Raw genomic sequence first — 113837 nt, 5'->3', positions numbered from 1 at the left:
TCCGCCGAGGCGTCCGCGCTGCGCCGGCTCGAACGCGACATCCACGACGGCCCCCAGCAGCGCCTCGTCCGGCTCGCGATGGACCTCAGCCGGGCCCGGATGCAGCTCGCCTCCGACCCGGAGGCCGCCGGCCGGACCATCGACGAGGCGGTGACCCAGACCCGGGAGACGCTGGCCGAGCTGCGGGCGCTGTCCCGGGGCATCGCCCCGCCGATCCTGGTCGACCGGGGTCTGCCCAGCGCCCTGGCCGCGCTCGCCGGCCGCGGGCTCATCCCGATCGAGCTTCAGGTGGATCGGCAGCTCGGCACGCCGGGCGGACGGCTCGATCCGGCGGTGGAGAACACCGCGTACTTCGTGGTGGCCGAGGCGTTGACCAACATCGCCAAGCACAGTCGGGCCACCGAGGCCGTGGTCGCCGTGGCCCGCCAGGGCACCCAGCTCCAGGTGCGGGTGGGCGACGACGGGCAGGGCGGCGCCCACCTCGCCAAGGGCCACGGGCTGGCCGGCATCGCCGACCGGGTCCGGGCGGCAGGCGGGGAGCTGACCGTGGTGAGCCCGAGCGGCGGGCCCACCGAGATCCGTACGGAGCTTCCGCTGTGAGCCGACGAGGGCCGGGCCGGACGTGGTAGACACCACAGCCATGCGCATCGTGATCGCGGACGACGCCGTCCTGCTCCGGGAGGGGCTGGTGCGGCTGCTGACCGAGAGCGGACACCAGGTGGTGGCCGCCGTCGGGGACGGCGACGCGCTGGTCGAGGCGGTGGTGGAGCACCGGCCGGACGTGTCGATCGTCGACGTCCGGATGCCGCCGTCGCACACCGACGAGGGTCTGCGGGCAGCGGTGGAGGCACGCCGGCTGGTGCCGCGTACGCCGATCCTGGTGCTCTCCCAGTACGTCGAGGTCTCGTACGCCGATGATCTGCTGGCCACCACCGGCGGCGCCGGCGGTGGCATCGGCTACCTGCTCAAGGACCGGGTGGCCGCGATCGACGAGTTCCTGGACGCGCTGCGCAGGGTGGCGGCCGGCGGCACGGTGCTCGACCCGGAGGTGGTCGGCCAGCTCTTCGCCCGACGCCGCCGCGACGACCCGCTGAGTGAGCTGACCCCCCGCGAACGCGAGGTGCTCGCCCTGATGGCCGAGGGCCGGTCGAACACGGCCATCGCCCGCGCCCTGGTGGTCAGCGACGGCGCGGTGGAGAAGCACGTGCGCAACATCTTCACCAAGCTCACGCTCCCGCCGGACACGGAGCAGCACCGGCGGGTGCTGGCCGTCCTCACCTACCTGCGGAACTGACCTCCCGGGCGGCCAGGGCCACCGCGTCGGTGAGGGTGTCGGCGACCGGGTGGCCGGAGGCGCGCAGCCGGGCCGGGTCGGTGAAGCCGCCGGTGTAGAGCACCGCCCGGCCGCCCACCGCGAGGGCCGCGTCCGCGTCGTCGATGGAGTCGCCGATCAGCACCACCGCGCTGCCGTCCACGCCCAGCTCGACCAGGTGCCGCTGAAGCGACTCGGCCTTGCGGTCGCCGCCGACCGTGGCCCGCAGGCCGTCGACGCGGCTGAAGTGGCCGGTCAGCCCGTAGGTGTGCACGGTGGGCACCAGCTCCTCGTGGAACCACATGGACAGCAGACTCTGGCTGCCCTCCCAGGCGGCCATCGCGGACTGCGCGTCGGCCGCCAGCTCGCAGGTCGTCAGGCCGCTGCGGTACGCGTCGTGGAAGATCCGGTCGAGGCGGCCGAACGCGTCGTCGTCGACAGCCTGGCCGAGCACCTCGGCGTAGTAGTCGGCGATCGGCCGGCGGAACCGCGTCCGGTGCTCGTCGAGGGTGACCGTCGGTCCGCCCACGCTGGCGAACGCGGCGTTGGTGGCGGCCACCACCAGGCTGAGGTCGTTGAGCAGGGTGCCGTTCCAGTCCCAGACCAGGTGGGAGCGCGCAGGGGTCATCAGAGCACCATATGCACCACTCAGAGCTGCGGGGTGGTCAGGTCCCGCAGCAGCCGGTCCTCCTCGACCCGCCAGTAGCCGTGCTCCTTGCCGTCGAGCAGCACCACCGGCAGTCGGTCGCCGTACTCCCGTTCCAGCTCCTCGTCGCCGGTGACGTCCCACTCGACCCACTTGTCGCCGGTCACCGCGACCACCCGGTCGAGCGCCGCCTTGGCGTCGTCGCACAGGTGGCAGCCGGGTCGGGTGATCAGGGCGAGTCGGGCGTCACTGGCCATCGGTTACCTCCGTGCGGTCGGTCGGCGTCGCCGACCGGAGCTGGGTCTTGCGTACCTTGCCGATCGCCGAGTGTGGCAGGGCGTCGACGAACTCGACAGCGGTCGGGCACTTGAACCGGGCCAGGTTGCGCGCGCAGTGGGCGAGCAGCTCCTCGCTGGTGACCGGTCGGCCCTGCACCGGCACCACGTACGCCCGCACAGTCTCGCCGGTCCGCGGGTGCGGCACACCCAGTACCGCCGACTCGACCACCCCGGGGTGCCCGGCGAGCACCAGCTCGACCTCGTGGGGATACACGTTGAACCCGTTGACCAGGATCAACTCCCCGAGCCGGTCGACCAGGAAGAGGTCACCGTCCTCGTCGGCGTACGCGATGTCGCCGGTGCCCCACCACCCGTCGTCGTCCGGGCCGTCGCGCCCGTCGGGCCAGTAGCCGCCGAAGAGGTTGGGCCCGCGAACGATGATCTGCCCCGGGTCGGTGCCCGGGGCGACGTCGGAGATGTCCAGCTCGTCCGGGTCGTCGTCGGGGACCGCCTGGCCGTCGCGCCACAGGTCCTCCCCGGTCGGGCCGACCAGGCGCAGTTGCACGCCGGGCAGCGGCCGGCCGATCGAGCCGGCCTTGACCACCGGACCGACCAGGGTGGAGGTGAGCACCGGCGCGGTCTCGGTGAGGCCGTACCCGACGTGCACCTGATGGCCGGTGGCCTCGGTGAAACGCGCCGCGACAGTGGGTTCCAGTGGCGCCGCGCCGCACACCGCCACGCGCACCGACGCGGTCGCCGCGCGGACCGCGTCGGCGCCGGCCCAGGCCAGGAACATCGACGGTACGCCGACCAGCACGCTGACCCGGTGCCGGGCGATCTCGGCGAGCCCCGCCGTGGGCCCCGGCTCGTCGAGCAGCACGCCGGTGGCGCCGTGGTGGACGACGGCGCCGAGCACCGAGTTGAGCCCGTACGCGTGGAACAGCGGCAACCCGAGGAGAACAGTGTCCGTCGGCCCGACGACCGGCGGCTCGATCTCCGCGACCTGTTCGTGGTTGGCCAGCAGCGCACGGTGGGAGAGCATCGCGCCCTTCGGACGACCTTCGGTGCCGGACGTGTAGAGCAGTACGGCCAGGTCGTCGCCGCCTCGGCGCGGACGGGGGCGTGGATCGGGCGCCTCGGCGGTCGGCGGCGTGTCGTGCACGGCGGTGAGCGCGGGCAGGTCGGCGGCCACCTCGGCGACCAGGCGGCGGACCCGCTCGGTGCCGATGAGCAGCGACGCGCCCGAGTCGGCAAGTACGTGCCGCAGCTCCGGGGCGGTGAAGCCGGGGTTGACCGGGACCGCGACCAGACCGGCTCGCAGCGCGCCGAGCCAGCCGATCACGAAGTCGGGGGTGTTGTGCAGCCCGATCGCGACCCGCGGCGGCGTGCCACCCGGGTCGGTGGGCGGCACGGCGGCGGCTAGGCCGTACGCGGCGGCGGTCACGGCGAAGTCCAGTTCGGACCAGGTGACGCGCCCCTCGCGCCAGTACAGCGCGGGCCGGTCACCGTGGTCGAGAGCCGCCCGATGGACCCGGTCGGCGAGGTTCGGCGCGGGGTCTGCCGAGAAGTCCTGCACGGTGGTCGAGTCTGGCACAGCGGCGGTCGACAGGCCACGCCCGACGGTCGGGCCGCCAGGACCGCCCGACGTCCCGTCAACGGGACACTCACGGTGCCGTCGAGGCTCCGATCGGGTCCGGCCGATGGGACGGTGGCGGGTCGGACCGATGCTTCGACCCGGCCCACGCGGCGACCGGCCGGGGCGGCGCGGCCGATCGGCCAAACCGCCCCCGACCTGGGGATCCACCCAGGACCATCGGCCCGGGCCAAAGTCAAACGCACACGACGGACAACCGGTCCGCCATCGGTGCGACACAGCGGGAAATACTTCCGCCCTGTGTAACGGACTTGCCACGCGCGGGTGACGTTGGCCCTATTATCACTCGGGTCGGCTCACCCCATTTGCCGTGAGTCGACACCCCTCAGCCCGAGGAGGCCCCCGTGCCTGTGAGCGCATTGGACCAGCACCTCAAGGGGAACTGCCGCCCGTCGGCACACCCCGGAACCGTCCTGCCCGACCGGTTGCCCGGTCGGTCCGCACCGACGACCCGTAAACCGGCCCGGCCGGCGACCAGCGGGACGGGGGCGGCGCGGTGACCACCTTCGGATACGCGGAACGCCCCGTCGGCCTGACTGGCCAGACGCCCCGCTCCCCCGTCAACGAACGACAGGCGGCCCGCGCGCCGCTGGGCGACCCGCACGCCGCGATGCGCGGCGACAACGCCGCCCAGCGGACCCGCAACCGCCCGCACACCAACGAGCCACCACCGAGACCGGCGGCCCCCGGTGGCAACGCGATGCCGACCGGTGGCCGGGTCGCCGCGCCGGCCCGACCGACCATGCCCTCCCAGGGCCGTCGGGTCGGCGACGCGTCGACGGCGGCCACCGATCCGACGGCGGGCGAGACAGCGGTGATTCCGGCGGTCCCGGCCGACACCCCGACCACCCCGACCGGCTTCCCGAGCCGCCCGGACCCGTCCGACCCGGCCACCGAGGTCTGGACTTTGATCGAGCGGGCGCAGGCTGGCGAGTCCGAGGCGTTCGGCCTCATCTACGACCGGTACGTCGACACCGTCTTCCGGTTCGTCTACTTCCGGGTCGGCAACCGCCAGCTCGCCGAGGACCTCACCTCGGACACGTTCCTGCGCGCTCTCAAGCGGATCGGCAGCTTCACCTGGCAGGGCCGCGATCTCGGCGCCTGGCTGGTGACGATCGCCCGCAACCTGGTCGCGGACCACTTCAAGTCCGGCCGGTACCGGCTGGAGGTCACCACCGGCGACGTGCTCGACGCCGACCGCGAGGACCGGGGCCCGGAGGGCAGCCCGGAAGCCGCGGTGGTCGAACACATCACCAACGTCGCCCTGCTCACCGCCGTCAAGCAGCTCAACCCGGAGCAGCAGGAGTGCATCGTGCTCCGGTTCCTCCAGGGCTTCTCGGTCGCCGAGACCGCCCGCGCGATGGGCAAGAACGAGGGTGCCATCAAGGCCCTGCAGTACCGGGCCGTTCGCGCGCTGGCACGGCTCCTGCCCGACGGCTTCCAGCCGTGATTCTCGACGGCGGGGCCCGACGGGCGTCGATCAATGTCTCGGCAGCTCAGGCCCGGTCACACTCGGTGATGGCGATCACTTTCTGTGATTTCGGCCCCGCCAGGCCCGTAACCCGTGCCCGGTCCGCCGCGTTTCTCCGGGTGCGACCGGTGGTTGTCCCGGCAGGCCCGGGGCACCGAGGTCCGACCGGCACGCCGGACGGCACCTCACCTTCGTGGTGTCACTCCGCCGCCCGGTCGCTGGCAACGATGGCGGCCGACCGGCCGTGACCAGCGAGAGGAGGTGCCTGCGGTGGACGACATCCTCTTCTCTCGCCGGCGCGCCGAGCGCTTCGCGCAGCTTCTCGACGAGGCCAACGGCGGCCGGCGGCATCACGTGCGGTCCCGGGTGGACAGCCAACTGGCCCCGCTCGTCGCAGTGGGCCAGCGACTCAGTGTCGATCCCCCCACCGCCGAGGTGAGCCCCGACTTCCGCACCGGCCTGCGAGCGATGCTGCTCGCCACCGCCGAGCGCGAGGGGATGGGCGCCCCACCGGCGACCGCCGAGCCGGCTGCCCCGCGGGCGGCGGCAACGAGCCGCGGCTCCCTGCTGCCCGCGGTCACCGCCCGGCGGGCCCGCGCCCGGGGCGCGATCCTGGTCGGCATCGCCGCCGGCGCCATCGCCGTCTCCGGGATCTCCGCCGCCAGCGAGAACGCCGTTCCCGGCGACGCGCTGTACGGCATGAAGCGCTCCACCGAGCGGGCCCAGCTCGCCCTGGCCAGCTCGGACGTCAGTCGCGGCCAGCTGTTCCTGGACTTCGCCCGGACCAGACTCGGCGAGGCCGCCGAGCTGCGCGGCGACCGCATCGGCTACAGCGCCGTCCTCGACGACATGGACGCCGACACCCGGCAGGGCATTCGCCTGCTCACCGCCGCCGCCGTGCAGCGGGCCGAGCCGGCCAGCCTGGACACCGTCAACGCGTTCGTCGCCAGCCAGCGTCGGGCGGTGACCAACCTGCTCGACGGCGCCAGCCGGGCCGACCGTGAACGGACCCGGAGGTCGCTGGCGCTGCTGGACAGCATCCGTGAGCGCTCGGACTCGGTACGCGCGGCGATCGCCTGCGGCCTGCCGGCACCGACCGGCAGCGACGCGCTCGGGCCCACCCCGACCACCTGCCCCGGCGAGCGCTGACCCGCCGGGGCCAGCACCGCCATACCGCACGTCTGACCGGCCGGGCCACAGTTCCCTGTGGTCCGGCCGGTCGCTCGTGCGCTCCGGCTACCCTCGCTGGAGGTATCCGTCGTACCTGGTCAGGAGGGAGTCGCGTGGCGCGCAGCCGTAAGGTGACGGTCAGCACCGACGCCGACGGTCACACCGCCGGATGGGCGGAGACCGCGCTGGCCCCGGTGACCCCACCCGCACCGGACCCGGCCGCCGCGGCGTTCTTCGACGTCGACAACACGATGATGCAGGGCGCGTCGATCTACTGGTTCGCCCGCGGGCTCGCCGCCCGGAACTACTTCACGACCGCCGACCTGGCCCGCTTCGCCTGGCAGCAGCTCCGGTTCCGGCTGCTCGCCCGCGAGCACGCCGGAGACATGTCCCAGGCGAAGGACGCCGCGCTCGCCTTCGTCGAGGGGTGGCGGGTGGACGACGTGGAACGCCTCTCGGAGGAGATCTTCGACGAGCTGATGGCACCCCGGATCTGGGCCGGCACCCGGCAGCTCGCCCAACGCCACCTGGACGCCGGTCAGCGCGTGTGGCTGGTCAGCGCCGCTCCGGTGGAGATCGGCCGGGTGATCGCCACCCGCCTTGGCCTGACGGGCGCGATCGGCACGGTGGCTGAGGTGCGGGCCGGGGCGTACACCGGGCGGTTGGTGGGCGATCTCATGCACGGGCCGGCGAAGGCCGAGGCGGTCACCCAGCTCGCCGCCGTGGAAGGGCTGGACCTGAGCCGCTGCGCTGCCTACAGCGACTCGGCCAACGACCTGCCGCTGCTCTGCTCGGTGGGCCGCGCGGTGGCGGTCAACCCGGACGGCACCCTGCTGCGGGCGGCCCGGCAGCACGGCTGGGAGGTGCGGGACTTCCGCACCGGCCGTCGGGCCGTCAAGATCGCCGTACCGTCGACGGCGGCAGCCGGCCTGGTCGCGGGCGCGGTCACCGCCGGCCTGGCGTTGCAGCGCCGCCGTCGCGCCGGCTGACTCAGGGGCCGAAGGGGTCGGGTCGCCGTTCCAGCAGCGTGTGCAGGGTCTGCTGGATGGTCTCCCGCACCTGGTCGGCGAGGTTGAAGACCACCAGCGGATCGTCCGCCGAGTCGGTCAGGTGCGCGGTGGGGATCGGCGGGCAGAACTCGATCAGCCATTTGCTGGGCAACGGCACCATGCCCAGCGGCCCGAGCCAGGGAAAGGTCGGCGTGACCGGAAAATACGGCAGCTTGAGCAGCCGAGCCAGGGGCTTGATGTCGGCGAGCATCGGGTAGATCTCCTCGCCGCCGACGATGGCGACCGGAACGATCGGCGTGCCGGTGCGCAGCGCCGCCGAGACGAAGCCGCCCCGACCGAACCGTTGCAGCTTGTACCGGTCGGCGTAGAGCTTGCCGACGCCCTTGAACCCCTCGGGGAACACGCCCACGAGGTCACCACCGCCCAGCAGCCGCTCGGCGTCCGGGTTGCAGGCCACCGTGCCGCCGGTCTTGCGGGCGATCTCCGACACCACCGGCATGCGGAAGACCAGGTCGGCGCCGAGCAGGCGCAGGTAGCGGTGGGCGGGGTGCTTGTCGTGCAACGCCGCCGAGAGGATCAGCGCGTCCAGGGCCACGGTGCCCGAGTGGTTGCCGACCACCAGGGCGGGCCCGTCGACGGGGACGTGCTCGACCCCGCTGACCTCGGTACGGAACCAGTCCCGGTAGAGCAGCCGCAGCAGCGGGTGGAAGATCGCGTCGGTCAGCTCCGGGTCGAAGCCGAACTCGTCGACCTCGTAGTCACCGGACAGCCGCCGCCGCAGGAACGCCAGGCCGTTCGCGACCCTGCGGTCCCAGTGGTCCCCCGGCCGGTCCGGCACCGCGGGACCGGTGGTCTCGACAGCCGGCCCGCCGGCGGTCGCGGGGCCGCTCTCGGCCGGAGGCTCGTCGGTGGCAGCGGTGTCGACCTCGTCGGCCGGCGTCGAGGCCGGCGCGAGCTGGGAAGTCGGCCGGTGCCCGTTGCGCCGCGCCGGCTCCGCGTCCGGCACGGTCGGCCCCGACGGTACGTCGAAACGCCCGACACCCGCCGGCTCGCGCCCCTCCCCCGGCCCGGTCACGGTTTCCGCTCCCGCACCGCGGCGCGGACCTGGCGGATGCCGTCCAGGACACGTTGCTCGGCGGCGGCCAACTGGCCCCGACTGAGCACCACCCCGCCGTGGTGGGCGCGGATGAAGTCGTCGAACGCCTCGGCGGTGGAGCGGGGCGTGAAGCCGTACTCCTGCTCCAGGCGGGTCGTGTCGACGACCCGGCCGTGCACGAAGAGGTCGACCTGGTCCAGGCCGTAGCGGCCGAAGCCCATGCTGCGGGCCAGCGCGGCGGCACCGGAGAGGCCCGGCTCCAGCACCGGCACGGCCACCCGACCGGCCCGCCGGATCGCCTGGGTCAGCGACAGCACACCCGGGCCGGCGACGTTGTAGGTGCCCGGATGATCCTCCACGATCGACCGGTGCAGCACCTCCAACGCGTCGTCGAAGTGCAGGAACTGCAGACGAGGGTCGCGGCCGAACACGGTGGGCACGAACGGCTGCGAGAAGTAGCGGGTCAACGTGGTGTCGGCGGTGGAGCCGATGAACGGGGCGAACCGGAGCACCGTCGCGGTGACGTCTGCCCGCCGGCGTCGGAAGCCACGCACGTACCCCTCGACGTCGAGGATGTCGCGGCCGAAACCGCCGCGCGGCACCTCGCGCGGCTCGGTCTCCTCGGTGAACACCGCCGGGTCCCGGAACGACACCCCGTACGCGGCGGTGGAGGACCGGACCACGAGCTTGCGCAGCCGGGGCGCCCGCTGGCAGGCGGCGAGCAGGTGCATGGTGCCGATGACGTTCTGGTCCTTCATGCCCGACCGGCCGCCGTGCTGCGGGTCGGGAGCGCTGACCAACGCGAGGTGCACCACCGCGTCGACGTCCAGGTCGGCGAGCAGCCCACCGAGCGAACCGGAGTCGACGCGGATCCGCTCGACCCGGTCCAGCAGGTCGCTGAACTCGGCGCCCGGCTCCGGCACGTCCACACCGATGACCCGCTCGATGCGCGGATCGGCGGCCAGCCGGGCCGCCACATGGGCGCCCAGGTAGCGGCTTACCCCGGTGACGACGACGACCCCCGGAGCACCTGAGGTGCTATCGGGGGTCATCTGACGCACCTACCCCGGCAGGAGGGATCGAGCCGGGACGACCACGGCCTGATCACCTGAGCCTCCGGAGGTCGACAGTTAGGCAAGTGACGCCGAACGCCGGGCTAAGAGCCCGGCGACGATCACTTGCCGAGACGGCGACGCTGGACGCGGGTCTTGCGCAGCAGCTTGCGGTGCTTCTTCTTAGCCATGCGCTTACGGCGCTTCTTGACCACCGAGCCCATACGACAGCCTTTCGATACAACGTGCGGGGCGGACCGGATGACACCACGCGGGTGGCGACGGCGACCGCTTGCGGACAACGGACCGGACCAGTCTGGGCGGCGGGGCGCACCGGTGGGGTCTCGGTCGGGCTCCAGGGTAGCCGCAGAGCGTCAGCAGAACCAACGCGCCCCCGTCGATGCGGCTTTCCGGGCGCGAAGGCGCGGCTCGCACGCGCACTCGTCGCGCTCACCGGTGCCGTCTACCTCGCACTCGATCGGCGGGCCGGTGGCTCAGGCGGTTTCCTGAAATGCGCCTCGGAGATATTCGTGCACGGCGTGCTCGGGCACCCGGAACGACCGGCCGACCCGGACCGCGGTGAGCTCACCGCTGTGCACCAGGCGATAGACCGTCATCTTCGACACCCGCATGACCGCCGCCACCTCTGCGACGGTCAGGAACTTGACCTCCGACAGCCGTCCGTCGGACTGTGACCCGGCCATGGCTCACCAACCCATCCCATGCCCGGCGCGTGCCAACCCGACGGATGCTCCGGGCCGGGCGGCGACGCGCGTGTTACCAGTACGGTAGCGGGGCGGCTGTGACCGGCGCGATCCCTTCGTACAACTGATCATGTTTCGATCGCCGGTTCACCCGATCCGCGCTCCCGGAATCTCCCCGCCTGCGTCCGTCGTCCGGTTGCTCACTCGGCCCGCAGCGCCACCACCGGGTCGAGCCGGCCGGCGCGCTGCGCGGGGACCACTCCGAAGACGATGCCGACGGCCGCCGAAACACCGAACGCGAGCGCCAACGACCACCAGGTGATCGCCGCCGGAATCGGGGACAGCGCGTCCACCAGCAGGGCGGTACCCACGCCCAGCGCCATCCCGGTCAGCCCGCCGATCGTGGTGAGCAGCACCGCCTCCAGCAGGAACTGCACGCCGATGTCGCGGGGGCGGGCGCCGACGGCCTTGCGCAGCCCGATCTCCCGGGTTCGCTCCCGGACGCTGACCAGCATGATGTTGGAGACGCCGACGCCGCCGACGAGCAGCGAGATGCCGGCGATGGCGGCGAGCACCCCGGTGAGTACGCCGAGGATGTCGCCGAGCACGCCGAGGATCTGCTGCTGGGTGACCGCGCTGAACTCGGTGTCCGGATGCCTGCGGTTCAGCTCGGCGACGATGCGTTCACCCAGCTCGTCGATCCGTTCCCGGTCCGGCGCCTTCACCGCGATGCCGTCCACCCGCTGGGTGCCCCAGAGCCGCTGCGCGGCGGTCACCGGTACGTGCACCTCGTCGTCCCGGTCGACGCCGAGGCTCTGCCCGAGCGGCGCGAAGACGCCGATCACGCGGAACCGCACCCCGGCGAGCGTCACCTGCTGGCCAAGCGGATCCCGGTCGGGAAACAGCGCGCGGGCCACGGAGTCACCGAGCACCGCGACCCGTCGACTGGTGTCCACGTCCGTGCCGGTGAGGTAGCGGCCCCGGGCCAGCGACCGGGTGAACACCGTCGGGGTGTTCTGCAACACGCCCTGCACGGTCGTGAAGTCGGAGTGGGCACCCGCGCGTGCGGTGGCACCGGAGGCGACGGTGACCGCCACCCGCTGCGGGTCGCCGACGATCCGAGAGACCGCGTCCACGTCCTTGAGCGTCAACGGCGAGACCACCGGCGCGGTACCCACCTCGATCTTGCCGGGAACGACGAGCAGGAGGTTGGAGCCGAGCCCTTCGACCTGCTGCTCGACCTTCTGCTTGGTGCCCGTACCGATGGCCACCAGCAGCACCACCGAGGCCACCCCGATGATGACGCCGAGCATGGTGAGCGCGCTGCGCAGCCGGTTGGCCCGGAGCGCGTCCAGCGCAACCCGCCACGCCTCGGCGACTCTCACGACTCGCTCCGACTGTCGACTGCCGGCCGGGGTGCCGCCTCGACGTCGGCCGGTGGAGGCACGGCGTCGGCCGGTGCCGCCTCGACGTCGGCCGGTGGGGGCACGGCGTCGGCCGGTGGGCGCGGAAGGCGCCCGGTGGCTCCGGCGGCGCCACCGGAGCCACCGGACGGGTGCCCCGGGCCGCTTCCGGACACGGACCGGGGCTCCGCGCTGGGAGCGGGGATCAGTGTCGCAGGTCGACCGTGATCAACGGCCAGCGGTCGATCATGAGGTGGGTCGGCGCTGTCGGCGACCACCACTCCGTCGCGCATCGTGATGCGGCGAGCGGCCCGGGCGGCCACCTCCTGGTCGTGGGTGACCATCACCAGCGCCACCCCGGACTCGGCGTTCAGTTGCTCCAGCAGCTCCAGCACCGCCGCGCCGGTGACGCTGTCCAGGTTGCCGGTCGGCTCATCGGCCAGCAGCACCGTCGGCTCGGTGACCAGCGCGCGGGCGATGGCGACGCGCTGCTGCTCGCCACCGGACATCTGGTTGGGCCGGTGGTCCAACCGGTGCCCGAGACCGACCCGGCCCAGCATCGCCGCCGCGCGCTCCCGGCGCTGCCGGGCCGACACGCCCCGGTAGACCAGGGGAAGAGCCACGTTCTCCACCGCCGACGTACGCGGCAGCAGGTGGAACGCCTGGAAGACGAAGCCGATCGTCTCGTTGCGCAGGGTGGCCATCTCCGGTGGGGACAGGGCGTTTACGTCCCGCCCGCCGATCACCAACCGACCCCCGGTCGGCCGGTCGAGACCGCCCAGCAGGTGCATGAGCGTGGACTTGCCCGAGCCGGACGGCCCCACCAGCGCCACGTAGTCGCCGGGCTGCACGATCAGCGACACCCCGCGCAGCGCCTCGACCGACACCCCGTCCAACTCATACGTCCGCGACACGTCCACCGCCTCGATGGCCGGCGGGGTGTCGCTCACCGCACCTCCTGACCGTCGCGCACCTGGTCGGTGCCGCGTACCACGATGCGATCGCCGGCCTGCACGCCGTTGAGGATCTGCACCAGGTCGGACCCCTGGACACCCACCGTCACCGGTGCCCGGTCCGCCTTGCCGTCGCGGACCACCCAGACGGCGTCCCGGCCGTCGGCGGAGAACACCGCCGAGGCGGGGACGGTCACCGCGTCGGCGGCCTCGCGTACCCGCAGGTGCACGATCGCGTTCATGCCGGGGCGGGGCGTCGGGGCGGGCTCGTCCTCGGCCAGCTTCCCGGGGCCCAGCGCGAGGCGTACCCGATAGGTGACGCCGCCCTGCGCGGAGCTGGTGGGGAGCACGTCGACCGAGCGGACCGTGGCGTCGTAGCTGGCACCGGTGACGGCGTCCAGCTCGACCGTGGCGGTCACGCCGGGCTTGACCAGCAGCACGTCTGTTTCGTCCACGTCGGCGAGCAGCCCGAGCTGCCCGGTGTCCACGATGGTCAGCACCGGCGTGCCGGCGGTGACCTGACCGCCGACCGCGACGGCGTCGTCGACCCCGGCCGGCGGGCCGGTCTGCGCGGGAGCCAGCGCGGACGGGTCGATCCCGGCCCCACCGGCCTGCTCCAACAGCCCGGCCAGACCGCCGTTGGCGCCACCGGCGGCCCGAGCGCCGCCGGGCTGCACCACTCCGGCGATCGGGGCGCGCAGGGTCAGCGCGTCGACTGTCGCCTTGGCCAGGTCGTACGCCTGCCGGGCCTGGAGCCGTTGCGCCGCGGAGAGCGAGCTGACGGCGGAGTTCAGCCCGCTGATCCCCCGCTGCACGGCGCGGACGGCCTGGTCGGCGCTGCGCGCGGCGGCCGCGTACTGCTCCTGAGCGGAGGTCACCTGGGCCAGCAGCGCGTCCCGCAGTTGTTGGTCGGCGATCTTGTCGGCGGCCTTGCGGGCTTCGTCGAAAGCCTTGTCGGCGGCCTTGTCGGTGGCGCGCCGGCTGCCGGTCAGGTTGCCGGTGGAGACACCTCGTCCGGCGCGCTTGGCGGCGGCCAGCGCCTCCTTGGCCTGGCGCAGCCGGGCCTGGGCCGACGGGGACGCGACGACGGCGAGCACCTGGCCGCGCTTCACCTGCTGTCCAGGTTGGACGCGCAGGCTGGCGAGGGTGCCGTCGGCGGGCGCGGTCAGGGTGGCGGCGGCCCGCGCGGTCACCGTCGCAGGGGCGTCGATCACCTCGGTGACGGGGTTGCGGACGGCCGAGGCGAGCGCAACGGGCGGCTGGTCGTCACCGCAGGACGCGGCGGTGGTGGCGGTGAGGACGGCGACGGCGGTCAGGGCGATGAGCAGGCGGGGCCGCGTGGCGCTGGCGGGCCGCGGCGGGTAGGGGCGGCGCACCCATCGATCGTACGGGCGTTGACAACACGGCGAGCCTTCTGCCGTGGGCCATGATGGCGACTGGCTTGCCCCGGAATCGGTATCAACGAACCCACGAAGATTTCTTTGAACTGAGCCGGGCCATCGAACCCTTGTTCGCGGCCCCGCCCGCCGGGGCCCTGCAACAGTGACTCAATGAACAAATGCGCCCATCAGGTTACAACAGAGTGACCCCAATGCGGCGAGCAGCCGACGGCTTTCCCGTTGACAAAAACGGGGTGGCCTTGATTGTCAAGGCCACCCCGCAATTCGGTCTCACCTACATTCGAAACTCTATGAAGTAGTCAAGCCTGTCTGAGTCGACTTCAATCGAATGTTCCCTCATTAGACGATCGAGGCCTTCGCCTTCAACTGGGAATGAGTCTCCCCGCAAGTTCGGATAGTCGCCAACAAGCGCCTTCACCACGTTTTCATCAACCGAACATGGGAGTCGAAGCTCCGATTCAAGGGCATCGCCAAACTTCTCATACCCGAGCAGCACCCAGCTCAACGTCCACAAGTCCGTCCTGGAACGGGACCCTTAGGCCGACCCTTGCTGTCTGTCATCATCTCGCCAGTGTTCGGGTCGAAGGCTCCGAGGTGCTTGCCCTTCTTGTTGTACTTCTCGACCTCACCATGCTGCGAATCCCACTCGTAGATGAACTTCTTATCTTCCCAGCGCGCGCGCATTCCTCCACCACCCTGGACCGCCGTTCGTGGCTTGACGCGCTGCGCATCGGGAAATCCAGGTAGCTGTTTCGGTGCCGGGGTGTATCCACCGTCATTGTGGACCAACACTGGGGTGTTGCCGGCGACCACATAGTACGTGTGGATGCCGCCGACGGTCAGGTTGTAGGCAAGGTCGGCGTGAACGGTGCTCGGACGTATGCCCACGACGGATCGGGTACGACCGTCCGTCGACAACACCAGATCGCCTGCATCGAGCCCGTCAGCCCGCTGCCACTCCCGGTCGGTCTGGTTCCAGAATGGATGATCCTCGGTCGTTGTGATTGCCGCGCCGACGAGTTGGAGCTCGATGAGGTCGTCCTGGTGGACCCACACGTGGGTGATGACTCGGGGGCCCTGCTCGCCAGTCTCCGGATCCGAGGCCATGACCTCGTCGCCGACCTTCACCTCGCTGAATGGCTTGGTGGTGCCGTCGGCCATCAGGACCTCGGTGTCGCCGCTGAAGCTCTTGCAGCCACAGTTGCAACCGCCCTTACCGGAGGGACGCCCGCCGGGTGCCGCCACACGTCCCGCACTGCCCAAGGCGCCGAGCGCGCCGCCTTGCATCATCTCGTCCGGCGGCAGGTTCGCCGCCATGAAGTCGAAGTGCCCGCTCCAGAGCTGTTCGATCCACTCGTTGCAGCCGCCCGGTCGCCCCATCTCATGACAGATGTTCATGGCGAGTTCGCGCTCGTCGTTCCTCAGCAGCTCGTCGTTGGAGATCCCTGACGCGCTGAACTTCGCCGCACGCTGCTCATTCCAGAGTCGGGTGAACTCCTCCAGCGGCACCGTTTCGGGCACCACGATCACGTGCCCGAGGACTCGGGGGTGGGTCCGCTTCCCGTTCCTGGTGGTCGTCTTGCCGTTCTTCTTGCCCCAGTCCTTGTTCGCCTCGGTGCCACAGCCGCCCGGGCAGCCGCCGGCACCGCGGCCATCGCCGTCCTTGAGCGGTCGCGAATCGTAGCCGTAGCAGTCGTACTCCATGCAGTCGGCCGGGATCAGGCCGTCCGGGTCGCTCATCGTGACCGGGGAGTTGTTGGCGTACGAGTAGCCGTTCCACTGCTGCGGGTCGGTCAGGTCCTGCAACGGGTCGACCGATACGAACCGGCCGATGGTCGGGTCGTAGTTGCGGGCGCCGACCTGGGTCAGGCCGGTGCTGGGGTTGAGTGGCTGGTTGAGGAAGCCACGGTTGTCCGGTGCCGTCACGGTGGCGCCGCGGGGCGCGCCGTACGGGGTGTACTGCCGCCAGGTGGGCACCTGCGCCGTGTTGTTCAGGTACAGGCTGGGCGTGCCCTGGTGGTCCGGGACGGTGAATCCGTACGCGGTGCCACTGCCCGTGCGGTAGGCCACGGCACCGGGCAGCTCGTAATAGCGGGTGCCGCTCAACGCCTGGGTGCTGGTGTTGAGGGTGATCTGCTGACCGGGCAGGTAGAGGGTGGTGACCCCCGGGTCCTTCTGGATCAGCAGGTTACCGTCGGCGTCGTTAAGGAACGAGCTGTTCCCGTCCGTGCCGCCGGTAACCGACGCCAGCTCGCCGCTGTCGTCCCAGTTCAGGGTCTGGGTGCCCTGCCCGGCCTTGCGGCTGGTCATGTTGCCCGCGTCGTCATAGGTGTACGAGGTGCTGCCGGTGAGTCCACCGGTGGTGGTCGTACCCGTCAACGTGTGCGGCTGACCCTTGCCGTTGCCGTCGTAGGCGTAGGCGGTGGTGGTGTCGGTCCCACCGGTCGTGGAGTACTGGACCTGGCTCTTCCGGTTGCCGAGCGAGTCGACGTCCCACTCGGTCCAGTAGGCGCTGGTGGTGCCGATGCCGCTGCCGACCATGGCGCGGTTACCGACGGTCGGAGTGACCGCGCAGGCGTCCTTCGCCGTCCAGGCCTTGGTGAGTCGCCGCAGCGCGTCGTACCGGTAGCACTGCGTCTCGGCCACGGTGGCCGGCTCGTAGCGGGTGTCGACCGTCTTGGTGATGTTGCCGTACGGGTCGTACTCGTAGTCCTGCTTGTCGACGTTCGTCGTGGTGGTCGTCGTCTTGGTGACCAACTGTTGGTTCAGTCGCCCGTTGTGATCGTCGTAGATGTTGACGATCGAGGCCAGGCTCGTCGGGGAACCGACGACGTTGCGGGTGATCCGGCCCCAGGCGTCGTAGTCGGCGGACGCGCTGTAGCCGGCGAGTCCGCCGACGCTGGTCGGCAGGTCCAGCACTCCGCTGTAGCTACGGATAACGGTCTCGGCAGGCAGGTTGCCGCGCGCCGGATAGGTGTCGGCGAGCGGGATCCCGATCGTTGCCGAGTAGGTGTGCCCGAACGCGTACGTGTTGCCGAGCGCCCCCTCGACGGCGGGAATGGTGATCGTCTCACCCTTCGAGTTGCCGAAGGCGTCGAAGTTGACCCATTGGGTGCTGTACGCGGCACCGTTGCGGAAGGCGGTCGCCGTGGTCAGCTTGCCGACCGGGTTCGTCATCGCCAGGGCGGTGTTGTCGTTGTCGTACACCCAGGCGCCCAACTGGTTGCTGGCCGACTGCGCCGTGACCGCGGCGGCGAAGCTGCCGGTACGACGATTGATTTTGTCGAAGGTGTACGACACGGTCTTGCCCCGGGCGTCCGTCGACTCGACGACGTTGCCGGCGCCGTCGTAGCGGGTGGTGCTGGTCCCGGCGTCCGGGTCGTCCTTGCTGACCACCTGTCCCAGCAGGTTGAACCCGCTGGTCCAGACGTTGCCCGCGGTGTCGGTCATTGTGGACTGGTTGTCGTGACTGTCGTAGCCGTAGCTGGTGGCCACCGTGGTGCCGCCGGTCAGGCGGTAGACGCCGGTGAACGGGTTGCTCGGCGAGACCAACGTCGGGGCCGCGGTGTACTGAAGCTGCTTCTCCAACCGGCCCATCGGGTCGCTGACCGTCGCGGTGACGGTGCCGCCGGTCGGCGGGATGACAGTCGTGCGGTCGCCGTTGTACACCGTCCTGGTCGACGACTTGACCACCCCGTCGCGGGCGTTCTCGGCCAGGATGACCCGGCCGAGCCCGTCGTAGGTGTTGAAGGTCTGGTTCAGGGCCTTCTTGAGCAGGCTGTCGGTGTAGACCGGAGTGGTGTTCGGCGTGGTGGCGGCATCCCACCAGCCGTTGTAGGTCGCGCGCACCCATCCCCGACTGTCGTAGAACGAGTCGGTGACCATCCGGCCACCCGTGTTCGTGACCGACTGGGTCTGCCGCACCCGGTACTGGGCGTCGTAGATGGTGGTCGAGGTGCGGTACCCGTTGTTCTTGTTAAGCGTCTCGGTCGTCGTGGCGGTCGGCCCGGTCTTGGACACCGTGTAGCTGTGCTTCACGTTCGCCGGGTCGCTGGTGGGCCGCGACGCCAGCCAGGCCGCCGTCAAACGGCCCAGCGCGTCGTACTGGGTGCGGGTGACCACGCCGTTGGCGTCCGTGGTGCTGGTGGGAAGGTTGCGCAGGGTGGTCATGGTCGTGGAGGTGGCATGGCCCTCCGCGTTCTCCAGCTTCATGCCGGTGGTCAGGCCGGCGGCATTATCGGTGTAACTGGTGATGGCCTTGTTGCCGTTGCCGTCCCAGCTGCCGATGACTCGCCCGTACGCGTCGAACTCGGCCCGGTCCGTGGTCTGGTAGGCGTAGCCGCCGGAGACCCAGTCGGACGCCTTGCGGACCATTGTCACGTTGCCCCTGGTCGGGGCGGCCTGCGGGAACGTGGTCGCGAAGGTCGTGTCGTCGTAGAAGGTGCGGACGTGTGACACCACCTGCGCGGGCCGGTTGACCGTGGCCGGGGCGCTCAGCGTGTTGGTGCTGCCCGGCACCGAGGCCGGCGAGCCGGCGGTGAAGCCACCGCAGGCCACCGACACGGTCTCCACCTGGCTGATCAGGCCGACCAGGTTGAGACCGGCGTTCGCCGGGGCGTAGCTGGTGCTGGTGCAGCGGTCGTACTTCGGGTCCACCGGAACGGTGTGGTCGTACGAGTGCTGCACCAGCCCGAACGTCGGGGAACTCGTCGACGCGTCGTACGACATGTCGGTCTGGCTGTACCGCCAGGTGGTCGTGGCGCCGGTGGTAACCGCCTGACGCCGCCAGGTCTGCACCGGCGCGGCGAACGTCGCGGTCAGAGCCGGCAGCCCGGTGCGGGTGCGGGTCGCGGTCGCGCCCGACACCCAGTACGACGTGACGGTCGAACTGTCGACCGGGCCGCCGTCGCCCAGGTAGGTGGTGGCCTCCAGCGGGCGGCCGGCGAGCTGGTCGACATCCTCGTGCGCGCCACCGGCGCTGTCGGTGACGTTGACGACGGTGGTGTTGTTGTTCCTGCTCATGCCGCGGTAGTAGGTCGTGTCCGCCAGCGTGCGCGGGTCGTTGACCCCGTCACCGTTGCGGACCCGGACCTTGCCGTAGCCACGGAACTGTCCGTAGGTGCGGTACTTGGCCTTGACGACCTCGTTGTCGTCGTAGTGCCATGCGGCGTTGCCGACGTACTCGTAGCTCGTGGAGGTGGCCGGCGCGCCGCCGGTGGGATCGGTGGCGGTGACCCGCGTGACCGCGTACTTGTGGAACCAGTCCAGAATCTGGTTCGGCACCCCCTCCGGAGTCCAGTAGACGGGATAGCAGGACTTGCCGTTGGACGCGGGGCTGACCGTCACCGGCGCGGTGCAGGGCTGCGGCAGCTCGTAGCTGGGCGAGATGACCGAGCCGGTCTCGGTGGTGATCGTCGCGATGCGCTGCCGGTAGAACGAGGGATAGCCACCGGTGACGTCGACGCGGTTGGGCAGCTTGATACCGGTGAACGACACCGACGGCAGGGCGATGGGGTTGGTAGAGCCGCCCGAGGTGATGTCGTGCCCGGTACGAGTGATCGAGGTCAGCCACAGCGTCGGCGCGGTGCCGTCCCCGGTCGCCGGCATGGTCTGGGTCAGGGCGTAGGAGTCGACCTTCTTGTACGCCGTGGTGGCGGTGTCGTACTGCTGGGTCTCGATAGAGGTCAGCCGCACGGTGGAGAAGAAGGACGGGCTCCAGGCCTTGCAGTCCGTACCGGAGTTGCAGACGAGGTCGAACGGCACGTCCGGCCAGTTGGCCTTGGTCGAGTCGTTCAGCGGCTTGCAGGTGCCGGACAGGCAGCGGTCGTCGCTGTTGAAGACCACCCGGTTGGGGATCACGCCGTACGCGCCGTTGTCGCGGAAGCCGTAGTCGATCCGGGCGAGGTTGCTGTCCCGGATGTACGCCACGTCGGTGGCGCCCTCGTTGCGGCCGTAGTAGTTGGTGTCCTGGTTGTAGTAGTACGCCATGGCGTTGCCGTGGACGTCCTTGACGTAGTCGAGGTTCCACCGGTACGCCATCGTGCAGACCGACGAGCTGAAGCCGGCCGCGTTGTAGCAGGGGTCGCCGGAGTGCGCCGAGTAGACGGGGACGTGGTCGACCGACTTGGTCTCGGGCTTGTTGGTCGTCCACCCCGGCAGGCGGTTACGACCGAACTCGTAGACCGCGCCGTCCCGCTCGGTCACCCGCCAGTAGTCGGTGTCCTTGGTGCCGCTGCCGTTACCCGAGTTCATCACCCGGGTGACCACGGCACCGGTGTCGTTCTGCACCTTCCAGATGCTCTTGCCGGAATCCCAGATCAGCGAACTCGACGATCCGTTCAGGGCGATGGTGAGCACCGGGCCTGCGTAGCAACGGTCGTTCGTCTTGACCGGGGAAGGACTACCGCCCGGGTCGTCGGAGCAGGAGACGAAGGTCTGCTCGACGTACGACTTCGGCGTGGTCCAGCCGTCGCCCGCCCAGGACGCCTGCGCGTTGGTCGCCGAGGTCTGACCGTCGACCCCGGCGGAGTCGTAGGAGAGGGCGAGCTGCGGCACGAGCTTCGACCGGGTAGGCGGCACGGCAAGGGGATACGAGTAGCTGAAGGAGCCGGTGCTACCGCCTGCGGTCCAGGAGCCGGACGGCTTCAGGTCGGTCGCGGCGTAGGTGCCACCCTTGCCGCCCTCATCGCCGACACCGGCGACGGTGGCGAGCACCATCGCCGAACCGGCCGACCGGCTGTCGGCGGCGGCGGTCGTCAGCGGGACCTCCGCCGACACCGAGTTGGCCGCCGCGTCGTTGGTGGAGGCCAGCGGGATGGGCGTCCGGCAGGCGGCGAGCGCCGGCGTGGTGAGCGCGCACGCCGGCAGCTGCACGAGCCGCAGGCGGGAACCGTAGTTGCCGCCGTACGCCTCCGCGAACTCGGCGTAGTCGACGCCGACCCGTACCGCGCCGGTGGCGCGTCCGGTCGACGACGGCGTCACCGAGAGCAGGACGCCGTCCACGCCGGCCGCCTCGGTAGCCGCGCGGTCCACGATCCCCACCCGCATCTGCTGCGGACCGGCGTAGCGACCGCCCTTGGCGACCGGTGCCACCCAGATCGGGGTACCCGCGGCGCGTGCCTTTGCCGGCGCGGCGGCGCGGGCCGCGGAGGTCGTCGCGGTCAGCTCGACCGTCGCCGACGCGGCCTTCGGCCACGCCGTGCGCGACGGCCGGTAGGTCGACTTCGCCTGGTCGGGTGGTGTCACGAAGCTCGTGGGCAGAGGCTTGACGCCGGTCACCGATCGCCCGGGCGACATGGGCGGCAGCTTGGACACCCCGCCGTCTTCCGGTTTCGCCGCCGCCGGCGCCCCGGCCAACAGGCTCGCCACCAGGGACGCCGCCGTGGCCAGTGCCACCAGACGTCTGGGACGTGTGTGCAGTCGTAATCCCCCGTGCCCGACCATTCGACCCTCACCCCTGCGCGTTGTCAGAAAAGCCACGCAGGGTGTTCGGTCGCACACCCCCGTGGCGCGATCAATGTTTCACGTTGAACCGACCCGAAGGTCACGAGACCGTAACGATGACCTTTGATGGCAGCCGGCAAATCGATCGCAATGAGTTCGAAAAGGACAACCCCTTGTGACGACTGGCGTTCCACGAAGGCCGGAAGTGCTGCTTCACTGTTGCCGCCCAACGGACGTGCACCGCGTCCGCCGGCCAGACTCACGGGGGAGTAAGCGCATCATGCTCAAAATCGGTCCTCCACCGAGGACACAGACCGCCAGACGCAGGCTCACGACAGGCGTCGCTGCCAGCGTCGTCCTGGCCACCACGGCCGCCATCCTGCCCGCCGCACCGGCAGCCGCCGCGCCCGACAAACCCGCGCCCGCACCCGCGCCTGCCAGCGGATCACTCAGCGTCGATCGAGCGCTGGTCGAGGCGAGGCGGACCGGCAAGCCGGTCGAGGCCACCAGCGCCGGCACGTCGACCGCCACCTTCACCGCCCGCCCGGACGGGACGATGGAGCTGACCCAGTCCGCCGTACCCACCCGGACCAGGGTGAACGGTGCCTGGAAGGACCTCGACCCGACGCTGGTCCGCAACGCTGACGGCAGCATCAGCGCGGCCGTCACCACCAATGCGATCCGCGTCTCTGCCGGCGGCACCGGCCCACTCGCGGAGATGACTAGCGGCGACCGCGCACTGTCGGTCACCGCCCCGCTGACCCTGCCGGCACCGACCCTGTCCGGGCCTACCGCCACCTACGCCGAGGTGCTGCCCGGGGTCGACCTGACCGTCCGGGTCAGCGGTGAGGGCTCCTTCTCGCACGTCTTCGTGGTCAAGAACCGACAGGCGGCCACGGACCCCCGGCTCGCCGCACTCGACCTCGCCACCGTGACGAAGGGCGTCACCCTAACGGCCGACCCGGTCGGCAACATCACCGGCCGTGACCGGGGTGGCCGCACGGTGCTCACCGCTTCCGCCCCGGCCATGTGGGACTCCGCCCCGGACGCGGACGCCAGGGCTGGCACGAACGAGCGGGGTGCCGCGTCCACCCCCGGCGGACCCGGCCGTGGTGCGCGGACGGCCCCGATCGGTGTGCGGCTCGCCGCCGGGAAGCTGCGGCTCACCCCCGACCGGGCGTTGCTGACCAACCCCGCCGCGGTCTATCCGCTCTACATCGACCCCACGTTCAGCTGGACGCCCGTCGGCCCCAAGATGAGCGGCTGGGCCTCGATCTCCTACCAGCACCAGTCGACGAACTACTGGAAGAACACCCCGGACCCCATCGGCCGGATGCAGGTCGGCAACTCGGGCAGCCAGCGGTCGAACACCCTGATCAACTTCCCGGTGCCCTACAGCACCCTGGCCGGGGCCGAGATCGCGGACGCCGTCTTCAAGATTACGAACACCCGCTCGTGGAGCTGCACCGACAAGACGGTCAACATCTACGGTCCCAGCACCACGCTGACCTCTGGCAACGCCACCTGGAACTACTGGGAGGGCGTGAGCAAGGGCAGCGCCATCGCCAGCAAGAGCTTCGCGTACGGCTACAGCGGCTGCGACGCCGCCGGCGTCTCCTTCGACATCACCGACCAGATCGAGGCCGACGTCAGCGCCAAGAGGTCGACGCGCACCCTGTGGATGGTCGCCGCCAACGAGGCCAGCGACGCCCAGAGCTGGAAGGAATTCCTCGAGACCAGCCCCACCCTGACCATCCGGTACAACCACGCGCCCGCCGCGCCGACCGGTCTCAGCACCTCCCCGACCACCGCGTGCACCGCAGCCAGCCCCACGGTGGTCGGTGACACGGCGGTGTCGCTGTACGCGCCGGTCTCGGATGTCGACAAGGGCACCCTCGGGGTCACCTTCAAGGTGTGGAAGGACGGCGATCCCGCTCAGACGGCCATCGCCAGCACCAACCCGAGCCTGCTCACGTACTCCTCCGGCACCACCGCGGTGTTCATCGTGCCCCGAGCCACGCTGGCGGCCGTCGCGGGTGCGAGCAAGTTCGCGACCTTCGCCTGGAAAGTGCAGACGACCGACTTCCGCACCGCCAGCAACTGGTCGACCACCTGCCGGTTCGCCTTCGACGCCACCCGGGCCGGGCCGCCCAACATCCCGGAACTGACCCAGTCGGCGACGATCGGGCAGCCGATCACCATCCCGGTCAAGGCACCGTCCAGCGGAACCGCCCCCACCAGCTACGTCTACCAGCTCAATGCGGCACCCCCGCAGGCCGTCACCCCCGACGCGAGCGGCAACGCCAACATCCAGGTCACGCCCACCCGCTTCACCAACACGATCTCCGTGACCAGCGTGACCGCGGCGGGCCGGAACTTCGGCGAGACCGCGACGCTGCCGTTCAACGCCAACCCGCCGACCACCATCGCACCGGACGGCGACCTGACCGGTGACGGCCGGGCCGACCTGCTCACCGTCGGCTCGGTCAACAACCTCACGGCCGGCCTGTGGCTGGCGAAGAACAGTGGTTCAGTCGGGCTCAACCCGAGCATCAGCAACATGGGCGCGCGAGGTAACGGCGTCACCGGCAACAACTCGCCCGCCGACTTCAACGGAGGCCAGGTCATCACCGGTCGATTCACCGGCGGCGGCCTCCAGGACGTGCTGGTCTACTACCCCACGGGGACCAACGCCGGCGGCGGGGGCATCTTCGCCGGCAACGGCGACGGCTCCGTGCTGATGCCGGAGCGCGGCGGCGTTCAGACCAGCCTGATGCGCGAGTATCTCCTCGACGAGTACGGCCGGTCGCCGATCCAGCTGGCCAACGCCGGTGAGGCTCGGGGCACCGGCTCGGGCTTCCCGGACCTGATCGGTACCAGCGGGGACGCCACCAACGGCTACCAGCTCACCTACTACCCCAGCTTCCCGGGGACCAGCCTGTTCTTCGGAGCGACCTCGACCGGTGCGGCAACCCCGACCGGCGGCGCGGACTGGAACAACTGGACCATCACCACCGCGCAGACCGGAACCGGAACGGCGATGTTCCTCCGGAACCGGACCACCGGCGCCCTCTACCTGTGGTCCGACCTGGCCTTCAACGAGGACACCGGCCAGCTCACCTACACCGCGCGTACCCTCGCGGCCGGCGGCTGGAACACCGGTGTCGCGCTCAGCCTGCGCGCCGGGGACATCAACCGTGACGGCACCCCCGACCTGTGGACCGTCGGCGCCGGCGCGGCCACCACGGCCTGGCTGGTCACCAACGTCCAGGCTGGCAGCGCCACCATCACCGCCCAGCCCAAGCAGACGCTGATCACCTCCGATCACACCTGGCAGTTCGACGACAAGTTCGACGGCGCGGGAGACGGGGTGTTCAGCACGGCCACCGACATCTCCAGCGGCAAGTCGCTCGGCGTCGAGGTGACCGACCCTTCGCCCACCAAGCCCGGCGTGAGCGCGAAGTGGCGTCAGGGTGAGCTGTTCCCGCAGGTCGTCGTGCTGAACACCGACCCCACCGCGACCCAGGTCGATTACACCAACAAGACGGCACTGACCAGTCCCGAGCGGCTGATCGACACGAGCAAGTCGTTCACCCTCTCGGTCTGGGCCAAGCCAACGGCGGCCGGTGGCGTCATCGCCAGCGAGGACGGCGCGAACGCGTCGCGCTTCCTGCTCTGGAACAACGCGAGCGACAACACCTGGCGGTTCGGCCTGGGCAACGCGGACAGCGGTTGGTCGTACACCCAGGTGGTGACGCCGGCCGGGACGGCGTTGGGTGTGTGGACGCACCTGGTGGCCAGCTACAACGCCGACACGAGGATCATCTCGCTCTATGTCAACGGGGTCCTGAAGGGCAACGCCCAGTACACCGCGACGCCCACCTGGCCGAGCACCGGCAAGTTCGTGGTCGGCCGCTACAAGTACCAGGGCGTGGCGACCGCGCACTACGCCGGGATGCTCAGCAACCTCCAGGTGTGGAAGCGGGCGCTCACCCCGACCCAGATCGGGGCGAGCAACAGCACCAAGAACGGCTCCCTCACGCCGGTCGGGACGACCACCTGGACCCCACCCGGTACCGGCCAGCTGGAAACCGAGATCTACGCCAGCGATGTGGACGGCAACCTGTGGAAGTACCGGAAGCTGACCCCGCCGAGCTCCGAACAGTTGTCGAAGCCGCGCCTGGTCTCGACCGGGTGGAACCAGTTCACCGCCTTCGGCATCGCCGACTGGGACCACGACGGGTACCAGGACATCGTGGCCAGGGACAACGTCAGTTGCGAGCTCAAGGTCTTCCTGGGCACGGCCGACGACCTGAGTCCCACACCCACCTTCCTCGGGATCCAGTGGTGCAACTACCGCCCGTTCGGCGTGGGCGACTACAACCGGGACGGCTACCAGGACGTCTTCACCGCTGGATCGACAAACGACCTGTGGGTCTACCCGGGTGACCTCAAGGGCGGCAGTGGCACGCGGGTGGACATCGGCAACGGCTGGAGCACCGACTTCACCGGGTTCGGCATCGCCAACGTCGTCGGGGACGCCACGCCGGACGTCTACGGTCGGCAGGCGAGCACGGGTCTGCTGAAGCTCTACGACATGGGACCAGACACGATCACCCAGGTCGGTATCGGCTGGGGAGGCTACACCTCCTTCGGTCTGACCGACTTCAACCGGGACGGCAAGCCGGACGTGATCGCCCGGGAGAACCCGACCGGGATCCTGTGGATGTATCCGGGAATTGCGGGTGGCATGCTCGGCGCTCGTAGCCAGATCTCCTCCGCCTGGTGATCTGAGCAGCACGGCGGCGGGCGGCTCCTCCGGGGCCCGCCCGCCGCCGTCCGGGCGCCCAGCCGCCCGCCAGCTCCCCGGGAACAGGTCAGCCGGGCGTGCTGCGCCACCTCCTGGTGACCGGGTCCCAGGCCACCTTGACGCCGCGCCGCCCGCTCGACTCCCTGATGGTCTGCTCCAGCGCGGCAAGCGCCCGCAACGCCTCATCGGTCTCGTCGGTTCGCAGGTGCAACGCCAGCCCGTGCGCGGGGTCGTCGACGATGAGCAGAGCACTCTCCGCCGGCCGTTCGCCGCGGCTGTTCAGCGCCACGAGCCTGGCCAACAGCGCGCGAACGGCACCGTACGTGTCCTCCGCGGCCTTCGTCACCAACCTCGCCGACAGGGCCTGACCGGGCGGCGGCAGCTTCAGGCGCTGGTGGAGCGGACGTACGCCACGCACTCGTCGTGCAACGTGGACCACTGCTCGCCAAACGCCTGCTCGGCGGCGGCATCCATGGTCTTCCGCTCGTGCACCACGGCCTTGAAGAAGGCCAGCAGCCGCTCCGGCCCGAACCGGTCGACGAGGTGGCGGACGGCGAGGTAGCCGACGCCGTAGCTGCCGCCGACCCGCTCGGCGGGCGCGTCGTCGGCGGGCGTGACGCCCTCCAGCCGGCCGTCCCAACCGCCCCGGACCAGCTTGCGCACCTCCGCGAGCCCTTCGTACCGGTCGACCGGCTGACCGCCCGAGCCGGCGAACTCGGCCAGCCCCTCGACGAGCCACCAGGTCGTCTTGCCCGGGTAGCCGCGCTCGGGCAGCGAGGCGGCGTGGGTCAGCTCGTGCCGAAGCAGGTCGTCGGTGCCGCTGCTGGTCAGACCGTCGGCGTTGAGCACCACCTCGTGGTGGCCGCCGCCCACGGTCACCGCGTAGCCGCCGGTCCACTGTGGGCGCCCGCCGCCGTACCACAGCTGCCACTCCTTGCGACCGGCGTAGAAGATCCGGTAGCGGTCCGGCGGCGAGCCGGTCACGGCGTAGGTGTCGGCGACCGCGGCGGCCGCCTCCGCCTGGGTCAGCAGGCCGGGCAGCTTGCCGCGCAGCGCCGGCGTGGTGGCGACGATGGTCCGGGCGCCGACCGCCACGGCCAGCTCGCTGATCTCCCACGGTCGGGTGCCGGTCTCGGCGGACTTGGACTCCTCCAGGGCGACCAGTCGGGGCTGGTCGCCGTTCTCCCGCCAGCGGGTACCGATCAGCACCGGGCTCGGTCGGCAGCCGGGCGTCACGAAGCAGTACTGGAAGCGCACCAGGAGTCGCCACTCGCCGGCCCTGCCGACGACCGGTACGGGCAGGCCGCTCGGCTCGGCCCGCCACACCGTCACCTTCAGGGCGCGCAGCGCGGCGAAACGACGGCGCAGGTCGGGTTGCGCGGCGGGGTCGGCGACGGCGAGGAAGCCGGCCCGGTCGCCGCCGAGAAGCGCCGTGGACTGCCGCTGGAGCTGCGCGGTCATCCGGTCGGACAGAGCGCGGGGGACGGCGGTGGCCGGGTCGTCGGTCGCGGCGGCGCCGGCCCGACTGAGCGTGGCCCGGCCGCCGGCCTCGCGTACCGCACCGACGACCAACGCCGCCGGAAGGCCACAGCCCAGCAGCAGGACCATCACGACGAGTACGGTCCACAGCGGCCAGAGCCGCCGCGGTGCTGGCTGCTGCACCCCGTCAGTCACCCGCCGAAGGGTACGACCAAAGGCTGGATCGGGCGAGGCCGACCCGGGCCGATCGGGCCGGGTCAGGCTCCGCGAGCCGGCCAGGAGCGGAATGCCACGTCCAGGCCGGCGACCAACTGGTGGTACGAGCGGTCGACCTCGCGCGGCAGGCCGAAGCCACCGGCGGCCTCCAGGGCGACGAAACCGTGCAGGGCGCTGCGCAGCGCCCGGGTCGCGTCCACCGCGTCGTCGCCGGTGAGTCCGTAGCCACGCAGCACCGCGAAGATCGCGCCGACCGCGCGTTCGCCCGCCTCGACGTGTTCCGGGTCGGACGGGTCGGGCACCCGCTGGGTGGCGGGGTAGCGCCCGGGGTGCCGGTGGGCGTAGGCGCGGTAGGCGTCCGCCATCGCCCGCAGCGCGTCCCCACCCGAGCGGCCGGCAGCCGCGGAGGTCAGCTCGGTGGCCAGCTCGGCGGTGGCCAGCACGGCGAGCTTCTGGCCGAGCGCGTCCGCCCCTCGGATGTGCTTGTAGAGGCTGGGCAGCGCGACTCCGAGCCGGCTGGCGAGCGCGGCGAGGGTGAGCTGCTGGTAGCCGACCTCGTCGGCCAGCCGGGCGGCCTCCCGCACCACGGTCTGCTGGTTGAGCCCGGCCCTAGGCACCGGCACACACCGCCAGGAAATCCACCAGCTCGTCGGCGGTGGCCCGCGGCCGGTCGGCGTGCGGGTAGTGCCCGGCCTCCTCGATCATCCGGGCCTCGGCGACGCGGAAGAGCCGGCGGGCCGCCCGCGCCTCGGCGCCCGGGTCGGGGAAGTCCGGATCCTTGGCGCCCATCAGCACCAGCACCGGTTGGCGCACCTGCGGCGCGCGGGCGGTCCAGTGCGGCTCGACCGGCGCGATCACACCGCGGGTCGCGGCCATCCGGCCGGGCTCGCGCAGGTTGGCCACCATCGACCGGCGGTACGCCGCGTCGTCGGCCGGCCGGTGCACGGGAAAAAGCGTGTTGTGGAACATCCCGAACAGTCGTGGACTGCGCAGCACGGCCCCCATCGCCAGCCGCAGCAGCGGGTTGAGTTTCGGCTGACCGACGAACGTGCCGATCTGCACGATGCCGGAGACCAGCTCGGGCGCGTCGGTCGCGGCGAAGACCACCGCCGCGGCGGCGGACGAGCTGCCGACCAGCACGGCCGGCCCGGCGTCGAGGTCACGGACGACTGCCAGCAGGTCGGCGCCGACCTCCGCCGGGGCGTACGTGGGCCAGCCGACGCTGGACTCCCCGTGCCCGCGTACGTCGACCGAGGCGACCCGGTGACCGGCGGCCACGAGCAGCGGCACCAGGTGTCGGAAGCTCGCCCTGTTCTCGCCCATGCCGTGCGCGAGGATGACCAGTGGTCCGTCGCCGTGCACCTCGTATGCGATGTGTCCGCCGTCCCGCCGCACTTGGCTAAGTGTCATAGCTTGAAGCTAAGGCAATTAGCCAGGCGCGTCAAGCGGCGGCTACTTCTTGGAGATCAGGGCGCGGCCGAAGAAGACCAGGTTCGCCGGGCGCTCGGCGAGCCGACGCATCAGATAGCCGTACCAATCGTCGCCGTACGGGACGTAGGTGCGCACCGTGTAGCCCTCGCCGGCCAGCCGGGCCTGCTCCTCGGGTCGGATGCCGTAGAGCATCTGGAACTCGAAGCGCTCCGGCCCCCGGTCGAACCAGCGCGCCCGGTCCTCGCCGATCGCGATCATCCGCGGGTCGTGGGTCGCCAGCATCGGGTAACCGTCGCCGGACATCAGGATGTTCAGGCAGCGGACGTAGGACTTGTCCACCTCGCGGGCCGACTGGTACGCCACCGACTCCGGCTCCCGGTACGCGCCCTTGCACAGACGAACCCGCGACCCGGCGGAGGACAACTCCCGGCAGTCCGACTCGGTCCGCCGCAGGTACGCCTGGAGCACCGCGCCGGTCGACGGGAAGTCCTTGCGCAGCTTGGCCAGCACCTCCAACGTCGAGTCGGTGGTGGTGTGGTCCTCCATGTCCAGGGTGACCGTGGTGCCCGCCGCGTCGGCGGCCGCGCAGACCGCCCGCACGTTGTCGTACGCCAACTGCTCGTCGAACATCTGGCCGAGCGCGGAGAGCTTCACGCTCACCTCGGCGGCCGGGGTGAGCCCGGCCCCGGAGAGCATCTTCAGCAGCTTCAGATACTCGTCCCGGGTGGCCGTGGCCTGCTCGGGGGTGACGGTGTCCTCGCCCAGATGGTCCAGGGTGACGGCCAGACCGTCGTCGACGAGCCCGCGGGTCACGCGCAACGCGTCGTCGGTGGCGGCGCCGGCGACGAACCGGCGAACGACGTCCCGGGTGTACGGGGCGGTCGCGACGAGCCGCTCGACCTGGGATGACCGGGAGGCGGCGAGGATGACGGAACGGAGCATGAGCCGAGCGTATCGCCCCTGCCAGGCCCCCCGCCGAGCGGCGGCGGTGCCGTCCCCCCGAACGTTAGGAAGGGCCCCTTGTACAACAAAATCCGATAACAAGGGGCCCTTCCTTAGCCGGGGCTGCGGTGCTGGCGTCGATCGACTACAACGATGCCGTGGACCAACGCCCCCGCCGCCGGCTCCGGTCGGCCTCCGTGCAGCTCGGCGCGCTCACCGCTCTCGCGCTCGCCCTCTCCGGCTGCAACATGACCTCGGACGACGACGATGACGACTGTGCCCTCGGGCCGGTCGGCGGCGGCGACACGGTCGCGCTGGCGATGCGGGCCTGGACGCCCGTCGCGGGGCGGACCGTCGGGGAGCCCACGACGGCCGCCCTGCCCGAGCGCGGCGGGTTCGGCACCCACCTCGCCTCCTGCGGCGGCTGACGTGCGCCGCGAGTCCGTTTCGCCACGCCCCGACTGGGACGCCACCATCCGCGCGCAGGGGCTGGTCTACGTCGACACCGAGCTGCCCGACGGCGGGATCATGTCGTACTGGGACGAGACGGCCGCGTACGCCTTCGACCTCGACGAGGTGCTGCGGCTGGAGGAGGCCACGGAGGAACTGCACCGGATGTCGGTGGCCGCCGCCGAGCACGTGGTGGCGCAGCGCCGGTACGCCGAGTTCGGCATCCCCGCCTGGGCGGCCGACGCGGTGGCCCGGTCGCTGCGCGAGGCGCCGCCCACCCTCTACGGGCGCTTCGACCTGGCGTACGACGGCACCTGGCCGCCGAAGATGCTGGAGTACAACGCGGACACGCCGACGGCGCTGGTCGAGGCGAGCATCATCCAGTGGTACTGGCTGGAGCAGACCCGCCCCGAGCTGGACCAGTGGAACAGCCTGCACGAGCGACTGGTCGGCGCCTGGGCCAAGATCGGCGCCGGGCTGCACGACCCCCGGGTGCACGTGCTCTGGTCGAACGAGGAGGAGTCGGGCGAGGACCACATGACGGCCGGCTACCTCGCCGAGACCGCCCGACAGGCCGGCCTGAGCGTCGAGCTGCAACCCATCCAGGAGATCGGCTGGGACGGCCGACGCTTCGTCGACGCCGCCGACCGCCCGGTGACCACCTGCTTCAAGCTCTACCCCTGGGAGTGGATGCTCGCCGAGCCGTACGGGCCGCCCGCCCTGGCACCGGGCACCCCGACCACCTGGATCGAACCGGCGTGGAAGTTGCTGCTGTCCAACAAGGCGCTGCTCGCGATCCTCTGGGAGCTGTACCCCGACCACGAGTACCTGCTCCCGGCGTATCTCGACTCGCCGCGCGGAATGCCCGAGTACGTGGCCAAGCCCCTGCTCGGCCGGGAAGGCGGCTCGGTACGCATCGTGACCGCCGAGCAGGAGTTCACCAACCCGGGGATCTACGGTGCCGAGGGCTGGTGCTACCAGGAGTTCCGGGCGCTGCCGCAGTTCGCCGGCAACCGGGTGGTGCTGGGCAGCTGGATCGTCGACGGCGAGTCGGCCGGGGTGGGGGTCCGGGAGAGCGCGAGTCTGATCACCGACGGTTACGCGCGGTTCCTGCCGCACTACATCGACGCGCCGCGCACCCCGTGAGTCGTCTACCGTTGGGGGCGTGAACTTCGACGCGTACGCCCGGACCGGCGTTGACCTGGTCAACGCCCGCCTGGACGACCTCGACGACCTGCGGGCCCTCTTCCCCGACGACAACGCCTGGATGCGCGACGAGGTCGCGGACCGGGACGTCACGATCTTCCGGCGGGCGCAGAAGCGACTCCGCGACGTCTTCGAGTACGGCACCTCGGGGCGCGACGCCCAGGCGGTGACCGAGCTGAACGCGCTGCTCGAGGCGTTCCCGGTCCAGCCGCGCATCTCCGGGCACGACTCCAGCGACTGGCACATGCACGTGACCAGCCGGGGCGCGTCGGTCAGCGCCGAATACCTGGCCGGCGCGGTCTGGGGGCTGTCGGTCTGGCTCTGCGAGTACGGCAGCGCCCGCTTCGGGGTCTGCGCCGACGAGCGGTGCGGCAACGTCTACCTGGACACGTCGTCCAACTGCTGCCGGCGGTTCTGCTCGGAGCGCTGCGCCACCCGCTCGCACGTGGCGGCACACCGGGCCCGCAAGCGGGCCGCCATCGGGGAGCAGTTGCCGGTTGCCCCGCAGCCGACCTCGACCACCGAGTCGCTGACCCCGGTCAGCTGACGCCGGGCCCCGGCGGGGTCAGACGTCGACCGGTGACTGGGCGGGCAGGTGCTGGCGGGCGAACTCCAGCGCGGCGCGCAGGTCCGCCTCGCGCACCGCGCGGCTCTTCGCGCCCCGCGTGGCGACCTCCACCGCGACCGACCCGGTGAAGCCGCGCCCGGCCAGCGAGGAGAGCAGCTCACCGCAGGGCTGGGTGCCGCGCCCGGGCACCAGGTGCTCGTCGCGGCCCTCGCCGGTGCCGTCGCCGAGGTGCACGTGGGCCAGGCCCGCGCCCATCCGGTCGGCCATCTCAAGGGGGTCGCTGTGCGAGGCCGCGCAGTGCGACAGATCCAGGGTGTACGACGGGTAGCCGGTGTCGGTGGGATCCCAGCCGGGGACGTACGGGACGAACTGCCGGCCCGCCATCCGCACCGGGTACATGTTCTCCACCGCGAAGCGCAGGCCGTTGAACCGGTCCGCGACCGTGGCCAACCCCTCGGCGAAGTTGCGCGCGTAGTCCCGCTGCCAGGAGAACGGCGGGTGCACCACGACCGTCGGCGCTCCCAGCGTCTCGGCCAGCTCGGCGGCCCGGCGCAGCCGCTGCCACGGGTCGGGGCTCCACACCCGCTGGGTGACCAGCAGGCAGGGCGCGTGCACCGACAGCACCGGCACGCCGTAGTGCGCCGACAGGCCGCGCAGCGCGCCCGCGTCCTGGCTGACCACGTCGGTCCAGACCATCACCTCGACGCCGTCGTAGCCGAGCGCCGCGGACAGTTGGAACGCCGCCGCGGTCGGCTCGGGGAAGACCGACGAGCTGGACAGGAGCACCGGAACGCGGGAAGTCACATCAGCCAGCGTAGCCCGGCTGTCGTGGGGCCATCAGGACGAGCGCTGGCAAACCACTCGTAACCCGGCACCCTGGTCAGATCGGCTCGAGTTGATCGAGTCGGCGGAGGATGACCCCCTCCCGCAGGGCCCACGGGCAGATGTCCAGCGCGTTCAGGTCGAGCCTGCGCATCACCGCCTCGGCGACCACCGCACCCGCCAGCAACTGGTGGGCCCGGCCGGCGCCGACCCCCTCCAGCTCCATCAACTGGGTGGGCGGAATGTGCCGGATGAAGCCGATGACCTGCCGCAGACCGGCACGGGTCAGGCTGCGCCGCGCCCAGAGCCCGGCCCCGGACGGCGCCGCGCCGGCCAGTCGCGCCAGGGTGCGGAACGTCTTCGAGGTGGCCACCGCCCGACCCCAGCCCACCTCGGTCAGCTGGTCGACGACCTTGTCCAGCCGGCCGTCCACATACTCCCGCAGCTTGTCGACGGTTTCGGCGGACGGCGGTGTCGCGCTGTCCGGGTCGATCCGCAGCCGATCCCGGGTCAGGCGGCCGGCGCCGAGCGGCAGCGAGATCGCGACGTCCGGGTCCTCGTCGATCCCGGCGGCGATCTCCAGGGAGCCGCCACCGATGTCGAGCACCAGCAGACGCCCCGCCGACCAGCCGAACCAGCGCCGCACCGCCAGGAAGGTCATCCGCGCCTCGTCCGCGCCGGAGAGCACCTCCAGGCGTACGCCGGTCTCGTCGCGGACCCGGGCGAGCACGTCGGCCGCGTTGGTGGCGTCGCGGACGGCGGACGTGGCGAACGCGATCAGGTCGTCCGTCTCCAAGCCGGTGGCCGCCGCCTTGGCCATGCCGACCGCCTTGACCAGGCTGCCCGAGCCGGCCTCGGTCAACGCGCCGTCCGGGCCGATCTGCTCGGCGAGACGCAGGACGACCTTCTCCGAGTGCGCCGGCCAGGGGTGCGCGCCGTGGTGCGCGTCGACCACCAGCAGATGCACCGTGTTGGATCCGACGTCGAGGACACCCAGTCGCATGGTGAAGACCCTAGGGGCAACACGTTCGTGCGGCTCGTCGGCCCACGGGCGTCACCGCGCGTACGCTGGTCCGGGTGACGATGGAGCTCCGCGTGCTGGTGGACGATCCGGGCGACCCGCGCAGCCGCGAGGTGTCGCTGGACTTTCCCCGGGAGTGGATCGAGTTCGCCGACCCGGCCGACGAGACCCACCTGATCCGGGCCGACCTGACCTGGCTGCTCTCCCGCTGGACCTGCATCTTCGGTCGGGGTTGCCACGGCATCATCGCCGGCCGGTCCGCCGACGGCTGCTGCTCGCACGGGGCGTTCTTCACCGACTCGGACGACGAGAAGCGGGTCCGCAACGCCGTCAAACGGCTCACCCCGGCGACCTGGCAGCACTACCGGCGCGGCTTCAAGAACTGGACCGACGAGGACACGATCGACGGCAAGAACCCGGCACGCCGCACCGCCACCCAGGGCGCCGACGGGCCGTGCGTCTTCCTCAACGACGCCGACTTCGCGGGCGGGGGAGGTTGCGCGCTGCACGCCCAGGCGCTGCGCGACGGGGTGCACCCGCTGGAATACAAGCCGGACGTCTGCTGGCAGCTCCCGATCCGGCGGGACCAGGACTGGGTCAAGCGACCCGACAACTCCAAGGTGCTGGTCTCCACGCTGGCCGAGTTCGACCGGCGCGGCTGGGGCGCCGGCGGGCACGATCTGGACTGGTGGTGCACCTCCTCGACGGACGCCCACGTGGGCGCCGAGCCGATGTACCTGTCGTACGGGCCGGAGCTGACCGCGCTGATCGGCGCCGCCGCGTACGAGCGGCTGGCCGAACTGTGCGCGGCCCGGGTTAAGCAGGGCCTGGTCGCCCCACACCCCGCCGACAATCTCTAGCCGATCTTGGTAGCAGGCTTGCTACCATCTGCGCATGGCGATGACCCTCCGGCTGGATGACGAACGCGAACGGCGACTCCGTCTCGTCGCGGACGAGGAGGCCCGATCCATGCACGCCGTCATCGTCACCGCGATCGACGACTACCTGGCGCGACGAAACGCCAAGGAGTTCCGTGACCTCGCCGACGAGATCATTGAACGGCACGCCACGCTGCTCGCTCGTCTGGCCGAGTGATGACAGAGGCCCGATACCCCACGCTCGCCGACGTGGCGGGCATTGCCCGCAAGCTCGGCGTCGGAATCAGGGACGCCGGACTGGTGGAGTCGGCGGTGGCTCGACCGCAGACGAGCGTCTTCGGCGAGGACGCCTATCCCGACCTGTGGACCAAGGCGGCGGCACTACTGCATTCATTGGCCAACAACCACCCGTTCATGGACGGCAACAAGCGGATCAGCTGGATCGTGACGGTCGCCTTCCTGCTCCAGAACCGCGCCTTCACCATCGCCCAACTCGACGAGACCGACCAGGACATCGCGTACGACGTGGTCATCAGCGTGGCGGAGAGCCGCCTGACCGAGGTGGCCGATATCGCGGCGGCACTACGCAAGCTGTTCTGAGCTGAGCCCGTCAGCGCAACGCCGCATCGACGAGCGTGCGGGCGCTGCGCCGGGCCGCGTCGGCGATCACCGGGTCGCCGTCCAGCACGCCGCTGGCGAGCCCGCCGTCGAGCAGCAGGGTGAGCTGCCGGGCGAGCAGCTCCGGGTCGGCCGCGCCGGCCTGCCGGGCCAGCTCTGTCACCCAGGCCCGGACGACGGTCTTGTGCTCGACCGTCCGGGCGTGCACCGGGCCGCCGGCCGGTGACTCGGCGGCCGTGTTGATGAACGCGCAACCGTGGTAGCCATCCCGCCGGCAGGCGCCGGCGAGCGCGTCGAACATCCCGACCAACTGGTCGCGCGGCTCGTCGCCGGCATCCCGGGCGGCGGCGCGCAGCGCACCGAACCACGCCTGGTCGACCCGATCGAGGTACGCCAGCACCAGGTCGTCCTTACGCGGGAAGTGCTTGTAGAGCGTTGCCTTGGCCACGCCCGACTCGGCGATGACCGTGTCCACCCCCACGCCGCGCGGGCCGTGGGCGTAGAAGAGCCGGAACGCGGTCTCCAGGATCCGATCCCGGGCCGAGCCGGCCGGCGTGCGGTGGGCAGGCATCGGCTCTCCCTCGACGTGCTGGTGGCGGGCCCGATTCTACAGACAGCTCCGTCTGCGGCCGCGCGTCGTCCCCGTCGCGACCGCTGACGGTGTCCTCGACTCCTGTCGAGCTGCCCCAGATACGGGGCTGAGTCGCTAAGGCCGAGTCGCCAAGGCCGAGTCGCTGGGGCTGAGCCGCCAAGGCCGAGTCGCCAAGGCCGAGTCGCTGGGGCTGAGCCGCCGGGCCGCACCCTGCCCGCCCCGGCCGCCCCATTTCTGGGGCAGCTCGACACGTTACGAGGGACAGGTGCCCTACCGCCTTTCCGCGGGGCAGCAATAGACAGACCTGTCTGTTAGCCTACCGAGAATTGGCGCGAGGCCACCGCGCCCGAGTGGAGGATCGATCGACATGCGCATCGCAGTTCTCGGCACCGGCTCGGTCGGCAGGACCATCAGCGCCCGCGCGGCGGAGCTGGGCCACCAGGTCACCATCGGCACCCGGAACGTCGCGACCACCCTGGCCGGCGATTACGCCGCCTGGACCGCGGAGCACCCCGAGGTGGGTCTGGCAACCCAAGCGGATGCGGCCGCGGACGCCGAGCTGGTGGTCAACGCCACCAGTGGCAGCGGCTCCCTGCCGGCGCTCACCGCGGCCGGCGCGGCGAATCTGGCCGGCAAGGTCCTGCTCGACATCGCCAACCCGCTCGACTTCAGCGCAGGCTTCCCACCCACCCTGACGGTGCAGGACACCGACTCCCTCGCCGAGCAGATCCAGCGGGAGTTCCCGCAGGCCAGGGTGGTCAAGTCGCTCAACACGCTGACCGCCGAGCTGATGGTGCGCCCGCGCCAGCTCGCCGACGGCGCGCACACGGTGTTCGTCTCCGGCGACGACGCGGAGGCCAAGCGGATCGTCACCGGGCTGCTCGTCAGCTTCGGCCACACCGACGTGATCGACCTCGGCGACCTCTCCACCGCCCGGGGCACCGAGATGCTGATGCCACTCTGGTTGCGGCTCTACGGCCGGCTCGACACCGCCAACTTCAACGTCAAGGTCGTCCGCTGAACGGACCCCGACAGCCCGAAGGGGGTCCACGCCGAGCGTGGACCCCCTTCGGGTCGGCCGATCACGGCTCGAACTTGTACCCCAGACCCCGCACCGTGACGATGAAGCGCGGCGCCGACGGCTCCGGCTCGATCTTGGAGCGCAGCCGCTTGACGTGCACGTCCAGCGTCTTGGTGTCGCCCACGTAGTCGGCGCCCCAGACCCGGTCGATGAGCTGACCGCGGGTCAGCACCCGGCCCGCGTTGCGCAGCAGCAACTCCAGCAGCTCGAACTCCTTGAGCGGCAGCTGCACGGCCCCGCCCTCGACGGTCACCACGTGCCGCTCGATGTCCATCCGGACCGGGCCGGCGGCCAGCGTCGGGGCACCCGCCTCGGCCACCTCCGGGCTCTGCCGGCGCAGCACCGCGCGGATCCGCGCGACCAGCTCCCGGGGAGAGTACGGCTTGGTGACGTAGTCGTCGGCGCCGATCTCCAGGCCGACCACCTTGTCGATCTCGCTGTCCCGCGCGGTGACCATGATGATCGGCACGGCCGAGCGCTGCCGGAGCTGCCGGCACACCTCGGTCCCCGACATCTCGGGCAACATCAGGTCGAGCAGCACGATGTCGGCGCCGGTTCGGTCGAACTCGGTGAGGGCATCGGTGCCGGTCGCGGCGACCGACACCTCGAAGCCCTCCTTACGGAGCATGTACGACAGGGCGTCGGAGAACGACTCCTCGTCCTCGACCACCAGAACGCGGCTCAACGGGGATTTCCTTTCCATTGCTGTCAGACCTGCCGTAGCTCGGCCGGACCGGCCTCGATCCCAACCGGCGGCAGTGTCGCCAGCAGGTCGTCCGGTGGGCTGGCGGGCAACCGTAGGGTGAACGTCGATCCACCCCCAAGAGTGCTCGACACCTCCACCCGACCGCCATGGTTGCTCGCGATGTGTTTCACGATGGCGAGGCCGAGCCCGGTGCCACCGGTGGAGCGCGAGCGTGCCTGGTCGGCCCGGTAGAACCGCTCGAAGATCCGGTCCACGTCCGTCGGGGCGATGCCGATGCCCTGGTCAGCGACCGCGACCTCGACATGTTCGCCGTCACCGCGGAGAGTCACCCGCACCGTGGTGTCCTCGCCCGAGTAGTTGATGGCGTTCTCCACCAGGTTCGCCACCGCCGTGGCGAGCTGACTGTCACTGCCGTACGCGGTGAGACCGCGCTCACCGTCGATCGCCACCTGGACCCCCCGGGCGGCAGCCGTGGTGCGGGTGCGGTCGACCACCTCGGCGATCACCCAGTCGAGCGCGACGGGCTCCGGTGGCGGCTGCGGCTCGGCGCCCTGGAGCCGGGTCAGCTCCAGCAACTCCTGCACCAGCCGGCCCAGCCGGGTCGACTCGTGCTGGATCCGTTCGGCGAACCGGCGGGCGGCGACCAGGTCCTCGGAGAGGTCGGGCCCCGCGGCGTCGGCCGGCTCGGTGGCGTCCAGCAGCGCCTCGGCGAGCAGTTGGAGCGCGCCGATCGGCGTCTTGAGCTCGTGGCTCACATTCGCCACGAAGTCACGTCGGACCCGGGTCAGCCGGTGCGACTCGGTCACGTCGACCGCCTCCACGGCGATGAAGCCGTTCCCGAGGCCCATGGCCCGCAGGTGCACGCCCAGCGGGTTCTCCCCCGCGCTGTCGCGACCCCGCGGCAGGTCCAGCTCGATCTCGCGCCGCACGCCGGTGCGCCGCACCTGGCCCGCGAGCGTACGGATCAACGGGTGCGCGGCGATCGAGCCCGGGGTGCTGCCGGTACGCAGCAGACCCATCGCACGGGCGGCCGGGTTGATCAACACGGGGACGTCGTCGTTGTCCAGTACCACGACACCGGCCCGGAGCGAATCGATCGTCCGGCGGCCGAGCCCGGCCTGCTGCTCGTCGGCTATCGCGGGCCTCCCCCTGCTCCAGCGGGAGCTCGCGCTGCCCGTCGACGTGGAGCGGCCGCGCGCCGGCAGGAACCGAGGCAGCAGAAGGCCGACGACCAGTCCGGCCGCCAACGCCACGGCCACCACGACCGCCACCGCCCACTCCACCCGGCGATCGTAGGGTCATTGTTAACCTGGCTACCACGCAGAACGGGACGAACCACCCGCACTTCCGGAAGTGTTCACCCCCACGTCTGACGTCGTTCACCGTGGTTCATTCAGGATCCGTTCACCGCGCCCTACCGTTGGCGTCGCACCTGCTCAACCCCTACGCCGGCACCCGCCGGCGGCGACCGACCACAGGACGTGATGATGCGCGACGAGTTCCGGGCCGACCTCCAGATCGTCAGCCAACTGCTGGTGGACATGGCGGAGGGCGTCCGCGCTGCCATGCGCCAGGCCACCCGGGCCCTGCTCACCGCCGACCGGCAGGCCGCCGAGACGGTCATCGAGCGGGACGCCGAGATCGACGACCTCTACCGGCACGTCGAGGAGCGGGTGTGTGACCTGCTCGCCCGGCAGGCGCCGGTCGCCTCCGACCTGCGTGCCATGATCACCGCGCTGCACGTGGCGGCCGACCTGGAGCGAATGGGCGACCTGGCCGAACACGTGGCGAAGACGGCGCTGCGGCGGCACCCCTCGCCCGCCGTACCGGCCGAGCTGCGGCCGGTCTTCACCGAGATGGCCGACATCGCCGACCGGATGGCGGCGAAGATCGGTTCGGTGCTGGCCAAGCCCGACGTCGACCTGGCCGGCGAGTTGGACCGGGACGACGACGCCATGGACGAGCTGCACAAGAGCCTGTTCTCGGTGCTGCTCGGCGACGACTGGCCGTACGGGGTGGAGACCGCCATCGACGCCACCCTGCTGGGCCGCTTCTACGAGCGCTTCGCCGACCACGCGGTCAACGCCGGCGAGCACGTGATCTACCTGATCACCGGAGAAAGCACCCCCACAGCCAGCTGAGGTGCAAGGAAGGGCCCCTTGTTATCGCTTTTTGCATAACAAGGGGCCCTTCCTTGCACTTCTCAGCGGCCCTGGTTGGCGACCGCGGCGGCGGCTTCCTTCGCTGCCGTCGGGTCGAGGTAGGTGCCGCCGAGGGTGAGCGGGCGCAGCTGCGGGTCGAGGTCGTAGCGCAGCGGGATGCCGGTGGGGATGTTCAGCTTGGCGATCGCCTCGTCGCTGATCTGGTCGAGGTGCTTGACCAGGGCGCGCAGCGAGTTGCCGTGCGCGGCCACCAGCACCGTCCGGCCGGCCAGGATGTCCGGCACGATCGAGTCGTACCAGTAGGGCAGCATCCGCTCGACGACGTCCTTGAGGCACTCGGTACGCGGCATCAGCTCGGTCGGCAGCAGCGCGTAGCGCGGGTCGCCCACCTGCGACCACTCGTCGTCGTCCGCGATCGGCGGCGGCGGCGTGTCGTACGACCGGCGCCAGAGCATGAACTGCTCCTCGCCGTACTCGTCAAGGGTCTGCTTCTTGTTCTTGCCCTGCAGGGCGCCGTAGTGCCGCTCGTTGAGCCGCCACGACCGGCGCACCGCGATCCAGTGCCGGTCGGCGGCGTTCAACGCCAACTCGGCGGTGCGGATCGCCCGGCGCATCACGCTGGTGTGGACGACGTCCGGCAGCAGGCTGTGCTCGCGCAGCAGCTCGCCGCCGCGGCGTGCCTCGCCCTCGCCCTTCTCGGTCAGGTCGACGTCCACCCAGCCGGTGAAGAGGTTCTTGGCGTTCCAGTCACTCTCGCCGTGCCGCAGCAGGACCAGCGTCCCGACGGTGGGCCCCTCGCTCGCAGTCATGCCGATCATCCTGCCTCAACCCGGTATCGGACACGCGGGCACCCGTCGCGACGACCACCACGTGATAAAGCGGATGACCTGCGAATCCGACCGCCACTAGGGTTGTAAGGCGCTGTAGTCACATCGGTCATTACTTGCAAGCGGGGGCACCACGTGCGGACGATGCGGAGCTGGTTCCGGGACACCACCGGCGGCCTGCCGACCACCTTCTGGTACCTGTGGTCAGGCACTCTGATCAACCGGCTCGGCTCGTTCGTCCTGGTCTTCCTCGCCATCTACCTGACTCAGGAACGCGGCTTCTCCCCCTCCCAGGCCGGCCTGGTGCTCGGCTTGTGGGGTGTCGGCGGTGCGGTCGGCACCACCGCTGGCGGCACCCTGGCCGACCGGTGGGGCCGCCGACCGACGCTGCTCATCGCGCATGTCGGCGCGGCGGCCATGATGCTCGCCCTCGGCCTGGCCCGTGACCTCTGGGCAGTGGCGCTGGGTGCGCTGCTGCTCGGCATGTTCGCCGAGGCGGCCCGGCCGGCGTTCGGGGCCATGATGATCGACGTGGTGCCGGCCAAGGACCGGCTGCGCGCCTTCTCGCTCAACTACTGGGCCATCAACCTGGGCTTCGCCTGCGCCGCCATCCTCGCCGGCCTCGCCGCGCAGGCCGACTACCTGCTGCTGTTCGTGGTCGACGCGGGCACGATGCTGATCACCGCGCTGATCATCTTCGTCCGGGTGCCGGAGACGCGCCACGGCGGATTCACCGTCGCGGCGACCACGGCCCCGCGCGGCGCGCTGCGCACCATCCTCAGCGACCGGGTCTACCTCGGCTTCGTGGCCCTGAACCTGTTCGCCGCGTTGGTCTTCCTCCAGCACATCTCGATGCTGCCGATCGCCATGGGCGACTCCGGCCTGAGCCCGGCCACCTACGGCTCGGTGATCGCGCTCAACGGCTTGCTCATCGTCGTCGGCCAGCTTTTCGTGCCCCGGCTGATCCGGGGTCGGAACCGCTCGCAGGTGCTCGCCCTCGCCGCCGTGGTGATGGGCGTCGGGTTCGGGCTGACCGCGTTCGCCGGCAGCGCCTGGTTCTACGGGCTGACGGTGCTGATCTGGACGGTCGGCGAGATGCTGAACTCGCCGTCCAACTCCACGCTGATCGCCGAGCTCTCCCCGGCCGAGCTGCGCGGTCGCTACCAGGGCGTGTTCGGGCTCTCCTGGCAGATCGCCGGGGCGAGCGCGCCGATTCTCGGCGGCCTGGTGCGGGAGCACGTCGGCAACGCGGCGCTCTGGTTCGGCTGCGCCGTGATCGGCGTGCTGACGGCGGTGGCCCACCTCGCGTCCGGTCCCGCCCGGGAGCGGCGTGCCGTCGCGCTGCGCCACGCCGCCGACGCGTCCGCACCGGTCGGCACCCGCGCTGCGTCGCAGCCCGCCGAGGCGGCAGCCTGAGGCCGGTGTGTGACCGCTGAGACGAACGGCTCATGATCAGGAAACCGACTGGCGCAACCCGGCCCGACTTCCTACCGTCCAGGAGAAACGGTTAAGAAACCGAACTGTCGGGAGGCCGGATGCACGCCCTGCGGCGCTGGTGGCACGACACCGCGGGCGGCCTACCCGCCACCTTCTGGTACCTCTGGGCGGGATTGCTGATCAACCGCGCCGGCGCGTTCGCCATGCTCTTCCTGTCGCTCTACCTCACCGACGCCCGGGGAGCCAGCGCATCGGTGGCCGGCACCGTGGTCGGGGCGTACGGGGCCGGCGGGGCGGCCGGCGCGCTGCTCGGCGGGGTACTGGCCGACCGGTGGGGTCGCCGGACCACCCTGCTCGCCGCGCACCTGGCCACCGCCACCCTGATGGTGGCACTGGCCTTCAGTCGGCCCCTGCTGCTGATCGCGGCGCTCTCCGCGCTGGTCGGCGTGGTGCACTCGATGCCCAGCCCCGCCTTCGTGGCGGCAATCGTCGACGTGGTGCCCGCGCAGCGCCGCTCACGCGCGTTCAACCTCCAGTTCTGGGCGTTCAACCTGGGCATGGCCGTCGCGTCGTTGCTCGCCGGGATGCTCGCCGAGGCGAGCTTCACCGCGCTGTTCCTGGTCGACGCCGGCGCCACACTGACCGCCGCCGCCGTCATCGGCTGGAAGGTGCCGGAGACCCTGCGACGGGCCAGCCCGGCCGCGCCCCTCCCGCCCGCCGACCAGCAGGGGGTCGGCCGCTCCCGTCGACAGGGGCTGCACACCGCGCTCACCGATCGGAACTTCCTGATCTTCGTCGGGCTCACCTTCGTACTGGCCGTTCTCACCCTGCAGACCTCGACGATCATGCCGCTGGCGATGCGCGCCGACGGTCTGGGACCGTCCGCGTACGGGGCGGTGGTGGCGCTCGGGGGCGCGCTGATCGTGCTGGGGCAACTGTTCGTGCCCCGGCTGATCGACCGGCACCGTAAGGACGTCGTGCTGGCCATCTCCACGGCCCTGCTGGCGGTCGGCTTCGGTGTGCTCGCCGTCGCCGACGGCCTGGGTGTCTACCTCGGCGCGGCGGTGGTCTGGACGGTCGGCTCGATGCTCGCCGCGCCGCCCAACGCGCAGATCAACGCGGATCTGGCACCACCACAGCTGCGCGCGCGGTACCAGTCGGTCTTCTACCTGACGTTTCCGGCCGCGGCGTTCGTCGCACCCACCCTGGGCGGGGTGAGCCTGGAGCACCTCGGCGACCGGCACTGGCTGATCGTGGGCGGGCTGGGCCTGCTGGCCGCGCTCGGGCACCTGCTGGCCGGGCCGCCCCGGGACCGGCACGTCGACGCGTTGCGCCGGGCCGCCGACCGGGAGCCGGCACCGCGCGTGGACCGCGTCCAGACGGGCTGACCGTACGACGGCAAAGCGCCCACCATGACCCGAAGGTCACGGTGGGCGCTCGCCGGTGGGGCCGGCGGCGGCGGGCAACACTCACCCCCGTAAGCGTCGCCCGCTCGCGCCGCCGGTCCAAACAGGTGGGCACCGTCCCCCAACGGTTGATCCACCCGTCCCCTCGCACCTCGCCTGGTGCGCGGATCTGATCGATCCGCCGCTCCCCCGAACGTTTCCAAGCGCGGCGCGGTGCAATAAAGCTAGTTCGGCCGGATTCTGGGTTCAACCCAGATGGGCTGTCTCGCCGGTCACAACTGACGAGTATCCCCAGCTCGGGCCTTGATCTGTGGCAACAGCCGGGTACCCGTCGGGCATTCCCGTAAACACCTCAGCCGTCCTCACGATCGGGTGACTCCGTCCGGAAGAAGTTGCTCTGCCGGCCGTCACGCATCTGCTCCTGATAGATGAGGTTGAGCCGGCGCAGATCAAACGTGTTAAACCACTCATCCCAGGTGATCTCACGAATCCGGCTACTTTCCCGGTAGCCGGGGATGTTGAAGGTCAAGACTCCGGCCCGGCCGTCCCGCTCGGTGCCCGCGATGGTCGCCGGCTTCGCGCCGCGCTCCCTCGCCCAACGTTGGATCACCTCGTGATTCGCGGTGATCAGGCTCCGTCCCGGCCGCTCCGGCCGGTCCGCCGTCGACGAGATCACCTGCGAGCTGCGGACCGACCGTCCGCTGGCCCGCCCGGTCCGGATCCCACCGGCCGCCGCCGTGCCACCAGCCGCCGGCCGACTCGCCGTGGCCCGCTTGGCCGGCGTCGCCCGCTTCGCCGTGGCCCGCTTGGCGGGAGCTGCTCGCGTCGCTGGCGCGGCCTTCGCCGTGGCCCGCTTGGCGGCCGGTCGCGACGGCGCCTTCTTCGCGGGCGCCTTTCGCGCTGGCGCGGTACGCGCGGTCGTCGACGCCCGGCGAGCGGGGGTCGACTTGGCCGCTGTCGTCTTCTTCGCCGCGGCCGTCTTCTTCGCCACGGCCCGCTTCGCGGGAGTGCTCTTGTTCGCGGGCGCCGCCTTCGCGCGACTCGGCGCCGCCCTCGACGCCGACTTCTTCGTCGCGGCGGCCCGCCCGGCCGACGCCCTGGTGCCGGCGGCCCGACCAGCCGGTCCGGTGCTGCGCCGTCCCGCCCCACCGGCGTCGGAGCCCATCGAACGCACCAACTGTTTTACCAGGTCAGGCTTGCGCAACGCGGAGATCCCAGAGACCCCGCGTTTGCGCAACTGCCCGCGGATGTCGTCCACCCGCATCCGGGAGATCTCCGACTCGGAGACCCCTGGAGTAGCCGGACTCTGGTTGCCGGCCTGCCGTTTGGTCCTGGTCGCAGTCCCGCCGCGACCTGAGCTGTTCCGCTGAGCCATGAAAACGCTCCGCTCCTCGACACTCCGTCCTCGGCGCGCGGGGGTCCCTCTGCCGCACCGCGCGGTGCGGCATACCCGTCAGGAGCAGTCCGAACCTCCAGCAACGAACCGGCTCGAACCGAAGCAGTCGGAGCACGCCGCAAGCCGGCACGGGGGCCTCGGGGCGCAGCGCTCGTCGGCCTGCACCCCGCAGGGTGGAACGACGCGGGGTGGGAGGGGCGGCCGTCAGGCGAGGTCGGTGTCGGGACCCGTGCCGGACGGCTCGAAGAGGTGGGCGAAGGCGGCCAGGTTCGCGGTCGACTCGCCGCGCTTGACCCGCCACTCGTACTCGCGCCGGATCGAGCTGCCGAAGCCGATCTCCAGCATCGTGTCGAAGGACTCGTCGGAGTAGGTCAGCACCGAACCGAGCAGCCGGTCCAGCTCGTCGGCGTCCACACCGGCCGGGTTGACCCGCCCGGTCAGGTACACGTCGCCGACCGCGTCGGTGGAGAAGGAGACCCCGTACATCCGGGCGTTGCGCTGCAGCAGCCAGGCCCACAGCTCCTCGCGCCGCTCGTCGGGCTGGCGCATGACGAACGCTTCGATCCGCAGCGCGTGCTCACCGACGATCAGGTTGCAGATCGTCTTGAGCTTGTGGGTGCCCGGCAGGGTGACCGCGTACGAGCCGGGGCCGGTCGACTCCCAGGCCAGGTCACGTTCGGCACAGACCGACTCGATCAGAATCGCAAGATCGCTCTTCGGGCTCACCGGACCCACTCTACGACCGCCCCGGCTCACGCGCCGGATGACGACGAGCCGGCGGGCACCCACCGGCGCACGGTCACCACCGGTGGGGCGGCCGGCCCCCGGTCACCAGGAGCAGGAGAGGGCGGGGTCTGCGGCCAGGTCGGCGGCGAGGCGGGCCCGGCGGGCGGCGATCGCCTCGCCGTAGACGTCGAGCAGGCCCGAGACCGTGCGGTCCCAGGAGAAGTGCCGGGCGTGCCGCGCGGCGCCGCGGGACAGCCTGGCCCGCAGGGCACGGTCCGGCAGCAGGCGGCCCAGGGCGCGGGCCCAGTCCACCGGGTCGTGCCCGTCGATGAGCACCCCACTGGCGTGGTCGCGGACGGCCGTGACCAACCCACCGACGGCGGCGGCCAGCACCGGCGTACCGCAGGCCTGCGCCTCCAGGGCGACGAGCCCGAAGGATTCGTTGTGCGACGGCACCGCGACCAGATCGGCGGCCCGATACAGGGCGGGCAGGTCGTCGCCGGTACGCGGCGGCAGGAAACGGACCCGGTCGGCGACCCCGAGCGTCGCGGCCAGCTCGATCAGGGCGGTCGGCCGGTCCAGCCCACTGCCGCTGGGCCCGCCGCAGATCACCACGGTCACCTCGTCGGCCAGGACCGGATCACGCTGGCGCAGGGCGGCGATCGCGCGAATGAGCACGTCCGGCGCCTTGAGTGGTTGGATCCGACCGACGAAGGCCACCACGTACCCGTCGACCGGCAGCCCCAGCCGACGGCGGGCGGCACGGGCGGCCACGAACCGGTCGCCCGGCGCGGGCCGGAACCGGGCCAGGTCGACACCCGGCTGCACGACGGAGACCTGGTCGGGCGCGGCGTCGTACCGCTCGACGAGGTCGCGGGCCTCCACCCGGGTATTGGCGACCAGCCGGTCGGCCTCGGCGACGACCTGCTCCTCGCCGATCACCCGAGCCTTCGGTTCCGGCCGGTCGTCGGCGGCGAGTTGGGCGTTTTTGACCTTCGCCAGGGTGTGCGCGGTGTGCACCAGTGGCACTCCCCAGCGCTCCTTGGCCAGCCAGCCGACCTGCCCCGACAGCCAGTAGTGGGAGTGGATCAGGTCGTAGTGCCCGGGTGGGCGGGACGCCTCGGCGCGCAGCACCCCGGCGGTGAAGGCACAGAGCTGGCCGGGCAGCTCCTCCTTGGTCAGCCCTTCCAGCGGACCGGAGGTGATGTGCCGGACCTGCACGCCGGGGGCCATCTCGACCACCGGGGGGAGGTCACCCGAGGTGGCCCGGGTGAAGATCTCCACCTCGACGTCGGCCTCGGCGAGCCGCCGGGCGACCTCCAGGATGTAGACGTTCATCCCGCCGGCGTCGCCCGTGCCAGGCTGGTGCAGCGGGGAGGTGTGCACCGACAGGGTGGCGATGCGGCGGGGCCGGGGCCACGGTTGGGCACCTCGCTGACGACCGACACCGGTGTGCAGTTCCGCCACGTCCGCTCCTTCAGTCACGGTTAATGCCGTCTCGCACGACCGGCGCTTCTCGGTCAACCTGTACGCCGGATGTCATCTTCCCCATCGGGCTACAGAAATGCGTCGGCGCGGCCAGCCGGGGTGACGGACCTCATCAACCGTCGGCCCGCGCGACGAAGCCCCGCGCCCGATCGCAAGGCTTCGGACGACCGGGGCGACAATGACGGAATGACCTCTATCGCCATCGTCACCGGAGCGTCCAGCGGGATTGGAGCGGCCACCGCCCGCCGGCTCGCCGCCGAGGGTTTCCACGTGCTCGCCGCCGCCCGCCGCGCCGAACGGCTCGCCGACCTGGTCGCCGAGATCAGCGCCGCCGGCGGGCAGGCCACCGCGGTGACCTGCGACGTCACCTCGGACGAGTCGGTGGCCGGGTTGGCCGAGGCCGCCGCCCAGGCGCCCGGGCCGGTCACCCTCCTGGTGAACAACGCCGGCGGAGCGCGCGGGCTGGACCCGGTGGAGTCCGGCTCGGTCGCCGACTGGCAGTGGATGTACGACGTGAACGTGCTCGGCACCCTGCGGGTCACCCAGGCGCTGCTGCCGGCGCTGGAGGCGTCCGGTTCCGGCACCATCGTGGTGGTCTCCTCCACCGCCGGCCTGGCCGTGTACGAGGGCGGCGGCGGCTACACCGCGGCGAAGCACGCGCAGACCGCCATCGCCGGCACGCTCCGCCTGGAGCTGTGCGGCCGGCCGCTGCGGGTCGTCGAGATCGACCCCGGAATGGTGAAGACCGAGGAGTTCGGGCTGGTCCGCTTCGAGGGCGACGCCGAGCGGGCGGCCGCCGTCTACGCCGGGGTGCCCGGGCCGCTGGTCGCCGAGGATGTCGCCGACTGCATCGCCTGGTGCGCCACCCGCCCCGAGCACGTCAACATCGACCGGCTGGTGGTCCGGCCACGGGCCCAGGCGGCGCAGCACAAGGTGCACCGGGTCTCCTGAGTCGGGGACCGGACCCATGAGCGGGGCTCCACGACGCCGGCCGCTCGGCGTGGTCACCCGGGGCACGACCAACCCGAACCGGCTGCGCCGGGTGGACAACTGGATCGTCTCGACCTGCGCCGACCGGCTGCGGGCGGCGGTCGATCCGCTGGTGGTGGACCTCGGGTACGGCGCCACGCCGGTGACCGCCGTGGAGCTGCGGGCCCGGCTGGCCGCCGGGGTCCGTCGGGACGTACGCCTGGTCGGGCTGGAGATCGACCCGGCGCGGGTGTCCGCCGCGACGCCGGCCGCCGACCCGCCCGGCCTGACCTTCGCCCGGGGTGGCTTCGAGTTGGCCGGGCTCCGGCCGGTGCTGGTCCGCGCGTTCAACGTCCTGCGCCAGTACGACGAGAGCGAGGTGCCCGACGCCTGGCGCACGATGACCGCCGCGCTCGCTCCCGGTGGGGCGCTCGTCGAGGGCACGTGCGACGAACTGGGGCGGCTGGCGAGCTGGCTGCTGATCGACGCGGACGGCCCGCGGACGCTGACCCTGGCCGCGAAGCTCACCACGCTGGGCAGTCCCGCCGAGTTGGCCGAGCGGCTGCCCAAGGCGCTGATCCACCGCAACGTCCCGGGTGAGGCGGTGCACGACCTGATCCGGTCCCTGGACGACGCCTGGCAGGCCGCCGCCCCGTACGCCACGTTCGGCCCCCGCCAGCGCTGGCTGAGGGCCGTGGGCAGGCTGCGCGACGACGGCTGGCCCGTACGCGACGGCCCGCACCGCTGGCGGCACGGCGAGCTGACCCTCCCCTGGCCCCTCCCCTGACCTCCCGCCCCTGGCCCCACGCCCCTGGCCCCGCGATCTTGGACTTTCGGTCGACACTTCACCCGTTTACGCCCGTTATGCCGCGACAGAAACTGCAAGATCGCGGAGGCGGTGTGGCGGGGGCCCGGGGGTTAGAGGGCGCAGTTGATCAGGACTGGCTCGGGGTGCAGGGTTACGCCGAGGCGGGCGTGCACCGTGTCGCGAATGGTGCTCGCCAGGGTGAGCAGATCGCTGGTGCTGGCGGTGCCGCTGCGGTTGGTCAGGGCCAGGGTGTGCTTGCTGGAGATGGCCACCCCACCCTCGCCGGGGTGGCCCTTGGTGAAGCCGGCCTTGTCGATCAGCCAGGCCGCGCTCACCTTGACCAGGCCGTCCGCCCCGGGCCAGGCGGGTGGCTCGCCCAGGCCGGCGGAGCGCTCCAGGAGCTGCTCGTACGTCGCCCGGTCGAGCACTGGATTGGTGAAGAAGGAGCCGACCGAGCGGGTGTCGGGATCGGCGGCGTCGAGCACCATGCCCTTGCCGGCGCGCAGCCGCAGCACCGTCGCCCGCGCGTCGGCCAGCAGCACCCGCTCGCCCACCTCGACCCCGAGCGCCCGGGCCAACTCGGCGTAGCGCACCGGGCCGGACAGGGGCGAGCGGGTGAGCCGGAAGTCGACCGAGAGCACCACCCAGCGGTCCTGGTACTTGAAGATGCTGCCCCGGTAGGCGAACCCGCACTCTGCCGCGGGGACGATCCGACGGGTGCCGTCGAGCCGGTCGTACACCTCGACGCCGGTGATCGTCTCGGCGACCTCCTGGCCGTACGCGCCGACGTTCTGGATCGGGGTGGCGCCGGTGGAGCCGGGGATGCCGGAGAGGCATTCGAGGCCGGCCCAGCCGTTGCCGATCGTCGCGGCGACCAGGTCGTCCCACGGCTCGCCGGCCTCGACGCGTACGGTGACCGACTCGGCGTCCTCGGTGAGGACCCGCAGGCCACGGGAGCGCACCAGCACGACCGTGCCGGGGAAGCCGGCGTCGCCGATCACCACGTTGCTGCCGCCGGCCAGGACGAGGATCGGCTCGTCGCTGGCCTGGACCGCCCGGATGATCTCGTCGGCGCTGGTCACGGCCACGATCCGCCCGGCCGGCCCGCCCATCCGTAGCGTGGTGTAGCCGGCGAGTGGACCCGGGATGGCACGATCGGCTTCGGTTGTCGGCTGGGCGTAGGCGTCTGACACGTCTTTCACCTTAGGCTGATGGGCAGCCGTGGCACCTAGTGGTGGTCCGGCACCCCCGGGAGGATGGCGATGAGCAGATTGCAGGGCAGCAAGGACTTCTGGATTGGGGCGTTGCGGTCAGAGGGCCCGGCGTTCGCCGCAGCGGTCGCCGAGGCGCCGCCGGAGACACCCGTGCTGTCCTGTCCGGGCTGGACAGTCAATGATCTCACCCTGCACCTCGCGGGCATCTACCACTGGGTTTATTCCTTCGCCGGGTCCGGGCAGACGGAGGTGCCGGCCCGCCGGGACACGTCCGTGGCGCCCCCCTCCGGGCTGAGCGCGCTCCAGCTCTGGCAGCAGGGGTACGACCAGCTGATGACCCTCTTCGACGGCCTCGACCCGGAGGCGCCGGCGTGGAACTGGGCGCCGCAGCCGAAGAGGGCCGGCTTCTGGCCGCGCCGGATGGCGCACGAGACGGCGGTGCACCGCTGGGACGCCCAGCTCGCCATCGCCGCCGGTGAACCGGTCGAGGCCAAGCTCGCCGCCGACGGGGTGAGCGAGGTGCTGGACACCTGGTTGCCGGCCGGCCGGCGGCAGATGAAGGGCGACTGGCACGGGGTGGTGCAGCTCGCCGCGACGGACGCGGATCAGCAGTGGTATCTGCGGTTGCGCGGCGAGGGGGTGGCGCTGCTCGACACGGCGACCATCTTCGACCACGACGATCACCACGCCCGCGCGCAGGTCAGCGGCACCGCGAGCGATCTGCTGCTGGCGCTCTGGGGGCGGGTGAGCTTCGAGACCCTCGACGTCGCGGGTGACCGTGCGCTGCTCGACGGCCTGCGTACCGGCTGATCTGACACCGGGCGCGGCCCGGCCGACGTGACGAGGGCGTCATCCCGACGGGGGTGACGCCCTCGTCGTGCGTCCGGTGCCGCCCGCGCGGATTTTGGGAGAGCGCTCTCTTGACACTGCCCGGGGAACCCACCACCCTGACGTGAGAGCGCTCTCTTGGCCTTCTGCCACCACCTGACCACCTTGAGAGAGGTCCATATCCGATGGCTGTCTTTCCGCGCCGCCGCCTCGCCGCGGTGGCCCTCGCCGCCACGACCGCCCTGCTCGTCACCGCCGGCTGCGGCGGCGGTGACGACGCCGAGGCGGACGGGCCGATCACGCTGACCGTCGACGTCTTCGGCCAGTTCGGCTACGACCAGCTCTACCAGGAGTACATGGCCGCGCACCCCGACGTGAAGATCGTCGAACGGGGCACCGGCAGCAACCTCGACGAGTACTCACCGAAGCTGACCCAGTGGCTCGCCGCCGGCCGGGGCGCCGGAGACATCGTGGCCATCGAGGAGGGCCTGCTCGTCGAGTACAAGGCCAACCCCGGCAACTTCGTCAACCTGCTGGACCACGGCGCCGCCGACCTCAAGGGCAACTTCCTCGAATGGAAGTGGAACGCCGGCCTGACCGCCGACGGCAAGCAGCTCATCGGCCTCGGCACCGACGTCGGCGGCATCGCCATCTGCTACCGCAAGGACCTCTTCGAAAAGGCCGGTCTGCCCACCGAACGGGACGCGGTCTCAAAGCTCTGGCCGACCTGGCAGGACTACATCGCCACCGGCGAGAAGTTCGTCGCGGCCAAGACCGGGGCGTCCTTCCTCGACGCGGCGACCAACACGTTCAACACGATCCTGTTGCAGACCGCCGGCAACACCACCGGCTACAGCTACTACGACACCAGCGGCAACGTCGTCGTCGACAGCAACCCGGCCGTACGACAGGCCTGGGACACCACCATGGACATCATCGACTCGGGCCTCTCCGGCAAGTACGGCTCGTGGTCCGAGGAGTGGGTGTCCGCCTTCAAGCAGGCGAAGTTCGCCACCATCGCCTGCCCCGCCTGGATGACCGGGGTCATCGAGGGCAACGCCGGCCCCGCCGCCAAGGGCAAGTGGGACATCGCCCGGGTGCCCGGCAACGGCGGCAACTGGGGCGGGTCACACCTCGCCGTGCCCAAGCAGAGCAAGCACCAGGCCGAGGCCATCGAGCTGGCCAAGTTCCTGACCAGCGCCAAGGGCCAGATCGGCGCGTTCAAGGCCAAGGGTCCGCTGCCCTCCTCGCCGCAGGCGCTCGACGACCCGGCAATCGCGGGCTCGACCAACGCGTACTTCTCCGGGGCGCCCGTCGGAGCGATCTTCGGCACCGGCGCGAAGAGCCTGAAGCCGGTCTACATGGGCCCCAAGAACCAGGCCGTCCGCACCGAGGTGGAGAACGCCGTACGGACCGTGGAACTGGGCCAGCGCAGCCCCACGCAGGGCTGGACGGACGCGGTGACCAACGCGAAGAAGGCCGCCGCCAAGTAGCCCGAGCCAGCGTGCGGGCGGGCTCCTGGGGAACCGGGGTCCCGCCCGCACGACGGAAAGGAGTCCCCGGGCATGACCGTCCAGCTCGACGCCCGCCCGCCGGTCGCACCGGCTAGCGGGCAACCCCGCCGATCGTCGGGTCGGCTCAGCCGGCTCGACACCCGCTTCTCGCCGTACCTCTTCATCGCCCCGTTCTTCCTGCTCTTCGCGGTGTTCGGGGTCTACCCGCTGGCGTACACCTTCTGGGTGTCGCTGCACGACTGGGACCTGCTCGGCACCGACCACCCGTTCGTCGGCGCGGAGAACTACACCCAACTGCTCGCCGACGTCGACTTCTGGCACGCGCTGGTCAACACGCTGGGCATCTTCGTGATCTCCACCGTGCCGCAACTGCTCGCCGCGCTGTGGTTGGCCAACCTGCTGAATCGGGGGCTGCGGGCGCGTACGGGCTGGCGGATGGCGGTGCTCGTGCCCAACGTCACCTCCACCGCCGCCGTGGCGATCGTCTTCGGGGTGCTCTTCGGCCGCGAGTTCGGCATGGTCAACTGGCTGCTCGACCTGGTCGGACTGGACGCGATCGAGTGGAAGTCCAACCGGATCGCCTCCTGGGTGGCCATCTCCGCCATGGTCGACTGGCGGTGGACCGGCTACAACGCGCTGATCCTCCTGGCCGCGATGCAGGCCATCCCCCGCGACCTGTACGAGGCGGCGGCGATCGACGGCGCCAACCGGGCCCGGCAGTTCTGGTCGGTCACCGTGCCGCTGCTCAAACCGACGATCATCTTCTGCACCATCATCGCCACCATCGGCGGTCTGCAACTCTTCACCGAGCCCCGGATGTTCCACTCCGGCACCAACCCGATCCGGGGCGGACCGCTGCGCGAGTCGCAGACCCTGACCATGTACATGTTCGAGAACGCCTTCGCGCCGCACTACAACTTCGGTTACGGCTCGGCGGTGGCGTGGCTGCTCTTCGCGCTCATCGCCCTCGTCGCGGCGGTCAACGTGCTGGTCCTGCGCCGCCTCGGCGGCGGGGCCGGCCCTCGCAAGGGAGCCACCCGATGAGCCGGCTCTGGCGGGCGAGCCCGCTCACCTACCTGGCCCTGGTGTTCGCCGCCGTCCTGTCGATCTTCCCGATCTGGTGGATGTTCGTCGTCGCCAGCCGCACCAGCGACGCGATGGGGCAACTGCCGCCCCCGATCACACCGGGCAACAATCTGGGCGCCAACATCGCCCGACTGTTCGACAACACCGACGCGTACTTCCTCACCGGCCTGATCAACTCGGTGATCGTGGCGACCACGGTGACCGTCTCGGTGGTGTTCTTCTCCAGCCTGGCCGGGTTCGCCTTCGCGAAGCTGCGCTTCCGGGGCCGCAACGCGCTGCTGCTGGTGATCATCGCGACCATGATGGTGCCGACGCAGCTCGGCGTGATCCCGCTCTATCTCCTCATGACCAAGTTGCAGTGGAACGACCGGCTGCCCGCGGTGATCGTCCCGGTGCTGGTCACCGGATTCGGCGTGTTCATGATGCGCCAGTACGCCGGCCAGGCCATCAGCGACGAGCTCATCGAGGCCGCCCGGATGGACGGCTGCGGCACCGCGCGGATCTGGTGGCACGTGGTGCTGCCGGCGCTGCGCCCGGCCGCCGCCGTACTCGGCCTGCTCACGTTCATGACCACCTGGAACGACTTCCTGTGGCCGTACGCTGTGCTGAACGACCCGGCGAACCCGACCGTTCAGCTCTCCCTGCGAGCGCTGTCCGACGGGTATTACCAGGACATGTCGCAGGTGTTCACCGGGACAGCCATCGCGACGCTGCCCCTGTTGCTGGTCTTCGTGCTGTTCGGCCGCCAGATCATCGGCGGGATCATGGAAGGTGCGGTCAAGGCGTGAATGAACTCCAGTTTCCCGAGCATTTCCTCTGGGGTGCGGCCACCGCCGCGTACCAGATCGAGGGCGCGGCCCGCGACGACGGTCGCGGCCCGTCCATCTGGGACACCTTCTGCCGTACGCCAGGCAAGGTGTACCAGGGCCACACCGGTGACGTCGCCTGCGACCACTACCACCGGTACGCCGACGACGTGGCGCTGATGGCCGAGCTGGGCCTGCGGGCGTACCGGTTCTCGGTCGCCTGGCCCCGGATCCAGCCCGACGGCAGCGGCCCGGTCAACCCGCGCGGGCTGGACTTCTACGACCGGCTCACCGACACACTGCTCGAGCGGGGCATCGACCCGATCGTCACCCTCTACCACTGGGACCTGCCGCAGAGCCTGGGCGACCGGGGCGGCTGGACCAACCGGGAGACCGCCGAGCACTTCGCCACGTACGCCACCGCCGTGTATGCCCGCCTCGGCGACCGGATCGACACCTGGACCACGCTCAACGAGCCGTGGTGCTCGGCCTACCTCGGTTACGGCAACGGGGTGCACGCGCCGGGCGAGCGGGACGCCGCGGCGGCCTTCACCGCCGTACACCATCTGCTGCTCGGGCACGGCCTGGCGGCGCGGGCGCTGCGGGCGGCCGGCGCGCGCAGCGTCGGCATCACCGTCAACCCGGCCGATGTACGCCCGGCGGACCCGCAGAGCGCGGCCGATGCCGCCGCCGTCCGCCTGGTCGACGGCCTGCACAACCGGATCTTCCTGGACCCGCTGCTGGCCGGCGGCTATCCCGACGACGTACGCGAGCACGTGGCCCGCATCGTCGAGCCGACGTTCATCCGCGACGGCGACGAGAAGCTGATCGCCGCCCCGATCGACCTGCTCGGCATCAACTACTACGCGCCCACCTACGTCGCCGGCCGTCCGGACGGCGACGGCGACGGCGCCTACCCGGGCACCGAGGGCGCGGTGCACTTCCTGCCGCCGGCCGGGCCGCTCACCGACATGGGCTGGATGATCGAGCCGTCCGGGCTGACCCGGTTGTTGGAGCGGATCGCCACCGACTATCCCGGTGTGCCGCTGCTGATCACCGAGAACGGCGCGGCGTTCGGAGACAAGGCGGGCACCGACTCGCCCGCCGGGCCGGGACAGGTGATCGACAACGACCGGATCGCCTACCTCGACGGGCACCTGCGGGCGGCGCACGAGGCGATCTCCCGGGGCGTGGATCTGCGCGGGTATCTCGTATGGTCATTCCTGGACAACTTCGAGTGGGCGGAGGGTTACCGCAAGCGGTTCGGGATCGTGCACGTCGACTACCTGACCCAGCGGCGCACACCGAAGGCCAGCGCCCGGTGGTACCAGGAGGTGATCTCCCGGAACGGGCTGTGACGAGCGGGGGAAAGTCGCGATGACCACGGCGCAGCGACCGACGCTCGAGGCGGTGGCGGCACGGGCCGGGGTGTCCCGGGCCACCGTCTCCCGGGTCGTCAACGGCTCCACCACCGTCGCCGAACCCATCCGGGAGGCCGTCAACCGGGCGGTCGCCGAGCTGGGGTACGTGCCCAACCTGGCCGCCCGCAGCCTGGTCACCCAGCGGACCGACTCGATCGCCCTGGTCATGCCGGAGGCGGCCACCCGGGTCTTCTCCGACGACCAGGTCTTCCCCGGCATCATCCGGGGCGTCAGTCAGGAGTTGGAGGCCGCCGACAAGCAACTGGTGCTGATGCTGGCCGGCTCGCCGGCCGGGCACCAGCGGGTCGAGCGGTACACCACCGGTCGCCACGTCGACGGGGTGCTCTTCGCCTCCCTGCACGGCGCCGATCCGCTGCCCGGCACGCTGGCCCGGCTCGGCATCCCCGTGGTGGTCAGCGGCCGGCCGCTCGGCGACGTACCCGTGCCGTACGTCGACGTCGACCACGTGGCCGGAGTGACCGCAGCCGTACGACACCTGATCGACGGTGGTCGCCGGCGGATCGCCACCATCGCCGGCCCGCAGGACATGGTCGCCGGCATCGAACGGCTGATCGGCTACCGGGAGACGGTCGCCGCCGCCGGGCTGCCCGAGCTGATCGCCGTCGGCGACTTCACCCGGGAGTCCGGTGCGGCGGCGATGGACCGCCTGCTCACCGACCATCCCGACCTGGACGGGGTCTTCGCGGCCTCCGACCTGATGGCACACGCCGCCCTGCGCACGCTGCGTGCTGCCGGCCGACGGGTGCCGGAGGATGTCGCGGTGATCGGCTTCGACGACATCGAGACCGCCGCCTACACCGAACCGCCGCTGACCACCGTCCGGCAACCGATCGTGGAACTCGGCCGGCGGATGACCCAGCAACTGCTCCGCCTCGCCGCCGGAGAGACGATCGAACCGGTCGTCATGCTCCCCACCGAGCTGATCCGGCGCGACTCGGCGTAGTCGGGGGCCCTCCTCGTCGAGGAGGGCCCCCGTTACGGGTCAGCGGATCGGGTGCGCCGCGCTAGCCGATCAGCTCTCCTCGTCCCGGCGACGGCGTACGGCGATCAGCCCGGCGCCGAGCGCGACCGCGGCGGCACCGAGGATGGCCATCGGGATCAGGGTGCTGCCCGCCGACGTGCCGGTGATCGGCAGGTGGCTCTTCGTCGGGGTGACGGTGGGCGGCGCGCTGGTCGGCGGCGGGGTGGTCGGCGCGCTTGTCGGCGGCGGGGTGGTCGGCGCGCTTGTCGGCGGCGGGGTGGTCGGCGCGCTTGTCGGCGGCGGGGTGGTCGGCGCGCTTGTCGGCGGCGGGGTGGTCGGCGCGCTTGTCGGCGGCGGGGTGGTCGGCGCGCTTGTCGGCGGCCATGGCACCAGTTGCGACGAGTCTGACGAGTACTGCTCTCACGTTTCCCCATGATCCTCGCGGTTATTTATTCCTTTTTCTGCCGATATCGGATGCAAGTCTGCTTTGCACCGCTTAGGGGCTTTGTTCCTTGCTTTTGCAGCTGCCAGGGGCTCGCGTGCGGCGTTAATCCGTCGCCCGGGGACCCGATCGTCGTTAGCCTCGCCGGCATGCCGGATCCTGTCGCGCTGTTGCACGTACCCGCTCTCTCCGACGTCGCCGAGTACGCGTACGCGGCCACCGTCGAACCGCCCGCCCGGCTCGTGTTCACGGCCGGCGCGTGCCCACTCGACGCCGAGGGTCGTACCGTCGCGCCGGGTGACCATGCCGCGCAGGCCCGCCAGGTGCTGGCGAACCTGGAGACCGCGCTCGGCGCGGCCGGCGCGCGGCTGACCGACGTCGTCAAGACCACCGTGTACGTGGCATCGTCGCGCCAGGCGGATCTGGTGACCGTCTGGGAGGTGGTCCGGGACTTCTTCGGCGACCACGATCCGCCCAGCACCCTGCTGGGTGTGGCCGTGCTCGGCTACGCCGACCAGCTCGTCGAGGTCGAGGCCGTCGCCGCCGTACGAACAGGTGCCTGACATGCGGATCCGTGTGGCGCAGCCCGACGACGCCCCAGCCGTGGTGGCGCTACGGGCGATGGTTTACCCGTACCTGGTGCGCGGGGTCAAATCGACCCGGAAGATGATCGCCGAGCCGGTACCGGACAGGGACTGGGCCGCCTTCGTGGCCGAGGTCGATGCCCAGGTCGTCGGTTGGGTGACGGCGCAGCGCAACGGTTCGACCTCGACGGCTGACTTTGGTGACATCGGCCTGCTGCACGTGCACCCGGAGCATCGGCGGCGCGGGATCGGCACCGCGCTGCTGACGACCGCGACAGGTCACCTCGCCCCGCTGGGTGTCCGCCGACTCCGCGCCTTCGCGCAGCCGGAAGCACTGCCGTTCGCCCGTCGGCACGGCTTCGAACCCAGCCGGGAGCTGCGGTACTCGGCGCTCGACCTGAGTCCGGCCCCCGCGCTGCCCGCGCCGCCGCCGGGCGTACGGCTGCGCCCGATCGCCGATCTGGACCCGCACCTGCTGTACGTGGCGGACGTGGCCTCGGCGGCAGACGAACCGAGCGACGTGCCGGTCGACGCGGTCAGCTACGAGACCTGGCAGTACGACGTGTGGGACAACCTCGGCCTGGACAAGGCGGCCAGCATCGCCGCCGAGATCGATGGCGAGGTGGCCGCGTTCAGCCTGGTGAAGCGGGACGGAGACCGGATGTGGTCGGACTACACCGGCACCGTCCCGGCGCACCGGGGTCCAGGGCTGGCCCGGCTGGCCAAGTCGGCGGCGCTACGCCGGGCTGCCGCCGACGGCGTGCGCGTCGCGTACACCTCGAACGACGAGGAGAACGCGCCAATGCTCGCGATCAACGCCCGGCTGGGCTACCGGCCGGTGGCATCCCAGTGGTCCTGCCTGGCCGAGCTGACCTGATCAGCAGTCACCCCCGAGGCGAGGTGGACCTCTACCAGGAACCCGTTCCTCAATAGCGATCGGCCCGGCGCGAGCGGCGGGCCAGGGCTCGTGGCGGCCAATGAAGCGTTGCGGCCCGGGCAGGGCCCTTCTGGATGCGGCGGTGATTCAGCGCATCAGGGTGACCTGGCGGCTGGACGCCACTGGCGGTCCACGGCGACGCACGCCGGCCCGTCACCGAACACGACGAGGCGGTGCGGACTGGCCGCACCGCCTCGTGTATGCCTGGTGCTGTCAGCGCAGTGAGGATGCCTCCGGCAGACCGTCGTCGGACCATCGCGCGGTGATCACCGCGGTGAAGCTCGCCAGGTTGCCCGCCACCCAGGTCTCCTGGGCCAGTGCCTGGCCGGTCGCGGGGTCGACGATCAGGCGGGTCTGCACCTTGCCGAAGTCGCCCTGGCGGGTCACCGCCACGGCCGCGCCGGGCCGGCCCAGCCGGTCGGTCACCCGGCCCAGCGACGTCACCCCCGGCATCGCCGCGAGCATCCGGTACGCCGCCGCGCGCACCTGTGGGGACACCGGCAGGTTGAGGACGATGGCGGCGCCGGAGTAGAACAGGAACTCGTCGCGTTGCTCGACGCCGCCGGTGTCGGCGTACCAGGTGAGCAGCTTCTCCTTGAGCTTCGCGGGGTTGGTCGGCAGTGCGGCCAGTTCGCGCGCGGACCTGGGCGACCCGGCGAGCAGGAAGTTGTTGTCCGCGGTGTGGCCCTGCATCGGCCGGGAGGTCCACAAACCGTCGGCGGACCGGACGTAGCTGGCCGAGGGCAGGCCCGGCACGGCGGCCAGCCACAACTCGTCCTGCAAGCGCCGGGCGCCTTCGCCGTGCTCGGTCCGCACCACCCGGTAGCGGCCTGCAGTGACAGGCGCGGACTCGCTGCGTTCGGCAGCGACCAGCAGCAGGCCGCCGGCACCGGTGGGCACGTCGACCGGGGCGGGCGACGACATCACCGGCTGCACCACGGGCGTCCCGGGCCCAGACGTGTTATTCAGCAGGATGGCGCCCGTCGCGGCGAGCGCCACGGCAGGCAGCGCGCCCGCCAGCACGAGCCGGCGCACCGGCCGCCGCGCGACACGGGTGGCGGATTCCCGCCGGGGATGCGCCATGATCAGGGCAGGATCGGCGGGCCGGCCGGACGGGTCGAGGCTGCGCGGGCGAGCGTCGGCCAGTGCCGACAGGGTGTCACGGTGACTCATCGGGCGTACTCCTGTTCTGGGCTACGGACGGGGCGGTGACGGTCGACCGTTGCGGCGTCGGACATGGCCTGCTCCAGGCGTTTGCGCGCCCGGTGCAGGCGCACGAAGAATGTCGCGGTCGAGCAGCCGAGGACGCGGGCGGCGTCCTTGGCGGACAGGCCCTGCCAGGCCGTCAGCGTCAGCGCCTCCCGGTCGTCCTCACTCAGACACGCGAGCGCGGCCAGCATCGCCGCACGCTCGGCAACGCTGTCGGCGAAGTCGGCGTCCGCTTCCACGACCCACGCGCGCAGCTGGGCGGCGAGGCTCGCTTGGCGGATGTCATCGCGGAAGCGTTCGCGGATCACGTTGCGGGCCACGCCCAGCAGCCATGGAAGCGGTCGGGCAGGTACGGCGTCCAGCCTGCGCCAGGCCACCAGGAAGGTGTCCCCGACCACGTCGTCGGCGAGTTTGTGTCCCGCCCGGCTCACCGCGTACGCGTACAACTGGCGGTGGTGCGCGTGGTAGAGGGCGGTGAACCGCTCGTTTGGTTCGGCATGCGCCACTGGCTCCTTCTCCTTCGCCATGAAGGTGTTCTCGTCGCCAGGTAGTGCGCCCGAGGAGCCGATTCTTACGACACCTGGGGATCAATTGTGGTGGGTGTTAGGTTGGTCATCGGGCTGCGGCGCGGTCGCTGGCCAGGCCCGCAACGGCTCGGATGGCCTCTGGTAGGACGTCGCGGCGGCCGGTGAAGCGTTGCAGGGTGCGCCACCACTTGATCGCGGCGATGGCATGTTCGGCGGGGATAGCCGCCGCCGGGCGTCGCTTCCACCAGCGGTACCGCCTATCCATACGGTTTCAGCGGCTGCCGGACGCCTGTACCGTCCGTATGCGGCCATCGGGGACGTCTACAAAGGTCCCCTTGCGATGACGCGAAACGACGCCCTCGGACAAGCCCTCAGATCGGCGGGGCCGACTGTTGCTGACCTCGCCGAGAAATGCGGTGTGGATCCAAAGACGGTTGAGCGGTGGATCAGCAGGGGTCGCGTTCCTCACCCTCGCTTCAGGATGCGGGCCGCCGGGGTGTTGGGTCAGGATGTAGAAGTGCTCGGGCCCGAAGTCGTCCGCCGCGCTATCAAGGTCGATTCAGATCGTGAGCTAGTTGGCGTGTACGCGCGCCGATCCGACCACTTCGAGTCCCTGTGGGATGACGCACGGGCGGCGTAGCCCCACCCGCTGGGCGGTGATGTCCCCCTCGACCAGGGCGATCTCCATGTCAGCTCTCGTCGATCGGCTGGCCGAGTGACCGGCGGGCCAGCAGGGTGGCACCGGCGACCGCGGCCGGCATGACCAGCACCGCGCCGAACGGAATGAGGAAGCAGAGGAAGACCGCCACCCCGAAGCCGAGCGCGGTGGGTCGGTCGGCCTTCAGGATCGTGCGGCGCTGCGGCAACCGCGTTCCGCGCCGGTAGAACGGGGCCCCGACCAACTCCACGGCGAGGAACCAGCCGCCCACCGCCGCCCCGATCACCGGGACCACGGTCTGACCGAGCACCGGGATGAAGCCGGCGGCGAAGAGCGGAATGCCGACCAGGGCCGCGAGGGCCACCAGACGTACCGAATCGGCGAGGCTGCGACGCAGCGACGACCAGAAGGGCACCTCCACCGCGCCCGGGGTGCCGCCGTACCGCTCCTCCACCCGCTCGGAGATCTTCTCGTAGAAAGGGTCGCCGATGACCAGGGTGACGGCGGTGAAGCTGACCACCGCGAGCAGGCCGCCGAGGCCCAGGAAGGCCAGCCCGGCGATCACCCGGACCAGGCTGCGGGGGGTGCTCGACCAGTCGTCGGCGAACGGGGTGACCAGCGCGGCGAGATCGTCCACGAAGTACACGAGGGTGGCGAGCGCGGCCACGAAGAGCACACCGGAGATCAGCGCCGGCACGATGCCGAGCAGCATCAACCCCGGGCTGCGGACGTAGAGACCCAGCCCCCGCAGGAGCAGCCCCGCCCCGGCGAGGAAGCGTCCGGCGGCCCCGGTCACCGGGCTGGCGATTCTGCTGGCGTCCACGACCGAGCAGCCTAACGATCAGTGCGGACCGCCGCCGGGCGACTCGTTGACGCGGCGCGTTAACAGGGGGCCCCTGCTCTACACGAGGCGATAACAAGGTGCCCTTCCTTGCACATCAACCGGTTGGTGGATCGTCGGGGTCAGCCGCTGCCACGCAAGATCACCAACGGCTGGTCGATTCGCCACCGGGCCGTTGCCGCCACGCTGGAGAGGCACAGGTACGACGGCGGAAGGCGGCACCATGCCGGTCATTGAGGTGACCAACCTGCACAAGAGGTACGGCGATGTCGTCGCCGTTGCCGACGTGTCGTTCACGGTCGAGGCCGGGGAGATCTTCGGCGTACTCGGTCCGAACGGCGCAGGAAAGACCACCACGGTGGAGTGCGTCGCCGGGCTTCGCGTCCCGGACAGGGGCGGGGTGTCGGTCCTCGGGCTCGACCCCCGCCGGGACGCGGCCCAGCTCCGCCAGCGGGTTGGCGTGCAGCTCCAGGAGAGCCAACTGCCGGACCAGTTGCGGGTCGCCGAGGCGCTGGAGCTGTACGCCTCGTTCTACCGCGACCCGGCCGACCCGGCGCAACTGATCGACACGCTGGGTCTGGCCGAGAAGCGGAACACCGCGTACAAGAAGCTCTCCGGCGGCCAGAAGCAGCGGCTGTCGATCGCGCTGGCGCTGGTCGGCAACCCGCAGATCGCAATCCTGGACGAGCTGACCACCGGGCTGGACCCGCAGTCCCGGCGGGACACCTGGGCCCTCATCGAGCAGATCCGCGACAGTGGCGTGACGATCGTGCTGGTCACCCACTTCATGGAGGAGGCCGAGCGGCTCTGTGACCGGATCGCCGTGATCGATCGGGGCCGGGTCGTCGCACTGGACAGCCCGGCGGGTCTGGTGTCGGCGGTGGTCCCGGAGCAGCGCGTCCGGTTCCGCCCGTCCAGCCCGGTCGACGACCGGCTCTTCACTGACCTGCCCGAGGTGAGCGCGGTGCACCGCACCGGCGCTCAACTGGTGGTCACCGGCACCGGTGACGTGCTGCACGCGGTCACCTCGGTGCTCGCCCGCAACCAGATCATCGCCGCCGACCTGCGGCTGGAGCAGTCCACCCTCGACGACGCGTTCGTCGAGCTGACCGGGCACCGGCCCGCCGCCTGAGGGAGAACCGACATGCACGCCTTCGGGCAGATCCTCAAGATCGAGACACGGCTCTTCCTGCGGGACTTCGGCTCGCCGCTGACGACCGTCGCGTTGCCGCTCGCGCTGCTGCTGGTGTTCGGGCTGATCCCGGCGATGCGCGAGCCGGATCCGCAGTTCGGCGACCTGTCCTTCATCGAGTACTTCGCCCCGTCGCTGCTGGTGATCACGCTCGCCATGTCAGCGGTGAACATCCTGCCCACGGTGCTGGCCACCTACCGGGAGCGTGGGGTGCTACGTCGGCTGGCCACCACTCCGGCCAGCCCGGCCGCGCTGTTGGCCGCCCAACTGGTCATCTCGCTCGCCACCATCCTGGTCAGCGCCGTGCTGCTCATCGTGGTCGGTCGACTGGCCTTCGACGTGCCGCTGCCGCAACGCCCGCTCGGCTTCGCGCTGGCCCTCGTCCTCGGCACGGCGGCGCTGCTCGCGCTGGGTCTGCTGGTGGCGGCGGTGGCCCGCACGGCCAAGGCAGCGCAGGCCATGGCGGTGCCGGTGTTCATGCTGACCATGTTCTTCGGCGGCGTCTACCTTCCCCGGTTCCTCCTGCCGGACTTCCTGGTCCGGATCGGCGACTACACGCCGCCCGGGGTGCAGGCGCTGCTCGATGCCTGGACCGGGACGTCGCCCCACCCGTTGCACCTCGGGATAATGGTGGCGGTCGCCCTGCTCGCGGGTGTGGTGGCGGCGAAACTGTTCCGCTGGGAATGATCGGGGGTCCGATGGTCAGCACTGTCGAGCAGGTCGACCGGCTGGCCGCGTGGGAGGCCCGCGAAGCGGGCCTGCACCGGTTGGTGCCGTACCTCGGGCTGGCCGTCGGGATGCTGCTCACCACCGCCGCGCCCGCGCCGGAGGGCCTCTCGTTCGTCCCCCACCTGTTCGTCGCCGCTGCGACGGCGGCCTGGGTAGCCTGGTTCGTCACCCTGCACCCCGGGTGGGCGACCCGGCGCGTGCTGATGGCGGTCTACTACGTCGGTCTCCTCACGTTCAGCGCCATCTTGGTGCTGGACAGTCCGTGGTACGGCTTCCTCGCGTGGAGCGGCTTCCTGCACGCCTTCGCGCTGCCCGGCAACTGGCGGTTCGCCGGGGTTGCCGTGTCGGCCGTCCTGGTGGCCACCGCGCAGAGCGGAGGCCTGCCGTCCGCGCTGTCGCACTGGCTGCTCTGGGGCGTGCTGGTGTTGTTCAATTTGGGCCTGGCCAGCGCCGTGACCTGGTTCAGCACCGTCAACGACCGGCAACACGCCTACCGCAAGCAGCTGGTCGAGGAGCTGGCCGAGGCGAATCGCCGACTGGCCGAGACGATGCGGGAGAACGAAGGGCTGCATGCCCAACTGCTCACCCAGGCCCGGGAGGCCGGGGTGACCGACGAGCGGCAGCGGATGGCTCGGGAGATCCACGACACCCTGGCGCAGGGTCTCACCGGCATCATCACCCAGTTGGAGGCGGCCGGGGTGGCCCGGGACCGACGCGCCGACTGGCAGCGGCACGTGTCGGGGGCCGTCACCCTGGCCCGGGAGAGCCTCACCGAGGCGCGTCGCTCGGTGCGGGCCGTCCGCCCCGAGGCGCTGGAGGGAACGCGGCTGCCTGAGGCGCTGGCGGAGCTGACCGAGCGCTGGTCGACGATCAACGAGATCCGCGCCGAGGTCAACGTCACCGGCGACGCCCGCCCGCTGCACCCCGAGGTCGAGGTGACCCTGCTGCGGACCGGCCAGGAGGCGCTGGCCAACGTGGGCCGGCACGCCAGGGCGACCCGGGTCGGGCTCACCCTGTCGTACATGGGGGACGTCGTCACCCTGGACGTCCGGGACGACGGGGTGGGCTTCGCGGTCGACGACCTGACCGACCTGGGCCGACCCGACGGCGGGTACGGGCTGACCGTCATGCGGCAGCGGGTCGCCCGGGTCGGCGGCGAGCTGGCCGTCGAGAGCGAGCCGGGCCTCGGCACCGCCGTCTCGGCCTCCGTGCCCGCGCTCGCCGGGAGCGCCGGATGAGCGGGCCGGTGCGGGTGCTGATCGTCGACGACCATCCGGTGGTGCGGGACGGGCTGCGGGGGATGTTCACCGGCGACCCGGGGTTCGACGTGGTGGGCGAGGCCGCCGACGGGGCCGAGGCGTTGGCCCTGGTCGCAACGCTGCGCCCGGACGTGGTGTTGATGGACCTGCGGATGCCCGGGATGGACGGGGTGACCGCCACCGGCCGGTTGGCCCGCTCCGGCAGCGCCGCCCGGGTGCTGGTGCTCACCACGTACGACACGGACGCGGACGTGCTCCCGGCCATCGAGGCCGGAGCGACCGGCTACCTGCTCAAGGACGCGCCCCGCGACGACCTGGTCCGAGCGGTACGGTCCGCCGCCCGGGGCGAGTCGGTGCTCGCGCCGAGCGTCGCCGGCCGGCTGATGGGGCGGCTGCGCGCGCCGGCCGAGGAGCCGCTCAGCCACCGCGAACTGGAGGTGCTCACCCTGGTGGCCCGGGGCGCCTCGAACCGGGAGGCGGCGGCCCGGCTGTTCATCAGCGAGGCAACCGTCAAGACGCACCTGCTGCACGTGTACGCCAAGCTCGGGGTCAACGACCGGGCCGCGGCGGTGGCCACCGCGTACGATCGGGGGCTGCTGACCCCCGGCGGGCGGTGAGCGGGGCCGGGCAGGATGGGCGGGTGCGCGCGTCCCGATTGATCTCGCTGTTGTTGCTGTTGCAGACGCGCGGGTCGATGACCGCGGGCGAGCTGGCGCGGGAGTTGGAGGTCTCCGAGCGGACCGTCTACCGGGACGTGTTGGCGCTCTCCGCCGCCGGTGTGCCGGTCTACGCCGACCGGGGTCGCGCGGGCGGGTACCGGCTGCTCGGCGGCTACCGCACTCGGCTGACCGGGCTGACCCGGGACGAGGCGGAGGCGCTGTTCCTCGCTGGGCTACCCGGGCCGGCCGGCGACATGGGGCTCACCGACGCGGTCGCCGCCGCCGAACTGAAGGTGCTCGCCGCGCTGCCGCCGGCCCTGCGCGACGCCCCGGCCCGCGCTGGGCAGCGGTTCCACCTGGACGTGCCGGGCTGGTTCCGGGAGACCGCGCCGCCACCCCGACTCGCCGACCTGGCCCGGGCGGTCTGGGCGGACCGGGTGGTGGAGCTGCGCTACCGACGCGGCGAACGGGAGGTGACCCGCCGGGTCCAGCCGTACGGGCTGGTCCTCAAGAGTGGGGTCTGGTATCTCGTTGGCCGGGTCGGCGACGACGCCCGCACCTACCGGGTGGACCGGGTCACCGGCGTCGAGGTGGGCGAGGAGCACTTCGACCGCGACGAGGGTTTCGACCTGGCCGGGCACTGGCGCGAGCAGGCCGGTGCGTTCCTGCGGACCATGCTGCGGGCCGAGGTCACCGTCCGGCTCAGCCCGGCCGGCCTGCGCCAGCTCCGACACCTGGTCGATGCCCCTTTCGTGTACGACGAGGTGGTCGCCGCCGCCACCCGGCCCGACGGGCAGGGCTGGGTGACGGCCCGACTGCCGGTCGAATCCGTCAGGGTGGCGTACCACCAACTGCTCGGGCTGGGCCCCGAGGTGGAGGTCCTCGATCCGCCCGAGCTGCGGGAGCTTTTCGCCGAGGCGGCCGACCGGTTCCGCGCGCTCTACCGGTAGCCGGTGACGTCGGCCGGTTTACCGGTGTCGACCACCTCGGCGATGTACCGGAACGCTTCCGGTTGGCTGCCGTCGACGTCCGTGAACCCGTACTCCTTGGCGAGCGTGCCGGCGTCGACGGACCTGCCGTTCCAGCGGGCCTTCTCCTCGTCGGCGGCGAGCGCGACGACCGCGCGTCCCACGAAGACCGGCGTCTCGGAGATGAGGAAATGCGGGTCGGTGGCTGCCCCGTCGCGCCAGTTCTCCTCGGTCACGCCGAAGTGTTCCAGCATGGCCTCGGAGCGGATCCAGCCGGGGGTGAGCGCGACGGCTGTGCCGCCGTGGGGCTTCAGCTCGTGCGCCTGGCTGAAGCCGAGCCGGTTGACCGAGGTCTTTGCCAGGTCGTAGAAGACCGAGAGGCGATAGTTGTTGTCGTTGTACGCCTTCGTGCCGTCGCTGACCTCCACCACGAGGCCGCCGGGCCTGCGGATCAGCAACGGCAGCGCGAAGTGGCTGGTGATGATGTGCGTGTCGATGGCCAGCCGCAGGGTGCGGAAGCCGGCGTCGAGCGGCTGCTCCCAGACCGGCTTCTCCCAGGTGACCAGCGGGTCGCCGCCCCAGATGTCGTTGACCAGCACGTCGAGGCGGCCCTGTTCGGCGTCGATCCGGGCGACCAGGTCGCGCACCTGCTCGGGCACCAGGTGGTCGACTCGGACCCCGATGCCGACGCCACCGGCGGCGGTGACCAGCTCGGCGGTCTCCTCGATGGTCTCCGGCCGGTCCATCTCGGACCGGCCGGCGCGGCTGCTGCGGCCGGTGGCGTACACGGTGGCACCGGCGGCGCCGAGCTGGACGGCGATCTGCCGGCCGGCACCCCGGGTCGCACCGGCGACGAGCGCGACCTTTCCTGCGAGCGGTTGTGTCATGTCTGTGAGGCTGTCAGCAATACTTGACAGCCACCGTCCGATTTTCCGGACCGGCTGGAGCGGGCGCATGGGAAGAACCGGACATCTGGCTCTCCCTAAGGGGCACCTCCGCGATATCGGGGGCGGATCGGTGTGATCACCGATGTGCGCACGGCGCGGCGCCGATCATGATGAGCTGCGTGACAAACGAGCCGGCGATGCCCGCCGCCCAGCAGGAAGACGCGGTGAGCGTCACTCGCCACCGACTGATGTGGCCGAGTGTCGCCGCCGGGATCTGGGCGCTGTGGTACGCCGCCTACCGCGGCTACTACGCCGCGGGCGGCACCGCGTTCCTGCCCGGCACGATCCGTCCGGGCGCGGAAGGCCGGTTCCAGCTCATCAACCTGCTGGGTGCCGTCATCATCGCCGCGGCCGCCGTCGTTCCCATCGCCACGCTGCCGCTGTGGTCGCGGCGGTGGCCGCGCCGGATGCTGCTGGCTGTGTACTGGATCGCGGCTGTGGGCTGCTGCATGCACGCGCTCGTCGACATCGCCCAACGGGTGCTCAGCCTCACCGGTGCCGTGCACATCGACTATCCACCGTTGTGGAGCACGATCGACCGCCGCAGCGCGGACCTGCAGGCAATCTTCTTCAACGAGCCATGGTTCCTGGTCCAGGGGCTGGCCTTCGGCACGCTCTGCTGGATCGGGCTGGGCCCCGGCCGGGCACGCCAATGGTGGGCCGCCACCGCGGTCGCGGCGGTGGTGGCGCTGTTCCTGCTCGGGATGCTGACGGTGGCGGGAATCCTCGACAAGGTGATCGTCTTCTGACGGCCAGAGGCGGCCTGCCAGCCGCTCGACCTCTTCGTCCCGGTCCGGCCGTGGCCAACTCGTCGACGATGCCTAGTCCGCCAGGCGGACGCGGACCCGGCGATTGGCCCGGCCCTTACTCTCCACCTTGACCACCTGCACCTTGCCGATCTGGGCGGTGGACGCGACGTGGGTGCCGCCGTCGGCCTGGACGTCCAGACCGACGATGTCGACGATCCGGACCTCCTGCTCGTCCGGCGGGATGAGGTTGGACTGGGTACGGATGATGTCCGGCAGGGCCAGCGCCTCGGTCCGCGGCAGCACCCGGGTGGCGACCGAGCGGTCGGCGGCCACCTCGGCGTTGACCAGCTCCTCGATGCGGCTCTTGAAGTCCGGCGGAACCTCGGGGAGGTTGAAGTCCATCCGGGCCTCGCCCGGTTCCATGTTGCCGCCGGTGACCAGCGCTCCGAAGTCGCGGAACACCACGCCGCAGAGCACGTGCAGCCCCGAGTGGGTACGCATCAAGCGGGTGCGGCGCTCGTCCTCCACCGCGCCGACGACCTCGGTGCCGACCGGCGGCAGCGGGTCACCCTCGGCGGGGATCAGGTAGGGATCGTCGCCCTTGCGGGTGCCGACGATCCGGGTCTGCACGCCCTGCCAGAGCAGCACGCCGTGATCCGGCGGTTGGCCGCCGCCGCCCGGGTAGAACGCCGAGCGGTCGAGCACGATGCCCTGCTCCAGGTCGGCGTGCAGGACCGTGCAGGTCCACTCGCGCAGGGTCGGGTCGGCGAGATCCAGCCGGTGCGTCCGGCCATGCTGTGTGACACCCATGACAGGGCACGTTACTCGTTGAGGAAGCCGGAGATGCGCCCGCGCAGATCGGCGCGTTCCGACCAGAGAACGCCCGGCCGGTCGTACACGTGCAGGGTGGCCTGGGGCAACGCGGCGGCGAGCTGCTCGGCGACCTCGACCGGGTGCAGGTCGTCGCCCGCGCAGCCGATCACCAGGGCCGGCGCGGTGACCGCCGCCAGGGCGGTGGCGTCGCTCAGCGGCACCTGCCCCGCCAGGGTGGCCAGGCCGTCGGCCAGACCGTCGCGGAGCAGCTGGTCGAGCCGCTGCCGCAGGTACGCCCAGCCGGCCGGCGTGTTGCGGACCGCCGCCGGCAGTTCCAGCGAGACGACGTCGGCGACGGCCGAGGCGTCACCGCTCTCGACGGCCTCCAGCAGGGCGCTGACGCGTCCCCAGGCGACCGGACCACGGGGTTGGTCGAGCACCGCCGGCAGGAAGAACACCAGTTTCTCGAAGCGCTCCGGGCTCTCGACCAGCAGGCGGCAGAGCGCGCCCGCGCCGAGGCTCGCCCCGAACGCCCGGCTGGCGCCGCCGAGATCAGCGATGGCCCGCAGGTCGCGGGCCAGATCGAGGTAGGTCCACGGGCCGGCCGGCGCCTCGGAGCGGCCGTGCCCCCGGAACTGGAAGAACAGCCGACGACCCGCCACCCCGCTGCCGAACGGTCGCGTGGTGGCGATCCCGTTGCCCAGCCCGTGCGCGAACACGGTGACCGGGTCACCGACGCCGGTGACCAGGCGCTCCAGCTGCACGCCGTGCGGGGTGGCGACCAGCTCCGTCTCCGGCTCCGGCAGAGCGGGCCGGCCGGTACGCGGCCCGCCCGGGCCCGGCCCCCAGGTGCGGGGGCCGCTGTCCGGCGGAGGGGGCCAGCGGAAACCTCTCACCAGAACCCTTTGCCGTCACTGAGGTCGCGGAGACCGACCCGCACGTCGAGCAGGTAGATGAGCGCGGCGGCGATGCCGATCAGTCCGAAGAGACTGATCGGACCGCGGCTGAGCAGGATCAGCACGAGGCAGACCGCCAGGATGGCGATCCAGCCGCCCTTGGGCAGCGTCCCGATGGCGGAGAATGCGTCGGAGCGCTGCGTGATGGCATGCACCAACGCGACACCCTGGATGATCAACGCGAAGACGAGCAGGATCAGCTCGATCACGTAACGGACTTCGAACGCGAAGATCGGCGCGGCGGTGGCCATGCCGGCAAGTTTATGTCGGCGACCCCGACTACGTCCGTCAAGGACGCCGTCGGGATCGCCGACAGGACGAACTACTCGGCCGCCGGGCGGGTCCGCTTGGTGGCCCGGGGCAGCTTGGCCGACGGGGTCTCGGCCGGCTTCGCGGCCTTCGCCCGGGCGGCCTTCTTGACGGCGGCCGGCTTGGCCTCGGCGATCTCGGCCACCTCGGCCGGGCTCGGCACCTCGGCCGGGCTCGGCACCTCGGCCGGGACCGGCGCAGCCGTCGAAGCCGTCGAAGCCGTCGTGGCGGTCGGGGCGGTCGGGGCGGTCGCCTCGGACACAGCCGGCGCGGCCTGGGTGGCCTCGATGTCGGCGTTGACCGTCTCGGCGGCCTCCAGCACGCCGGCGCCGACGACCCGCTCGCCACGGGCCACCAGCGCGCCGTACGCGGCGAACGCCCGCTCCTGCGCGGCCTGGGCGCCGGCGATCACGACGGCGGCGTTGCGGGTCGCGGCGCTGCGCAACTTCTCGATGTCGGTGACCTCGCGGAGCTTGGCCAGGTCGGCGACCTCGCGGAGCTTGGCCAGGTCGGCCGACTCGCGCAGCTTGGTCAGGTCCAGCTCGGCCTGCGCGCGGTCGCGCAGGGTGCCGGCGGTCTCGTTGGCGGTGCGCAGCGTCTCGGTGGCCTTCTGGCGCAGCTCGAAGCCGGTCAGGACGGCCCGGCCGCCGAGGTCGGCGACGACCCGGGTGCCGTGGACACCGACGACCGCGGGCAGCTTGCGCAACTGCTCGATAGCCAGCTCGGCGGCGCCGGCGGCGGCGTAGATCGGGGCGGGGATGCGGTTGGTCTTCGGCTCGGTCATGACGTCTCCTCCTCGGCCGCCTCGGCGGCCTTCCGGACCGCCGGTCCGGCGGCCTTCTTCTCGGCGGTGCTGGTGCTGCTCTTCTCGGGGGTGCTGGTGCTGCTGCCCGGGGCGGGGGCGGCGCCCGCCTCGGTGACGGCCACCGACTCGAGCACTGCCTCGGTCGGGGTGCCGCCCGCGGTGGTGGGGCCGGTAGCGGCCAGGTTGGCCACGTCGGCCGGCTCGTCGGCGACGTCGGTCGGGGTGGTCGCCGCGGCGGCCTGGGCCTCGGCGAGCCGGGCGTTCTCCCGACGGAACGTCTCGTAGATCTGGCTGAGCGACTGCTTCTGGGCCATCGTGAGGTCGGGGTCCACCGCGATGGCGGCGAGCACGCCGTGGCCCTCCTTGTCGTCGAGCAGCCCGGCCCGTAGGTACATCGCCGGGGTCGAGACCCGCAGCGCGCTGGCCAGTTGCTGGAGCACCTCGGCGCTGGGCTTGCGCAGCCCGCGCTCGATCTGGCTGAGGTACGGGTTGCTGACCCCCGCCTGCTCGGCGAGCTGACGCAGCGAGATCTTGGCGTTGCGTCGCAGATCGCGGATGAACCCGCCGACGTCGGGAAGGTCCTTGGGTGTGGCCATGGGCCCGACGCTAATGCCGCGTGCTAGCTCCTGCAAGCGAAATGCTTGCCAAAGTTAGCAAGGTCTCAGCATCACGTTTGCGCGTCGCTCGCCGGATCCGTACGGTCCGTTGGTGCACAAGATCACAGTCAACGGAGCACTTCTCGCGTACGACGAGGCCGGCACCGGTTCGCCCGTCGTGCTGCTGCACGCCGGCATCGCCGACCGGCGGATGTGGCGGGCTGTCGTGCCCGCGCTCGCCGCCCGGCACCGGGTTATCGTCCCGGACCTGCGCGGGTACGGAGACTCGGAGCTGCCCCCGACGCCGTTCGCGCACCACGACGACGTGGCCGGCCTGCTGGACGCCCTCGACCTGCCCCGGGCGGCGCTGGTCGGCTGCTCCTTCGGTGGGTCGGTCGCCGTCGACACCGCGCTCGCGCATCCGGACCGGGTGAGCGCGCTCGCCCTCTTCGGCACGGCGGTCTCCGGCAACGAGTGGTCCGAGGAGGCCAACGACCTCTGGGACGACCTGGTCGGCGAGGTCGACCCGGACGACTTCGTCGCCGGGGCGGCCGGCGAGGTGCGGTTCTGGGTGGTCGGGCCCGGCCGACAGCCGGCCGACATCGACCCCGAACTGCTGGCGTTCGCGCAGGAGATGGACCAGCGCGCCCTGGCCGCCGAGTTGGCGCTCGGTGCGGTCGAGGTGGGCGAGCTGACGCCTCCGGCCATCGGCCGCCTCAGCGAGCTGCGGGTGCCCGTCCTGGTCACCGCCGGCGCCGCCGACGTGCCGGACATCAGCCGCCTCGCCGACCGGATCGCCGCCGAGGTCCCCGGCGCGGTACGGCTGCCGGATGTGCCGGACGCCGCACACCTGTTGCCGCTGGAGCGTCCGGAACCGGTCAACGCCGCCCTGCTCGACTTCCTGAGCTGAACGCGCGGCGCTGCCCGGCCCGGACCGTGCCTCGGTCAGCGACGCCAGGGGGCCGCCGACAGCCCCGCACCCCCGCCGCCGGCAGACCCGCCGCCCACGACGGGGCTGATGCCGCAACGAGCGCTATACCTCAGAGTCATATTTATGCCTGTGAGGTATAGCGCTCGATCAGGCGTTGGCCGCCGTGCCGGGCAGCCGGACCGCCGACCGGTGGACCGGTGGACCGGTGGACCGGCGGACCGGCGGACCGGCGGACCGGTGGGGTCACCAGAGTGGGCGGACCGCGCCGACCGGAACGCCACCGCCGAAGAGCGGCACCTCGGCGTACTCGGTCAGCACCGGAGCGTCCACGCCGAGCCGGCGCAGCGCGGAGACCAGCACCGGCATCCGGGCCCGGTCGGCCCCATCGTCGATCTTCAGAGCCACCGCGCCGACGCCCGGCAGCCCCACCGCGAGCACGCCCTCGGCGCCGACCTTGGCCAGCAGACCCGGGACACCGCGCATCAGCCGGGTGTCGTCGGCCTGGGTGCCACCGACGATCTCCGGGTACGCCCGCATCGCGTCGGCCACCCTGCGCGGCACCGAGCCCGGCTCGGCGTCGACCAGCCGGAGGAACGCCCCGGCCAGGCCGGTCAGCGACACCGCCAGCACCGGGGCGCCACAGCCGTCGACCCCCACCGCCGCCGCCTGCTCGCCGGTGAACTCCTCGATGGCGGCCCGCAACCCCTGCTGCAACGGGTGCTCCGGCCGCCAGTAACCGTCCCGCGGCCACCCGGCGGCCTCGCAGGTCAACAGCATTCCGCTGTGCTTGCCGGAGCAGTTCATCTGCACCCGGCTCGGCCCGCCTCCGGCCCGCAGCACCGCTTCCCGGGCCGCCGCACCCAACGGCAGGTCGGGCGGGCAGTGCAGCGCCGAAGCGTCCAACCCGGCCCGGTCGAGGAGCGCGCCGACCCGGGCCAGGTGGAAGTCCTCCCCCGCATGGCTGGCCGAGACCAACGCCAGGTCGGCCGGATCGGTCAGCGTCAGGCCGGCACGGAGCATCCCGATCGTCTGCATCGGCTTGCTGGCCGAGCGCGGAAAGATCGGCGCGGTCACGTCCCCGGCGGTCGCCAGCGGCACCCCGGTGGCGTCCAGCACCACCACCGAGCCGCGGTGCGTGCCCTCCACGAACCCGGACCGGACCACCTCGGCGAGCGGCACGCCGCCCTCGTACGTCTTTCCCACGTGCTGGACGGTACCCAGGGGGCTGGATCGTCCGTCGGCGGGGTGACCAGGTGGTCCACCGCCCGGGTGACAGGGGCGTGGAAGGTCTCCGGCCTTACAGCCCGAGCAGCGCGCGGGCCTCGGTGGTGGTCAGCGGCGGTCGCTGGGCGAGTTGTGCGAAGCCGACCGCGCGGGCGACCAACTGCATGTTGGACTCGACCGGCCGACCCTTGGCGTACGTCACCGTGTCCTCCATACCGACCCGCAGGTGCCCGCCGGTCGACAGCGAGGCCAGCAGCACCGGGATCGTGCTGCGGCCAACGCCGGTGGCCGAGAACGTGGTGCCCGCCGGCAGGTCCCGCAGCATCCGATGCGCCGCCACAAGCGTCTCGGCATTGCCCGGCATGCCGCCCGGCACCCCCATCACGAAGTCGACGTGCACGTGCCCACCGGCCGGCAGGCCGTACTTGCCGAGCAGCCGCTGCAACGCGGACAGGTGGCCGAGGTCGAAGATCTCGTACTCCGGCACGATGCCGCGCTCCTGCATCCGGGTGTGCAGGTCGACGATGAACTCCCAGCGGTTGAGGAAGACGTCGTCGCCGAAGTTGACCGTGCCCATGGTGCAGGAGGCCATGTCCGGGCCCGCGTCGAGCACGGCGAGCCGGGACGCTTCCGGGTCGGTCACCGCGCCGCCGGAGGAGAGCTGCACGATCAGGTCGGTGCTCTCCCGCAGCGCCGCCACCGTCTCGGCCAGCCGGGCCGGGTCAAGGGTCGGCCGGGCCTCGTCGTCGCGGATGTGGACGTGGATCACGGCGGCGCCGAGCGCCTCGCACTCCTTGGCGGTGAGCAGCAGCTCGTCCAGGGTCACCGGCAGCGCCGGCACCTCCGCCTTGGCCGACTCCGCGCCGGTCGGGGCCACCGTGATCAACGTCCCTGTCGTCATGCCGGCGATCCTAGACGCCACGGTCAGGACGGGTCGATCGCCGCCGCCGTCTCGCCGATCATCAGCGTGGCGTCGTCCGGGACGTTCCGCTTCAGCACCGCGAGAGCGACCTGCCCCAGTTCGTGGTGCAGCACGGCGGTGCCCACGAAGCCCACCGCCCGGCCGTCGAGGGTCACCGGCGTACCGGCGGTCGGCGGCTGGTCGGTGGTCACCCCGTCCAGGTGCAGCAGCACCAGGCGGCGCGGGGGCCGGCCCATGTTGTGTACGCGGGCCACCGTCTCCTGGCCCCGGTAGCAGCCCTTGTCCAGGTGCACCGCCGGGCCGATGAGGTCCACCTCGGCCGGGATGGTCCGGTGGTCGGTGTCCACCCCGACCCGGGGCTGCCGGGCGGCGACCCGGATCGCCTCGTACGCCCAGAGGCCGGCGACCGGCACGCCCGCCCCGCGCAGCTCGGCGACCACCTGCTCCATCGCCGAGCGGGGAACCAGCAGGTCCACCCCGAGGACGCCACGTCGCGCCCAGCCGCCCATCGGCAGCGGTCGGACGTCGTACCGGATGCCCGCTCGGGGTGGCACGGCCCCGGCGGCGAACTTCGGACCCGGCACCGGCACCAGGTCCGGCGCGGCCAGCCCGGTCACGCCGAGCGTGCCCACGGCCTCCGACGCCGCCGGCCCGACCAGCGACAGCAGTGCCCGCTCGGCGGTGGCGTCGCGGGGGTCGACCTTGCTGAAGAACCGCATCTTCTCCAGGTACGCGAGCAGACCCTCGGTCGCCCCCGGCTCGGTGTCCAGCCAGGTGGTCTCGCCGTCCTCGGCGACCAGGGCGTGCTGCTCGACGTGCCCGTGCGGGGAGAGCACCAGCAGCTCGGTGCCCTCGCCGGCGGCCAGCGTGCTCAGGTGCTGCGAGGTGATCGTGTGCAGCCAGCCGGCCCGCTCCTCGCCGGGCACCGCGATGACCCCCCGGTGCGACCGGTCGACCAGGCCGACCTCGGTGTCCAGGACGCGCTGCTCGCGCAGCGGGTCGCCGTAGTGCGCGGCCACCCCCCGCACCCCGGCCGCGACGTGCGCCGGGTCCGGCTGGTCGCGGCTGGCCTCGTCGATGCTCTCGACGGCCACCGCGCCCGCGATGTCGATCATGTGTGATCCCCGTTCTCGCAGCGGCCGCAGACGCCGAAGAGTGACACGTGCCCGATGTCCACCCGGAAACCCCGCTGCGCGGCCAACTGCTCGGCGAGCGGGCGGAGCAGCTCCGGATCGATCTCGTCGATCGCGCCGCACTCCCGGCAGACCAGGTGGACGTGTTGGTGCTCACCCGCCGCGTGGTAGGTCGGCGAACCGTGCGAGAGGTGGGTGTGGGTCACCAGGCCGAGCCGTTCCAGCAGCTCCAGCGTGCGGTAGATGGTGGTGATGTTGACGCCGGCGGCGACCTCCCGGACGGCGGTGTGCACCTGCTCCGGTGTGGCGTGGCCCAGATCGAGCACCGCCTGGAGGACGAGCTGCCGCTGGGCCGTCAGCCGCAGCCCACGGGCCCGGAGCATTTCCGCGAGGGAGGATTCGGACACCGTCCGATCATAGTTCGGCGATCGCGCCGATCTCCTGCGCGCGCCCGGCCGCCGCTACGCTCGGCGGTCATGGTGACGTCGTCCGTCGGCAGTGTTCCGGCCAGGCCGAGCGCGCGGATCGCCGTGCTGGGGCGCGGCCTGATCCCGGCGGACGAGCCTCTGCTCCGCGGCGACGACCTGGGCGTCCTGCACGGCGACGGGCTCTTCGAGTCGATGCACCTGCGCCAGGGGCGGCCGTGGCTGCGCGACGAGCACCTGGACCGGCTGGTCACGGCGGCGGCGGCCGTCGACCTGGATCTGCCCCCCACCGACGCACTGACCGATCTGCTCGACTCGGTGCTGACGGGCTGGCCGGCGCAGGTGGAGGGCGCTCTGCGGCTGGTCTGCACCCGGGGCTCGGAGGCCGGCGGCCGGCCGACCGTCTACGCCACGCTGACCGAGGTGCCGGCGTCGTCGCTGGCGGCCCGACGGAACGGGATCACCGTGGCCATCCTGCCGCTGGGGGTGCCCGCCGACGCGCGTACCGGCCTGGGCTGGCTGCCGGCGGGGATCAAATCCACGTCGTACGCGGTCAACAGCGCCGCCCGCCGCTGGGCGCGCGCCAACGGGGTGGACGACGTGCTCTGGGTCTCGTCCGACGGGTACGCCCTGGAGGGGCCGATCGCCAACGTGGTGTGGATCACCGGCGACACGATCTGCACGGTGCCCGCCGCCACCACCGGCATCCTGCCCGGCACGACCGTCGCCTGGCTGCTCGCCCATGCACACGAGCTGGGCCTGAGCGCCGCCGAACGGATGGTGACGCCAGCGGAGCTGCACGCCGCCGACGGCGTCTGGTTCAGCTCCTCGGTACGCGGACTCGCCGAGGTCCGGATGCTGGACGGGGTACGCCGGGACCGCTGCCCGCGTACCCCCGCCCTGCACGAACTGCTGGGTTTCCCCGTCGACTGAAGCGTCAGCCGCCCACCCGGACGAGCCGGGCGGAGAGGTGCGGGCTGAGTGGGTGACCCATCGCCGCCATCTCCTGGGCGTAGAGCAGCGCGCCCTCGACGATGCCGAAGAGGCGGTGCCCGCCGGTGACCTCCTTGGCGGTCGCCGTCCGGACCACCGCGTCGGTGGCGAACTCGACCTGGGTGCCAGTGCGCTTGCCGAGGTGCAGCTCCATCACCCCGGTGGGGGCCGTGAGCAGGGCCTCCAGCTCGTCGGTTGCCCGACCGTCCACCAGCACCGGTCGCCACCAGCCGACCTCACGCCCGGCCGGGCGCACGGGCCTGCTCTGCTCGTCGAGGATCCAGGCGCGCGACTCGTAGTGCAGGAACGGCCGGCCGTCGTGGCTGATCCGGATCTCCTGCGCGTAGTCGAAGTCCTCGATGGTGGGAAAGCCGCCCTTGCCCCGGCCGCGCCACAGCCCGATGTACGGCAGCAGGCCGTCCAGCGCCGGGTGCAGCTTCGGGCCGACCCGCAGGTCGTGACTCTCCTCGAACGGGTACTCCTCGACCGGCGGCGCGTTCAGCCACGGCGGCTGCAGCGGGTTCTCGTCGCTCACGGTGCCACCTTCGTTCGCGACTGCGGGGCTCGCAGACCCGGCTCACTCCTCGCGCTCACCAACGTCCCCTCGAAATCTTCACTGCCAGGTAGACCAGGCCGCCAGCGAGCCCGCCCAGGCCGGCGACCAGCAGGCTGACGAACCCGATCTCGGTAACCATCGTGACCATCCTATGCTGGGCCCCATGGCCCGCTCTCTCGTCGTCAAGGTCACCGCTGGGACGGACGCCCCGGAGCGGTGCGCGCAGGCGTTCACGGTCGCCGCCACGGCGGTCGCGGCCGGCGTGGACGTGTCGCTCTGGCTGACCGGGGAGTCGACGTGGTTCGCGCTGCCCGGCCGCGCCCAGGAGTTCGAGCTGCCGCACTCCGCGCCGCTGGCCGAGCTGCTGCACGTCATCCTGACCAGTGGTCGGGTGACCGCCTGCACCCAGTGCGCGGCCCGGCGGGAGATCGGCCCGGACGACGTACTGCCCGGTGTCCGGATCGCGGGCGCCGCGGTCTTCGTCGAGGAGGCGTTGGCCGACGGCGCGCAGGCGCTGGTCTACTGACCACCGGCACACCTCGGGGCGACAATATGGGCGGACTCCCGATACCGACCCGACATCTCGGACAGCTGCCTACGATTCGACTGTGACCGAGGCGACGGAGAGGTTCTTCGAATCGCTGCCGACGCGTGCCCCCACGACCCTGGGCGGCCTGGCCACGGGGACCCTGCAGATCGACCTCGGCACCGACCACCAGACCGAACACTGGCTGGTCCGGATGCGGCCGGGAACGGTACGGGCCAGCCGCGAGCGGGGCCCGGCCGACGCCATCTGGTACAGCAGCTCGGCCCTGTTCGACAGGCTGATCACCGGCGAGGCCCAGGGGCTCGCCGCGGTACTGCGCAACGAGAGCACCTTCAGCGGTGACGTGGTGCTCTTCCTGACCTTCCGCCGCTTCTTCCCGAACCCGCCGGGCACCCGCGACCCGCGCCAGGTGGCCCGACAGGCAGCCGGACGCGGGTCGTGAAGGATCTCGTCAGCATCCTGGACGGCAACACCTTCCTGGTCTCTGACCACCGCGGAGACATCGAACCGTCCTTCGACTTCCCGACCGGGCTGTTCTCCTTCGACACGCGCTTCCTGTCGAGCTGGGTGCTCACCCTCGACGGCGAGCGGTTGCACGCCCTCTCCCTGGACGACAGCGAGTCGTACCGGACCACGTTCTTCCTCGCGCCCGGCGAACCCACCCACTACCTGGACGCCAAGGCGTCGGTGATCCGCAGCCGGGAGATCGGGAGTGGCTTCGACGAGGAGCTGACCGTCCTCAACCACTCCGGCGAGGAGGCCGAGTTCACCATCCGGGTCGAGATGAGCAGCGACTTCGCCGACCTGTTCGAGATCAAGCACGCCCAGGAGAAGGTGGGCCGGACAACGGTCGGGGTGACCGACGACGAGCTGCGGTTGACGTACCGGCGGGAGGCCTTCCACCGGGAGACCGTGGTCCGCTCCACGGTGCCGCCGGCGCAGGTCGACGTCGCCGGGATGACGTTCCGCGTCCGGATCGACAGCAACAGCGAGTGGACGACCCGGCTGCACGTCTCCACCGTCGTCTACGGGGCGCGGGGCGAGGACATCCGGGCCACCCTGCCGTACGCGGGCGGCCGTGGCGTGGACGCCATCCGCGCCGAGCAGCAGGAGCTGATCGACCGGGCGCCCGCGCTCGGCTGTGACTGCGAGCCGCTGGCCGGGGCGTACCGGCGCAGCCTCAACGACCTGGCCGCGCTGCGCTACGAGTCGATCGCCCTGGGCACCCGGCTGATCGCCGCCGGGCTGCCGTGGTTCATGACCCTCTTCGGTCGGGACAGCATCATCACCTCGCTGCAGGTGCTGCCGTTCCTGCCGGAGCTGATCCCGGCGACCATCCTCATGCTGGCCGGTCTCCAGGGGCACCGGGTGGACGACTTCCGGGACGAGGAGCCCGGCAAGATCCTGCACGAGCTGCGGTACGGCGAGACCGCCGGCTTCGAGGAGCAGCCGCACTCGCCGTACTACGGGTCGGCCGACTCGACGCCGCTGTTCGTCATCCTGATCGACGAGTACGAGCGTTGGACCGGCGACACCGCGCTGGTCAAGCGGCTGGAGTCGCACGTCCGGGCGGCCCTGGAGTGGATCGACACGTACGGCGACCTGCTCGGCACCGGCTACCTCTGGTACCGCACCCGCAACCCGGAGACCGGGCTGCAGAACCAGTGCTGGAAGGACTCCTGGGACGCCATCAGTTACGCCGACGGTCGGATGCCGGGCTTCCCCCGGGCCACCTGCGAGTTGCAGGGCTACGCGTACGACGCGAAGATCCGGGCCGCCCGGCTGGCCCGCAAGATCTGGAACGACCCGGCGTACGCCGACCGGCTGGAGCGGGAGGCGGCGGCGCTCAAGCAGCGGTTCAACCACGACTTCTGGATCGCCGACCGGGAGTACTACGCGCTCGCCCTGGACGCCGACGGCCGGCAGGTGGACGCGCTCACGTCGAACATCGGGCACCTGCTGTGGAGCGGGATCGTGGACGAGTCCCGAGCCGGCAAGGTGGTCGGCCACCTGCTGGGGCCTCGGCTCTTCTCCGGCTGGGGGGTGCGGACCCTGGCCGAGGGCGAGGGTCGATACAACCCGATCGGCTACCACGTGGGCACCGTGTGGCCGTTCGACAACTCGATCATCGCCTGGGGCCTGGCCCGGTACGGCTACCGCGAGGAGGCCGGGCTGATCTGCGACGCGATGCTCGCGGCGTCCCGCTACTTCGACGGGCGGCTGCCGGAGGCGTTCGCCGGCTACTCCCGCAGCCGCACCGGCTACCCGGTGGAGTATCCGACCGCGTGCAGCCCGCAGGCCTGGTCGAGCGGCACTCCGCTGCTGTTGCTGCGGGTCATGCTGGGGCTGGAACCGCAGGGCGAACACCTGATCATCGATCCGGCTGTGCCACCGGGCATGGGCCGGGTGGAGCTGCTGGACATTCCCGGCCGCTGGGGCCGCGTGGACGCGTTGGGGCGCAGCCGAGGCCCGCAGGATCAGCAGACGGGCGGCTGACCCGGGCCCGACGTCCGGCTCAGGCGGGGCAGCCGACGGTGGCGGCGACCCGTGCGGTGTCCGGGCCGAGTTCGGCCAGCACGGTGACGTCGCCGGCGCGGTACGCGTACACCGGGGGGTTGTCCAGCAGTGGGGCGCCGCCGGCCAGCGGGGCGAGCGCGCCGGCAGTGGCCGGGCCGGGCCCGGCGGCGGACCGTGCGGTACGGGCCACGGCGCCGTCCGGGCACGGCGCGGTGACCAGCTCCGGCGCGGCGTCGGCCGGACGGTCGAGCGCGGTCAGGGCAGCCGTCAGGGCCGTGGCCTCCGGGCCGGGCCCGGTGGCCGGCTTCGGGTCGTAGCCGGCGCCCAGCGGCCGGCAGCCGGTGTCGACGGTCAACCGGAGCCGGCCGTCCCCGGTCGGCCGTCCCTCGACGGCGACGAAGTCCCCGGCGTCGGCGTGCAGTTCCGGGCCGTCCAGGCCGGGGCCGACTCCGGCCCGCCAGGTGGACGGCAACCGGTCGGCGATGCCGGTCAGCACGGTGCGCTCGGTGCCGGCGGGCGCGAGCACGCCGACCTCGCGGCGCAGCGCGGCACCGTCGGAGAACGGCGTGACGCGGCAGCCGGCGTTGATCCGCACCGGGCCCAGCTCCAGCAGCCCGGCCGTGCCGGCGGCCCGGGCCAGCTCACCGACCGCCCGGTCGACCACCGGGGCGGCCTCGTCGAGGGAGCGCTGCTCGCGCACCGTCGGCGGGTCGTCGCGGACCGACATCCAGGCGAGCCCGGCCAGCAGCACGGCCCACAGCACGGTCGCGACCAGCAGCCAGCGCCGCCCACGCCGGGTGGGTGCCGGCGCGGGGGGATCGCTCGACAGGGCCCACCCCGTCTGGACAGCACCGCTCACCCGGCCATGGTGTCACGGGCGGTCCGCCGCACCGGAGGCAGCGGTCGGCGGTCCGGGTGACGGCCGAGGGTCAGGCCGGCCGGGGCGGCGGGTCGAGCCGGTAGCCGACCCCGCGCACGGTGTGCACCGGGTGGGTACGACGACCGGCGACCTGTTGGCCGCCGGCCACCCGCGGTGACGACGACCGGGGCCGGCCACCCAGTGGGTGACCGGCCCTGGTCGATCAGAGCAGTGGGTCAGGCGACGGTGACGGTGACCTCGTTGATGCCCCGGCCGGCGGTGACGGCGGCGTCGCCGTTGCCGTGCCGGGACAGCGCCCGCAGCGTCCAGGAACCGGGCGCGGCGAAGAACCGGAACTGGCCGGCCGCCGAGGTGACCACCTCGGCGGTGAACTCACCGGTCGAGTCGAGCAGCCGGACGTACGCGCCCGGCACGGCCTCGTCCGCCGCCGAGCGGACGATGCCGGTGATGACGGTTTCCTTCTCCAGGTCCAGGCTGGCCGGCAGCGGCGCGGCCTGGTCGGGTGCGGCGCAACCCGCAGCGGTGGGAGCAGTCATGGCGGATCAGGCCTCCCCGGGCTCATCGCCGAGCGCGACCGGCACGCCGACGAGCGAGCCGTACTCGGTCCAGGAGCCGTCGTAGTTCTTCACGTTGCGGTGGCCGAGCAGCTCCTGCAGCACGAACCAGCTGTGCGACGAGCGCTCGCCGATCCGGCAGTACGCGATCGTCTCCTTGCCGTCGTCCAGCCCGGCGTCGGCGTAGATCTTGCGCAGCTCGTCGTCGGACTTGAACGTGCCGTCCTCGTTGGCCGCCTTGGACCACGGGACGCTGATCGCGGTCGGGATGTGACCGGCCCGCTGCGCCTGCTCCTGCGGCAGGTGCGCGGGGGCGAGCAGCCGGCCGGCGAACTCGTCGGGGCTGCGCACGTCGACCAGGTTCTTGGTGCCGATCGCGGCGATGACCTCGTCGCGGAAGGCCCGGATGGAGGCGTCCGGCTCCTGCGCGACGTACTGGGTCGCCGGGCGGGCCGCCGTCTCGGTGACCAGCGGACGGGCGTCCAGCTCCCACTTCTTGCGACCGCCGTCAAGCAGCTTCACGTCGCGGTGGCCGTAGAGCTTGAAGTACCAGTAGGCGTACGCCGCGAACCAGTTGTTGTTGCCGCCGTACAGGATGACGGTGTCGTCGTTGCTGATGCCCCGCTCGGAGAGCAGCGCCTCGAACTGGGTCTTGTTGACGAAGTCCCGGCGGACCAGGTCCTGGAGGTCGGTCTTCCAGTCGATCTTGATGGCGCCGGCGATGTGGCCGGTCTCGTAGGCCGACGTGTCCTCGTCGACCTCGACGAAGACGACGCCCGGGGCGTCGAGGTTCTTCTCGGCCCACTCGGCCGATACGAGTGCGGTGTCGCGACTCATCGATTCACTCCCTGGTGAGGATGGATGGTGAGCCAACGCGCGAATGTCGATGGGTTGAACTGTCGCACCGCGCGCGGGACCCAGCGGAAGGACGGGATCACGGGTTCGTGCGACGGCGCCGCTGCCGGGCGTTCGGTGGGATCACCGGAAAGGGTCGAGGACCCTGCGTGCCGGTGGCCGCCGTCAGGCGGCCGAAAACAGCCCCGCCGTCAGATGACAGGGCGACACAGGCAGGTGGCCACGCGGCACAGGTCGACCGCGCGCCGTTTGGTGAGGTGGGTCCCCATGAGCACGGAGCCTACCAGGCAGTGACCAGGCTGCCACTGGACCGACCACCATCCGGGATCGTCCGGGCTGCGGGGCCGATGAAGTGTCCCAGCGGCCCGGACGATTGACGCGCCGCTCAGCCGACGGAGTTGATCGGTACGTTCTTCGCGTCGGCGGTGACCGCCAGCCCTTCGGGCAACGGCCGGACCTCCCGCACCGCGAGCTGGAACGGCAGGTCGGGCAGCGGCACGTCGATGGAGATGCCCTCGGCGTACCTGTTCAGGATCGTGCGGGCCAGCGGCAGGTTCGGCAGGCCCGCGGCGTCCAGTTTGCTGAAGCGCAGGGCTACCTTGCCGTTCTCGGCGACGGTGACGTCGGCGGTGCCAGCGACGGTGAACTTCTGGCCGAGGATGTCGACCGGGGCGGTGACGGCGAGCTTGCCACCCTGCTCGCCGAGCGTGAGCCCGGGTCGGTTCAGCAGCGCGGCGAGGCTCTCGTAGCTGATCGTGCCGGTGCCGTCGACCGTGTCGGCGACGACGTCACCCTGCCCGGTCCGCAGCGTGTCGAGCGAGGCCCGCACGTTGCGTGCGTCCACGTCCAGCACCGGCAGCCGTACGGCGTCACCCTCGACCGACGCCTGCACGTCCCGCAGAGTGATGGAGATCCGCTCGTACCGCCCCTTCAGCACCTGGGTGAGGAACGGCGTCCCACCGACCTCGACGTCGGGCTTGGCCGACTGCGCCCCCTGCTTGCTGACCTCCTGGCTGACCCGCTCGGCGATGAGCCGCTCGGCCACGCCGACCGCCACGCGGTCGGCGACCACCAGCAGACCCCCCACCACCAGGAGCAGGACGACCAGGCCGATGAGCAGCTTGCGACCGCGCCGTCGGGGCCGAGCTTCGCCAGTCGGATACTCCTGGGCCACGCCGCCTCCTGTCTCCGCCCGCCGCGAAGCGGCGGGACGTCCGAACCGTTGCCGCAGCGCGGCGCACCCGTAGGTACCCGACCGACACCGGCCTCAACCGTGGGCTCAGAGGAACAGCATGCACATGGCGTACGCGGCAGGTGCGGCCAGGGCGAATCCGCCGAGCGGACCCTGCATGTGCCGGGCGACCCACATGGTGGGCGGTTCGCCAGCCATCAGGCGACCCGCCTCCGCGTACCCCACGGCGAGATCGGAGAGGACGGCGGTGACGGCCGCGACCAGGCCGATCATCGCGGCCCGGGTCGGCGTGAAGGGGGCCACCAGATAGCTGCCGAGGAGCGCGCTGCCCAGCGTGCCCACCATCGCGCCGGCGACGACGCCGGCCGCGCCCCGAGGCACCTGCGGGGCCAGCCGGGGCCACGGCAGCACCGCGTCGGTGAGCCGGGCGACGGTCAGCGCGACCCCGCTCGCGGTCAGGCAGACCGTGATCGCCTGGGTGCCGGCCGGGATGCGGCTGAGCACGATCAGGGTGCCGAAGGCCACGACCCCGACCACGATGAGCAGGGTGGCGCCGAGTGAGTCGGTGACCCGGACCCGGTCGACGCGGCGGACCAGCTGGCCGAGCACGGCGGCGAGGAAGCCGCCGACGGCCAGGTAGCCCAGCGGCGCCAGACCGGCGACGTCGCTCTGGACGGCGGCGATGTCAGCGGCCGCGGCGACCGCGGCGCTGATCCCGCCGACCAGCAGCAGCGCGGGTGGGCGCATGGCCATCGTCCAGGCGAGCACGAACAGCAGTTGGACGCCGAAGACGATGAAGGCGAACGGCAGGCGGTGACCCGGCCCGGACGTCTGCGCGCCGAGCACCAGACCCACCCCGAGCAGCGCGGCGAAGCCGGCGATGGTCAGGGCCAGCGGGCGGTGCACCTCGACCGGAGCAACGGGCTCCTCCTCCGGCTCGTCGACCTCGTCCTCGGAACGACGGGCCGGTTCCCCGGCACGGCGGGCCCGGCGCGGTCCACCCCGTTCACGGCGTTCGCCGGCGGCGACGGGCGGCCCGGTGCGCGGCGCGGGCGGATGGCCGCGGGTCGGAGCGGCCGGACCCGGGCGGGGACCGTCGGACCACGATTCGCGGCCGGCGTCGGGCGAGGTGGAGGGAAACACGCCCCGATCGTGCCAGATCGGCTGCCCGGCGCGGCGGTCACGGGTTTCCGCAACGTTAAAACCTGCGCCACGATCAGGGCAAGCTAGACAAACGGGAAATGACCTCAAGGCGCGACCGAGGCAATCGGTTACGCTCAACGCGTTACCCGCCCGTCAGCGACGCCGGGACCACGCTATTTCTCAGCGCACTCTGCCACGAGTGTGTCTGGTCGCGTGCGGCGTTGCGCCGCCGGGACGGAGGTGATCGTGGAGATCCTGCTGCTGGTGACCGCACGCGCGGGGGAACCGTCGGCTGTGCTGCCGGCGCTCGACCTGCTGCCACACTCGGTTCGCACCGCGCCGCGCGACGTCCGCACCCTGGTTGCCGGGCCCAGCCCCGACGCGGTGCTGGTGGACGCCCGGTCGGAGCTGAGCGAGGCCCGGGCGACCTGTCGGATGCTGCACGCCACCGGGCTCGGGGTGCCGCTGGTCGCGGTGGTGACCGAGGCCGGCCTGATCGCGCTGAACGCGGACTGGGGCGTCGACGACGTCATCCTCGCGTCGGCCGGTCCCGCCGAGGTCGAGGCCCGACTGCGGCTCGCGGTCGGCCGCCTGAGCAACGCGACCGCCGGCGCCGGCGGCTCGATCCGGGCCGGCGAGCTGACCATCGACCCCGACACGTACGCCGCCAAGCTGAAGGGTCGCCCGCTCGACCTCACCTACAAGGAGTTCGAGCTGCTGAAGTTCCTCGCCCAGCACCCGGGCCGCGTGTTCACCCGCGACCAGCTGTTGCGCGAGGTCTGGGGCTACGACTACTTCGGCGGCACCCGGACGGTGGACGTGCACGTCCGGCGGCTGCGCGCCAAGCTCGGCTCGGAGTACGAGTCGATGATCGGCACGGTCCGCCAGGTGGGTTACAAGTTCGTCGTCCCGCCGTCGCGTTCCCTGCCCGAGGCGGAGCACGCGCCGCTGCCTGTCTAGCCCCACCTCGGGGCGATTTCCTATATGCCCCTTTTGCGCGGCTCGCCAGTCATATTCTGACTGCCGGGTTTGTCGGAAAAGGGGGCGACGGTGCGGGCAGGTAGCACGGGGGCGAGGGGCCGGCGCGTCCGGCCAGCCGGGCGGAAGCCGTGACGCGGGTCAGCTCGACCGCGCGGGCGGCAGTGATCGTGACGGCGGTGGTGGCCGCGCTGCTCGGCTCGGCGTACGTGCTGGGCCGCAGTCTCGTCCCCGACCAGACCCAGCGACACGCCACCGGTGTCACCACCGACGGCGACGGGGCGCACTACGCCGACCAGCCTCCCGAAAAGACCTCGACCGGCACCCCGACCGGCACCTCGACCGGCACCTCGACCGGCACCCCGACCGGCACCCCGACCGGCATCCCGACCGCGGGCCAGAGCGCCGGCCCGACCGAGGCCGGCCAGGACGGCTCGGGGCAGAAGGCCAGCGGCGACAAGCTGTTCGGCGCCCACACCGACACCGGCAACGCCCGACTCGCGCTGACCTTCGACGACGGGCCGGACCCGCGCTACACCCCGCAGGTCCTCGCGATCCTGCGCGAGTACGACGTCAAGGCCACGTTCTGCGTGGTGGGCGAGAACGCCCAGGATCATCCCGACCTCATCCAGGCGATCGTTGCCGACGGCCACACCCTGTGCAACCACTCCTGGCACCACGACATCTCCCTCGGCAACAAGCCCGCCGACCAGATCCGCGCCGACCTGGTACGCACCAACGAGGCGATCCGAGCGGCGGTCCCGGACGCCCCGATCGTCTGGTACCGCCAACCCGGCGGAGCCTGGACGTACCCGGTGGTGTCGGTGTCCCAGCAGCTCGGCATGACCCCGCTGCACTGGTCGGTGGACCCGTCGGACTGGCAGGTGCCCGGCGCCAGCAAGATCGCCGCGACCGTGCTCGCGCAGGCGGAACCCGGTGCCGTGGTCCTCATGCACGATGCCGGCGGCGACCGGCAGGGCACTGTCGACGCGCTGCGCCGGATCCTGCCCGGACTCAGCTCGCGCTACGAGTTGGAGGCACTGCCCACCGACCCGACGTGAGCCACTTCCCCTTACTCGGGCGAGAGTCCGGGACGCACGAGACGCAGCGGCTACGGTGACCCAATGAGCAGCGCGGAGCCGACCAGCGACCAGGTGACCCGGACCGACCGACTGGCCCCGACGGAGATCGCCGGTGTGCTGGCCCTGGCGCGTACGGCGGGCGACACCGACGGCGCAAACCCGCTCGACGAGCACGTCCTGCTCCGCCTGCGCGATCCGGAGGCGCCGGCCGTGCACCTGCTGGCCCGCGCGGACGACGGCACCCTCACCGGCTACGCCCACCTGGACACCACCGACCCGGTGGGCGGGATCGGGGTGGAGCTGGTGGTGCACCCCGCGTACCGGCGGCGGGGCACCGGTCGGGCGCTGGCCCGGGGCGTGCTCGCCTCGGCCACCGGGCCGCTGCGGGCCTGGGCGCACGGCGACCACCCGTCGGCGGCGGCGCTCGCCGTGGACCTCGGGTTCAGCCGGGCGCGCGTGCTCTGGCAGCTACGCCGGCCGTTGGCCGCCCCGCTGGGCGAGCCGCGCCTGCCCGACGGGGTGGCGCTGCGTGCGTTCCGCCCGGGGGCCGACGACGCGGCCTGGCTGGCCCTGAACGCGCGGGCCTTCGCCGAGCATCCCGAGCAGGGGCGGTGGACCTCGGACGACCTGCGGGTCCGCCTCGCCGAGCCGTGGTTCGACCCGGCCGGCTTCCTGCTCGCCGAGGAGACCTCGACGGGCCGGCTGCTCGGCTTCCACTGGACGAAGGTGCACGAGCGGCCCGGGTCGGCCCGCATCGGCGAGGTGTACGTGCTCGGCGTGGAGCCGACCGCGCACGGTGGCGGGCTCGGTCGGGCGTTGACCACCGCGGGGCTCGCGTACCTGCGGGACAAGCGCGGTCTGGACCGGGTGATGCTCTTCGTGGACGACTCGAACACCGGGGCAATCGCGCTCTACGAGCGGTTGGGCTTCGCCCGCTGGTCCGCGCACATCAACTACCACCTGGGCTGACCGTCGGCCGTCGCCCCGAGCGAGTCACCGGCGGGTAACGGCCGCGCATCGGCGGGATAACGCTGAACCGGAAATATGCCCATACTTCCGACAGGTGTGCGCCGGTTCACTTAACGGACAACTCACCCTCAGCAAGCGGTCACCTCGAAGGCCGCACGTGTTCACCTTGCGTTCACTTGCGACCGGCGAACCGGCTACCTGGCACTTCTAACTTTCGTGTCAGCCGGTCACTGCCGGTCCTCGGGCCCCGGCATCGGGGCACCAAGTCAGACGCGAAGGGAAACCCCTCAGGTGAAGCTCCAGCGGTACGGCACTATTGCCTGCCTCGCTCTTGCCGCGACGCTCGGCCTCAGTGCATGCGGCTCGGACAACAACGAGCCCACGTCCGGCGCCAGCGCCTCGGGCTCCGCCGCCGCGGTCGACTGCGGTACCGGCACGGTCAACGCTCAGGGCTCCTCGGCTCAGAAGAACGCCATGGACGAGTGGATCAAGGCGTACCAGCAGAAGTGCCAGGGCACCACGATCAACTACGAGCCGTCCGGCTCCGGCGCCGGCATCACGGCGTTCATCAACGGCACCGCCGACTTCGCCGGCTCCGACTCCGCGCTCAAGCCGGAGGAGCAGCCGAAGGCCGACGCCAAGTGCACCGGTGGCGCCGCCATCAACCTGCCGATGGTCATCGGCCCGGTGGCGATCGCCTACAACCTCAACGGCGTGGACAACCTCCAGGTCAAGCCGGCCACCCTGGCGAAGATCTTCGCCGGCAAGGTGACCAAGTGGGACGACCCGGCTATCAAGGCTGACAACCCGGACGCCAAGCTGCCGTCGACCGCCATCCAGGCCGTGCACCGCTCCGACGAGTCGGGCACCACCGACAACTTCACCAAGTTCCTCTCCAAGACCGCCGAGGCGGACTGGACCCTGGGCAACGCGAAGGCCTGGAAGGCCCCGGGTGGCGTGGGCGCCGCCAAGTCGGACGGCGTTGCCAGCAAGATCAAGAGCACCGACGGCACCATCGGCTACGTCGAGTGGTCGTACGCCGAGAACGCCAGCTTGAAGATGGCCAAGGTCGGCAACGGCGCGGGCGAGTTCGCCGCGCTGACTGCCGAGTCGGCCGGTAAGACCATCGCCGGGGCCAAGATCGAGGGCCAGGGCGACGACCTCAAGATGTCGATCGACTACAACACCAAGGAGGCCGGGGCGTACCCGATCGTCCTGGCGACGTACGAGATCGTCTGCAGCAAGGGCCTCGCGGCCGACAAGCTGAAGCTGGTCAAGGGCCTGCTGGGCCACGCCGCCAGCGCCGAGGGCCAGGCCTCTCTCACCGAGCTGGGCTACGCCCCGCTGCCGGAGACGGTCCGCACCAAGGTCGAGACCGCGGTCAAGAACCTCTCCTGACCCGACCCCACACCTCCGCAACCGAATCGAGCGAGCAGATGGGTGAAACCCCTCACCGCTCGGCCGACGCCGGCACCGGCGGGACGCGCGTGACCCAGAGTCACGAGCGGCCCGCCGGTGCCTCGGCGCGCGTGGCCGAGGCACCAGTCAGCACCCGTTCCCCTGACGGTCCCGGGCTGGGCGGCGGTGGCGCGCTGCCCCGGGCCCGCGCTTTCGGCGCCGAGCGGGCCTTCCACGGCCTCACCCTGGCCGCCGGCACGACGGTTCTGGTCATCATCGTCGCCATCGCGGTCTTCCTGATCGCCAAGGCGATTCCGGCCCTGCGTGCCAACACCGCCAGCTTCTGGACCTTCGAGGGCTGGTTCCCGAACGACAACCCGCCCACGTTCGGCATCGGCGCGCTCGCCTTCGGTACGGTGCTCACGGCGGCGCTGGCACTGCTCATGGCAGTACCGGTGGCGATGGGCATCGCGCTCTACCTGTCCCACTACGCGCCCCGGCGGCTCGGCAACGCACTCGGCTTCCTGATCGACCTGCTGGCCGCCGTACCCAGTGTGGTGTTCGGCCTCTGGGGGCGCGACTACCTCATCGGCCCGGTCACCGACCTGTCCGGCTGGCTGAACAAGTACTTCGGCTGGATCCCGATCTTCGGCGGCGACGGCCCGTACGGCAACTCCATCCTGCTCGGTTCGCTCGTGCTGGCGATCATGGTGCTGCCGATCATCACCTCGCTCACCCGCGAGGTGTTCCTCCAGACGCCCACCGCGAACGAGGAAGCCGCTCTGGCGCTCGGCGCCACCCGGTGGGAAATGCTGCGCACCGCGGTCCTGCCGTACGGGCGGCCCGGCATCATCGCCGCGGTGATGCTCGGACTCGGTCGGGCACTCGGCGAGACCATCGCGCTGGCGCTGACCCTCGGGGCCACCTACAGCATCTCGTTCAACGTGCTGGAGTCCGGCGGCAACACCATCGCCGCCAATATCGCCAACCGCTTCGCCGAGGCGAACGACACCGGTCGCGGCGCCCTGATCGCATCCGGTCTGGTGCTCTTCGCGATCACGCTGGTCGTCAACATCATCGCGCGGGCGATCATCTACCGCCGCCGGGAGTTCACGGAGTCCGCCGCATGAGCACCACGGTCACCTCACACCGCACCCGGCCGCCGGCCCAGCCGGAAACGCTGCGGGCCCGGCGGCTGCCCGCGTACGCCGCCCCGGCCATCGCCGTGGCCGCGCTGGCACTCGCCGCCGCGATCGTCTACGGCGCGAGCATCGGCGGCCCCGTCCTCGTCATCGTGCTGGGCGCGGTGCTCTACCTGGCCGGCCTCTTCGCGGCGGCCAACGCCGTCGAGGGGCGACGAGCGGCCCGCAACCGCACCTGGAGCGCGCTGATCCACTCCGCGTTCGTGCTGGCCGTGGTGCCGCTCGTCTCGGTGGTCTGGACGCTGCTCAGCAAGGGTGCCCAGCGGCTGGACGCCGACTTCTTCCTCACCTCCATGAACAACATCGGCGCCCGGGACCCGAACGGCGGCGCCTACCACGCCATCATCGGCACTCTGGAGCAGGTCGGCATCGCCGTCCTGATCACCGTGCCGCTCGGCCTGCTCTGCGCCATCTACATCGTCGAGTACGGCCGGGGCAAGTTCGCCTTCGCGATCCGGTTCTTCGTCGACGTGATGACCGGTATCCCGTCGATCGTCAGCGGCCTGTTCGTGCTGGCGTTCTGGGTGCTGATCGTGTCGCCGTGGTTCAACGACGGCCGGCCGAGCTTCTCCGGCTTCGCCGCCGCGCTGGCCCTCGCCGTGCTGATGCTGCCGACCATCGTCCGCTCCACCGAGGAGATGTTGCGCCTCGTCCCGGCGCCGCTGCGGGAGGGCGCGTACGCGCTCGGCGTGCCCAAGTGGAAGACCATCCTGCGGGTGGTGCTCCCCACCGCGCTCCCGGGCATCGTCACCGGCGTCATGCTCTCCATCGCTCGCGCGGCGGGCGAGACCGCTCCGGTGTTGCTGATCGCCGGCGGTGGCGCCGCGATCAACTTCAACCCGTTCGAGAACAACCAGTCGTCGCTCTCGCTCTACGTCTACCAGCAAGCCGGTAGCGCGTCGAAGTACGCGCCGGAGCGGGCGTGGACCGCTGCACTCACCCTGGTCGCCCTCGTGCTCATCCTGACGATCGCGGCGAAACTGCTGGCCCGTCGCAACAGGCTCAGCCGATGAACCCCGGAGGTACCACCATGGCCAAGCGCGTCTCCGCCTCGAACGTCACCGCCTACTACGGCGGGTTCAAGGCGATCGAGAACATCAACCTGACGGTCGAGCCGAAGACGGTCACCGCTCTCATCGGGCCGTCCGGCTGCGGCAAGTCGACCTTCCTGCGGTCGATCAACCGGATGCACGAGGTGCTGCCGGGTGCCCGGGTCGAGGGCAGCCTGACCATCGACGACCAGGACATCTACCACCGGGACGTGGACGTCACCGCGGTTCGGCGCACCATCGGCATGGTCTTCCAGCGGCCGAACCCGTTCCCCACCATGAGCATCTTCGAGAACGTGGTGGCCGGGCTGAAGCTCAACGGCGTCCGGCGCAAGTCGATCCTGGACGAGGCGGCCGAGAAGGCGCTGCGCTCGGCGAACCTGTGGGACGAGGTCAAGGACCGGCTGGGCAAGCCCGGCGCGGGCCTCTCCGGCGGTCAGCAGCAGCGGCTCTGCATCGCCCGGACGATCGCGGTCGAGCCGCAGGTCGTGTTGATGGACGAGCCCTGCTCGGCCCTGGACCCGATCTCCACGCTGGCCATCGAGGACCTGATGTTCCAGCTCAAGGACAAGTTCACGATCATCATCGTGACGCACAACATGCAGCAGGCCGCCCGTGTGTCGGACCGGACCGCCTTCTTCTCCATCGAGAAGACCGGCGACCCGGGCCGTCTCATCGAGTACGACAACACCCAGAAGATCTTCAGCAACCCGAGCGTCAAGAAGACCGAGGACTACATCACCGGCCGCTTCGGCTGAGCCTCCCTCTTCCCTTGCGCGACGCAGGCGGTCCGTCTCCGGACGGGCCGCTTCGTCATTCCCGCGGCCGATGACCGCCGATCCGTGAGCTGCCTACGATCACCGGGTGCGTTCGCCCGGCAGGCTCCTGCGCGGATGCCGGCCCGACCTGCGAGTCGCCGTCGGCCTGTTCGTCGTGCTCGCTGCGCTGATCCTGGTCACGCCGAACGGTCCACACCACGTGCTCGGGTACGCTGCCGCCCTCGCGTTGGCGGCGGTGCAGGCCAGCACCATCGCGGCGCTGCGCCGCCACCCGGAGGCCGCGATGGCGGTGGCCGTCCTCGCCGGGATCGGCATCGAGGCGCTCACTCCGGCCATCGGCTGGCTCGGTCAGGTCGCCGCGGTGCTGGCCGGGTACGCGCGGCGGAGGCCACCGTCGCGGTCGCTGTGGGTGCTCGGCCTGCTGCTGGCCGGCACGCCCTGGAAGCTGGCGTACGGCGACTGGCGCAACGTGCTGCTCGCGAGCGCCGGCCCGGCGCTCGGCTGGGCCCTCGGTGAGCTGGGCCGGACCCGCGCGCTGCGCCGGCAGGACTCCGAGCGGCGCATCGTCACCCAGGAACGCGAACGGATCGCCCGCGAACTGCACGACGTGCTGGTCCACACGGTGTCGGTGATCGTCGTGCAGGCCGGCGCCGCGCAGGACGTCTTCGACCGTCGACCCGACCTGGCCCGCGCGGCGCTCACCTCGATCGACCTGGCGGCCCGTTCCACCCTGTCCGAACTGCGGGTGCTGTTGCAGACGATGAACGCCGACGCCGAGCCCGACCCGGCCACCCCGCAGCCCGGTCTGGCGCAACTGGACACGTTGGCCGCGTCGCTGGGGGCCACCGGCCTCACCGTCGAGCTGGACCGGGAACCGGCCAGGTCACCGTTGCCGGCGGCGGTGGACCTCTCGTCGTACCGGATCGTGCAGGAGTCGCTGACCAACACGCTGCGGCACAGCCAGGCCACCCTGGCCCGGGTGACGGTGCGGTGCTCGCCCGGGTCGGTGCGGCTGGAGATCCGCGACGACGGCCCGGCCCGTCCGAGCGGCCGGGTCGACCGTTCCGCGCACCGGGGGATCGTGGGGATGCAGGAACGGGCCCGGCTGCTGGGCGGGACGCTGGACGCCGGGCCGGTGCCGGGGGGCGGCTTTCGGGTACGGGCGGACCTGCCGCTCACCTCGTCATGACGGCGGCGGCCATCCGGGTGTTGATCGCCGACGACCAGGCTCTGGTGCGGGCCGGGTTCGCGATGATCATCGAGAGCCGCGAGGACCTCGAGGTGGTCGGCGAGGCGGGCGACGGCCTGGAGGCCGTCGAGCTGGCCGGGCGCCTGCGACCGGACGTGATCCTGATGGACGTACGGATGCCCCGGCTGGACGGCATCGAGGCGACCCGCCGGCTGGTCGCCGCCGGCCAGGCGGCGAGGATCATCATGCTGACCACGTTCGACCTGGACGAGCCGGTGTTCTCGGCGCTGCGGGCCGGTGCCAGCGGCTTCCTGCTCAAGGACATCCGCCCCGACGAACTGGCCACGGCGGTACGGGTGGTGGCGCGCGGTGAGGCGCTGCTCGCGCCGACCGTCACCCGGCGGCTGCTCGACCGGTTCGCCAGCGAGCTGCCCGGCGGCACTCCCCCACCGGCGCTCGACGCGCTCAGCGCCCGCGAGATCGAGGTGCTCACGCTGGTGGCGCGGGCGCTCTCCAACGACGAGATCGCGGAGCGCCTGGTCCTCAGCCGGGCCACCGTGAAGACCCACCTGTCGGCGATTCTGCTCAAGCTCGGTCTGCGCGACCGGGTGCAGGCGGCCGTGCTCGCCTACGAGTGCGGCCTGGTCCGGCCGGGCACCGCTCCGCCCCGGGGATGACCGCGAGTCCCGTCCCGGGACCGATCCGGCCGGCCCGCCGAACTGCCTAATCTCCCTCCAAAGAGGAGGGAAGCATGATCCGAACTGTTCTGGCACTGCTGACCGCCGTACCCCTGATCGTCACGCCGGGATCCGCCACCGACCCGCCCGCCGACCGGTGCGCGGGGTTGGCCGGGGCGCGGATCCCGCAGGTGTCGGTGATGTCGGCAAAGCGCGACACCAACGCCGAAGGCCAGGAATTCTGCATGGTGCAGGGGGTGATCCGGCCGCAGACACGGTTCACCGTCAAGCTCCCCGTCTCCGGATGGACGGGGCAGTACGTGCAGCAGGGCTGTAGCGGGCTGTGCGGCACGGTGCCCGACCTGACCCTGCCGCTCTTCGGGTTTCAGTGCGCGGCCGCGCGAGACGGCAGGCTGGTGCTGGCCTCCGACGACACGGGGCACACCGGCGACCCGCAGGCCAGCGAGCCGGCGACCTGGGGCGCCGACCCTCGGGCGCGACTGGAGTTCGGGCTGCTGTCCGAGCACCGGCTGCGGCGGGTGGCGGACGCGGTGATGGTCGCGTACTACGGGCACGGGCCGACGTACCGGTACTTCGACGGCTGCTCGACCGGCGGCCGGCAGGGGCTGATGCTGGCGCAGCGGTTCCCGTCCGACTTCGATGGCATCCTGGCCGGCGCACCGGTACACAACCTGGCGCCGCTGGCGCTGCTCAACGCCTGGGTGGTGCTGCGCAACACTGACGCGTCGGGCCGGCAGATCCTCGGCCCGGAGAAGATTCCCGCGCTGCACGAGGCGGTTGTTCGACAGTGCGGCTCGGTCATCGAGGACCCCCGGCGGTGCGGGTTCCAGCCGTCGTCGCTGCGCTGCCCGCGCGGCACGGACCGGCCCGACTGCCTCACGCCCGCCCAGGTGGCGGCCGTTGTGGCGTTCTACCGGGGGCCGAACGGCCTCTACCCCGGCGGCCTGCCGTACGGATCGGAGCTGGGCTGGATCGACGGGTTCGTGGTGCGCTCCGGCGTCCCGGTGGACGGCAACACCGCAAGGATCGCGCTCAACTACCTGAAGTACCTCGCGTACCCGCAGAACCCACCGGCCGACTTCCAGCTGAACGACGTGCGGTTCACCCGGGCCACGTTCGACCGGCTGAACGTGCTGGGGGACGCCATCTACAACGCCACCGACGCGGACCTGTCCGCGTTCCGTGACCAGGGCGGCAAGCTGATCCTCTACCACGGCTGGGCGGACCCGTCCGTCCCTCCGTTCTCGACGGTCGACTACTACGCGGCGGTGCAGCGTCGCGGCGGCAGCGAGGCGTTCACGCGGCTGTACCTGGTGCCGGCCGGCTACCACTGCCTGTTCGGGCCGGAGCCGACCGAGCACCCGTCGGAGGTCGGCATCCCGGAGTTCCTCCAGCCGCTGATGGACTGGGTCGAGCGCGACGTCGCTCCGGGCGACATCGACGTCCTCACCTACGCGCCCAACGAGGAGCCGGACCAGCAGTTCGTCCGCTTCCTCACGGTGGCGCCGTTCGACGCGCTGGCACCGGCGCACGCCGCCCCGGGCAGCCTCAACGCCAACTACCGCTACGTCGGGCACTACTGACGGGCCGCCGGGCCGCCGTACCCCAGGGATACGGCGGACCGCCGGCTGGGTCAGCCGAGCACGAAGCGGGGCTCGCCGTCGGCCGGGAGGTCCAGGCGCGGAGTGATGGGGGTGGCGGCGTCCCGGTCGGCCGCCACCCGCGCCACCCCGGCCAGGTCGCCGGCCGCCGCCACCTCGGCCAGCGTGACCAGGGTCGGCGGCAGCATGGTCAGCTCGCCCGCCTCGGCGCGGGCCAGCGCGTCCGCCGGGCGGATCCAGAGGGTGTGGTCGGCCTCGCCGGAGACGTCGCGGGTCCGCTGCCCCGCCGGCAGCAGAGCGACGAAGAAGTACGTGTCGAAGCGGCGCGGCTCGAACTCGGGGGTGACCCAGCGGCTCCACGGCAGCAGCAGATCCGACCGCAGCGTGAGCTGACGGTCGGCGAGCAGCGCCGCGAAGCCCAGCCGACGCCCCTCCAGGTCCTGCCGGGCCGTCTCCCAGTCGTCGTCGCTGACGTCACCCACCACCGTCGCCGGATCGGGCCCGGCGAGCAGCACGCCGGCCTCCTCGAAGACCTCCCGGGCGGCGGCGCAGACCACCGCCTGGGCGTCGTCCGGGGCCACCCCGAGCCGATGGGCCCACTCGGTCGGCGCCGGGCCGGCCCAGTCGAGGTGCGCCGCCGAGTCGGAGCGGTCCACCCCGCCGCCGGGGAAGGCGTACATCCCGCCGAAGGTCATCGCGGCGACGCGGCGGATGACGTACACCTCGAAGTCGGTGTCGGTCGGCCGCAGAAGCAAAACGGTGGCGGCGACGCGCGGTGTCGCCGGGGTGCCGCCCTCGGCCCGGAACCGGCGGGCGTGCTCGACCAGGGCGGCGGGCGCGGCGAAGCCGTCACTGTCGATCGTCATGCCGCGAGCCTAGTTCCCCGACCCGCCGCCACCGGCTGGCGTGCGCCGGTGGGCTCCGCTCGACCGCCGACCACCCGACCACCCACGCGCCTCCTTTGCTCTGCTTCAACCCGCGCAACAGAAACATCCGTTCACCGTTGCGCGGGTTGAAGCAGAGCAAAGGGAGTGGGTAAGGGGTGGCCGGCCAGCGCGGTGCGGCACGGTACGGCGACCCGGAACACACCGAGGTCCCGACGGATGAGCTGGGCGGCGTCCGGGCAGCCGACGGTTCACCCGGCTCGGCTAGCGTTCCGGCATGACTCGTTGGGGCATCCTGGCCACCGGCCACATCGCCAGCCGTTTCGCCGAAGACCTCCGGCTGGTGCCGGACGCCGAACTGGTCGCGGTCGGCTCCCGCTCCGCCGACAGCGCGCAGCGGTTCGCCGACACGTACGGCGCGAAGCGCGCGTACGGCTCCTGGGTGGAGCTGGCCGCCGATCCGGAGGTCGACGTGATCTACGTGGCGACTCCGCACGCCGCGCACCACGAGGCGGCGCTGACCTGCCTGACCGCCGGCCGGGCGGTGCTGCTGGAGAAGCCGTTCACCCTCGAACTGGCCACCAGCACCGAGCTGGTGGAGACCGCACGCGCCGCAGGGGTCTTCCTGATGGAGGCCATGTGGATGAGGACGAACCCGCTCATCCTTCGCGCGGTCCAGCTGATCGCCGAGGGCGCCATCGGCACGGTACGCAATGTCCGGGCCGACTTCGGGGTGGCCGGGCCGTTCCCGCCGGAGCACCGGATGCGCAACCCGGCGCTGGGTGGGGGCGCGCTGCTCGACCTGGGGATCTACCCGATCAGCCTCGCGCACCTGCTGCTGGGCGTGCCGCAGCACATCCGCTCCTGGGCGCACCTGGGCCCGGAGGGGACCGACGAGAACACCGGCATCGTGTTCGGCTACGACAGCGGGGCGGTGGCCACGCTGAGCTGCGGCATGGTCGGGGCGAGCTCGTTGGCCGCCTCGATCACCGGCAGCACGGGCCGCATCGACCTGCCGGAGCCGTTCTTCCGGCCGGCTTCGCTGACCCTGCACCGGGACGGCTTCGAACCCGAGACGATCTCCGCCGAGGAGGTCGGCAACGGCTACCAGTACGAGGCGATCGAGGTGCAGCGGTGCCTGGCCGCCGGGCTGACCGAGAGTCCGCTGGTGCCGCACACCACGACGCTTGAGGTGATGACCCTGCTGGACACGGTCCGCGAGCAGATCGGCGTCCGCTACGAGTGACACGAACGGCCCCGGTCGTGTGACCGGGGCCGTTCGTGTGCCTGGTCCGGTCAGCCGAAGAGCGGCCGGATCACCAGGTAGGTGACGCAGGCGATCAGCGCCGCCGCCGGGAACGTGATGATCCAGGCGATCACGATGTTGCCGGCGACGTTCCAGCGGACCGCGGAGAGGCGCTTGGTCGCGCCCACACCCATGATCGCCGAGGTGATCGTGTGGGTGGTGGAAATCGGCGCCTTCAGCACCAGGGCGTTGAAGTAGAGCACCGCGCTGGCCACCGTCTCGGCGGCGAAGCCCTCCGGCGGCCCGAGGTCGATGATCTTGCGGCCGAGGGTGCGGATGATCCGCCAACCACCGGCGTACGTGCCGAGCGCCAGCATGGTGGCCGACGTCCAGAACACCCAGCCCGGGATGTGCGTCTTGCTCTCCTGGAAACCGCCGGTGTAGAGCGCCAGCACCACGATGCCCATCGTCTTGGCGGCGTCCTGCATGCCGTGGCCGACCGACATGGCGGCCGCGGAGGCGGTCTGCGCCCAACGGAAGCCCCGGTTGAGCTTGCCCGGCTGACCCTTACGGAACAGCCAGAGGATGGCCAGCATCAGCAGGTAGCCGAGGGTGAGGCCGACGATCGGCGACAGCACCATCGGCAGGATGACCTTCACACCGATGTTGCCCCACTGCACGAGGCCGCCGGCGGACAACAGGGTCGCGCCGACCAGGCCGCCGAAGAGCGCGTGCGAGGACGACGACGGCAGGCCGAAGTACCAGGTGATCAGGTTCCAGGCGATGGCGCCGAGCACCCCGGCGAAGACCACCCCGAGGCTGCTCACCCCGGTGGGGAGAGTGACCAGGCCGTCGCCGACGGTCTTGGCGACCCCGGCGCCGAAGTGGGCGCCGACGAAGTTGCCGACCGCGGCGAGGCCGAGGGCGATCCGGGGTGTCAGCGCCCGGGTGGAGACGCTTGTCGCGATCGCGTTGGCAGCGTCGTGGAAGCCGTTGGTGTAGTCGAACGCCAGGGCCACCGCGATCACCGCCAGGACGGCGATGAGTTCGGGAGTCACCGGCTCAGGACTCCTTGACCGCGATGGTCTCGACCGTGTTGGCCACGTGCTCGAAGGCGTCGCAGGCGGCCTCCAGCTCGTCGGCGACCTCCTTCATCTTCAGCACCGTCAACGCGTCGTACTCACCCGAGAAGAGGCGGACGAGCAGCTGCCGGTTGATCCGGTCGCCCTCGTTCTCCAGCCGGTTGCACTCGATCCAGTAGTCCTCGAGATTCTTCATCGACTGCAGCCGGGGCATCGCGTCGGCCGTCAGCTTGGCCTGCTGGTCGAGCACGTTGACCATCTCGTGCAGCTCCCGCGGCAGCGCCGGCAACTCGGTCAGCCCGTACAGGTACAGCAGGTCGCCGACCGCCTCCAGGTGGTCCATCACGTCGTCGAGCAGCGAGCCGAGCCGGTAGATGTCCTCCCGGTCGAACGGCGTGATGAAGGTCGAGTTGATCTTCTTGTAGAGATCGTGCGTGATCTGGTCGCTGTCGTGCTCGACCTCGGTCAGCCGCTCGCTGACCGACTGCACGTCGACACCCGGCAGGGCCAGCTCGTTCAACAGCGTGGTGCCCCGGACCAGGTTCTGCGCGGCCCTGGTGAAGAGCTCGTAGAAGGCGCCCTCGGTGGGGCGGAAGGAAAACTTCACAGCACAGACCTCGTCGCGTCGGTGGAAGGGTGGCGGCGTCCGTCGGCGTCCGCTCGGTGAATGCTAGAAAACGCCAGAACCGCAACTTCGCCGGCCCACCCCTGGCCAGGCCACATTCACCGCTCGTTCACCTACTGTTCATCTCGGGCGTCCCAACCGTCCCCGCACCCCCAGCGGCCAACCGCTCGCGCTCACGTGCCACGTCGAAATCGGCAGGCGGATACCCCAGATCGAGCGTGTCGAACGTCTCCCGCAGCAGGTGGGCGACCGCCCAGTCCCGATACCACTTGCGGTCCGCCGGCACCACGAACCACGGCGCGGCGTCCGTGCCGCACCGGCTCAGCGCCTCGGCGTACGCGGCCTGGTAGTCCTCCCACTGCGCGCGGGAGTCGACGTCCGACGGGTTGTACTTCCAGTGCTTGTGCGGATCGGTGAGCCGTTCCAGCAGCCGCTCGCCCTGCTCGGCGTACGAGATGTGCAGCATCACCTTCACGACGGTCACCCCGTCGTCGACCAGTTCCCGCTCGAAGGAGTTGATCTGGTCGTAGCGGGCCCGCCAGATCGCCTCCGGCACCAACGACCCGACCCGGGCGATCAACACGTCCTCGTAGTGTGAGCGGTTGAACATCCCCACGTACCCGGGCGGCGGCAGCGCGCGGCGGATCCGCCACAGGAAGTCGTGCCGCAGCTCCTGCGGGGTCGGCGGACCGAACGAGCGGATGTGCAGACCCAGGGGGTTCATCGCGCCGGCCACCCGCTTGATCGTGCCGTCCTTGCCACCGCAGTCCATCGCCTGGAGCACCAGCAGCACCCGGTGCGCCGAGCCGGCCTTGGCCATCGCGAACAGCATCTCCTGCTGCCGGCCCAGCTCCTCGCCGACCAGCTCCACCTGCGCACGGGCCCAGGTCTTGCGGTGCTCGCCGATCACCTCCGTCGGCGGCAGGCCGGGCGTGGACCGGGGATCGATGGCGGCGAGATCCACCGGGGCGGTCACCCGCAACAGGTCCCGCACCGACCCGCCGTCCGGCGCCACGACCCGCCCGCTCTGCCCTTGCCGGGGTTCGCTCATCCTCGGATCATCGCCCACCCGCCGGCCATCCGCGCGTCGAGGCCCGCCGACGCCGGCCGTCGACGCCGCCGAATGCGTCGAGGCCGCTCGATGCGCGACCGGCCCGCCGTCACGTCCGGGGCCGCCGGCGCGTCCGGTTGGTTGGAGGATGTACGCCAGGCACGTGGCGCTCGGGGAAGGGTGGTGGGTCGTGCAGGACCTGGCGACGGAGTTCGAGGCCGAGCGGGGCCGGCTGCTCGCGGTGGCCCATCGGATGCTGGGCAGCCGCAGCGAGGCCGAGGACGCGGTGCAGGAGACCTGGCTGCGCTACGCCGGGGCGCTCGCCGACCCGGCCGCCCGCGCCGAGATCCGCGATCTCTCCGCGTGGTTGACCACCACCTGCGCCCGGCTCTGCCTGGACGTGCTGCGCTCGGCGCGGGTCCGCCGCGAGGCGTACCCCGGGCAGTGGCTCCCGGAACCGGTCGTGAGCCCGCTGGACGGCGGGCCGCCCACCGGCGGGTACGCCCCCGACCCCGCCGAACGCGCCGTCCGCACCGACCAGGTCGGCACGGCGCTGCGGGTGCTGCTGGAACGGCTCGCGCCCGAGCAGCGGCTCGCGCTCGTGCTGCACGACGTGTTCGCGGTGCCGTTCGCCCGGGTGGCGGACGCCCTCGGCACCAGCGAGGTGGCCGCCCGGCAGCTCGCCTCCCGGGCCCGCAGGGCCGTCGCCGCGCCGGACGCGCCCCGGCACACCGCCGACCCGGCCGAGCAGCGGCGCGTCCTCGCGGCGTTCGTGGCCGCCACCGAGTCCGGCGAGCTGGATCCGCTGCTGCGGGTGCTCGCGCCGGACGTGGTCCTGATCGGCGACTCGGGCGGGCACTTCCCGACGGCCCGCCGGCCGGTGGTCGGCGCGGACACGGTGGGCCGCTTCACGCTCGGCCTGTTCGGCCAGACCGGGCGGTACGCGCGACGGCTGCGGGCCCGCCCGGTGCTGGTCGACGGCGTCCTCGGCCTGCAGGTGGAGACGGCGCACAGCGACGGGCGGCCGATCCGGCTGGTCACCGCGTTCTCGGTCGACGGCGGCCGGATCACCGGCATCTTCAACCAGCTCAACCCGGAGAAACTGGCCGGCCTGCCGCCGCTGGGCGACGACGACCGGTGGCCGCCGCGCTGGTGAGCCCGCGCCGGCTCAGACCACCAGCGCCAGCCACTTGCGGTACGACGTGGCGAACGGTTCGGTGCCGTCGCCGAGGGCGCCGTACAGCCATTGGGCCGCCGCCTCGGCCTCGACCACCACGTCCTGCGGGTAGCCGAAACGGGCCCGGTGCTCGGCGAACTCGTCCTCGTCGAGCAGTTCCACCAGGCCGGTGGCCCGTCGCCGGACCACGTCCAGGTCGAGGTCGATCAGGTGGACGGTGTCGTTGGACTCCCAGCGGGCCGGGGTGGCGATGTCGCAGTAGACCTCGCTGGTCCGTGGCGGCGGGTTGAACATCCCCGTCCACCAGGCGTGGTGCGGCACCAGCAGGACGAAGGGGATCTTCTCCACCGACGGCCGGCCGTGGTAGACCGACTCGGTGCCGAAGGGGACGCCGAGCCAGATGCCGAGGTCGTCCTCGGCGAGGCGACGGGCCGGGTAGTCACGGTGCGCGCTGCCGTCGTACTTGCGGTAGATCACTCGGACCACGTCGCTCGGCATGATTCGCACCCTAACCGATACTGCCCACGCGTCGTAGCACGGCCGTAACCGGACGGGGTGGACCAGCGGGGTCGATGGGTGCTCCGCGCCACGCGGGCGGATGGGCGCGGTCGGTGTCGGCGGCGGCGGGTACCGTCGCACGGTGACTCCGCCCCGCACCGCCACCGGTTCCGCCACCCCGTCGGTCCGCGGCGGGAGCCGCCGGCGTGGTGCCCGCCCCAGCGGCACGGAGCTGCTCGCGGCGGCGGTCGGCGCGGTCCCCGGCGGCACGGCGCGGCCCGGCCAGCAGCAGATGACGACCGCCATCGAGGAGTGCGTGACCAGCGGCGAGCACCTGCTCGTGCAGGCGGGCACCGGCACCGGCAAGTCGCTGGCCTACCTCGCGCCGGCCCTCACCGTGGACGGCCCGGTGGTGGTCTCCACGGCCACCCTGGCGTTGCAGTCCCAGCTCGTCGACCACGACCTGCCCCGGCTGGCCGACGCCGTCGAGCCGCTGCTCGGCCGCCGGCCCACGTTCGCGGTGCTCAAGGGCCGGCACCACTACCTCTGCCTGGCCCGGCTGGACAACTCCACCGAGGACGAGCCGGAGGACACCCTCTTCGACGCCCCGGCCGCCCGCCCCGGCGGCGGCACGAAGTGGCTCGGCGAGGCGGGCCGGCTGGGCAAGCAGATCGAGCGGCTGCGCGACTGGGCCGAGAAGACCGGCACCGGCGACCGCGACGAGCTGGATCCGGGCGTCGACGACCAGGCGTGGCGGCTGGTCTCCATGCCGTCGCGGGAGTGCGTCGGCGCGAGCCGCTGCCCGTTCGGCGCGGAGTGCTTCGCCGAGGCGTCCCGGGCCCGCGCCCGCGAGGCCGACATCGTGGTGACCAACCACAGCCTCCTGGCGGTCGACATGCTGGCCGACCGGCACATCGTCCCGCCGCACAAGCTGCTCATCGTCGACGAGGCACACGAGCTGGCCGACCGGGTCTCCTCGGCCGCCCAGGCCGAGCTGGTGCCGGAGCTGATCGACCGGACCACCCGGCGGGCCCGTACGCTGCTGCGGCCGGAGACCGCCGACGCGCTCACCGCCGCCGGTGACGCGCTCGCCGTCGGGCTGGCCGAGGCCCCGGCCGGTCGACTCACCGCCGGCCTCCCGACGCCGCTGCTCCAGGCGTGCACGCTGCTCGACGCGGCCACCCGCACCGCCCTGGACGCGATCGGCGACATCAAGTCAGATGATCCCGACCCGGTCCGCAAGCAGCAGGCCAAGGCCGCCCTGGACGACCTCTCCACCACCGCCCAGCGGCTCCTCGAAGAGGCCGACCACGACGTGGCGTGGGTGGAGAAGAACGACAGCGGCAGCCGACGGGCCCTGGTGGTCGCACCCCTGTCGGTGGCCGGCACCCTCGGCACCCACCTGTACGACGAACGCACCGTCGTGGCCACCTCGGCCACCCTGGCGCTCGGCGGCCGGTTCGACACGGTGGCCCGCGCCCTCGGCCTGGACGCGCCGCCACCCGCACCGCCGTCCCCGGCCGCTGCCGCGCAGGCCGTCCGCACCGCCCCGGGCCGCCCGGTCGCCGAGGCGCCCGGCCGTCGGCTCGCGGGCGACACCAACCCGGGGTCCGTCGTGCCAGCGACGGAGGGGCCGGGCTGGCGTTCGCTGGACGTGGGCTCGCCGTTCGACTACGCCCGGCAGGGCATCCTGTACGTCGCCGCGCACCTGCCCCGGCCCAGCGTCTCCGGGCTGCCTGACGCGGCCGGGGAGGAGCTGCTCGGGCTCGTCGAGGCGCTCGGTGGTCGTACTCTCGGGCTCTTCTCCTCCCGGCGGGCCGCGCAGCAGGCGGCGGAGCTGCTGCGCGCGCGGACCGACCTGCCGGTGTTGTTGCAGGGCGAGGAGGCGCTGCCGCTGCTGGTCCGCCGTTTCCGCGAGGAGCGGTCCAGCTGCCTGTTCGGGGTCATGTCGCTCTGGCAGGGGGTGGACGTGCCGGGCGACGCCTGCCAGCTCGTGGTCATCGACCGGCTGCCCTTCCCGCGGCCGGACGAACCCCTCGCGGCGGCCCGCGCCGCAGCCGTGGACGCGGGCGGCGGCTCCGGTTTCGCCGCGGTCAGCGTGCCGATCGCGGCGGTCCGGCTGGCGCAGGGCGTGGGCCGGCTGATCCGGGCGACCGGCGACAAGGGAGTGGTCGCGGTGCTCGACTCGCGCCTGGAGACGGCGCGCGGCTACGGGCCGTTCCTGCGCCGCTCGCTGCCCCCGTTCTGGTACACGACCCGCCCCGAGGTAGCCCGCGGCGCCCTGAAACGCCTAGCCACCACCTGACCCCCGCCCCCGCCCCGCACCCCCGCGCCGCACCCCGCGCCGATCTTGCAGTTTCTGTCGTCGATATGGAGTGGTACGCCCTTTATGCCACGACAAAAAGTGCAAGATCGCGGAGCGAATGGGGTGGGGTCAGGGGGCTTGTGAGGCCACTACCACGGCGTCGGGTGGGGTGTCCGGGACTGTGCGGGCGGCCAGTCGGCGTACGGCGGTGTTCAGCACCGCGATCAGCGGCACGGAGACCAGCGCGCCGGTGATGCCCGCGAGCACCACGCCGGCCGCGATCCCGATGATCACCGCGAGCGGGTGGATGGCCACCGCCCGGCCCATGATGAGGGGCTGGAGCACGTGCCCCTCCACCTGCTGCACACCGATCACCGCGCCCAGGATGATCAGCGCGGTGACCGGCCCGCTGTCGACCAGCGCCACCAGCACCGCCACCCCACCGGAGAGCGCCGCACCGACGATCGGGATGAACGCGCCGAGGAACACCAGCGCCGCCAGCGGGAAGGCGAACGGAACGTCGAAGATGACCAGGAAGATGCCGATGCCGACCGCGTCGATGAAGGCGACCAGCACGGTCGCGCGGACGTACGCGACGAGGGTCTGCCAGGCGGCGCGGCCGGCGTCGTCGACCTTCCACCGGGCGGCCACCGGCAACAGCCGGACGAGGAAACGCCAGATCTTGTTGCCGTCCCGCAGGAAGAAGAACGTCGCGAACAGCACCAGCAGCGTGCCGGTCAGCACCTCCGCCAGCGTCGCCGCGGTGCTCAGCGCGCCGCTGGTGAACTTCGAGGTGTTGTCGTTGATCCAGCCCTGCGCCTCCTCGATGTAGCGGTCGAGCTGGGTGTCGGACAGGTGCAACGGGCCGGTCTTCAGCCAGTTCTGGATCTGCCGGACGCCCTGCGAGGACTTCTCGCTCAACTCCGGTACGCCCTGGATGAACTCGTTCACCACCAGGGTCAGCGTGCCGATGACGCCCGCCAGACCGCCGACCAGCACCACGGCCGTCGCCAGCGAACGGGGCAACCGCGCGCGCAGCAGCCAACCCACGGCCGGCGCGAGCAACGCCGAGAGCAGCAACGCGATGGCCAGCGGGATGATCACGATCCGGACCGTGCCGATGATCCGGAGCAGCGCCCACGCCACCGCGCCGATCACGATCAGCCGCCAGCACCAGGCAGCGGCGATCCGCAGCCCGTGCGGCACGTCGGCGTCGTCCCGGCTGGAGGTCGAGCTGTGCAGGTCCACCTGAGGCTCCGCGCCGACGACCGTGGCCGTCGGCGGGGCGGCGGGCCCGGGAACGGCCGGCGAGGCCACCCCGGCCGTCTCCGGCGCGTCGCTCGGCGTCTCCTGAGCCGCGCCAACCGACTCCTGTCCTGACCGGTAGGCGCGGCGCAGCCGCCCGCGTACCCGCTCGAAGCGGCTCAAGCGCACCTCCTGGCAGAAGAATCGTCCGCCCACGGCGACAGGTCGGACAGCATACGTGCGTTTCCCACACCGTAGGGCAGTTCCGCCACGCAGTGCCCGGACGGCCAGGGGCGTAACCACCGGCGGCCGGTCACCCGGGACACGGTAGCGTCTGCCCCGTGACCGCCGACCAGGATTTCGACTCCGGCCTGCCGATCCGCCTGCTGCACGACCGCGTGCTGGTACGCATGGACGGCAGCGAGGGCGAGCGCCGTTCCACCGCGGGCATCGTCATCCCGGCGACCGCCGCGGTCGGCAAGCGCCTCGCGTGGGCCACCGCGGTCGGCGTGGGGCCGAACGTCCGCGCCATCGTCTCCGGCGACCGGGTGCTCTACGACCCGGACGACCGCTCCGAGGTCGAGCTGCACGGCCGCGGGTACGTGCTGCTACGAGAGCGCGACGTGCACGCCGTGGCCGCCGAGCGGGTCGACAACGACTCCACCGGTCTCTATCTCTGACGCACCTCCCCTGGCCGGCGGGCGTCACCGCGCCGTTTGCCAGCCCGTGGCGCGGGAAGCCAGTCGGCGACCGTGGGCCCTGGGGAGGGACGATGCCGGTATTCGTGAAGAAACTGCTGGCCTGGGGCAGCGTCGCGTTCCTGATCTATTTCATGGCGTTCCGGCCGGACGGCGCCGCGCAGATGTTCAAGGCGGTCGGAGCCGCGATGATGGCGATGGCGCAGGGGCTCGGTGACTTCCTCACCACCCTGATGACCTGACCCCCGCCAGCGCCCGTCAGGGGTGACCGGGCGGCCACGGCGCCGGGGGGCGCGGACCGTGCCAGCCGGCCGGTGCGTAGCCCATCGGGGGCGGCGGCGGGGCGAGCACCACCGGGACCGGCACGACCGGCTCGTCGGGCGCGTCCACCGACCGCTGCGTGCCGTCCGGGAAGCGCAGGTGGTAGCGACTGCCGTCCCAGACACCCACCGGGGCCTGTGGGTCGCGACCCACGAAGTACGACCGGTACGCCGTGATCGCCTCCAGCAGTTGCCGCTCCTCGGCAACCGTCCGCTCCCGGTCAGCGGGCTTACGGTCCAGACCACGAAGCGTTCCGTCGCGCAGCAGGGCCAGCCGGGTCGCGGCGAGCTGGTATCCGCGCATCGCCCGCACCCCGGCGTCCCCGGCGACGCGGCGGGCCCAGCTACGGGCGGCGTGCCGACGGCCCAGGCTGCTCAGGGCGGCCACCTCGGGCGGGCTCAACCAGCCGGCGCGCACGTAGTCGGGCAGAGTCCGCTCGGTGAGCCGCCCCTCCCAGGCGCGCAGCCACAGGGCCAGGCCGACCGTGCCGAAGAACACCGGCACCATCAGGCCCAGGAAGCCGTACAGCATGATCACCGCCTCGCCGGTGGCCTGGGTCAACGTCGGCAGCAGGTTCCACGTGCCGTGCAGCATCATCGCCAGCAGCAGGCCGGCGATCGGGGCGAGCACGCGGACCCGCCGGTCGGCCGTGCGCGAGGCGACTCCGAGCCCGACACCGGTCATCGAGGTGAAGAGGGGATGGGCGAACCCGAACAGGAGGATCCGCACGATGAAGATGGCGATCACCTGCTGGGCGCCGGTCGCCGGGCCGTACCGGTCGGCGCCGGCCGCGTAGCCGTACCCACCCAGGTAGAGGATGTTCTCCACCATCGCGAAGCCGACTGCGGAGAGCCCGCAGTAGACCAGGCCGTCGGTGATGCCGGACCACTCCCGACGCCGGAACACCAGCAGCAGGATCGGACCGAGCGCCTTGGTCAGCTCCTCGATGAACGGCGCCACCAGCACGCCGGTCAGCGCCGCCGGCAGCCCCCAGGCGGCGAACCGCCCGGCGGCGAACTCGTTCACGGTGAGCGAGGCGGCGGTGGAGACGAACGCGCCCCAGGCGAAGCAGAAGATCAGGTATTTCAGGGGTTCCGGTTCGTACCGGTCGAGCCAGAGGAAGCAGGCGACCAGCACCGGCACCGGCAGGATCGCGGCGACCACCCCGATGAGCAGCGCGTCGAGGCCCAGCGACTGACCGAGGCGGATGACCATGAAGACCGCGCACGCGGCGATGAACAGCACCACCCCGGCCAGCACCAGGAACCGCCGCCAGCCCAGTCGGCGCAGCGGCATCCGGGGCGCCGCGCCGGCGGGCGGTACCGCGGGCGGGAGCGGCGACGACGGCAGGGGTGCACCGGGCGGGGTGTCGGCCATGCGGTCAGCGTAGCCATCCGCCGCCGGCTGGTCCGGTCGCATCCACAGCCGCTACGCTGCCGGCAGGTCACGAGCGCCAGCGTCAAGCCCCGGCTTGCTGGCCGGCAACCCTCGTCGAGTTCGCGGTGGGGTGCCCCGGGTGATGACCAGGCCCAGCCCGATCGGCGTGCTGGGCAAGCGCGGACCCCGTCCCGACAGCACACCCGGGGTCCCTGACCCCGGAGGTTCCGGCGTGTCCGTCACCCTCGTACCCTCGCTGCCCGCCCTGCCCACCGTCGCGCCCAAGCCGTCGGCGCCGCTCGACGTGCTCGGCGTACCCGGCGAGATCAACCTCGACTACGCGGCCACCGCGCCGTGCGCGCGGGCCGCGGCCGACGCGGTGACCGAACTGCTTCCCTGGTACGCCAGCGTGCACCGCGGCGCGGGAGCGCTGTCGCGGCGCTGCACCCTGGCCTACGAACGGGCCCGGCAGACGGTCGGCGACTTCTTCGGCGCCCGCGCCGACGACCACGTGATCTTCACTCGGAACACCACCGACGCCCTCAACCTGCTGGCCCGGGCGCTGCCCGCCGGCACGACCGTCGTCACCTTCGCGGGCGAGCACCACGCCAACCTGCTGCCCTGGCCACGCGGCTCGGTGCGCCTGCCAGTGCCCGCCGACCCGGCCGGGGCGGTCCGCGCTCTCGCCGCCGCCCTGCGTTGCGCGTCAGCATCGGCCTGGGCAGCACCGCCGCCCAGGTCGACCGGCTGCTCGCCGCGCTCACCGAGCTGGCCTGAGTCGAGCTGGCCTGAGTCGAGCTGGGCTGAGTCCCGCGCTGGGCTGAGTCCCGCGCTGGGCTGAGTCCGGCCCCGGACGCCCGCCGCCGGCGCTCAGCCGATGGGCGGGGCCGTGGGTGGCTTCGGCGCCTCCCCCGGCTCGGCCGGTTCGCCGACCGGCCGTTCCTGCTCCCCGAAGGCCGTCCGGATCCACCGGTTCGCCTCTTCCTGCTCGACCCCGGAGGCCACCAGCAGGTCACTCGCCGTGGTTCGGATCTGGGCGACCACGACACTCCCGGAGAAGCCGACTCCCGCCCCGTACGCCCGGCCGGCCTCGCTGACGGCCCGCAGCGAGCGCTCCCGTGCCTTCTGCGGCTCCTCGCCCGCCGCGAACTCGTGCTTGAGCAGCCGGACCGACTCGGCGAGGTGGCCGATGGCGTCCGGCATCGGATCCGGCACCGGCTCGTCGTCCTCGATCAGGGTGACGGACCGGCGGATCAGCGTGCCGCTGTTGCGCATCGCGCGGTCGATCGGGTCGGCCGCCTCCGCGTAGTGGGTCAGCTCGCCGCGGCGGTGCCAGCGGGCCGGCGACAGGGTGGCCGTCTCCTTCGCGCCCTCGATCGCCTCGGCCAGGGTGGCCAGCTCGTTCTTGTTGTTGCGCAGCCGCTCCAGGGCCCGCTGGATGCCGGCCCGATCCCGGTCGCGCAGCCCGTCGGCGGCGGCGTCGAGCTGGGCGGCGAGCAGGTCCAGCGCCGGTCGGGCGGCCCGGTTGATCACCCGGAGCGGGTTCAGCGGCAGCAGGACCGCCGTCACCAGCAACGCGATGCCGCCGCCGACAAACGCGTCGACGAAGCGCGGGATCTCCAGGTTCTCAGTGGATGGGCTCAACGTCACGATCAGCACCGCTGTGGCCGCCGCCTGGATGACGATGGCCACGCTCGCCCCGGCGAAGATGGTGAGCAGGATCGCCACCGTCACCACCAGGCCGAGCTGCCACGCGCCGGTGCCGAGGAAGTAGATCAGGAGGTCGCCGACGAACACCCCGACGCTCACCCCGGCGATCAGCTCGACGGTCCGGCGGAACCGCTGCCCGACCGACGCGGCAAGCGTGCCGACCGCGGAGATCGGCGCGAAGACCGGTTGCGGGTTGCCGAGCACCTTGTGCGAGATGAGGTACGCCAACCCGGCTGCCAACCCGGCCTGGACGGCCAGCCCACCCGCCATCCGCACCCGGTGCAGACGGTCATGCAGGGTGGCCCGGCCCCGCTGCCGCAGTTGCTGAGTGGCCTCGGCGATGCGCGCCCCGTCGACGTCCACCAGGCCCTCGCGCAGCGGGGTACGCCGCACCACCGGAGGTTTTTTGTCCCGGGCCACCGCCATGGGCGCGACTACCCGTGGCGGACCCCCTGAATCCTCCCTGCCGCGTACCGCGCCCCGATACGGCAGACTCGGGCGGTGGCCGATCTGCTGGACCGGTGGCGGGCGGCGGTCCGTGACGCCGGAGCGAGACCCGACGAGCGCTCCACCCAGGCCGGAAAGGAGTTGCTCGCCCGGTGGCGGGAGCCGCACCGGCACTACCACACGGTGACGCACCTGAGCGTCGTCCTCGATGTGGTGGACCGGCACGCCGCGCTGGCCGACCGGCCCGACCTGGTCCGGTTGGCCGCCTGGTGCCACGACGCGGTCTACGACCCGCGGGCCCCGGGCGACACCAACGAGCGGGACAGCGCCGCGCTGGCCGGGAACCTGCTCACCGGGCTCGGGGTGCCGGCGCCCGCGGTGGCCGAGGTGTGCCGGCTGGTCCTGCTCACCGCCGGGCACGCCGTGGGCCCCCGCGACCGCAACGGCGCCCTGCTCTGTGACGCGGACCTCGCCGTGCTGGCCGGGCCGCCGGCGGCCTACGACCGCTACGCGGCGGCGATCCGGCGGGAGTACGCGCACGTGCCCGAGTCGGCCTTCCGAACCGGACGGGCCACCGTGCTCACCGGGCTGCTGGCACTGCCCGCGCTGTTCCGGCTACCGCCGCTCGCCGACCGGTGGGAGCAACCAGCCCGCGGCAACCTGCGCCGTGAGCTGGCGGCACTCAGCGGGCCGCCGACGGACCCGGTTTGACCAGGTGCTTCGGGCGACGCAATCCCGCGTCGCGCAGCAACCGGACGAGTTCCCGGCTCGGCACCACCCGGGCCCCGAGCCACACCGCCGCCGTGAACCGGTCGGCCGGGATGTCGTAGTGGTCCCGGTCGAAGCCGCGCCGGGGTGCGCCCAGCGCCTCGGCGAAGGCGTGCAACTCGGCGTAGGAGACGTCGCTGATCAGGTGCGACCAGAGTCGACCGCGCCACGGCCAGGCCGGTCGGTCCAGGTAGAGCATGGTGCCCAAGCTAGCCCGCGTTGATGATCGGTGGTCGGCGACCTAGCCTCGGCGGCATGGCCCCCACCGGACTCCTCGACGACCTGCGCGCCGCCCTGGGCGAGAACGCCGTGCTCACCGACCCGGACCTGCTGCGCGTGCACCAGCGCGACGAGGCTGACCTCTGCGCGGCCGGCGTCCCCCTCGTGGTGACCCGCCCGCGCGGCACCGAGCAGGTGGTGGCGGTGATCCGGGCGGCGGCACGGCACGGCGTACCGGTGGTGCCGCAGGGCGCACGGACCGGGCTGGCCGGCGCGGCGAACGCGGTGGACGGCGCGGTGGTGATCAGCACCGTCGCGATGGACGAGATCCGGGAGATCGACCCGGTGAGCCGTATCGCGGTGGTCCAGCCCGGCGTGGTCAACGCCGCGCTCGCCGCGGCGGTCGCCGAGCAGGGACTCTGGTACCCGCCGGACCCCGGTTCCTGGGAGTCGTCCACGATCGGCGGCAACGTGGCCACCAACGCCGGCGGCATGTGCTGCGTGAAGTACGGCGTGACCACCGAGTACGTGCTCGGCCTGGAGGTGGTGCTCGCCTCGGGCGAGGTGCTGCGCACCGGGCGGCGTACCGCCAAGGGGGTGGCCGGTTACGACCTGACGCGGCTCTTCGTCGGCTCGGAGGGCACCCTCGGGGTGATCACCGAGGTGACCGTGGCGCTGCGGCCGGCCCCGGCCGACTCGCTGACC

111 protein-coding genes, 2 pseudogenes and 1 riboswitch (2 of these 114 running past the window's edge) are annotated in these 113837 nt (G+C 71.8%); of the genes and pseudogenes, 56 read left to right on the top strand and 57 right to left on the bottom strand.

Annotated features, from left to right (window positions below; genetic code table 11):
- Together OG505_RS29985 and OG505_RS29980 are read left to right on the top strand one after the other, a co-directional pair.
- Positions 1–600, top strand: partial view of a sensor histidine kinase gene (locus OG505_RS29985; protein ID WP_405429367.1) — the end only. Its footprint begins 696 nt before the window's first position; only the last 600 of its 1296 coding nucleotides appear in the window; the start codon falls outside the window, past its left edge; its stop codon occupies positions 598–600.
- 40 nt (positions 601–640) lie between these two features.
- Positions 641–1294, top strand: coding sequence for a response regulator transcription factor (locus OG505_RS29980; protein ID WP_405429366.1), 654 nt, complete (start codon positions 641–643; stop codon positions 1292–1294).
- On the opposite strand, the gene OG505_RS29975 is transcribed toward OG505_RS29980, so the two are convergent.
- From OG505_RS29975 to OG505_RS29965, 3 genes are read right to left on the bottom strand one after another with little or no spacing between them, the layout of a single operon-like run.
- Positions 1275–1940: an HAD family hydrolase gene (locus tag OG505_RS29975; protein ID WP_405429365.1), complete on the bottom strand. Its 666-nt coding sequence runs from the start codon at positions 1938–1940 to the stop codon at positions 1275–1277. The two genes, OG505_RS29980 and OG505_RS29975, sit on opposite strands and share 20 nt — an antisense overlap.
- 20 nt (positions 1941–1960) lie before the next feature.
- On the bottom strand, positions 1961–2215 hold the full coding sequence (locus OG505_RS29970) for a glutaredoxin family protein (protein WP_405429364.1): 255 nt from the start codon (positions 2213–2215) through the stop codon (positions 1961–1963).
- Entirely contained in the window at positions 2205–3812 is a 1608-nt protein-coding gene (locus OG505_RS29965) for an AMP-binding protein (RefSeq protein WP_405429363.1), read from the bottom strand. Before OG505_RS29965 ends, OG505_RS29970 begins: the two co-directional genes overlap by 11 nt.
- A gap of 574 nt (positions 3813–4386) precedes the next feature.
- Here OG505_RS29965 and OG505_RS29960 point away from each other — a divergent pair.
- From OG505_RS29960 to OG505_RS29950, 3 genes are all read left to right on the top strand, one after another.
- On the top strand, positions 4387–5340 hold the full coding sequence (locus tag OG505_RS29960; protein WP_405429362.1) for an ECF subfamily RNA polymerase sigma factor, BldN family: 954 nt from the start codon (positions 4387–4389) through the stop codon (positions 5338–5340).
- A gap of 282 nt (positions 5341–5622) precedes the next feature.
- Positions 5623–6510, top strand: coding sequence for a DUF5667 domain-containing protein (locus OG505_RS29955; protein WP_405429361.1), 888 nt, complete (start codon positions 5623–5625; stop codon positions 6508–6510).
- A gap of 134 nt (positions 6511–6644) precedes the next feature.
- The gene (locus OG505_RS29950; protein WP_405429360.1) at positions 6645–7520 is read left to right on the top strand and encodes an HAD family hydrolase; all 876 of its coding nucleotides are present in this window, start codon (positions 6645–6647) and stop codon (positions 7518–7520) included.
- Between the two features lies 1 nt (position 7521).
- Here OG505_RS29950 and OG505_RS29945 read toward each other — a convergent pair whose 3' ends face one another.
- The 8 genes and pseudogenes from OG505_RS29945 to OG505_RS29910 all read right to left on the bottom strand — a co-directional run bounded on the left by OG505_RS29945 (position 7522) and on the right by OG505_RS29910 (position 21544).
- Entirely contained in the window at positions 7522–8379 is an 858-nt protein-coding gene (locus OG505_RS29945; RefSeq protein ID WP_405434812.1) for a lysophospholipid acyltransferase family protein, read from the bottom strand.
- 233 nt (positions 8380–8612) lie between these two features.
- Positions 8613–9689: an NAD-dependent epimerase/dehydratase family protein gene (locus tag OG505_RS29940; RefSeq protein WP_405429359.1), complete on the bottom strand. Its 1077-nt coding sequence runs from the start codon at positions 9687–9689 to the stop codon at positions 8613–8615.
- Between the two features lie 122 nt (positions 9690–9811).
- Positions 9812–9913, bottom strand: coding sequence for a 30S ribosomal protein bS22 (locus tag OG505_RS29935; RefSeq protein WP_007465623.1), 102 nt, complete (start codon positions 9911–9913; stop codon positions 9812–9814).
- 270 nt (positions 9914–10183) lie between these two features.
- Complete coding sequence (locus OG505_RS29930) at positions 10184–10393, bottom strand: helix-turn-helix domain-containing protein (RefSeq protein ID WP_145773774.1); 210 nt, start codon at positions 10391–10393, stop codon at positions 10184–10186.
- A gap of 200 nt (positions 10394–10593) precedes the next feature.
- Complete coding sequence (locus OG505_RS29925) at positions 10594–11778, bottom strand: ABC transporter permease (protein WP_405429358.1); 1185 nt, start codon at positions 11776–11778, stop codon at positions 10594–10596.
- A 128-nt stretch (positions 11779–11906) separates the two neighbouring features.
- Positions 11907–12746: pseudogene (locus OG505_RS29920) on the bottom strand (ABC transporter ATP-binding protein); the annotation flags it as partial.
- Positions 12743–14125, bottom strand: a complete 1383-nt coding sequence (locus OG505_RS29915; RefSeq protein WP_405429357.1) for an efflux RND transporter periplasmic adaptor subunit — start codon at positions 14123–14125, stop codon at positions 12743–12745. The gene OG505_RS29915 and the pseudogene OG505_RS29920, both read right to left, overlap by 4 nt.
- A 525-nt stretch (positions 14126–14650) precedes the next feature.
- The gene (locus tag OG505_RS29910) at positions 14651–21544 is read right to left on the bottom strand and encodes a colicin E3/pyocin S6 family cytotoxin (protein ID WP_405429356.1); all 6894 of its coding nucleotides are present in this window, start codon (positions 21542–21544) and stop codon (positions 14651–14653) included.
- 328 nt (positions 21545–21872) lie between these two features.
- Here OG505_RS29910 and OG505_RS29905 point away from each other — a divergent pair, with 328 nt between their 5' ends.
- Positions 21873–26381: a LamG-like jellyroll fold domain-containing protein gene (locus tag OG505_RS29905; protein ID WP_405429355.1), complete on the top strand. Its 4509-nt coding sequence runs from the start codon at positions 21873–21875 to the stop codon at positions 26379–26381.
- Between the two features lie 88 nt (positions 26382–26469).
- Here the strand turns inward: OG505_RS29905 and OG505_RS29900 are convergent, their stop codons facing one another.
- The 5 genes from OG505_RS29900 to OG505_RS29880 form a co-directional block, all read right to left on the bottom strand.
- Complete coding sequence (locus OG505_RS29900; protein WP_405429354.1) at positions 26470–26748, bottom strand: hypothetical protein; 279 nt, start codon at positions 26746–26748, stop codon at positions 26470–26472.
- A gap of 38 nt (positions 26749–26786) precedes the next feature.
- Positions 26787–28076, bottom strand: a complete 1290-nt coding sequence (locus OG505_RS29895; protein WP_405429353.1) for a hypothetical protein — start codon at positions 28074–28076, stop codon at positions 26787–26789.
- 62 nt (positions 28077–28138) lie between these two features.
- Positions 28139–28720 (bottom strand): TetR/AcrR family transcriptional regulator, encoded by a 582-nt coding sequence (locus OG505_RS29890; protein ID WP_405429352.1) that lies wholly within the window; start codon positions 28718–28720, stop codon positions 28139–28141.
- Complete coding sequence (locus OG505_RS29885) at positions 28707–29507, bottom strand: alpha/beta fold hydrolase (protein ID WP_405429351.1); 801 nt, start codon at positions 29505–29507, stop codon at positions 28707–28709. The genes OG505_RS29890 and OG505_RS29885 overlap by 14 nt, the downstream gene beginning before the upstream one ends.
- A gap of 42 nt (positions 29508–29549) precedes the next feature.
- Entirely contained in the window at positions 29550–30470 is a 921-nt protein-coding gene (locus OG505_RS29880; RefSeq protein ID WP_405429350.1) for a proline dehydrogenase family protein, read from the bottom strand.
- Between the two features lie 128 nt (positions 30471–30598).
- Between OG505_RS29880 and OG505_RS29875 the strand changes: the two genes are divergently transcribed.
- Genes OG505_RS29875 through OG505_RS29865 form a run of 3 tightly spaced genes read left to right on the top strand, consistent with a single transcriptional unit; the run spans position 30599 to position 32673 of the window.
- Entirely contained in the window at positions 30599–30898 is a 300-nt protein-coding gene (locus OG505_RS29875) for a hypothetical protein (RefSeq protein WP_405429349.1), read from the top strand.
- 1 nt (position 30899) lies between these two features.
- Entirely contained in the window at positions 30900–32066 is a 1167-nt protein-coding gene (locus tag OG505_RS29870) for a glutathionylspermidine synthase family protein (RefSeq protein ID WP_405429348.1), read from the top strand.
- 19 nt (positions 32067–32085) lie between these two features.
- Positions 32086–32673, top strand: coding sequence for a CGNR zinc finger domain-containing protein (locus OG505_RS29865; RefSeq protein ID WP_405429347.1), 588 nt, complete (start codon positions 32086–32088; stop codon positions 32671–32673).
- Positions 32674–32691: 18 nt separating this feature from the next.
- Here OG505_RS29865 and OG505_RS29860 read toward each other — a convergent pair whose 3' ends face one another.
- The gene (locus OG505_RS29860; RefSeq protein WP_405429346.1) at positions 32692–33498 is read right to left on the bottom strand and encodes a sugar phosphate isomerase/epimerase family protein; all 807 of its coding nucleotides are present in this window, start codon (positions 33496–33498) and stop codon (positions 32692–32694) included.
- A 76-nt stretch (positions 33499–33574) separates the two neighbouring features.
- Positions 33575–34519 (bottom strand): Ppx/GppA phosphatase family protein, encoded by a 945-nt coding sequence (locus OG505_RS29855; protein ID WP_405429345.1) that lies wholly within the window; start codon positions 34517–34519, stop codon positions 33575–33577.
- An 80-nt stretch (positions 34520–34599) separates the two neighbouring features.
- Between OG505_RS29855 and OG505_RS29850 the strand changes: the two genes are divergently transcribed.
- From OG505_RS29850 to OG505_RS29840, 3 genes are read left to right on the top strand one after another with little or no spacing between them, the layout of a single operon-like run.
- Complete coding sequence (locus OG505_RS29850) at positions 34600–35397, top strand: hypothetical protein (protein ID WP_405434810.1); 798 nt, start codon at positions 34600–34602, stop codon at positions 35395–35397.
- A 34-nt stretch (positions 35398–35431) separates the two neighbouring features.
- Complete coding sequence (locus OG505_RS29845) at positions 35432–35632, top strand: hypothetical protein (RefSeq protein ID WP_405429344.1); 201 nt, start codon at positions 35432–35434, stop codon at positions 35630–35632.
- A complete protein-coding gene (locus OG505_RS29840; protein ID WP_405429343.1) occupies positions 35632–36015 on the top strand; it encodes a type II toxin-antitoxin system death-on-curing family toxin in 384 nt (127 codons plus the stop codon). Before OG505_RS29845 ends, OG505_RS29840 begins: the two co-directional genes overlap by 1 nt.
- Positions 36016–36025: 10 nt before the next feature.
- On the opposite strand, the gene OG505_RS29835 is transcribed toward OG505_RS29840, so the two are convergent.
- On the bottom strand, positions 36026–36604 hold the full coding sequence (locus OG505_RS29835; RefSeq protein ID WP_354854535.1) for a TetR/AcrR family transcriptional regulator: 579 nt from the start codon (positions 36602–36604) through the stop codon (positions 36026–36028).
- Between the two features lie 388 nt (positions 36605–36992).
- Between OG505_RS29835 and OG505_RS29830 the strand changes: the two genes are divergently transcribed.
- Positions 36993–37646 (top strand): NADPH-dependent F420 reductase, encoded by a 654-nt coding sequence (locus OG505_RS29830; protein WP_405429342.1) that lies wholly within the window; start codon positions 36993–36995, stop codon positions 37644–37646.
- Between the two features lie 61 nt (positions 37647–37707).
- Here OG505_RS29830 and OG505_RS29825 read toward each other — a convergent pair whose 3' ends face one another.
- Both OG505_RS29825 and OG505_RS29820 read right to left on the bottom strand, forming a co-directional pair.
- Entirely contained in the window at positions 37708–38391 is a 684-nt protein-coding gene (locus tag OG505_RS29825) for a response regulator transcription factor (protein ID WP_039906992.1), read from the bottom strand.
- 23 nt (positions 38392–38414) lie between these two features.
- Positions 38415–39674 (bottom strand): sensor histidine kinase, encoded by a 1260-nt coding sequence (locus OG505_RS29820; protein WP_405434808.1) that lies wholly within the window; start codon positions 39672–39674, stop codon positions 38415–38417.
- 225 nt (positions 39675–39899) lie between these two features.
- On the opposite strand from OG505_RS29820, the gene phoU reads away from it, so the two are divergent.
- Positions 39900–40553, top strand: coding sequence for a phosphate signaling complex protein PhoU (gene phoU / locus OG505_RS29815; RefSeq protein WP_405434806.1), 654 nt, complete (start codon positions 39900–39902; stop codon positions 40551–40553).
- Between the two features lie 62 nt (positions 40554–40615).
- Here phoU and OG505_RS29810 read toward each other — a convergent pair whose 3' ends face one another.
- Entirely contained in the window at positions 40616–41383 is a 768-nt protein-coding gene (locus OG505_RS29810; protein ID WP_007465667.1) for a phosphoglyceromutase, read from the bottom strand.
- A gap of 153 nt (positions 41384–41536) precedes the next feature.
- Between OG505_RS29810 and OG505_RS29805 the strand changes: the two genes are divergently transcribed.
- Both OG505_RS29805 and OG505_RS29800 read left to right on the top strand, forming a co-directional pair.
- On the top strand, positions 41537–42817 hold the full coding sequence (locus OG505_RS29805) for an MDR family MFS transporter (RefSeq protein ID WP_405429341.1): 1281 nt from the start codon (positions 41537–41539) through the stop codon (positions 42815–42817).
- Positions 42818–42936: 119 nt separating this feature from the next.
- A complete protein-coding gene (locus OG505_RS29800) occupies positions 42937–44226 on the top strand; it encodes an MFS transporter (protein ID WP_405429340.1) in 1290 nt (429 codons plus the stop codon).
- 370 nt (positions 44227–44596) lie between these two features.
- Here OG505_RS29800 and OG505_RS29795 read toward each other — a convergent pair whose 3' ends face one another.
- The 3 genes from OG505_RS29795 to mshA form a co-directional block, all read right to left on the bottom strand.
- On the bottom strand, positions 44597–45409 hold the full coding sequence (locus OG505_RS29795) for a hypothetical protein (RefSeq protein WP_405434804.1): 813 nt from the start codon (positions 45407–45409) through the stop codon (positions 44597–44599).
- 435 nt (positions 45410–45844) lie between these two features.
- Positions 45845–46366 (bottom strand): YbjN domain-containing protein, encoded by a 522-nt coding sequence (locus OG505_RS29790; protein ID WP_405429339.1) that lies wholly within the window; start codon positions 46364–46366, stop codon positions 45845–45847.
- A gap of 102 nt (positions 46367–46468) precedes the next feature.
- Positions 46469–47833, bottom strand: coding sequence for a D-inositol-3-phosphate glycosyltransferase (gene mshA, locus OG505_RS29785; protein WP_405429338.1), 1365 nt, complete (start codon positions 47831–47833; stop codon positions 46469–46471).
- Between the two features lie 207 nt (positions 47834–48040).
- Between mshA and OG505_RS29780 the strand changes: the two genes are divergently transcribed.
- Both OG505_RS29780 and OG505_RS29775 read left to right on the top strand, forming a co-directional pair.
- Positions 48041–48805, top strand: a complete 765-nt coding sequence (locus OG505_RS29780; RefSeq protein ID WP_405429337.1) for an SDR family oxidoreductase — start codon at positions 48041–48043, stop codon at positions 48803–48805.
- 16 nt (positions 48806–48821) lie between these two features.
- Positions 48822–49610: a class I SAM-dependent methyltransferase gene (locus OG505_RS29775; RefSeq protein ID WP_405429336.1), complete on the top strand. Its 789-nt coding sequence runs from the start codon at positions 48822–48824 to the stop codon at positions 49608–49610.
- Between the two features lie 131 nt (positions 49611–49741).
- Here OG505_RS29775 and OG505_RS29770 read toward each other — a convergent pair whose 3' ends face one another.
- Complete coding sequence (locus tag OG505_RS29770; RefSeq protein WP_405429335.1) at positions 49742–50824, bottom strand: UDP-N-acetylmuramate dehydrogenase; 1083 nt, start codon at positions 50822–50824, stop codon at positions 49742–49744.
- 69 nt (positions 50825–50893) lie between these two features.
- Between OG505_RS29770 and OG505_RS29765 the strand changes: the two genes are divergently transcribed.
- The 6 genes from OG505_RS29765 to OG505_RS29740 all read left to right on the top strand — a co-directional run bounded on the left by OG505_RS29765 (position 50894) and on the right by OG505_RS29740 (position 57464).
- Positions 50894–51655, top strand: a complete 762-nt coding sequence (locus OG505_RS29765; protein ID WP_405429334.1) for a maleylpyruvate isomerase family mycothiol-dependent enzyme — start codon at positions 50894–50896, stop codon at positions 51653–51655.
- 203 nt (positions 51656–51858) lie between these two features.
- Positions 51859–53166 (top strand): ABC transporter substrate-binding protein, encoded by a 1308-nt coding sequence (locus tag OG505_RS29760; protein WP_405429333.1) that lies wholly within the window; start codon positions 51859–51861, stop codon positions 53164–53166.
- Between the two features lie 72 nt (positions 53167–53238).
- Positions 53239–54231, top strand: a complete 993-nt coding sequence (locus tag OG505_RS29755; protein WP_405429332.1) for a carbohydrate ABC transporter permease — start codon at positions 53239–53241, stop codon at positions 54229–54231.
- A complete protein-coding gene (locus OG505_RS29750; RefSeq protein ID WP_007465691.1) occupies positions 54228–55061 on the top strand; it encodes a carbohydrate ABC transporter permease in 834 nt (277 codons plus the stop codon). The genes OG505_RS29755 and OG505_RS29750 overlap by 4 nt, the downstream gene beginning before the upstream one ends.
- Positions 55058–56437 carry a GH1 family beta-glucosidase gene (locus tag OG505_RS29745; protein ID WP_405429331.1) on the top strand — a complete coding sequence of 460 codons (1380 nt, stop codon included), beginning with the start codon at positions 55058–55060 and terminating at the stop codon, positions 56435–56437. Before OG505_RS29750 ends, OG505_RS29745 begins: the two co-directional genes overlap by 4 nt.
- Positions 56438–56456: 19 nt before the next feature.
- On the top strand, positions 56457–57464 hold the full coding sequence (locus OG505_RS29740; protein WP_405429330.1) for a LacI family DNA-binding transcriptional regulator: 1008 nt from the start codon (positions 56457–56459) through the stop codon (positions 57462–57464).
- 69 nt (positions 57465–57533) lie between these two features.
- Here the strand turns inward: OG505_RS29740 and OG505_RS29735 are convergent, their stop codons facing one another.
- Positions 57534–57620 carry an LPXTG cell wall anchor domain-containing protein gene (locus OG505_RS29735; protein WP_405434801.1) on the bottom strand — a complete coding sequence of 29 codons (87 nt, stop codon included), beginning with the start codon at positions 57618–57620 and terminating at the stop codon, positions 57534–57536.
- On the opposite strand from OG505_RS29735, the gene OG505_RS29730 reads away from it, so the two are divergent.
- The 3 genes from OG505_RS29730 (at position 57607) to OG505_RS29720 (ending at position 59385) form a co-directional block, all read left to right on the top strand.
- On the top strand, positions 57607–57918 hold the full coding sequence (locus OG505_RS29730; protein WP_405434890.1) for a hypothetical protein: 312 nt from the start codon (positions 57607–57609) through the stop codon (positions 57916–57918). The two genes, OG505_RS29735 and OG505_RS29730, sit on opposite strands and share 14 nt — an antisense overlap.
- A gap of 155 nt (positions 57919–58073) precedes the next feature.
- Positions 58074–58487 (top strand): RidA family protein, encoded by a 414-nt coding sequence (locus tag OG505_RS29725; RefSeq protein WP_405429329.1) that lies wholly within the window; start codon positions 58074–58076, stop codon positions 58485–58487.
- Between the two features lies 1 nt (position 58488).
- Positions 58489–59385 (top strand): GNAT family N-acetyltransferase, encoded by an 897-nt coding sequence (locus OG505_RS29720; protein WP_405429328.1) that lies wholly within the window; start codon positions 58489–58491, stop codon positions 59383–59385.
- 273 nt (positions 59386–59658) lie between these two features.
- Here OG505_RS29720 and OG505_RS29715 read toward each other — a convergent pair whose 3' ends face one another.
- From OG505_RS29715 to OG505_RS29705, 3 genes are all read right to left on the bottom strand, one after another.
- Positions 59659–60618 (bottom strand): CU044_5270 family protein, encoded by a 960-nt coding sequence (locus OG505_RS29715; RefSeq protein WP_405429327.1) that lies wholly within the window; start codon positions 60616–60618, stop codon positions 59659–59661.
- On the bottom strand, positions 60615–61181 hold the full coding sequence (locus OG505_RS29710; protein ID WP_405429326.1) for an RNA polymerase sigma factor: 567 nt from the start codon (positions 61179–61181) through the stop codon (positions 60615–60617). The genes OG505_RS29715 and OG505_RS29710 overlap by 4 nt, the downstream gene beginning before the upstream one ends.
- A gap of 689 nt (positions 61182–61870) precedes the next feature.
- On the bottom strand, positions 61871–62662 hold the full coding sequence (locus tag OG505_RS29705) for an EI24 domain-containing protein (RefSeq protein WP_405429325.1): 792 nt from the start codon (positions 62660–62662) through the stop codon (positions 61871–61873).
- Between the two features lie 241 nt (positions 62663–62903).
- On the opposite strand from OG505_RS29705, the gene OG505_RS29700 reads away from it, so the two are divergent.
- From OG505_RS29700 to OG505_RS29680, 5 genes are read left to right on the top strand one after another with little or no spacing between them, the layout of a single operon-like run.
- The gene (locus OG505_RS29700; RefSeq protein WP_405429324.1) at positions 62904–63812 is read left to right on the top strand and encodes an ABC transporter ATP-binding protein; all 909 of its coding nucleotides are present in this window, start codon (positions 62904–62906) and stop codon (positions 63810–63812) included.
- A gap of 12 nt (positions 63813–63824) precedes the next feature.
- Positions 63825–64559: an ABC transporter permease gene (locus tag OG505_RS29695; protein WP_405429323.1), complete on the top strand. Its 735-nt coding sequence runs from the start codon at positions 63825–63827 to the stop codon at positions 64557–64559.
- Between the two features lie 11 nt (positions 64560–64570).
- Entirely contained in the window at positions 64571–65839 is a 1269-nt protein-coding gene (locus OG505_RS29690; RefSeq protein WP_405429322.1) for a sensor histidine kinase, read from the top strand.
- Positions 65836–66477 carry a response regulator gene (locus OG505_RS29685; protein WP_405429321.1) on the top strand — a complete coding sequence of 214 codons (642 nt, stop codon included), beginning with the start codon at positions 65836–65838 and terminating at the stop codon, positions 66475–66477. Before OG505_RS29690 ends, OG505_RS29685 begins: the two co-directional genes overlap by 4 nt.
- Before the next feature lie 23 nt (positions 66478–66500).
- A complete protein-coding gene (locus OG505_RS29680) occupies positions 66501–67469 on the top strand; it encodes a helix-turn-helix transcriptional regulator (RefSeq protein ID WP_405429320.1) in 969 nt (322 codons plus the stop codon).
- On the opposite strand, the gene OG505_RS29675 is transcribed toward OG505_RS29680, so the two are convergent.
- Positions 67460–68374, bottom strand: a complete 915-nt coding sequence (locus OG505_RS29675; protein ID WP_405429319.1) for an SDR family oxidoreductase — start codon at positions 68372–68374, stop codon at positions 67460–67462. The two genes, OG505_RS29680 and OG505_RS29675, sit on opposite strands and share 10 nt — an antisense overlap.
- A 179-nt stretch (positions 68375–68553) precedes the next feature.
- Between OG505_RS29675 and OG505_RS29670 the strand changes: the two genes are divergently transcribed.
- Positions 68554–69183, top strand: a complete 630-nt coding sequence (locus OG505_RS29670) for a hypothetical protein (protein WP_405429318.1) — start codon at positions 68554–68556, stop codon at positions 69181–69183.
- Positions 69184–69255: 72 nt separating this feature from the next.
- Here OG505_RS29670 and OG505_RS29665 read toward each other — a convergent pair whose 3' ends face one another.
- The 5 genes from OG505_RS29665 to OG505_RS29645 form a co-directional block, all read right to left on the bottom strand.
- Complete coding sequence (locus OG505_RS29665; RefSeq protein WP_405429317.1) at positions 69256–69993, bottom strand: alanyl-tRNA editing protein; 738 nt, start codon at positions 69991–69993, stop codon at positions 69256–69258.
- Positions 69994–70004: 11 nt separating this feature from the next.
- Positions 70005–70892, bottom strand: a complete 888-nt coding sequence (locus OG505_RS29660; protein WP_405429316.1) for an alpha/beta fold hydrolase — start codon at positions 70890–70892, stop codon at positions 70005–70007.
- Entirely contained in the window at positions 70889–71203 is a 315-nt protein-coding gene (locus tag OG505_RS29655; RefSeq protein WP_234582317.1) for a DUF2516 family protein, read from the bottom strand. The genes OG505_RS29660 and OG505_RS29655 overlap by 4 nt, the downstream gene beginning before the upstream one ends.
- Positions 71204–71274: 71 nt before the next feature.
- Entirely contained in the window at positions 71275–72045 is a 771-nt protein-coding gene (locus OG505_RS29650; RefSeq protein WP_405429315.1) for a hypothetical protein, read from the bottom strand.
- The gene (locus tag OG505_RS29645; RefSeq protein WP_405429314.1) at positions 72042–72662 is read right to left on the bottom strand and encodes a helix-turn-helix domain-containing protein; all 621 of its coding nucleotides are present in this window, start codon (positions 72660–72662) and stop codon (positions 72042–72044) included. The genes OG505_RS29650 and OG505_RS29645 overlap by 4 nt, the downstream gene beginning before the upstream one ends.
- Positions 72663–72774: 112 nt before the next feature.
- On the opposite strand from OG505_RS29645, the gene OG505_RS29640 reads away from it, so the two are divergent.
- Complete coding sequence (locus OG505_RS29640; protein ID WP_405429313.1) at positions 72775–73572, top strand: alpha/beta fold hydrolase; 798 nt, start codon at positions 72775–72777, stop codon at positions 73570–73572.
- Between the two features lie 264 nt (positions 73573–73836).
- On the opposite strand, the gene OG505_RS29635 is transcribed toward OG505_RS29640, so the two are convergent.
- The 4 genes from OG505_RS29635 to OG505_RS29620 all read right to left on the bottom strand — a co-directional run bounded on the left by OG505_RS29635 (position 73837) and on the right by OG505_RS29620 (position 77279).
- A complete protein-coding gene (locus OG505_RS29635) occupies positions 73837–74796 on the bottom strand; it encodes an asparaginase (RefSeq protein ID WP_405429312.1) in 960 nt (319 codons plus the stop codon).
- Between the two features lie 94 nt (positions 74797–74890).
- On the bottom strand, positions 74891–75718 hold the full coding sequence (locus OG505_RS29630; RefSeq protein ID WP_405429311.1) for a 3-keto-5-aminohexanoate cleavage protein: 828 nt from the start codon (positions 75716–75718) through the stop codon (positions 74891–74893).
- Positions 75719–75741: 23 nt separating this feature from the next.
- Positions 75742–76854, bottom strand: coding sequence for a YgfZ/GcvT domain-containing protein (locus OG505_RS29625; protein ID WP_405429310.1), 1113 nt, complete (start codon positions 76852–76854; stop codon positions 75742–75744).
- Entirely contained in the window at positions 76851–77279 is a 429-nt protein-coding gene (locus OG505_RS29620) for a Fur family transcriptional regulator (protein WP_405429309.1), read from the bottom strand. The genes OG505_RS29625 and OG505_RS29620 overlap by 4 nt, the downstream gene beginning before the upstream one ends.
- Before the next feature lie 69 nt (positions 77280–77348).
- Here OG505_RS29620 and OG505_RS29615 point away from each other — a divergent pair, with 69 nt between their 5' ends.
- The gene (locus tag OG505_RS29615; RefSeq protein ID WP_405429308.1) at positions 77349–78230 is read left to right on the top strand and encodes an aminotransferase class IV; all 882 of its coding nucleotides are present in this window, start codon (positions 77349–77351) and stop codon (positions 78228–78230) included.
- 4 nt (positions 78231–78234) lie between these two features.
- Here OG505_RS29615 and OG505_RS29610 read toward each other — a convergent pair whose 3' ends face one another.
- Both OG505_RS29610 and mtfM read right to left on the bottom strand, forming a co-directional pair.
- Positions 78235–78825 (bottom strand): FABP family protein, encoded by a 591-nt coding sequence (locus OG505_RS29610; protein WP_405429307.1) that lies wholly within the window; start codon positions 78823–78825, stop codon positions 78235–78237.
- Between the two features lie 55 nt (positions 78826–78880).
- A complete protein-coding gene (gene mtfM, locus OG505_RS29605) occupies positions 78881–78985 on the bottom strand; it encodes a small membrane protein MtfM (RefSeq protein ID WP_305076120.1) in 105 nt (34 codons plus the stop codon).
- 12 nt (positions 78986–78997) lie between these two features.
- Here mtfM and OG505_RS29600 point away from each other — a divergent pair, with 12 nt between their 5' ends.
- From OG505_RS29600 to OG505_RS29590, 3 genes are all read left to right on the top strand, one after another.
- Positions 78998–79372 carry a DsrE family protein gene (locus tag OG505_RS29600; RefSeq protein ID WP_405429306.1) on the top strand — a complete coding sequence of 125 codons (375 nt, stop codon included), beginning with the start codon at positions 78998–79000 and terminating at the stop codon, positions 79370–79372.
- A gap of 82 nt (positions 79373–79454) precedes the next feature.
- Positions 79455–79835, top strand: coding sequence for an SCP2 sterol-binding domain-containing protein (locus tag OG505_RS29595; protein ID WP_405429305.1), 381 nt, complete (start codon positions 79455–79457; stop codon positions 79833–79835).
- The gene (locus tag OG505_RS29590; protein ID WP_405429304.1) at positions 79832–81889 is read left to right on the top strand and encodes a glycogen debranching N-terminal domain-containing protein; all 2058 of its coding nucleotides are present in this window, start codon (positions 79832–79834) and stop codon (positions 81887–81889) included. The genes OG505_RS29595 and OG505_RS29590 overlap by 4 nt, the downstream gene beginning before the upstream one ends.
- 19 nt (positions 81890–81908) lie before the next feature.
- Here the strand turns inward: OG505_RS29590 and OG505_RS29585 are convergent, their stop codons facing one another.
- The 6 genes from OG505_RS29585 to OG505_RS29560 all read right to left on the bottom strand — a co-directional run bounded on the left by OG505_RS29585 (position 81909) and on the right by OG505_RS29560 (position 86534).
- A complete protein-coding gene (locus OG505_RS29585; RefSeq protein WP_405429303.1) occupies positions 81909–82769 on the bottom strand; it encodes a hypothetical protein in 861 nt (286 codons plus the stop codon).
- 236 nt (positions 82770–83005) lie between these two features.
- Positions 83006–83326: a DUF1416 domain-containing protein gene (locus OG505_RS29580; protein ID WP_358103369.1), complete on the bottom strand. Its 321-nt coding sequence runs from the start codon at positions 83324–83326 to the stop codon at positions 83006–83008.
- A gap of 6 nt (positions 83327–83332) precedes the next feature.
- The gene (locus OG505_RS29575; protein ID WP_405429302.1) at positions 83333–84181 is read right to left on the bottom strand and encodes a sulfurtransferase; all 849 of its coding nucleotides are present in this window, start codon (positions 84179–84181) and stop codon (positions 83333–83335) included.
- A 209-nt stretch (positions 84182–84390) separates the two neighbouring features.
- Positions 84391–84468, bottom strand: a complete 78-nt coding sequence (locus tag OG505_RS29570) for an Ms5788A family Cys-rich leader peptide (protein WP_310503780.1) — start codon at positions 84466–84468, stop codon at positions 84391–84393.
- 116 nt (positions 84469–84584) lie between these two features.
- Complete coding sequence (locus tag OG505_RS29565) at positions 84585–85373, bottom strand: DUF2993 domain-containing protein (RefSeq protein WP_405429301.1); 789 nt, start codon at positions 85371–85373, stop codon at positions 84585–84587.
- Positions 85374–85478: 105 nt separating this feature from the next.
- Positions 85479–86534 (bottom strand): hypothetical protein, encoded by a 1056-nt coding sequence (locus tag OG505_RS29560; RefSeq protein WP_405429300.1) that lies wholly within the window; start codon positions 86532–86534, stop codon positions 85479–85481.
- Positions 86535–86774: 240 nt separating this feature from the next.
- On the opposite strand from OG505_RS29560, the gene OG505_RS29555 reads away from it, so the two are divergent.
- The 10 genes from OG505_RS29555 to OG505_RS29510 all read left to right on the top strand — a co-directional run bounded on the left by OG505_RS29555 (position 86775) and on the right by OG505_RS29510 (position 97461).
- Entirely contained in the window at positions 86775–87494 is a 720-nt protein-coding gene (locus OG505_RS29555) for a response regulator transcription factor (RefSeq protein ID WP_179781168.1), read from the top strand.
- A gap of 149 nt (positions 87495–87643) precedes the next feature.
- Positions 87644–88573 (top strand): polysaccharide deacetylase family protein, encoded by a 930-nt coding sequence (locus tag OG505_RS29550; RefSeq protein WP_405429299.1) that lies wholly within the window; start codon positions 87644–87646, stop codon positions 88571–88573.
- 63 nt (positions 88574–88636) lie between these two features.
- Positions 88637–89563, top strand: a complete 927-nt coding sequence (mshD, locus tag OG505_RS29545; RefSeq protein ID WP_405429298.1) for a mycothiol synthase — start codon at positions 88637–88639, stop codon at positions 89561–89563.
- Positions 89564–89854: 291 nt separating this feature from the next.
- Positions 89855–90961 (top strand): phosphate ABC transporter substrate-binding protein PstS, encoded by a 1107-nt coding sequence (gene pstS / locus OG505_RS29540; RefSeq protein WP_405429297.1) that lies wholly within the window; start codon positions 89855–89857, stop codon positions 90959–90961.
- A 38-nt stretch (positions 90962–90999) separates the two neighbouring features.
- Complete coding sequence (pstC, locus tag OG505_RS29535; protein WP_405429296.1) at positions 91000–92091, top strand: phosphate ABC transporter permease subunit PstC; 1092 nt, start codon at positions 91000–91002, stop codon at positions 92089–92091.
- Entirely contained in the window at positions 92088–93176 is a 1089-nt protein-coding gene (gene pstA / locus OG505_RS29530) for a phosphate ABC transporter permease PstA (RefSeq protein WP_405429295.1), read from the top strand. Before pstC ends, pstA begins: the two co-directional genes overlap by 4 nt.
- A 17-nt stretch (positions 93177–93193) precedes the next feature.
- The gene (gene pstB / locus OG505_RS29525; RefSeq protein ID WP_234588357.1) at positions 93194–93970 is read left to right on the top strand and encodes a phosphate ABC transporter ATP-binding protein PstB; all 777 of its coding nucleotides are present in this window, start codon (positions 93194–93196) and stop codon (positions 93968–93970) included.
- Positions 93971–94076: 106 nt separating this feature from the next.
- A complete protein-coding gene (locus OG505_RS29520) occupies positions 94077–95180 on the top strand; it encodes a sensor histidine kinase (RefSeq protein ID WP_405429294.1) in 1104 nt (367 codons plus the stop codon).
- The gene (locus OG505_RS29515; RefSeq protein ID WP_357494802.1) at positions 95177–95857 is read left to right on the top strand and encodes a response regulator transcription factor; all 681 of its coding nucleotides are present in this window, start codon (positions 95177–95179) and stop codon (positions 95855–95857) included. The genes OG505_RS29520 and OG505_RS29515 overlap by 4 nt, the downstream gene beginning before the upstream one ends.
- A 74-nt stretch (positions 95858–95931) precedes the next feature.
- Positions 95932–97461 carry a tannase/feruloyl esterase family alpha/beta hydrolase gene (locus OG505_RS29510; RefSeq protein WP_405429293.1) on the top strand — a complete coding sequence of 510 codons (1530 nt, stop codon included), beginning with the start codon at positions 95932–95934 and terminating at the stop codon, positions 97459–97461.
- Between the two features lie 50 nt (positions 97462–97511).
- Here the strand turns inward: OG505_RS29510 and OG505_RS29505 are convergent, their stop codons facing one another.
- The gene (locus OG505_RS29505; protein ID WP_405429292.1) at positions 97512–98345 is read right to left on the bottom strand and encodes an NUDIX hydrolase; all 834 of its coding nucleotides are present in this window, start codon (positions 98343–98345) and stop codon (positions 97512–97514) included.
- Between the two features lie 295 nt (positions 98346–98640).
- On the opposite strand from OG505_RS29505, the gene OG505_RS29500 reads away from it, so the two are divergent.
- On the top strand, positions 98641–99609 hold the full coding sequence (locus tag OG505_RS29500; RefSeq protein ID WP_405429291.1) for a Gfo/Idh/MocA family protein: 969 nt from the start codon (positions 98641–98643) through the stop codon (positions 99607–99609).
- A gap of 50 nt (positions 99610–99659) precedes the next feature.
- On the opposite strand, the gene OG505_RS29495 is transcribed toward OG505_RS29500, so the two are convergent.
- The 3 genes from OG505_RS29495 to OG505_RS29485 all read right to left on the bottom strand — a co-directional run bounded on the left by OG505_RS29495 (position 99660) and on the right by OG505_RS29485 (position 102367).
- Positions 99660–100667, bottom strand: a complete 1008-nt coding sequence (locus tag OG505_RS29495) for an anion permease (RefSeq protein ID WP_405429290.1) — start codon at positions 100665–100667, stop codon at positions 99660–99662.
- A 4-nt stretch (positions 100668–100671) separates the two neighbouring features.
- Positions 100672–101298: a DUF47 domain-containing protein gene (locus tag OG505_RS29490; protein WP_405429289.1), complete on the bottom strand. Its 627-nt coding sequence runs from the start codon at positions 101296–101298 to the stop codon at positions 100672–100674.
- A gap of 127 nt (positions 101299–101425) precedes the next feature.
- The gene (locus OG505_RS29485) at positions 101426–102367 is read right to left on the bottom strand and encodes a PPK2 family polyphosphate kinase (protein WP_405429288.1); all 942 of its coding nucleotides are present in this window, start codon (positions 102365–102367) and stop codon (positions 101426–101428) included.
- A gap of 190 nt (positions 102368–102557) precedes the next feature.
- On the opposite strand from OG505_RS29485, the gene sigJ reads away from it, so the two are divergent.
- Positions 102558–103523 carry an RNA polymerase sigma factor SigJ gene (sigJ, locus tag OG505_RS29480; protein WP_405429287.1) on the top strand — a complete coding sequence of 322 codons (966 nt, stop codon included), beginning with the start codon at positions 102558–102560 and terminating at the stop codon, positions 103521–103523.
- Between the two features lie 12 nt (positions 103524–103535).
- On the opposite strand, the gene OG505_RS29475 is transcribed toward sigJ, so the two are convergent.
- Complete coding sequence (locus tag OG505_RS29475; protein WP_405429286.1) at positions 103536–104042, bottom strand: DUF402 domain-containing protein; 507 nt, start codon at positions 104040–104042, stop codon at positions 103536–103538.
- 100 nt (positions 104043–104142) lie between these two features.
- On the opposite strand from OG505_RS29475, the gene OG505_RS29470 reads away from it, so the two are divergent.
- Positions 104143–106347, top strand: a complete 2205-nt coding sequence (locus OG505_RS29470; protein WP_405429285.1) for an ATP-dependent DNA helicase — start codon at positions 104143–104145, stop codon at positions 106345–106347.
- 129 nt (positions 106348–106476) lie between these two features.
- Here OG505_RS29470 and OG505_RS29465 read toward each other — a convergent pair whose 3' ends face one another.
- Positions 106477–107775, bottom strand: coding sequence for an AI-2E family transporter (locus tag OG505_RS29465; RefSeq protein ID WP_405429284.1), 1299 nt, complete (start codon positions 107773–107775; stop codon positions 106477–106479).
- Between the two features lie 158 nt (positions 107776–107933).
- On the opposite strand from OG505_RS29465, the gene OG505_RS29460 reads away from it, so the two are divergent.
- Both OG505_RS29460 and OG505_RS29455 read left to right on the top strand, forming a co-directional pair.
- Complete coding sequence (locus OG505_RS29460; RefSeq protein ID WP_405429283.1) at positions 107934–108272, top strand: GroES family chaperonin; 339 nt, start codon at positions 107934–107936, stop codon at positions 108270–108272.
- Positions 108273–108364: 92 nt separating this feature from the next.
- Positions 108365–108532: a hypothetical protein gene (locus tag OG505_RS29455; RefSeq protein ID WP_405429282.1), complete on the top strand. Its 168-nt coding sequence runs from the start codon at positions 108365–108367 to the stop codon at positions 108530–108532.
- A 16-nt stretch (positions 108533–108548) separates the two neighbouring features.
- Here OG505_RS29455 and OG505_RS29450 read toward each other — a convergent pair whose 3' ends face one another.
- Complete coding sequence (locus tag OG505_RS29450) at positions 108549–110030, bottom strand: PrsW family intramembrane metalloprotease (RefSeq protein ID WP_405429281.1); 1482 nt, start codon at positions 110028–110030, stop codon at positions 108549–108551.
- Positions 110031–110053: 23 nt separating this feature from the next.
- Positions 110054–110174, top strand: a riboswitch (SAM riboswitch).
- 79 nt (positions 110175–110253) lie between these two features.
- Here OG505_RS29450 and OG505_RS29445 point away from each other — a divergent pair.
- Positions 110254–110685: pseudogene (locus OG505_RS29445) on the top strand (aminotransferase class V-fold PLP-dependent enzyme); the annotation flags it as partial.
- Between the two features lie 173 nt (positions 110686–110858).
- Here the strand turns inward: OG505_RS29445 and OG505_RS29440 are convergent.
- The gene (locus OG505_RS29440) at positions 110859–112061 is read right to left on the bottom strand and encodes an FUSC family protein (RefSeq protein WP_405434799.1); all 1203 of its coding nucleotides are present in this window, start codon (positions 112059–112061) and stop codon (positions 110859–110861) included.
- Between the two features lie 138 nt (positions 112062–112199).
- On the opposite strand from OG505_RS29440, the gene OG505_RS29435 reads away from it, so the two are divergent.
- Positions 112200–112856: a metal-dependent phosphohydrolase gene (locus tag OG505_RS29435; protein ID WP_405429280.1), complete on the top strand. Its 657-nt coding sequence runs from the start codon at positions 112200–112202 to the stop codon at positions 112854–112856.
- On the opposite strand, the gene OG505_RS29430 is transcribed toward OG505_RS29435, so the two are convergent.
- A complete protein-coding gene (locus OG505_RS29430) occupies positions 112828–113112 on the bottom strand; it encodes a DUF4031 domain-containing protein (RefSeq protein ID WP_405429279.1) in 285 nt (94 codons plus the stop codon). The two genes, OG505_RS29435 and OG505_RS29430, sit on opposite strands and share 29 nt — an antisense overlap.
- Before the next feature lie 56 nt (positions 113113–113168).
- Between OG505_RS29430 and OG505_RS29425 the strand changes: the two genes are divergently transcribed.
- Positions 113169–113837, top strand: partial view of an FAD-binding oxidoreductase gene (locus tag OG505_RS29425; RefSeq protein ID WP_405429278.1) — the beginning only. It continues 732 nt past the right edge of the window; 669 of the gene's 1401 nt are visible here — the first part of the coding sequence; its start codon is at positions 113169–113171; its stop codon lies off the right edge, out of view.

It is taken from the genome of Micromonospora sp. NBC_00617 (genome assembly GCF_045161355.1).
Taxonomy (GTDB): Bacteria; Actinomycetota; Actinomycetes; order Mycobacteriales; family Micromonosporaceae; genus Micromonospora.
This window is presented reverse-complemented; position numbering and strand designations above follow the sequence as displayed.

Excerpts from the sequence above, each read along its gene's own strand:
- OG505_RS29930 (WP_145773774.1), bottom strand. The coding sequence starts at position 10,393 with ATGGCCGGGTCACAGTCCGACGGACGGCTGTCGGAGGTCAAGTTCCTG.
- OG505_RS29840 (WP_405429343.1), top strand. The coding sequence starts at position 35,632 with ATGACAGAGGCCCGATACCCCACGCTCGCCGACGTGGCGGGCATTGCC.
- OG505_RS29500 (WP_405429291.1), top strand. The coding sequence starts at position 98,641 with ATGACTCGTTGGGGCATCCTGGCCACCGGCCACATCGCCAGCCGTTTC.
- OG505_RS29970 (WP_405429364.1), bottom strand. The coding sequence starts at position 2,215 with ATGGCCAGTGACGCCCGACTCGCCCTGATCACCCGACCCGGCTGCCAC.
- OG505_RS29455 (WP_405429282.1), top strand. The coding sequence starts at position 108,365 with ATGCCGGTATTCGTGAAGAAACTGCTGGCCTGGGGCAGCGTCGCGTTC.
- OG505_RS29600 (WP_405429306.1), top strand. The coding sequence starts at position 78,998 with ATGCTGGGCCCCATGGCCCGCTCTCTCGTCGTCAAGGTCACCGCTGGG.
- OG505_RS29730 (WP_405434890.1), top strand. The coding sequence starts at position 57,607 with ATGGCCATCGGGATCAGGGTGCTGCCCGCCGACGTGCCGGTGATCGGC.
- OG505_RS29625 (WP_405429310.1), bottom strand. The coding sequence starts at position 76,854 with ATGATCGACATCGCGGGCGCGGTGGCCGTCGAGAGCATCGACGAGGCC.
- OG505_RS29830 (WP_405429342.1), top strand. The coding sequence starts at position 36,993 with ATGCGCATCGCAGTTCTCGGCACCGGCTCGGTCGGCAGGACCATCAGC.
- OG505_RS29880 (WP_405429350.1), bottom strand. The coding sequence starts at position 30,470 with ATGCTCCGTTCCGTCATCCTCGCCGCCTCCCGGTCATCCCAGGTCGAG.
- OG505_RS29720 (WP_405429328.1), top strand. The coding sequence starts at position 58,489 with ATGCGGATCCGTGTGGCGCAGCCCGACGACGCCCCAGCCGTGGTGGCG.
- OG505_RS29795 (WP_405434804.1), bottom strand. The coding sequence starts at position 45,409 with ATGGGCTCCGACGCCGGTGGGGCGGGACGGCGCAGCACCGGACCGGCT.
- OG505_RS29905 (WP_405429355.1), top strand. The coding sequence starts at position 21,873 with ATGCTCAAAATCGGTCCTCCACCGAGGACACAGACCGCCAGACGCAGG.
- OG505_RS29630 (WP_405429311.1), bottom strand. The coding sequence starts at position 75,718 with ATGACGACAGGGACGTTGATCACGGTGGCCCCGACCGGCGCGGAGTCG.
- OG505_RS29975 (WP_405429365.1), bottom strand. The coding sequence starts at position 1,940 with ATGACCCCTGCGCGCTCCCACCTGGTCTGGGACTGGAACGGCACCCTG.
- OG505_RS29505 (WP_405429292.1), bottom strand. The coding sequence starts at position 98,345 with ATGACGATCGACAGTGACGGCTTCGCCGCGCCCGCCGCCCTGGTCGAG.
- mtfM (WP_305076120.1), bottom strand. The coding sequence starts at position 78,985 with ATGGTTACCGAGATCGGGTTCGTCAGCCTGCTGGTCGCCGGCCTGGGC.
- OG505_RS29450 (WP_405429281.1), bottom strand. The coding sequence starts at position 110,030 with ATGCGACCGGACCAGCCGGCGGCGGATGGCTACGCTGACCGCATGGCC.
- OG505_RS29710 (WP_405429326.1), bottom strand. The coding sequence starts at position 61,181 with ATGGCGAAGGAGAAGGAGCCAGTGGCGCATGCCGAACCAAACGAGCGG.
- OG505_RS29780 (WP_405429337.1), top strand. The coding sequence starts at position 48,041 with ATGACCTCTATCGCCATCGTCACCGGAGCGTCCAGCGGGATTGGAGCG.
- OG505_RS29855 (WP_405429345.1), bottom strand. The coding sequence starts at position 34,519 with ATGCGACTGGGTGTCCTCGACGTCGGATCCAACACGGTGCATCTGCTG.
- phoU (WP_405434806.1), top strand. The coding sequence starts at position 39,900 with ATGCGCGACGAGTTCCGGGCCGACCTCCAGATCGTCAGCCAACTGCTG.
- OG505_RS29845 (WP_405429344.1), top strand. The coding sequence starts at position 35,432 with ATGGCGATGACCCTCCGGCTGGATGACGAACGCGAACGGCGACTCCGT.
- mshD (WP_405429298.1), top strand. The coding sequence starts at position 88,637 with ATGAGCAGCGCGGAGCCGACCAGCGACCAGGTGACCCGGACCGACCGA.
- pstA (WP_405429295.1), top strand. The coding sequence starts at position 92,088 with ATGAGCACCACGGTCACCTCACACCGCACCCGGCCGCCGGCCCAGCCG.
- OG505_RS29685 (WP_405429321.1), top strand. The coding sequence starts at position 65,836 with ATGAGCGGGCCGGTGCGGGTGCTGATCGTCGACGACCATCCGGTGGTG.
- OG505_RS29775 (WP_405429336.1), top strand. The coding sequence starts at position 48,822 with ATGAGCGGGGCTCCACGACGCCGGCCGCTCGGCGTGGTCACCCGGGGC.
- OG505_RS29515 (WP_357494802.1), top strand. The coding sequence starts at position 95,177 with ATGACGGCGGCGGCCATCCGGGTGTTGATCGCCGACGACCAGGCTCTG.
- OG505_RS29835 (WP_354854535.1), bottom strand. The coding sequence starts at position 36,604 with ATGCCTGCCCACCGCACGCCGGCCGGCTCGGCCCGGGATCGGATCCTG.
- pstB (WP_234588357.1), top strand. The coding sequence starts at position 93,194 with ATGGCCAAGCGCGTCTCCGCCTCGAACGTCACCGCCTACTACGGCGGG.
- OG505_RS29475 (WP_405429286.1), bottom strand. The coding sequence starts at position 104,042 with ATGCCGAGCGACGTGGTCCGAGTGATCTACCGCAAGTACGACGGCAGC.
- OG505_RS29485 (WP_405429288.1), bottom strand. The coding sequence starts at position 102,367 with ATGAGCGAACCCCGGCAAGGGCAGAGCGGGCGGGTCGTGGCGCCGGAC.
- OG505_RS29755 (WP_405429332.1), top strand. The coding sequence starts at position 53,239 with ATGACCGTCCAGCTCGACGCCCGCCCGCCGGTCGCACCGGCTAGCGGG.
- pstC (WP_405429296.1), top strand. The coding sequence starts at position 91,000 with ATGGGTGAAACCCCTCACCGCTCGGCCGACGCCGGCACCGGCGGGACG.
- OG505_RS29570 (WP_310503780.1), bottom strand. The coding sequence starts at position 84,468 with ATGGGGACCCACCTCACCAAACGGCGCGCGGTCGACCTGTGCCGCGTG.
- OG505_RS29645 (WP_405429314.1), bottom strand. The coding sequence starts at position 72,662 with ATGGCCACACCCAAGGACCTTCCCGACGTCGGCGGGTTCATCCGCGAT.
- OG505_RS29765 (WP_405429334.1), top strand. The coding sequence starts at position 50,894 with ATGAGCAGATTGCAGGGCAGCAAGGACTTCTGGATTGGGGCGTTGCGG.
- OG505_RS29715 (WP_405429327.1), bottom strand. The coding sequence starts at position 60,618 with ATGAGTCACCGTGACACCCTGTCGGCACTGGCCGACGCTCGCCCGCGC.
- OG505_RS29575 (WP_405429302.1), bottom strand. The coding sequence starts at position 84,181 with ATGAGTCGCGACACCGCACTCGTATCGGCCGAGTGGGCCGAGAAGAAC.
- OG505_RS29665 (WP_405429317.1), bottom strand. The coding sequence starts at position 69,993 with ATGGGTGTCACACAGCATGGCCGGACGCACCGGCTGGATCTCGCCGAC.
- OG505_RS29760 (WP_405429333.1), top strand. The coding sequence starts at position 51,859 with ATGGCTGTCTTTCCGCGCCGCCGCCTCGCCGCGGTGGCCCTCGCCGCC.
- OG505_RS29725 (WP_405429329.1), top strand. The coding sequence starts at position 58,074 with ATGCCGGATCCTGTCGCGCTGTTGCACGTACCCGCTCTCTCCGACGTC.
- OG505_RS29885 (WP_405429351.1), bottom strand. The coding sequence starts at position 29,507 with ATGACACTTAGCCAAGTGCGGCGGGACGGCGGACACATCGCATACGAG.
- OG505_RS29740 (WP_405429330.1), top strand. The coding sequence starts at position 56,457 with ATGACCACGGCGCAGCGACCGACGCTCGAGGCGGTGGCGGCACGGGCC.
- OG505_RS29615 (WP_405429308.1), top strand. The coding sequence starts at position 77,349 with ATGGTGACGTCGTCCGTCGGCAGTGTTCCGGCCAGGCCGAGCGCGCGG.
- OG505_RS29700 (WP_405429324.1), top strand. The coding sequence starts at position 62,904 with ATGCCGGTCATTGAGGTGACCAACCTGCACAAGAGGTACGGCGATGTC.
- OG505_RS29470 (WP_405429285.1), top strand. The coding sequence starts at position 104,143 with ATGGGCGCGGTCGGTGTCGGCGGCGGCGGGTACCGTCGCACGGTGACT.
- OG505_RS29690 (WP_405429322.1), top strand. The coding sequence starts at position 64,571 with ATGGTCAGCACTGTCGAGCAGGTCGACCGGCTGGCCGCGTGGGAGGCC.
- OG505_RS29655 (WP_234582317.1), bottom strand. The coding sequence starts at position 71,203 with ATGGCCACCGCCGCGCCGATCTTCGCGTTCGAAGTCCGTTACGTGATC.
- OG505_RS29650 (WP_405429315.1), bottom strand. The coding sequence starts at position 72,045 with ATGACCGAGCCGAAGACCAACCGCATCCCCGCCCCGATCTACGCCGCC.
- OG505_RS29940 (WP_405429359.1), bottom strand. The coding sequence starts at position 9,689 with ATGACCCCCGATAGCACCTCAGGTGCTCCGGGGGTCGTCGTCGTCACC.
- OG505_RS29850 (WP_405434810.1), top strand. The coding sequence starts at position 34,600 with ATGGAGCTCCGCGTGCTGGTGGACGATCCGGGCGACCCGCGCAGCCGC.
- OG505_RS29430 (WP_405429279.1), bottom strand. The coding sequence starts at position 113,112 with ATGCTCTACCTGGACCGACCGGCCTGGCCGTGGCGCGGTCGACTCTGG.
- OG505_RS29750 (WP_007465691.1), top strand. The coding sequence starts at position 54,228 with ATGAGCCGGCTCTGGCGGGCGAGCCCGCTCACCTACCTGGCCCTGGTG.
- OG505_RS29580 (WP_358103369.1), bottom strand. The coding sequence starts at position 83,326 with ATGACTGCTCCCACCGCTGCGGGTTGCGCCGCACCCGACCAGGCCGCG.
- OG505_RS29695 (WP_405429323.1), top strand. The coding sequence starts at position 63,825 with ATGCACGCCTTCGGGCAGATCCTCAAGATCGAGACACGGCTCTTCCTG.
- OG505_RS29810 (WP_007465667.1), bottom strand. The coding sequence starts at position 41,383 with ATGACTGCGAGCGAGGGGCCCACCGTCGGGACGCTGGTCCTGCTGCGG.
- OG505_RS29800 (WP_405429340.1), top strand. The coding sequence starts at position 42,937 with ATGCACGCCCTGCGGCGCTGGTGGCACGACACCGCGGGCGGCCTACCC.
- OG505_RS29675 (WP_405429319.1), bottom strand. The coding sequence starts at position 68,374 with ATGACACAACCGCTCGCAGGAAAGGTCGCGCTCGTCGCCGGTGCGACC.
- OG505_RS29935 (WP_007465623.1), bottom strand. The coding sequence starts at position 9,913 with ATGGGCTCGGTGGTCAAGAAGCGCCGTAAGCGCATGGCTAAGAAGAAG.
- OG505_RS29980 (WP_405429366.1), top strand. The coding sequence starts at position 641 with ATGCGCATCGTGATCGCGGACGACGCCGTCCTGCTCCGGGAGGGGCTG.
- OG505_RS29510 (WP_405429293.1), top strand. The coding sequence starts at position 95,932 with ATGATCCGAACTGTTCTGGCACTGCTGACCGCCGTACCCCTGATCGTC.